The sequence below is a fragment of the Terriglobales bacterium genome, assembly GCA_035567895.1.
Classification (GTDB): domain Bacteria; phylum Acidobacteriota; class Terriglobia; order Terriglobales; family Acidobacteriaceae; genus Gp1-AA112.
On the sequence record DATMPC010000070.1, the window covers coordinates 1 to 115,343 of the forward strand.

At 55.4% G+C, this 115,343-nt stretch carries 97 protein-coding genes, 1 tRNA gene and 1 pseudogene (1 of these 99 running past the window's edge); 48 read left to right on the forward strand and 51 right to left on the reverse strand.

Going from position 1 to position 115,343, the window contains the following annotated elements; genetic code table 11:
• Positions 1 to 228: 228 nt before the first annotated feature.
• Positions 229 to 777, forward strand: a complete 549-nt coding sequence (locus VNX88_14500; GenBank protein ID HWY69878.1) for a hypothetical protein — start codon at positions 229 to 231, stop codon at positions 775 to 777.
• Positions 778 to 990: 213 nt separating this feature from the next.
• Here VNX88_14500 and VNX88_14505 read toward each other — a convergent pair whose 3' ends face one another.
• From VNX88_14505 to VNX88_14530, 6 genes are all read right to left on the reverse strand, one after another.
• A complete protein-coding gene (locus VNX88_14505) occupies positions 991 to 1,407 on the reverse strand; it encodes a hypothetical protein (protein ID HWY69879.1) in 417 nt (138 codons plus the stop codon).
• 118 nt (positions 1,408 to 1,525) lie between these two features.
• The gene (locus VNX88_14510) at positions 1,526 to 1,873 is read right to left on the reverse strand and encodes a DUF3592 domain-containing protein (GenBank protein ID HWY69880.1); all 348 of its coding nucleotides are present in this window, start codon (positions 1,871 to 1,873) and stop codon (positions 1,526 to 1,528) included.
• A 496-nt stretch (positions 1,874 to 2,369) separates the two neighbouring features.
• Positions 2,370 to 6,059: a pullulanase-type alpha-1,6-glucosidase gene (gene pulA, locus VNX88_14515; GenBank protein ID HWY69881.1), complete on the reverse strand. Its 3,690-nt coding sequence runs from the start codon at positions 6,057 to 6,059 to the stop codon at positions 2,370 to 2,372.
• A 456-nt stretch (positions 6,060 to 6,515) separates the two neighbouring features.
• Positions 6,516 to 8,582 (reverse strand): PAS domain S-box protein, encoded by a 2,067-nt coding sequence (locus tag VNX88_14520; GenBank protein ID HWY69882.1) that lies wholly within the window; start codon positions 8,580 to 8,582, stop codon positions 6,516 to 6,518.
• A gap of 704 nt (positions 8,583 to 9,286) precedes the next feature.
• Complete coding sequence (locus tag VNX88_14525; protein ID HWY69883.1) at positions 9,287 to 11,005, reverse strand: peptide-N4-asparagine amidase; 1,719 nt, start codon at positions 11,003 to 11,005, stop codon at positions 9,287 to 9,289.
• 266 nt (positions 11,006 to 11,271) lie between these two features.
• The gene (locus VNX88_14530) at positions 11,272 to 11,691 is read right to left on the reverse strand and encodes a hypothetical protein (GenBank protein HWY69884.1); all 420 of its coding nucleotides are present in this window, start codon (positions 11,689 to 11,691) and stop codon (positions 11,272 to 11,274) included.
• 344 nt (positions 11,692 to 12,035) lie between these two features.
• Between VNX88_14530 and VNX88_14535 the strand changes: the two genes are divergently transcribed.
• Positions 12,036 to 12,497 (forward strand): hypothetical protein, encoded by a 462-nt coding sequence (locus VNX88_14535; protein HWY69885.1) that lies wholly within the window; start codon positions 12,036 to 12,038, stop codon positions 12,495 to 12,497.
• 142 nt (positions 12,498 to 12,639) lie between these two features.
• On the opposite strand, the gene VNX88_14540 is transcribed toward VNX88_14535, so the two are convergent.
• The gene (locus VNX88_14540) at positions 12,640 to 15,342 is read right to left on the reverse strand and encodes a protein kinase (protein ID HWY69886.1); all 2,703 of its coding nucleotides are present in this window, start codon (positions 15,340 to 15,342) and stop codon (positions 12,640 to 12,642) included.
• A gap of 194 nt (positions 15,343 to 15,536) precedes the next feature.
• Between VNX88_14540 and VNX88_14545 the strand changes: the two genes are divergently transcribed.
• From VNX88_14545 to VNX88_14565, 5 genes are all read left to right on the forward strand, one after another.
• Positions 15,537 to 16,349 (forward strand): hypothetical protein, encoded by an 813-nt coding sequence (locus VNX88_14545; GenBank protein HWY69887.1) that lies wholly within the window; start codon positions 15,537 to 15,539, stop codon positions 16,347 to 16,349.
• A 126-nt stretch (positions 16,350 to 16,475) separates the two neighbouring features.
• Positions 16,476 to 18,197 (forward strand): hypothetical protein, encoded by a 1,722-nt coding sequence (locus VNX88_14550; protein ID HWY69888.1) that lies wholly within the window; start codon positions 16,476 to 16,478, stop codon positions 18,195 to 18,197.
• A 351-nt stretch (positions 18,198 to 18,548) separates the two neighbouring features.
• Positions 18,549 to 19,373 carry an oxidoreductase gene (locus VNX88_14555; GenBank protein HWY69889.1) on the forward strand — a complete coding sequence of 275 codons (825 nt, stop codon included), beginning with the start codon at positions 18,549 to 18,551 and terminating at the stop codon, positions 19,371 to 19,373.
• A gap of 215 nt (positions 19,374 to 19,588) precedes the next feature.
• Positions 19,589 to 21,244: a serine hydrolase domain-containing protein gene (locus VNX88_14560; protein ID HWY69890.1), complete on the forward strand. Its 1,656-nt coding sequence runs from the start codon at positions 19,589 to 19,591 to the stop codon at positions 21,242 to 21,244.
• 273 nt (positions 21,245 to 21,517) lie between these two features.
• Positions 21,518 to 21,979 (forward strand): nuclear transport factor 2 family protein, encoded by a 462-nt coding sequence (locus tag VNX88_14565; protein ID HWY69891.1) that lies wholly within the window; start codon positions 21,518 to 21,520, stop codon positions 21,977 to 21,979.
• 77 nt (positions 21,980 to 22,056) lie between these two features.
• Here VNX88_14565 and VNX88_14570 read toward each other — a convergent pair whose 3' ends face one another.
• On the reverse strand, positions 22,057 to 22,488 hold the full coding sequence (locus tag VNX88_14570) for a DoxX family protein (protein HWY69892.1): 432 nt from the start codon (positions 22,486 to 22,488) through the stop codon (positions 22,057 to 22,059).
• Positions 22,489 to 22,725: 237 nt separating this feature from the next.
• Here VNX88_14570 and VNX88_14575 point away from each other — a divergent pair, with 237 nt between their 5' ends.
• Complete coding sequence (locus tag VNX88_14575; GenBank protein HWY69893.1) at positions 22,726 to 25,203, forward strand: hypothetical protein; 2,478 nt, start codon at positions 22,726 to 22,728, stop codon at positions 25,201 to 25,203.
• Positions 25,204 to 25,440: 237 nt separating this feature from the next.
• Here the strand turns inward: VNX88_14575 and VNX88_14580 are convergent, their stop codons facing one another.
• Positions 25,441 to 25,926 carry a hypothetical protein gene (locus tag VNX88_14580; protein HWY69894.1) on the reverse strand — a complete coding sequence of 162 codons (486 nt, stop codon included), beginning with the start codon at positions 25,924 to 25,926 and terminating at the stop codon, positions 25,441 to 25,443.
• A gap of 974 nt (positions 25,927 to 26,900) precedes the next feature.
• On the opposite strand from VNX88_14580, the gene VNX88_14585 reads away from it, so the two are divergent.
• Positions 26,901 to 27,230, forward strand: a complete 330-nt coding sequence (locus tag VNX88_14585; GenBank protein HWY69895.1) for a hypothetical protein — start codon at positions 26,901 to 26,903, stop codon at positions 27,228 to 27,230.
• 165 nt (positions 27,231 to 27,395) lie between these two features.
• On the forward strand, positions 27,396 to 28,046 hold the full coding sequence (locus VNX88_14590) for a site-specific integrase (GenBank protein ID HWY69896.1): 651 nt from the start codon (positions 27,396 to 27,398) through the stop codon (positions 28,044 to 28,046).
• Between the two features lie 85 nt (positions 28,047 to 28,131).
• Here VNX88_14590 and VNX88_14595 read toward each other — a convergent pair.
• Together VNX88_14595 and VNX88_14600 are read right to left on the reverse strand one after the other, a co-directional pair.
• Positions 28,132 to 28,208, reverse strand: a tRNA-Met gene (locus VNX88_14595).
• 61 nt (positions 28,209 to 28,269) lie between these two features.
• Positions 28,270 to 28,884: a TetR/AcrR family transcriptional regulator gene (locus VNX88_14600; GenBank protein HWY69897.1), complete on the reverse strand. Its 615-nt coding sequence runs from the start codon at positions 28,882 to 28,884 to the stop codon at positions 28,270 to 28,272.
• Positions 28,885 to 28,995: 111 nt separating this feature from the next.
• Between VNX88_14600 and VNX88_14605 the strand changes: the two genes are divergently transcribed.
• The 3 genes from VNX88_14605 to VNX88_14615 all read left to right on the forward strand — a co-directional run bounded on the left by VNX88_14605 (position 28,996) and on the right by VNX88_14615 (position 31,511).
• Positions 28,996 to 29,748, forward strand: a complete 753-nt coding sequence (locus tag VNX88_14605) for a glucose 1-dehydrogenase (protein HWY69898.1) — start codon at positions 28,996 to 28,998, stop codon at positions 29,746 to 29,748.
• Between the two features lie 207 nt (positions 29,749 to 29,955).
• On the forward strand, positions 29,956 to 31,176 hold the full coding sequence (locus VNX88_14610) for a hypothetical protein (protein ID HWY69899.1): 1,221 nt from the start codon (positions 29,956 to 29,958) through the stop codon (positions 31,174 to 31,176).
• A gap of 155 nt (positions 31,177 to 31,331) precedes the next feature.
• A complete protein-coding gene (locus VNX88_14615) occupies positions 31,332 to 31,511 on the forward strand; it encodes a hypothetical protein (GenBank protein HWY69900.1) in 180 nt (59 codons plus the stop codon).
• 19 nt (positions 31,512 to 31,530) lie between these two features.
• Here the strand turns inward: VNX88_14615 and pyrF are convergent, their stop codons facing one another.
• Together pyrF and VNX88_14625 are read right to left on the reverse strand one after the other, a co-directional pair.
• Entirely contained in the window at positions 31,531 to 32,277 is a 747-nt protein-coding gene (pyrF, locus tag VNX88_14620) for an orotidine-5'-phosphate decarboxylase (protein ID HWY69901.1), read from the reverse strand.
• 87 nt (positions 32,278 to 32,364) lie between these two features.
• Complete coding sequence (locus VNX88_14625; GenBank protein HWY69902.1) at positions 32,365 to 32,859, reverse strand: septal ring lytic transglycosylase RlpA family protein; 495 nt, start codon at positions 32,857 to 32,859, stop codon at positions 32,365 to 32,367.
• Between the two features lie 251 nt (positions 32,860 to 33,110).
• On the opposite strand from VNX88_14625, the gene thiD reads away from it, so the two are divergent.
• From thiD to VNX88_14640, 3 genes are all read left to right on the forward strand, one after another.
• Positions 33,111 to 33,923, forward strand: a complete 813-nt coding sequence (thiD, locus tag VNX88_14630; protein HWY69903.1) for a bifunctional hydroxymethylpyrimidine kinase/phosphomethylpyrimidine kinase — start codon at positions 33,111 to 33,113, stop codon at positions 33,921 to 33,923.
• Between the two features lie 57 nt (positions 33,924 to 33,980).
• The gene (locus tag VNX88_14635; GenBank protein HWY69904.1) at positions 33,981 to 35,531 is read left to right on the forward strand and encodes an MBL fold metallo-hydrolase; all 1,551 of its coding nucleotides are present in this window, start codon (positions 33,981 to 33,983) and stop codon (positions 35,529 to 35,531) included.
• Positions 35,532 to 35,722: 191 nt separating this feature from the next.
• Positions 35,723 to 36,178: a nucleoside deaminase gene (locus tag VNX88_14640; GenBank protein HWY69905.1), complete on the forward strand. Its 456-nt coding sequence runs from the start codon at positions 35,723 to 35,725 to the stop codon at positions 36,176 to 36,178.
• A 35-nt stretch (positions 36,179 to 36,213) separates the two neighbouring features.
• Here VNX88_14640 and VNX88_14645 read toward each other — a convergent pair whose 3' ends face one another.
• The 3 genes from VNX88_14645 to VNX88_14655 form a co-directional block, all read right to left on the reverse strand.
• Positions 36,214 to 37,230, reverse strand: a complete 1,017-nt coding sequence (locus VNX88_14645; GenBank protein ID HWY69906.1) for a M28 family peptidase — start codon at positions 37,228 to 37,230, stop codon at positions 36,214 to 36,216.
• A gap of 111 nt (positions 37,231 to 37,341) precedes the next feature.
• Complete coding sequence (tatC, locus tag VNX88_14650) at positions 37,342 to 38,148, reverse strand: twin-arginine translocase subunit TatC (GenBank protein ID HWY69907.1); 807 nt, start codon at positions 38,146 to 38,148, stop codon at positions 37,342 to 37,344.
• Complete coding sequence (locus VNX88_14655; GenBank protein HWY69908.1) at positions 38,141 to 38,548, reverse strand: TatA/E family twin arginine-targeting protein translocase; 408 nt, start codon at positions 38,546 to 38,548, stop codon at positions 38,141 to 38,143. The genes tatC and VNX88_14655 overlap by 8 nt, the downstream gene beginning before the upstream one ends.
• 477 nt (positions 38,549 to 39,025) lie before the next feature.
• Between VNX88_14655 and VNX88_14660 the strand changes: the two genes are divergently transcribed.
• Positions 39,026 to 40,606, forward strand: a complete 1,581-nt coding sequence (locus VNX88_14660) for a S41 family peptidase (protein ID HWY69909.1) — start codon at positions 39,026 to 39,028, stop codon at positions 40,604 to 40,606.
• A gap of 224 nt (positions 40,607 to 40,830) precedes the next feature.
• On the opposite strand, the gene VNX88_14665 is transcribed toward VNX88_14660, so the two are convergent.
• Both VNX88_14665 and VNX88_14670 read right to left on the reverse strand, forming a co-directional pair.
• Positions 40,831 to 41,742, reverse strand: coding sequence for an alpha/beta hydrolase (locus VNX88_14665; GenBank protein ID HWY69910.1), 912 nt, complete (start codon positions 41,740 to 41,742; stop codon positions 40,831 to 40,833).
• Between the two features lie 382 nt (positions 41,743 to 42,124).
• The gene (locus VNX88_14670; protein HWY69911.1) at positions 42,125 to 42,607 is read right to left on the reverse strand and encodes a hypothetical protein; all 483 of its coding nucleotides are present in this window, start codon (positions 42,605 to 42,607) and stop codon (positions 42,125 to 42,127) included.
• Between the two features lie 994 nt (positions 42,608 to 43,601).
• On the opposite strand from VNX88_14670, the gene VNX88_14675 reads away from it, so the two are divergent.
• A complete protein-coding gene (locus VNX88_14675; protein HWY69912.1) occupies positions 43,602 to 45,068 on the forward strand; it encodes a CoA-acylating methylmalonate-semialdehyde dehydrogenase in 1,467 nt (488 codons plus the stop codon).
• A 141-nt stretch (positions 45,069 to 45,209) separates the two neighbouring features.
• On the opposite strand, the gene hydA is transcribed toward VNX88_14675, so the two are convergent.
• Positions 45,210 to 46,601 (reverse strand): dihydropyrimidinase, encoded by a 1,392-nt coding sequence (hydA, locus tag VNX88_14680; GenBank protein HWY69913.1) that lies wholly within the window; start codon positions 46,599 to 46,601, stop codon positions 45,210 to 45,212.
• A gap of 274 nt (positions 46,602 to 46,875) precedes the next feature.
• Between hydA and VNX88_14685 the strand changes: the two genes are divergently transcribed.
• Complete coding sequence (locus tag VNX88_14685; GenBank protein HWY69914.1) at positions 46,876 to 48,240, forward strand: NAD(P)-dependent oxidoreductase; 1,365 nt, start codon at positions 46,876 to 46,878, stop codon at positions 48,238 to 48,240.
• The gene (gene preA, locus VNX88_14690) at positions 48,233 to 49,567 is read left to right on the forward strand and encodes an NAD-dependent dihydropyrimidine dehydrogenase subunit PreA (protein HWY69915.1); all 1,335 of its coding nucleotides are present in this window, start codon (positions 48,233 to 48,235) and stop codon (positions 49,565 to 49,567) included. Before VNX88_14685 ends, preA begins: the two co-directional genes overlap by 8 nt.
• Before the next feature lie 48 nt (positions 49,568 to 49,615).
• Here the strand turns inward: preA and VNX88_14695 are convergent, their stop codons facing one another.
• The 5 genes from VNX88_14695 to VNX88_14715 form a co-directional block, all read right to left on the reverse strand.
• Positions 49,616 to 50,320: a DNA alkylation repair protein gene (locus VNX88_14695; protein ID HWY69916.1), complete on the reverse strand. Its 705-nt coding sequence runs from the start codon at positions 50,318 to 50,320 to the stop codon at positions 49,616 to 49,618.
• A gap of 34 nt (positions 50,321 to 50,354) precedes the next feature.
• Positions 50,355 to 51,791 carry an NCS1 family nucleobase:cation symporter-1 gene (locus VNX88_14700; protein ID HWY69917.1) on the reverse strand — a complete coding sequence of 479 codons (1,437 nt, stop codon included), beginning with the start codon at positions 51,789 to 51,791 and terminating at the stop codon, positions 50,355 to 50,357.
• A 15-nt stretch (positions 51,792 to 51,806) separates the two neighbouring features.
• Positions 51,807 to 53,120 (reverse strand): aspartate aminotransferase family protein, encoded by a 1,314-nt coding sequence (locus VNX88_14705; protein HWY69918.1) that lies wholly within the window; start codon positions 53,118 to 53,120, stop codon positions 51,807 to 51,809.
• Positions 53,121 to 53,233: 113 nt separating this feature from the next.
• The gene (locus VNX88_14710) at positions 53,234 to 54,130 is read right to left on the reverse strand and encodes a nitrilase-related carbon-nitrogen hydrolase (protein ID HWY69919.1); all 897 of its coding nucleotides are present in this window, start codon (positions 54,128 to 54,130) and stop codon (positions 53,234 to 53,236) included.
• 202 nt (positions 54,131 to 54,332) lie between these two features.
• Entirely contained in the window at positions 54,333 to 55,772 is a 1,440-nt protein-coding gene (locus VNX88_14715; protein HWY69920.1) for a DUF4118 domain-containing protein, read from the reverse strand.
• A gap of 55 nt (positions 55,773 to 55,827) precedes the next feature.
• Here VNX88_14715 and VNX88_14720 point away from each other — a divergent pair, with 55 nt between their 5' ends.
• The 9 genes from VNX88_14720 to kdpC all read left to right on the forward strand — a co-directional run bounded on the left by VNX88_14720 (position 55,828) and on the right by kdpC (position 67,576).
• Complete coding sequence (locus VNX88_14720) at positions 55,828 to 56,949, forward strand: sensor histidine kinase KdpD (GenBank protein HWY69921.1); 1,122 nt, start codon at positions 55,828 to 55,830, stop codon at positions 56,947 to 56,949.
• Positions 56,950 to 56,951: 2 nt separating this feature from the next.
• Positions 56,952 to 57,638: a response regulator transcription factor gene (locus VNX88_14725; protein ID HWY69922.1), complete on the forward strand. Its 687-nt coding sequence runs from the start codon at positions 56,952 to 56,954 to the stop codon at positions 57,636 to 57,638.
• Between the two features lie 64 nt (positions 57,639 to 57,702).
• A complete protein-coding gene (locus VNX88_14730; GenBank protein ID HWY69923.1) occupies positions 57,703 to 59,154 on the forward strand; it encodes a porin in 1,452 nt (483 codons plus the stop codon).
• Between the two features lie 488 nt (positions 59,155 to 59,642).
• Positions 59,643 to 59,909 carry a hypothetical protein gene (locus VNX88_14735; GenBank protein HWY69924.1) on the forward strand — a complete coding sequence of 89 codons (267 nt, stop codon included), beginning with the start codon at positions 59,643 to 59,645 and terminating at the stop codon, positions 59,907 to 59,909.
• A gap of 132 nt (positions 59,910 to 60,041) precedes the next feature.
• Positions 60,042 to 61,685, forward strand: coding sequence for an outer membrane beta-barrel protein (locus tag VNX88_14740; GenBank protein HWY69925.1), 1,644 nt, complete (start codon positions 60,042 to 60,044; stop codon positions 61,683 to 61,685).
• An 89-nt stretch (positions 61,686 to 61,774) separates the two neighbouring features.
• On the forward strand, positions 61,775 to 62,758 hold the full coding sequence (locus VNX88_14745) for a VWA domain-containing protein (protein ID HWY69926.1): 984 nt from the start codon (positions 61,775 to 61,777) through the stop codon (positions 62,756 to 62,758).
• Between the two features lie 379 nt (positions 62,759 to 63,137).
• Complete coding sequence (gene kdpA, locus VNX88_14750) at positions 63,138 to 64,931, forward strand: potassium-transporting ATPase subunit KdpA (GenBank protein HWY69927.1); 1,794 nt, start codon at positions 63,138 to 63,140, stop codon at positions 64,929 to 64,931.
• Positions 64,932 to 64,938: 7 nt separating this feature from the next.
• A complete protein-coding gene (gene kdpB, locus VNX88_14755) occupies positions 64,939 to 66,960 on the forward strand; it encodes a potassium-transporting ATPase subunit KdpB (GenBank protein ID HWY69928.1) in 2,022 nt (673 codons plus the stop codon).
• A 25-nt stretch (positions 66,961 to 66,985) separates the two neighbouring features.
• Positions 66,986 to 67,576 carry a potassium-transporting ATPase subunit KdpC gene (gene kdpC, locus VNX88_14760; GenBank protein ID HWY69929.1) on the forward strand — a complete coding sequence of 197 codons (591 nt, stop codon included), beginning with the start codon at positions 66,986 to 66,988 and terminating at the stop codon, positions 67,574 to 67,576.
• 326 nt (positions 67,577 to 67,902) lie between these two features.
• Here kdpC and VNX88_14765 read toward each other — a convergent pair whose 3' ends face one another.
• The 4 genes from VNX88_14765 to VNX88_14780 all read right to left on the reverse strand — a co-directional run bounded on the left by VNX88_14765 (position 67,903) and on the right by VNX88_14780 (position 72,094).
• A complete protein-coding gene (locus VNX88_14765) occupies positions 67,903 to 68,511 on the reverse strand; it encodes a sulfite oxidase-like oxidoreductase (protein ID HWY69930.1) in 609 nt (202 codons plus the stop codon).
• Between the two features lie 211 nt (positions 68,512 to 68,722).
• Positions 68,723 to 70,909, reverse strand: coding sequence for a dehydrogenase E1 component subunit alpha/beta (locus tag VNX88_14770; GenBank protein ID HWY69931.1), 2,187 nt, complete (start codon positions 70,907 to 70,909; stop codon positions 68,723 to 68,725).
• 77 nt (positions 70,910 to 70,986) lie between these two features.
• A complete protein-coding gene (locus VNX88_14775) occupies positions 70,987 to 71,661 on the reverse strand; it encodes an HAD-IA family hydrolase (GenBank protein ID HWY69932.1) in 675 nt (224 codons plus the stop codon).
• A 199-nt stretch (positions 71,662 to 71,860) separates the two neighbouring features.
• Entirely contained in the window at positions 71,861 to 72,094 is a 234-nt protein-coding gene (locus tag VNX88_14780; GenBank protein ID HWY69933.1) for a hypothetical protein, read from the reverse strand.
• A 286-nt stretch (positions 72,095 to 72,380) separates the two neighbouring features.
• Between VNX88_14780 and VNX88_14785 the strand changes: the two genes are divergently transcribed.
• From VNX88_14785 to VNX88_14805, 5 genes are all read left to right on the forward strand, one after another.
• Complete coding sequence (locus VNX88_14785) at positions 72,381 to 73,058, forward strand: hypothetical protein (protein ID HWY69934.1); 678 nt, start codon at positions 72,381 to 72,383, stop codon at positions 73,056 to 73,058.
• A 108-nt stretch (positions 73,059 to 73,166) separates the two neighbouring features.
• A complete protein-coding gene (locus VNX88_14790) occupies positions 73,167 to 74,600 on the forward strand; it encodes a glycoside hydrolase family 140 protein (protein HWY69935.1) in 1,434 nt (477 codons plus the stop codon).
• 707 nt (positions 74,601 to 75,307) lie between these two features.
• Positions 75,308 to 76,579 (forward strand): GAF domain-containing SpoIIE family protein phosphatase, encoded by a 1,272-nt coding sequence (locus VNX88_14795; protein ID HWY69936.1) that lies wholly within the window; start codon positions 75,308 to 75,310, stop codon positions 76,577 to 76,579.
• Between the two features lie 172 nt (positions 76,580 to 76,751).
• Complete coding sequence (locus VNX88_14800) at positions 76,752 to 78,617, forward strand: transketolase (GenBank protein ID HWY69937.1); 1,866 nt, start codon at positions 76,752 to 76,754, stop codon at positions 78,615 to 78,617.
• A gap of 91 nt (positions 78,618 to 78,708) precedes the next feature.
• Positions 78,709 to 79,071, forward strand: coding sequence for a hypothetical protein (locus VNX88_14805; protein ID HWY69938.1), 363 nt, complete (start codon positions 78,709 to 78,711; stop codon positions 79,069 to 79,071).
• Positions 79,072 to 79,084: 13 nt separating this feature from the next.
• On the opposite strand, the gene VNX88_14810 is transcribed toward VNX88_14805, so the two are convergent.
• The 10 genes from VNX88_14810 to VNX88_14855 all read right to left on the reverse strand — a co-directional run bounded on the left by VNX88_14810 (position 79,085) and on the right by VNX88_14855 (position 87,790).
• The gene (locus VNX88_14810; protein ID HWY69939.1) at positions 79,085 to 79,273 is read right to left on the reverse strand and encodes a 2-hydroxymuconate tautomerase; all 189 of its coding nucleotides are present in this window, start codon (positions 79,271 to 79,273) and stop codon (positions 79,085 to 79,087) included.
• A gap of 124 nt (positions 79,274 to 79,397) precedes the next feature.
• A complete protein-coding gene (gene ndk / locus VNX88_14815; GenBank protein ID HWY69940.1) occupies positions 79,398 to 79,823 on the reverse strand; it encodes a nucleoside-diphosphate kinase in 426 nt (141 codons plus the stop codon).
• Between the two features lie 118 nt (positions 79,824 to 79,941).
• Complete coding sequence (gene sucD, locus VNX88_14820; GenBank protein HWY69941.1) at positions 79,942 to 80,829, reverse strand: succinate--CoA ligase subunit alpha; 888 nt, start codon at positions 80,827 to 80,829, stop codon at positions 79,942 to 79,944.
• A gap of 12 nt (positions 80,830 to 80,841) precedes the next feature.
• Positions 80,842 to 81,963: a hypothetical protein gene (locus tag VNX88_14825; GenBank protein ID HWY69942.1), complete on the reverse strand. Its 1,122-nt coding sequence runs from the start codon at positions 81,961 to 81,963 to the stop codon at positions 80,842 to 80,844.
• Between the two features lie 31 nt (positions 81,964 to 81,994).
• Entirely contained in the window at positions 81,995 to 83,170 is a 1,176-nt protein-coding gene (sucC, locus tag VNX88_14830; GenBank protein HWY69943.1) for an ADP-forming succinate--CoA ligase subunit beta, read from the reverse strand.
• 127 nt (positions 83,171 to 83,297) lie between these two features.
• The gene (locus VNX88_14835) at positions 83,298 to 83,927 is read right to left on the reverse strand and encodes a hypothetical protein (protein ID HWY69944.1); all 630 of its coding nucleotides are present in this window, start codon (positions 83,925 to 83,927) and stop codon (positions 83,298 to 83,300) included.
• Positions 83,928 to 84,039: 112 nt separating this feature from the next.
• Positions 84,040 to 84,363, reverse strand: a complete 324-nt coding sequence (locus tag VNX88_14840) for a DUF962 domain-containing protein (GenBank protein HWY69945.1) — start codon at positions 84,361 to 84,363, stop codon at positions 84,040 to 84,042.
• 7 nt (positions 84,364 to 84,370) lie between these two features.
• The gene (locus tag VNX88_14845) at positions 84,371 to 85,141 is read right to left on the reverse strand and encodes a thiazole synthase (GenBank protein HWY69946.1); all 771 of its coding nucleotides are present in this window, start codon (positions 85,139 to 85,141) and stop codon (positions 84,371 to 84,373) included.
• Between the two features lie 241 nt (positions 85,142 to 85,382).
• On the reverse strand, positions 85,383 to 87,101 hold the full coding sequence (locus VNX88_14850) for a long-chain fatty acid--CoA ligase (protein HWY69947.1): 1,719 nt from the start codon (positions 87,099 to 87,101) through the stop codon (positions 85,383 to 85,385).
• A 62-nt stretch (positions 87,102 to 87,163) separates the two neighbouring features.
• Entirely contained in the window at positions 87,164 to 87,790 is a 627-nt protein-coding gene (locus tag VNX88_14855) for a TetR/AcrR family transcriptional regulator (GenBank protein HWY69948.1), read from the reverse strand.
• Between the two features lie 300 nt (positions 87,791 to 88,090).
• On the opposite strand from VNX88_14855, the pseudogene VNX88_14860 reads away from it, so the two are divergent.
• The 3 genes and pseudogenes from VNX88_14860 to VNX88_14870 all read left to right on the forward strand — a co-directional run bounded on the left by VNX88_14860 (position 88,091) and on the right by VNX88_14870 (position 90,339).
• Positions 88,091 to 88,540, forward strand: a pseudogene (locus tag VNX88_14860) (redoxin domain-containing protein).
• Positions 88,541 to 88,624: 84 nt separating this feature from the next.
• Complete coding sequence (locus VNX88_14865; protein ID HWY69949.1) at positions 88,625 to 89,917, forward strand: aminotransferase class V-fold PLP-dependent enzyme; 1,293 nt, start codon at positions 88,625 to 88,627, stop codon at positions 89,915 to 89,917.
• A 17-nt stretch (positions 89,918 to 89,934) separates the two neighbouring features.
• On the forward strand, positions 89,935 to 90,339 hold the full coding sequence (locus VNX88_14870) for a DUF302 domain-containing protein (GenBank protein ID HWY69950.1): 405 nt from the start codon (positions 89,935 to 89,937) through the stop codon (positions 90,337 to 90,339).
• Between the two features lie 67 nt (positions 90,340 to 90,406).
• Here VNX88_14870 and gluQRS read toward each other — a convergent pair whose 3' ends face one another.
• Positions 90,407 to 91,258: a tRNA glutamyl-Q(34) synthetase GluQRS gene (gene gluQRS, locus VNX88_14875; protein HWY69951.1), complete on the reverse strand. Its 852-nt coding sequence runs from the start codon at positions 91,256 to 91,258 to the stop codon at positions 90,407 to 90,409.
• 450 nt (positions 91,259 to 91,708) lie between these two features.
• On the opposite strand from gluQRS, the gene VNX88_14880 reads away from it, so the two are divergent.
• Positions 91,709 to 92,917, forward strand: a complete 1,209-nt coding sequence (locus tag VNX88_14880) for a saccharopine dehydrogenase C-terminal domain-containing protein (protein ID HWY69952.1) — start codon at positions 91,709 to 91,711, stop codon at positions 92,915 to 92,917.
• On the opposite strand, the gene VNX88_14885 is transcribed toward VNX88_14880, so the two are convergent.
• The 10 genes from VNX88_14885 to VNX88_14930 form a co-directional block, all read right to left on the reverse strand.
• Positions 92,873 to 93,610: a lysophospholipid acyltransferase family protein gene (locus tag VNX88_14885; protein ID HWY69953.1), complete on the reverse strand. Its 738-nt coding sequence runs from the start codon at positions 93,608 to 93,610 to the stop codon at positions 92,873 to 92,875. The genes VNX88_14880 and VNX88_14885 overlap by 45 nt on opposite strands.
• Positions 93,607 to 95,427, reverse strand: coding sequence for a PDZ domain-containing protein (locus tag VNX88_14890; GenBank protein ID HWY69954.1), 1,821 nt, complete (start codon positions 95,425 to 95,427; stop codon positions 93,607 to 93,609). The genes VNX88_14885 and VNX88_14890 overlap by 4 nt, the downstream gene beginning before the upstream one ends.
• Positions 95,424 to 96,833 carry a UDP-N-acetylmuramate:L-alanyl-gamma-D-glutamyl-meso-diaminopimelate ligase gene (mpl, locus tag VNX88_14895; GenBank protein ID HWY69955.1) on the reverse strand — a complete coding sequence of 470 codons (1,410 nt, stop codon included), beginning with the start codon at positions 96,831 to 96,833 and terminating at the stop codon, positions 95,424 to 95,426. Before mpl ends, VNX88_14890 begins: the two co-directional genes overlap by 4 nt.
• Positions 96,830 to 97,744 (reverse strand): LD-carboxypeptidase, encoded by a 915-nt coding sequence (locus tag VNX88_14900; protein ID HWY69956.1) that lies wholly within the window; start codon positions 97,742 to 97,744, stop codon positions 96,830 to 96,832. Before VNX88_14900 ends, mpl begins: the two co-directional genes overlap by 4 nt.
• Positions 97,745 to 97,875: 131 nt before the next feature.
• Entirely contained in the window at positions 97,876 to 98,292 is a 417-nt protein-coding gene (locus VNX88_14905) for a type II toxin-antitoxin system VapC family toxin (GenBank protein ID HWY69957.1), read from the reverse strand.
• 332 nt (positions 98,293 to 98,624) lie between these two features.
• A complete protein-coding gene (gene dapF / locus VNX88_14910) occupies positions 98,625 to 99,419 on the reverse strand; it encodes a diaminopimelate epimerase (protein ID HWY69958.1) in 795 nt (264 codons plus the stop codon).
• Complete coding sequence (locus VNX88_14915; protein HWY69959.1) at positions 99,416 to 100,120, reverse strand: MgtC/SapB family protein; 705 nt, start codon at positions 100,118 to 100,120, stop codon at positions 99,416 to 99,418. The genes dapF and VNX88_14915 overlap by 4 nt, the downstream gene beginning before the upstream one ends.
• Positions 100,121 to 100,236: 116 nt before the next feature.
• A complete protein-coding gene (locus VNX88_14920; protein HWY69960.1) occupies positions 100,237 to 102,912 on the reverse strand; it encodes an ABC transporter permease in 2,676 nt (891 codons plus the stop codon).
• A gap of 46 nt (positions 102,913 to 102,958) precedes the next feature.
• Positions 102,959 to 103,309 (reverse strand): PadR family transcriptional regulator, encoded by a 351-nt coding sequence (locus tag VNX88_14925; protein ID HWY69961.1) that lies wholly within the window; start codon positions 103,307 to 103,309, stop codon positions 102,959 to 102,961.
• A 947-nt stretch (positions 103,310 to 104,256) separates the two neighbouring features.
• Complete coding sequence (locus tag VNX88_14930) at positions 104,257 to 104,964, reverse strand: lipid-binding SYLF domain-containing protein (GenBank protein ID HWY69962.1); 708 nt, start codon at positions 104,962 to 104,964, stop codon at positions 104,257 to 104,259.
• A gap of 369 nt (positions 104,965 to 105,333) precedes the next feature.
• Here VNX88_14930 and VNX88_14935 point away from each other — a divergent pair, with 369 nt between their 5' ends.
• The gene (locus VNX88_14935; GenBank protein HWY69963.1) at positions 105,334 to 106,836 is read left to right on the forward strand and encodes a TonB family protein; all 1,503 of its coding nucleotides are present in this window, start codon (positions 105,334 to 105,336) and stop codon (positions 106,834 to 106,836) included.
• A gap of 171 nt (positions 106,837 to 107,007) precedes the next feature.
• Positions 107,008 to 108,207 (forward strand): aldose 1-epimerase, encoded by a 1,200-nt coding sequence (locus tag VNX88_14940; protein ID HWY69964.1) that lies wholly within the window; start codon positions 107,008 to 107,010, stop codon positions 108,205 to 108,207.
• An 11-nt stretch (positions 108,208 to 108,218) separates the two neighbouring features.
• Here the strand turns inward: VNX88_14940 and VNX88_14945 are convergent, their stop codons facing one another.
• Positions 108,219 to 109,340, reverse strand: coding sequence for an energy transducer TonB (locus tag VNX88_14945; GenBank protein ID HWY69965.1), 1,122 nt, complete (start codon positions 109,338 to 109,340; stop codon positions 108,219 to 108,221).
• Positions 109,333 to 109,899, reverse strand: coding sequence for an RNA polymerase sigma factor (locus VNX88_14950; GenBank protein HWY69966.1), 567 nt, complete (start codon positions 109,897 to 109,899; stop codon positions 109,333 to 109,335). The genes VNX88_14945 and VNX88_14950 overlap by 8 nt, the downstream gene beginning before the upstream one ends.
• A 180-nt stretch (positions 109,900 to 110,079) precedes the next feature.
• Between VNX88_14950 and VNX88_14955 the strand changes: the two genes are divergently transcribed.
• The 8 genes from VNX88_14955 to VNX88_14990 all read left to right on the forward strand — a co-directional run.
• Complete coding sequence (locus tag VNX88_14955) at positions 110,080 to 110,334, forward strand: glutaredoxin family protein (protein HWY69967.1); 255 nt, start codon at positions 110,080 to 110,082, stop codon at positions 110,332 to 110,334.
• 50 nt (positions 110,335 to 110,384) lie between these two features.
• Positions 110,385 to 111,143: a YggS family pyridoxal phosphate-dependent enzyme gene (locus VNX88_14960; protein HWY69968.1), complete on the forward strand. Its 759-nt coding sequence runs from the start codon at positions 110,385 to 110,387 to the stop codon at positions 111,141 to 111,143.
• Positions 111,144 to 111,150: 7 nt separating this feature from the next.
• Positions 111,151 to 111,453, forward strand: a complete 303-nt coding sequence (locus tag VNX88_14965; protein HWY69969.1) for a DUF167 domain-containing protein — start codon at positions 111,151 to 111,153, stop codon at positions 111,451 to 111,453.
• A gap of 37 nt (positions 111,454 to 111,490) precedes the next feature.
• A complete protein-coding gene (locus VNX88_14970; GenBank protein ID HWY69970.1) occupies positions 111,491 to 112,786 on the forward strand; it encodes an MFS transporter in 1,296 nt (431 codons plus the stop codon).
• Between the two features lie 104 nt (positions 112,787 to 112,890).
• Positions 112,891 to 113,286 carry a carboxypeptidase-like regulatory domain-containing protein gene (locus VNX88_14975; protein ID HWY69971.1) on the forward strand — a complete coding sequence of 132 codons (396 nt, stop codon included), beginning with the start codon at positions 112,891 to 112,893 and terminating at the stop codon, positions 113,284 to 113,286.
• 35 nt (positions 113,287 to 113,321) lie between these two features.
• Positions 113,322 to 113,768, forward strand: coding sequence for a CYCXC family (seleno)protein (locus VNX88_14980; protein HWY69972.1), 447 nt, complete (start codon positions 113,322 to 113,324; stop codon positions 113,766 to 113,768).
• Between the two features lie 249 nt (positions 113,769 to 114,017).
• On the forward strand, positions 114,018 to 114,557 hold the full coding sequence (locus tag VNX88_14985; protein HWY69973.1) for a hypothetical protein: 540 nt from the start codon (positions 114,018 to 114,020) through the stop codon (positions 114,555 to 114,557).
• Between the two features lie 68 nt (positions 114,558 to 114,625).
• A protein-coding gene (locus VNX88_14990; GenBank protein HWY69974.1) for a gluconeogenesis factor YvcK family protein crosses the window boundary here: on the forward strand, positions 114,626 to 115,343 show its 5' portion. Its footprint extends 392 nt past the window's final position; only the first 718 of its 1,110 coding nucleotides appear in the window; its start codon is at positions 114,626 to 114,628; the stop codon falls past the right edge of the window.

Consider the following 115,343-nt stretch of genomic DNA (forward strand, 5'->3'; position numbering starts at 1 on the left):
TTCGGCTCGACCAGCGACAGGACCAACACCTCAATGCCGAAAGCGCGATGGCACCGACGACAGCCGAAGAGAAACCGTAGATGTTGAAATCAGATTACGCTCACCGAGAATCGGCCCGAGTTTCGATCAAGGGTCAAAACGCGTAATAGAGATGTTTCGCCAATTGACGCACAAGATTCCCTTTGTTATACCTCGCTATTCCGGCTCGTCGGTCGATGGAGGTTTTCGATGTCGTCTTCGACTCGCGTTCTTCGTGTTCTGTTCCTTTCGCGCGAGTTGCGAATCCGTTCTCTGCTTTTGGCGATCACGTTGGCAGCCTGCGTTCCTTCGGGAGCTGGCGCGAGCCATTCCCACTCCGTGACCCCGGACGAAGCTGCCTCGGTCGACCAAGCCGTGCGCGCGTTCATGCAGACCGTCTCCCATTCCGTCACTCAGGACGGCCCCACGGCTTGGATCAAGTATTTCGATGCGAGTCCCGCATTCTTTATGGCCGTCAACGGCCAGATGGCATTCCCGAATACTGCCGCCGCACAGGAAGGTACTCGCAAGTTCGCACAAACCATCCGTCACATTGAATTGAAGTGGGGAGATGATTTGCGCGTCGATCCACTCACCAACGAGTTCGCCGTGGTCGCGGTCTCATGGCGCGAGATTCAAGTCGACACCGCCGGGCACAACGTTACCGAAACGGGGTACTTTACCGGGCTTGCAGAGTATCGCGAGGGACGCTGGCAGTTCCGCGACGCTCACTGGTCTTCGCCGGTTTCCTCCCAGTAGTCTCTGACGGTTCGGCAACGCCGCGCCCGGCGTTCGCAATCGAGGCCGCGAACAAGCTCGCTACACGATGCTCGGGCGATGAAGATCGAACAAATCAAAGTTCGCTTCTTCGAGCAACTAACGCTGTCAGGGCGATAGCGCTCATTGACGATGAGTGTAATGGCGATGTTACGCCAACCATGAGTCTGCGGTGTCAAATAGGACGAGCAGCACTCATCGGAAGTTGTTCTCGACCATCTTGTTTTCGATGACGATGCAGTAAAGCTTTTTCCAAGTTCTCTGCCAACGCCATCCTTTCTCTGTGCCGGGGGCATTACTCTCGATATATAACGTCGCCGATTCAGCAGACAGTGGTTCGCCGCAACGCGGACAACGTGGTGCTGCACCTCTTCTGAACTGACCACCGCAGTCGCACGGGTCCAGGTAAGGTTCCATCGCGGAACACATCTCTTCATAAGGTGGGCAGTTCGGCAGCTTGGGCATTCGCTTGTCCAACACCGAAAGAATCGCGGTTTTTCCGCAGGCGTCGCAGTAGGCGTAAATGGAATCATTGAAGCCTGAATGAATGAGGTAATAGCCGAAGTGGCCGTGGCAGTGTTCGCAGTTACCGACGCTACGCTCTCTTGCCATCAATTCCCGCAACTCACGCCTCAGTTAATGCAAACAGGCGATTACGCTCATTGAGCGGTTTTGAGTGAAATGGCGATTTATCAACATCTATGGACTGAGCGGGTGAAGAGTGTCGTGCTCACCTGATTACTAGCGGGAAGCTGACGACAACCGATTTATCATGATCGTCGGGGTCATAGCGCAACTTGATAATGCCGCCAGCGCGTGTGTCCGGCTCGTCAAAAGAATCAAACCAATGCCAAAAAAAGCCTGAGTGTTGACCGGACGGTGTTGAGTAATAGTAGACGATTTCTTCCCGCCGATTAGAAGCGTCGGAGTTGACTTGATATACGGTTCCTTCGGCTTGCGGCCACGTCGCACTGATTGCAAGATCGCGGTTCCATCGTTGCCTGTACAGCTTCCTCTTGATGGCATTGATAACTGCGTCAATCCATTGTTCCCAAGGTAGAAGTGCAAGTCCAGCCACTTAATCTCTCCTGCGTTTGCATGGTAGCCGAAGATAACTGTCTGGAACAGGCGTTTACGCTCAAGGCCCCAATTGGCTAATCGAGGTTCTGGTCGAGTGACGGGCAACACGGAAGTTATTGCTGTCCAGAAGTCCGCTTCTGGGAAGTGATCACAATTGCTCCTGGTTGAAGGGCCATCCAGAAACTATGTGTTGCAAATACCGACGCGACCGGCGCTTGGGTTGGTAACCCAAAGGTCTATCTCAGTTCGATTGCGACAAGCGGTCCTGTAAGTTCGCACGCGGAAATACGGATTACTTCCGAGTTGCCCGTAATCCGCCCGGTACATCACTCCGCTATGCCGACTTCTAGTACCAATCCGGCCGGACGCTTTGGAGGCTGAACTTTGGGGGCTCAGTCTGTTCAACGTCGGTGTCTAGTGCTACATACATGCGCGGGACTTACCGCGCTGTTGAAGATTTCGAAAAAAAATATCCTCTGCATTTTTTAAAGCGATCAATCCTTGTCGTCTTCCCGAAAGCCCTGGCTCACGAACACCGCAGTTGTCAATTCAGGGACGGTCACTGTGCCGCTATTGGCATAGGTTGACTGCTTGACGACGCTGTCGCTCGACGCCCGTAGAGCCGGATGAAGTTGGAGATTCAAGTTCTTCAACGCGTCGTTCTGGAAAATCTGCGTTTGCGTGCTGCCATTGAAGACGACGACGATTGTTTTTGCGCCAGGATTGTGCAGCTTCATCACGATCAATCCAGGAATCTGGCTCGGCCCGGTATTGAGGAACTGCAGGTTGGCCTGGATTTCCGCGAGCGTTCCCATCCGGAAAAGGTTTGACGAGTTGCGTATACGCAACAACTCCTGGAACCACTCCCGGCTGCTGGCGATCTCATTGGGTCCCGGACGGATTGCGGCATCGGCTAAAAGTGGCTGCTCAATCGGCCAATCCGACCCGTTGTCGGTTTGAACGGGTAGACCCACTCCCCAATTATCGGCCTGATAAGTGAAATCGAGGCGGTTGAACCAGTCGCCGGAGTTGTAGCTGTTCTTGTCCATCGATTTCGATCGCAGCAAGTCATCGCCTGCGAGAAAGAAGGGAACTCCCTGCCCGAGAGCGACCAGGCTCATGGCTAGGTTCTGACGCCGGACCCGCTGATCGAGAGAGTCCGAAAGCGGCGACTTCAGTTGCACAGCATCGAAGAGCGTCTGGTTGTCATGTACCGAGGCGTAGTTGATTGATTCAATGGGAGTGGCCCCATAGCCCGTCGGCTGGCCCTGGTAGTCCACTTGTGCTCCGGTGACGGTATCTCCGTTGCTGTCAGTGAACTGGAAATCGCGCAAGTTGCCGGCAAGTCCAACGCGCACCCAATCGGCCTCATGCAGCAGCCGTGCCTTCTGTGTCGATTGATCTCCGAACGAGAAATTCGGGTTGGGATCAGTAAACAGCCCTGTGGCAAAGCCCTGCTCGCGAAGGTCGCCGAATGGATTGCCGCCGCGGATTCCGTCCCGAATGCGGTCATTGAACGATCCGATGCCATTGCCATAGAGATTCACTTGTGACGCATTGACGAAGAACGCGTTGTTTGCGACCTCCCCGAAATTGAAACCTTCGCCGTACAGATAAATCTTGCTGCCGTCCACGCCGTCTTTCTGCATGGTTAGCCCGCGCAATGCCTGCTGAATGCGTTGCATCGTGGGAACAGAATGGAAGCTCATGATGTCGAAGCGGAAGCCGTCGATCTTGTATTCCTTCGCCGAAGTGACCAGGGCATCGATCATCAGCTTCTCCATCATGACGTGTTCGCTCGCCGTATCAGGACAGCAACTGCCGCTGTAGATCTGTCCGTCGGGATTGAGGCGGTAGTAGTAGTTGGGAACGATCTGATCGAAGACCGACTTCGGATCCTGCCCTGCCGCGCTGGTGTGATTGAACACTTGGTCCAGAACCACGCGCAGCCCGGCCCTGTGCAGCCCCATGACCATCGCGCGATATTCTCGGATGCGATCATCCGCATTCACCGCATAACTTCCCTCCGGCGCAAGGAAATGCCATGGATCGTATCCCCAATTGAAGCCGTCCTGGTCCTTGACCTTCTGCACTGCGGCCTGCTGTTGAGCGGAATCCGGAGCGAACGTTGTGAGATCGCCGGGATCCTTCCAAGTGGACTTGTCTTCGTTGACGCTGGCAATATCGAAACTGGGAAGCAGGTGGACTGCCTTCAGGCCCGCCTTTGCGAGCTGCCGGAGATGGCGCATGCCATCGGAGTCAGGGTTTGCAAATGCCAGATACGTTCCCCGCAGTGCCGCGGGCACGCTCTCATCACTTGCGCTGAAATCCCGTATGTGCAGTTCGTAAATGGAGAGATCGTTCAGCCGCTTGAGTTGGGGTGCACGGTTACCATCCCATCCCGGCGGCTCGAGCGCATGATCTTCCAAGTCCACGATCTGGCTTTTTTGACTGTTCAGCGATAGGGCTAACGAGTACGGGTCGGTAACCAAGTTTTCCAGAATCTTCTGCGCGGATGGAACGTACACGTGCACATCAAAGAGGTAGTACTTGTTCTTCCATGTCGAATTGCCGAGCGCAGACCAGACTCCGTTCTCTTCTTTCATCGGAATTGTGGCGGAGGGCACGGTCTGATTTGCGCTGTCGAACAATTCCAATGCGATGGACTGTGCGGTCGGAGCCCAAACTTTCACAGCGATCGATCCGTGCTCGATTACCGCGCCCAGGGTGCCCTGATAGGCAAAGAGATCGTCGAGCATCCCATATGTCTGGACCTGCGTCACGTACACCAGTTGTCCGGAGCCGTTCACGCCATAGACGATGAGTTCACCTTTCAATGCGCTGTCGACCACTGAAGCTTCCAACGCGGGCAGGTGAAATACGCGATAGCCATGCAGTTGCGGGAATTCCGCCAACTGCTGCGGCGTGAGCCCTGCAGCATCCTGGGTCAGTGCGTAGGTGGTCCCGCCGCTGACTCCCGAAGTGCTAAGCACGAGCGACGCGGTTGGATCACTCGCGAGCGAGTAAGTGTTGCCTGCTTGCACGGCGGAAGGTGGCAGCGCGATTGTGGAGCTATCGATCCAAACCGCCTGCAGTCGCCCGAGGAGTCCTGCAAGCAACTGCGCTCCGGTTGGCTGAGTGGTAAAGATCGTAGTGGAGCCGGAGATGATCCATATCTCATGCCCTTGCGTCTGCGGATTGACGTGCTGATCGGGGCCGGGGTCCTTCTCTCCGCTACGATGGATGATGAATCCGAGATCGGTCGCATTGGCAGTAAGTCCAACATCGAAGAAGATTCCGTAGCTGTCAATCCCGCTCGGTTGCACCGGCCCATCGCCGAAATCATTAGTGTTCTCAGTGGTATTACCGAACGCGTAAACCGTCCACCCAGCATAGACTCCGTCCGTGCGGTGGTAATGAATGCGTTCATGGTCGGCGGCTACCGGACCCGGTGCGGCTATGGTGGGCTGGATAGCGTAGATCGTGGTGGAACCCGAAATCACCCAGATTTCGCGCCCTTGCGTCTGCGGGTTTACGTGCTCGTCCGGGCCGGGATCTTTCGACCCGCCAAAATGAATGATGAATCCCAGATCGGTAGCGCCGGATGTGAGTCCGACGTCGAAGTACACGCCATAACTGTCAATGCCCGCGGGTTGAAGCGGCCCATCGTTGAAGTCACTGGTGTTTTCAGTAGTGTTGCCAAACGCAAATAGCGTCCAGCCAGAGTAAGTGTTGTCGAAGCGGTGATAGTGGATGCGCTCCTTGTTCGCAGCCACGGGCCCGGGCTGAGGTATTACAGGTTGGCTCGTATAAATCGTAGTCGAACCAGAGATAACCCAGATCTCATGTCCTTGGGTTTGTGGGTTCACGTGCTGATCGGGGCCAGGATCCTTTGCGTTGACAAGATGGATAATGAAGCCGAGATCCTGGGCATTCGGTTTTAGACCAACGTCGAAATATGCGCCAAAGCTGTCGGTTCCTGTGACTTGCACCGGGCCACCATTGAAATTTCCCGTGTCTTCTGTCGTGTCATTGAAGGCGTAAACAGTCCAACCCGCGTAGTTGTTATCGAAGCGGTGGTAATGGATTCGCTCGACATTGGAGGGTACCTGCGCTTGCGCCGCTGGCAAACCCAACAACAAAGAGACTGGCAATAGGAGTAGAAGGACGAATCTGCGTTTCACGGTAAGATCTCCGGGACAGGAACTGTGCTCTCAGCCTTTTGCTGACTTGCAATTCAAGCGTGAGAGGCTGATTCGGCGCGAGTTATCCTAGCCGGAAGTGGGAGATTCGTCCAGCGAAACGCGGCTTGGTTGGCGAAGCAACTAGTCGCATCCTCCCATCGTTTATCAATGGCTCAAGTCACTCGTGGATTGTCGGCACCCTTCCACAATCCTTGCTCTGTCCGAATTGTCGGCCATCCGGAAATTGAGTTCCTGTGTTGGTAACGCACAGCTAGCAGAGTTCGTCTCGCATGCTCCGACTGCTGCCGGAGACAAACGCTACTTGGCGCTTGCCGACCTCGCTTGGAACTGCAAAGGAAAGAAGAAGCGCAAGGGTGCAAGTGCTTAATCCGAATGGGGCGGCGGGTAAAATTTTGAAAAGGCGCATGTTGTCCTTCCCCGACGTTTTTGAGAAGGCTATTGGGTCGTGGATTGGGCGAGTTCCAAAGTAAGCGGGACCTCCACTTCAATGGTGGTCCCAGCGTTCGGTCTGGAGTGAATGCCGACTTTTCCGTTCACCAATCGTGTTCGCTCACGAATGCTGATCAACCCAATTCCATCGCCCTTCAGCTCTTCAGTATCAAATCCGACACCGGCATCGTGGACGGACAAGTACACCCGCTCGTTGCTCGCGTGGAGCGCGACGTCAAACGACTTCACGCCGCTGTGTTCCAAAGCGCTCACCAGCGCCGTCTGCATCACGCGAAATAAGCACAGCGAGATCTCGCGCGGCAGATTGTCCGGAACCGCTTCGTGCGAAAAACGCACTTCCACATGATGTTGTGCGGAGAACTCGCGGCAAAAACTTTGCATGGCGACTACGACGCCCAGATATTCAAGATTGGAGGAGTGCAGTCGATGCGATAACGCTGTGATGCTCTCGGAGACATCCGCTATTTGCTTCAGAAAACCTGCCACTCGGCCGCTAGTTTCTGAAGTCGACCGAGGCGGATTCTGTCTGAACTGATCCAGCGTGACGGATACCAGCGCAAGCTGCTGGTTGATATCCTCATGAAGCTCCCAAGCAATCCGAGTCCTCTCCCGTTCTTGCGCGGCGATGAGTTTTCCTCCAACTTCTGCAAGAGTTTTTTCCGCGAGCTTGTGCTCGGTTACATCTACCACTGAACCGATGTAGCCGGCGAATGAGCCATCGGCATTGATTCGCGGCACGCCGGTATCCATGACCCAACGGTAATCCCCCTCTTTTCGGCGCAGCCGATATTCCAGGGTGAAGGGCTCGCGCCGATCAAAAGCGGTCACATAGCTCTGCATACACTTGTCGAGATCATCCGGGTGAACACCTTCAGTCCAGCCGTCGCCAAGCTCTACTTCCACAGGGCGCCCCGTGAAGTCGAGCCATCGTTGGTTGAAGTATGTGAAGAGCTTGTCTGGGCCGGACATCCAGATCAGGACAGGAGCTGTATTTGTGAGCAAACGAAATTGCTTCTCGCTCTCAGCAAGTTCCGATTCGGCGCGCCCCCTCTTCAACCGCCGCATGACAATCACGCACATTGCCAGTGACTGAGCCAGTAACACCAGTAGGGCGATGAATATGTATTTCTTGTACGCATGCCAAAAGCTGGGCGGCCGATTCAGCACGATACTGCCCGCCGGCAAGGCACTCTCCTTTATTCCCCAATGCTTGAGAGCTCCCCAATCGAACATGTAGGCGATCACTGACTTCTGTCTTGGAATATTCGGCGGTTTCTTGCCATTCAGAAGTTCGAGAGTCATCTCTCCCGCGACGGTCCCTTGGTCGGCGACGCTGGAAAGATAGCCACCTACCTCACCGTGGTTCAGGTAGATGTCAAAAAGACTGAACAGCGGCGCGTTAGCGGCAGTCGTGATCTTTGGACTTGCCTCACCACTGCTCGCGAAGCGGGTTCCTGCTGCGTCACGTCCAATAGCAGTAAAAATTATGATGCTGTGATCGGGCAAGTTGCGCACGCGCTCCAACAGCGCAGGCATTGTGAGATCCAATAGGTACGAAATGTCGCTGTTCTGCTCGTATTGTTTGAGCTGACCTTTGACAACAGCTTCTTGCAATCTGTCGTAATAAGAGGTTCCCCCAATCACGAACACGTGTTCTGTTTTGGGACGAAGAACCAGGGCAACCTTCAAAGTTTCAGCGGCATTTAGGTCCGTTTCGACCCCGGTGAAGTCGTGGTCCAGCTCCGGAACACCGGGCGCGTCTGCATTTGGCAAACAATAGACGATAGGGATCCCAGGAAAAGCCTCTTTGTGCTTTTCAGACATGAATCGAAGAGGCGTCGGACCAACGGTGATGATTACATCTGGCTGACGATTCCTGTATTTGTCAATGATGGATTGACGAAAATGCTGTTGATCGCCCACCTCGGGAAACCAAATCGTGTCGAGGTACTCTTTGTACCACTCGATTCGGTAGGGCGATTTTTGCAGCGCCGCATGGATGTGCTGATCAATAAGGGATATTGCTGGATGTTGAGTCCCAACTTCATTCAAAATCAGTATTCGTCGCGGGGACGGGGTCTGAGCCGGAGCCACGGTCAGAAGGACCAAGATCAATGCGAATAGCCGCGATCCCCGTAACACCCCTTTGGATTGATCTCGGCTCGAAATTTCTCTACGTAAAGATGGCATTTGGCCTTGCAACATCGGAGACAACCTTTGCCCCAAGGTTCCCGAAGAGCTAGAACTTCGTTATTAAGTCAACTCGAGTGCCTCGGAGGTAGGCCCCGCGCATGGCGGCCATCCTATTTTAACCAGCAAGTAGTCGACTTCTGGATGGATTGTCGGCAATCCGGAAGTTATCCAGCGTGTTCAGAGAACCCAACGCATGCCAGCAGAGGTTTGGGGTCTGAACCCAAAGGTCCCTTTCTTTAGTTTAGCCGGACGGACGACGCGCATGAAGGGAGCGGTGCCCCTATCCTTCGCGTCGTTCGAAGGGTGGGGTTACGAAAAGGATGGCGATACGCTTTTCCCGAATTTCGATAATGGAACAGCCATAGAAGTCAAAATCGTGTAACCACCAGTACAGCTAACCCACCCTAACACCAGCGAATGATGGGGCACCCACAGTTCCGTAATGGGAGATCTCTAGAAACACCGAATCAAAAGATGGGCTACCCAGCCGGAACCCTGGGAAGGGCCAGGGGGCCCGGCCTTTCCTCTTTCGGCACAAGATTTAAAAGCATCTGTTCTGGCGGCTAGTGGCTGCAACCAACTCCATCGCTGACCGAAGTCAGAACTCCGGCGGCTGCGGTGACAGTACGGCTGAAGCAGGCGCCGGTGGAGTCGCTGTAGAAGTACTTTTCTGTGCTGCTCTGGTTTTGGTTCCCTGTCACGCCAAACGAAGAATTAAAGAGCAGGGTGTCGCTTGGCATATTGGTCCGCTGCAGGAAGGTAAAGCTGATGGGGTGATTGCCGATGCTGTGCAATTCTCCTCGTGTGAGTCTTTCATCGATACTCGTCGCCTGCGTGAAGGTGCCATCAGGATTCTGGGTAAACGAGAAATTCAGCGCTAACGGATATTCCGCATGCAGGAAAGTATTCTCCTCATGTCCTTCTCCCCTGCGGCTGGTCAGCGAAGAGATCGTTGTCTTCTGGTTGGCATTCTGCACGTCGGGCGTGCCGGTTGGAGTGGTCGCGTTTACACGGAACGTCTGTACGCTGGAGAAGTCGATGTTCTGATTGATTTCAGTTCGTATCTCGACGTGAGCGGTCTTGACGAAGCCTGCAAGTTCGAATGCTCTTGAGGAACTCACGCTCACCGTACCTGTAACCGTGCCATCGGCTGCCGTAGAAAGGTTCTCGACCACACTTGGATTCGCTGTGCCAATCGTATTTGTGGTCACCTCTCCGGTTACCTGAGTCGACGCCGCATCGAGATAGAGCAGCAGCGTCCCGGAAGTCGCAAAGAAATTTCCATTATTGAACACACTGAACGCGATTTGATGCAGCTTGCCATCGCTGAGCGGACCGGCAAATGGCGTGAGATCGACACGGTATGGAGAGAAGTTCAAGGTTTCAATTCCGGGAACGGGGCGCCAGAGAAAAGGATCGATGCCGCCCGTGTAGATCCAGGGATATATGGGAGCCACGCCCGCCGGCTGTCCGTCGATGGCGACCTCTACCTCGCGGAAGGCGGTTGAGCCGCACGACTCCAGTTCACCTGCGACATCATTGGGCACGCAGAAATACCAGAATTCGTCGCCGATTTGGCTTTGCGCAATGATATCGAGGTAGGCACGCTCGATATTCGTGGGAAGAGCGAAGGTGCGCACGTTCTGATCGGCGGGGGAAAAGAGAAATACGCTGCCGCCGTCAGGTCCGCCCGTCATGGGCAGCACGACATCTGCGCTGCGTGGGGGTTGTTGAGATTGCGCCAAAGGATAAAACTGCAGGCTCGCGCTTCCAAACAGCACGCCGGTGAAAGTGCTGTTCACGATGTTGCCGAGATCTGCTCTGCCAGGTTGGGGCACAGTGAAGAGCGCGCTGTAGTCGGTGACATCGCTCTCGACATGCCAGGAGCGGGCCACGGTCCGCGACGGCTCAGGCGTGGTGCCGAAGTAGACGTTTGTCCCGCCGATCCAGACGTTGGCCGTGCGGTCAAACTGACGGCCCGCTGTAACGCTATAGTCCGCCTGAAAGACAACTTTTGCCCAAGGACCCGGGCATTGCGCGGGAGGAGTATATGGGAATGTCTTAGGAGTGAAATCGGCAAACATCAGATTGGAAAACAGCTGAACTGTGCAAGGTTGCGTGCCCGGTCGCGCGATCGGTGGATCGGCTGTGACAGTGTTTGCCGATCCGATCTGCGGAGTACTGGGCGCCGTTCGCGTTTGTGCTGCGCTGCAGACGGACAAACACGCGATCGTCAGGAAGGCGAGCGGAGGTCTGATTGCCAAGAATGAGGATAGACTCATGTTCATGACTCCTTCACAGTGAGATAAGAGAAGAGGCTGTCATCGGAGGCTCCTAAGAATAAACGTCAAAAGAGAACGGCGGCAAGTGCTCGGCCCGTGATCCACGCTTCCTCCCAGGCGGCATCGCATTCGTCGGTGTCCCACGCTTGATCTTTCCCTTAATGACGATGATTCTCGCGCGAGGGATCCAATTTGGCACCCGTGCAGAGAGGACGCTTGCGGTGCCATTTCGGCACTGCGGCTTTAGCTTCACCTCGTCGCGTCTCTCAACGACGGGCAAACGCGCAAACAAATCCGGCAACGTAGAGCAACGTCGCCGCCGAGACTCCGATCAATGGCGCCTTAAACCAGAAGACTCGGGCCAGGACAACATACGCCACCAGCACCAGCAATCCGAGCCCGATCAGGAAATACGACTTTCGCAGCACTTCCCATTGGCACACGACCAGGTAACCATAAAGCAAGCCGAACAGGATCAACGCTATGCTGTGACTGACGTTGAACCCGATCCACGCCTTCCACATCGTCATTTCGCTGGAGATACGAGGTGGAACCTGCTTCATCGCCGTCTCCAGCTGCTCTTCGGTAGGGCTGAAGTTGTGGGTGAAGAACGTGTACTCCAGATGCACGCTCCCGAGGTACAGGATCATCGCAGCAGATGCGCCAATCAGGATTCGCGAGATCATGGTTTCGGCTTCTCGCCGGCGCCGCAAACTGCACTGGCGAAGCTATAGTGTACTGGGTGGAATTCGATGAACCGCAAAGAGATCTGCGTGGCTCTATGACTTCGGCGGCCAGCCGCGGGCAGCACGCGCATTCTTCCTCAAGTACCAGGACCGAATTCTTTTTTGGTACTCAAATACAGATCTCAGCTGAGAAGCGCTTCTGATATGAGAGGCCCTGGACCGGTTTTCGCTGATTGCTGAATGCTGAGTGCTGATTGCTGCTCTCTCTTGTGGCCTGTCACGTCCGTTCGCCAATCTGACGGAGAACTGCCGGCAGTGGAGTATGGACTGCCCCAGAGCGAGGGATGAACAAAGATTCGATGGCGCTGATATTCGATGACGCTCTCCGTGTGCCACATGCGTTTTGCTGGTTTGGAGCTATTCCTGCCCCTGAACTAGATGCGTGGACGCAACGTGCTCAGATCCAACTCCCACCTGATCTGCTTGAATTCTGGCGTATCACTGGTGGCGGAGACCTGTTTGAGTCCGAAACGATACTTCGGCCCAGTGTTGAGAGTGCTCCAAATCAGTGTTTCGTAATCGGTGACGATACCGAATCTTTCAACGAGGCGCTCAAGAAGGAAGGAATGGCGCCGAACCTCTTTGTTTTTCAGAGGGGATGCTTTTTGTCTGCTATCGACCTGCCCACTGCCAAGTACGTGACTCTGTCGTCGACATACGCTCCCCAATCAGAATTCAAGTCTCTGGAGGAATGGTACTTAGAAACGCTGCGACCCGAGTTCGCGCCACGGTATGGGTTGGATTAGTGCTGCAGGTTGAATGAGTGGTCTTGATTGGAATCTCACTCGCAGATGCCTCGACGCGAGTTGTGAAACGCACCTTCAAATAGAGGAGAAGGGTGCGGCACCCGGCAGGCTGGCGATTTTCCCTGGCTCCGATTTTCCCGTCCTATTGGAAGTTTGTAATCAGTACTGCATCGCGGGTTTGATTGCCACGTGAGAGAACCAATTGTTTCCCGTCAGGTGACCAAGCAAAGTCAAAGATCAAGTCGGAGGTAAATTTCGTTAGCTGTTTTGGGGAGCTACCGTCCACAGGCTGATTCCACAGGTTCGACACACCGTTCCTGGTCACAACATACGTTATGGCGTGACCATCGGGGGTCCATCCAAGGGGAGCTCGGAAGACAGGCGAGACCCAAGGCCGTGCTTCGAACGTCTTCAGCTGCGAGCCATCTTGCAATTGAATCACCGCCAGACGGCCGGCATATGTGCCTCGGTAGTTTGACCAGAAGGCAGCGAAGCGTCCGTCAGGCGATATCGACGTGTACGCAGTTAATGGGCGAAGTTCAGTCAATGCACTCGACTCGGTTCCATCCACCGTCATCTTCCATAGAGTAGGCGTTGAGTGCCGGAACGAACAGTACACGATAACTTTTCCATCAGCGGAGATTTGCGGATCTGTATCGGAACCGCCGTTAGTTAGTTGCTTCTTATTATTTCCGTCTGCATCCATTTTCCAAATCTGACCGCCGGAACTGAAGACAATTACCCGACCGTCGCGCGAAACGCTCATCGGGCCAACTTTGGTCGCATTTCCGGGAATCAACTGCGACGACGTGAGTCCAGCAGGACTCGTCATCCACACATCATTGAAGGAATGGTAGAGGATTCTTCCGTCCGCAGCCCAAGCAACGCTCGGAATCCCATCGCGCTTGCCTGTCCCGGCTGTGATTGGTCTTGAACCTGCCGCACTTACAAGCCAAAGAGTAGACAAGAGGTTCTTTTGTACCGTAACCAACTGTTTCGAATCAGGTGAGAAACTCAGGTCGTCGTAATCGTTCAAATCGTTTGTAATGCGACGAACTCCGCCACCTTGGGAATCAAGTAGCCATAATTTGCTGAGTGGTGTTTCGTTGTCCCGAGCCCTCACTAGCATCTGTGCAGAGCCGGGGAGCAAAGCTACGTGCGAGACGAGACGCCAGGGATACGACGACAGCGTTTGTCCATGGCCATCGGACACGTTGAAACTGCCTATGTAGCCGGTTACGTAGCCACTATCGCCTGCGGATCCGAGCTTTAGTGAGCCTACCGCAATCGAGTGACCGTCGTCGAACCAGGCCGGAGCGCCGCCTTGGGCAAATGCTCCCTTCGGCCACTTCATCGTAGTAATCGTCCTTTCGCCTGTGCCGTCGAGATTTGCCAGAACTAAATTGTCGCCTGACACCTTGTCCCCGATAAAACTGCGTACGAATGCGATTTGACTCCTATCCGGCGAAAAACCGATCAAGCTATCAATGTCGCGCAAGACTCTCCGCTGAGTTCCTCCGAAAATAGGCATCTGATACAAGTTCCAAATTGCACCCTCTTCTGGCTTGTCATGACGGACAAGGTAAATCGAAGTGCCATCGGGAGAGAATGTCAGTCCGAGATAATCGTCCTCACTCGCTGGCGCGATTTGGACACTGCTTGCGGCCGCGATCTGACGAATCCAAATCCCCTGCTTTCCGGCGTTTTCTTCCACATAGGCCGCGTACTTGCCATCAGGAGAAATAGCCGCATGCTTGCAAGCTCCCGAATTAGTCAATTGAACAACTTGGAGGCTGTGGGTTCGAGGGAGGGTCGAGTCTGACTTCCAAAGTCGGAATATCAGAATACTGACAATCGTCACGGCAAGTACGCAAAACCCAGCAATCAGGACAGTCACGAGTTTTTGTCGGCTAACGGGCCCAGTGATCCTTTGATCGGCCTGGGATACATGCGTTGAATTTGAGTCGCGCAGGATGCGTTTCAAATCTGAACGCAATTCGGCAGCCGATTGGTAGCGGAGATCACGATCCTTATCGAGCGCCTTTTGGACCACATCTTCAAGCTTGAGCGGAAGCTCCGGGTTTAACCGCAATGGTGGAACAGGCGCACGGTTTAGGATGGCGTCGAAGATTTCCGCCGAACTGTCGCCTCGAAACGGCAGGGTTCCCGTCCCCATTTCGTACAAAACCGTGCCCAACGAGAATAAGTCTGTTCGGGCATCCAGTTCCTTAGCTCGAACCTGCTCGGGCGACATGTACGCGATTGTCCCGACGGCGATACCGGGACTGGTCAGATGCTCGGCGCTCGATTCCATTGTGGGAGCCGACAACCCTCCCGCTGGTTCCAGCTTTCTGCCAGCAGTCACCTTTGCCAAGCCAAAATCCAGAATTTTTGCGTGCCGGCGTTTGGTGATAAAGATGTTTGCCGGTTTGATGTCGCGATGGACAATTCCTTCTGAGTGCGCTGCGTCCAGCCCTTCCGCGATCTCGATTCCCAGATCGAGAAGCAGTTCCACTTCCAGCGGACGGCCAGCGATCCGGTGCTTCAGGGTCATCCCATCAAGGAACTCCATTACGATGAATGTGCGTCCGTCTGACTCCCCGATTTCGTGAATGGTGCAGATATTCGGATGATTCAGCGCAGATGCAGCTCGCGCCTCTCGCTGGAATCGGCTAAGTGCTTGCGGGTCACTGGCAACTTCGTCAGGAAGGAACTTGAGGGCAACAAACCGGCCGAGCTTCAGATCCTCCGCTTTGTACACCACTCCCATCCCACCGCCGCCAAGCCGCTCGATCACGCGATAGTGCGAGATAGTCTGGCCGACGAGTTGAGATGGGCTCGCCATTGGGCGGGAATGTTATGGGGGTGAGCAGAGTAAGTCAACGACGGAGTTCAGTTACGGGCCAATGACAGCATGGATAGGCGCACCCTGCGAACCGCGCAGAGTGCGGCACCCACGCTTTGGCAATTCTAGGCAGAACAACAGAAGGATGCGCTACCCGCCCAGGTGTGGCGCGGTGATTTTGCTATGCTGGCGAAGTGCCTGCTCCGCCAAAGGATCCCACTGCGTTCTTTGCGAAGTTAGATAGGGCTGAAGAACTCATCTTCAACCTCAGAGTTGCATGGGCCGACTTTGCAATTGACACTGACGCATATCCGGTTGAATTCGAGGATGACCCAGGTGGGCGAACTTATCGGCTTAGCGACGCTCTTCCCGTTCCGGTCACGATGCCACTCATTGCCGGAGATGCGATCCACAATCTAAGAAGTGCCCTAGATCATCTTGCCTATCGATTAGTCTGCGTGGGAACGAACTCAAGCGGTCCATTCGATAAGGTGTACTTTCCGATTGCCAAGCTGGAGAAGGACCGCAAGGCTAAACTTAAGAAACTCGAGACGCAACTCTCGCGAATAGCGGTGAAGGAGCTTGAGAAGATCGAGGCTAACGAAGGAGGCTCAGACGAACTCCTATGGCACCTTCACTGCCTGAACAATATCGACAAGCACCGCCTACTACTCACTGTAAACTCGCAAACCAGAATGCAGAGCATGGCTCCGAGCCAAGTTAGAGAACTAGCGAAGAACTTCCTCGGTATTGCTTCGATTGATTCCGAACACAGTCATCGAGCGTTTCTCACCGAATCGTGGAAACCAGCCTTCGATCTTAATAGGGGCGACCGCTTGGCGTGGGTTTCGGAAGCGGACGTACAGGAGCATATGTACTTTCATTTTGAGCTCGCCTTTGGGGAACCCGCCGCCCTCAAGGGCAAACCCGTCGTGGAGAATCTGTTGAATATCCATCATCGAATCCGAGGGTATTTTATGGAGTTTGACCGTCTAGGGCTCCTCTAACTCCTTCAAGTAGAATCTGCCGCATGCAGGCGAAGACGTCTCCGATCCTTCGTTTGGGACCGGCGGAACGAGAGGACGCGGCTCGCCAGGCCATCCGCCCCACATCACACTGGAGGATAAGCGAAAGTGAGCCGTTACGCAGTTCTCATTACTTACCGGGAAGTCGTTGGACGAGAATCCAAGCTGCTTGATCTCCTGGGATTATTGGCAAAGTATCAACGGAACGAAGTGATTTTTTTGTTAGCAAAGCTGAATTGTGTACTCGGAACTTGGCAGAATAATTTGGACTTTGATGTCGATGCTAAGCTTACCCGAACTTTCCTGCCGTCGTATTCAAAGAAAATCGACCAAATCCGCAGTGGCACTAACTTCCGAATCCTGTTCTCGCGGATCGGACTTCTATATCTGGTCAAACAATCCTCTATCGCCTGTGCGGAAAGTGGCTTATGGCCAAAAACTGAGCACGACTTTGAGGCGATTGGGCTTGCGTGCCTGATGGCGAACGATCTGATGCTGCCTTTTGTTCCTTCGCCCCAAGATGGCACGCTGGAGAAACTCGCGAATACTCTCCCTTTCTCGGACTATGTGCCGCACGACCAGTACCCAATGGAAATTGCTAGGGCCCGAAAAATGTTCGAAATGGCCGCAAGCGAGCAATCGTTGAGGTCTAGGAGCGACTTCGTTCCTGTCAACGCAGAATTCGAGAAGGCAATGGGTAATTCCTATACCGCCTTTAGCGAGTTAGTGTTTGGCTGCGCAACAAAGTTCCTCAATGTTCGACTCGAAGATTTGCCTTCACCAGAGGCCATGATCCTGCGAGGCACATTCTTTCAAAAGTCGGCGATTCCCCCCGACAAGGCAAAACGCTTCTTTGACAAAATCACAATTCCAGAACCGGAGCTTGCCAACAAGATCCGTTCATCTAGCGATAGGCCTGGAGATGACTTGACGTTGTTTCAAGCTCACCCACTTATTGAAGTTGGTTCCTCCATCTACACGTGCCTTGATCCCGGGTTCCTTGTCGGGAAGGCTGGTCGCGGTCTGTTCTGGACGATTTTCTCCGAGCTGGAGAGTAAACAGAGGAGTCGACTCTTCTCATTTTGGGGTGCAGTGTTCGAACTATATGTGAACTCAATAATGTCTAGAAGCTACAAAGCCGGAGGACGTTTCATTGCGGAACCTAAATTCAAGAATGGCGACCAAGCGTTTGACGCATGTCTCTTAGAGGGCCAACGGCTCCTCACATTTGAACACAAGAGCAGCACGATTAGAGCCGACTGCAAGTACGGAGGCGATGTTGCGAAGCTTAGAAAAGAGCTCCATCTAAAGTTTATCGACGGCGACGACGAGGGCGCAAAAGGAGTCGCTCAGCTCAGCAAAAGCATTTCCCGCTTCCTAGATGGGGAGCGCATCGAAGGTATCTGCCACAGTAGTGTGACTAAGATATACCCGATCTTGATATGCCTGGACGACAGCGTTTCTGTTCCCTATCTGGGAAAATACTTCAACGAACAATTCGATCTTGTGTTTCAGAGAGATAAATTTGCACAAACCGTGTCTCCAGTTTTTACGCTAAATGTTTCCGATGTCGAGAGTGTTCTGGGGTATTTGAACCGTTTTATGCTGTCAGACATTCTGGATAGCTTTTATTCTCAGAATCAGGGGATGTTTGGTTCGCTGTCGAGGTCCGAAGTCCCGTTACTGAAAAATGTAGAGCCAGGACCCAACCTCGTTCGACAGGATTTCGCTGAATTTGGCAGACGCATAGAAAAGGACCTTTTTCCGGACGAAGCGGATTCTAAACCGACTTCCGAGGACGCAGCACTTCGAAAGAATGGTCCGCGGTAAGTGCACGGGGCCGGGGCCTTTTTTTGGCGGGGTGCCCTGCCCTTGGTTCTGTTCTTCCCTTACCGAACCATGAAGCGGGTTGCCGTCCTCTCCGTCCGCCGCGGCGGAGAGGGTGGGCGGGAGATGATGTGGGCGACTCTTCGAAAGGCAGCAGTCAGCACTCAGCCGTCAGCAATGAGCTAAAGCAACATCAAGCACTCGCCAGCAAGACTTGAGTTCACTCGCCATTCGCTTAACTTCCGGATAGCCCGTCGTTCGGCAGGACGCGCTATCGTAATTTCTTGCTATACAGTGTTTCCGGCAGCACGTGCGGTCTCGAAGTAGCTCGGACTCCGCAAATAGGAGGATCGAATGGCGCAAGTATGGTTAGTCACAGGTAGCTCTCGCGGTCTGGGTCGCGCCATTGTCGAAGCGGGCCTTTTGGCGGGCAATAAGGTGTTGGCGACAGCTCGCGACATTGAGTCACTGCGTGAGCTATCGGAGCGCTACGGTGACCAGGTGAAGCTCTTCGAGCTGGACGTGACCGACGAGTCGTCGGCTGCCGGTGCGGTGAAGACGGCAATCGATGCGTTTGGCTCGCTGGACGTTGTTATCAACAATGCAGGATATGGCAATCTCTCGTCCGTCGAAGATACGCCGATGTCGGATTTCCGCGCACAGATAGAAACCAATCTCTTCGGGACAATCATCGTGACGAAGGCAGCTCTCCCATACTTTCGCGAAAGGAAGGCGGGCCATTTCGTTCAGTTTTCCTCGATGGGCGGAAGGATCGGACCCCCAGGGCGCGGGCCTTATTCGGCGGCGAAATGGGGAGTAGAAGGTTTCTCCGAAGTTTTGTCGCGCGAAGTGGCACCGCTTGGCATCAAGGTCACGATCGTCGAGCCGGGTGGCTTCCGCACGGACTTTGCCGGCAGTTCGACCAAGCTGAGCGAAGGGCATCCCGAATACGACTCGACTGTTGGAGCAACGGCCAGGTTTCAGCGCGCCTATAACGGTAAGCAGCCCGGAGACCCGAAGAAGGCGGCTCAAGCGATCGTTCGGCTGACGCAGGAACAGAAACCTCCGTTGCGGCTGTTGCTCGGCAGCGATGCGTATAACGGGGCGGAGAAGAACGACCTTGCACGATTAGAAGAAGCGAGAGCCTGGAAAGAACTCAGCCTGTCCACCGATTTCTAGTCGGAGCCTGGCATGAACGTCTACCGTGGGAACAAACCCATTCCTCTCTGCCGAAGGCCGGCGCGTACCCTGAGAAGTCGAAGGGGAAGCGCCTAGAAAAAATGCATTTTGTTTTCATCGCTGCGCGCGTGGCGGGATGAAGAAAGCCGGGATGGAAGCGGAGACGTGGCGTCAATTTTGCCGTCTTAATGAGATATGGCTGGCAAGCACAACCGATGATGAAGACGTTGCTGGTTCTCCTAAGCCTTACCATCGCCAACGCAGCATTCGCCGCCGCTGATGATCCTGCACAGAAAGTCAACCAAGTTTTCGCTGCGTTCGGCAAGCCTGGTTCTCCCGGGTGCGTTGTCGGAGTAATCCGGAATGGCAGCTTTATATATAGAAAGGCGTTCGGTTGCGCGAGTCTTGAACTCGGCGTCCCCCTCACACCCGAATCGGTCTTCTATATGGGTTCGGTATCGAAACAATTCACGGCCGCCAGCGTTGTGCTTGCCTCCGAGCAAGGCTATCTTTCCCTCGACGATGACGTCCATAAGTATCTTCCCGAGCTTCCTGATTATGGACATCCCGTCACGCTCCGCCAGATGCTGCATCACACCAGCGGATTCCGCGACTTTTTTGATCTCATCGCGCTCTCCGGCCGGAAAGCGGCCGAGCTCGATTCCGCCGCCGATCTTCTCAAGCTCATTGCACAGCAAAAAGGATTGAATAACGTTCCTGGCGAGGAATGGATCTATAGCAACTCAAATTACTTCCTGCTCGGCCAAGTGGTCGGCCGCGCCACGAAGAAATCACTGGCTCAGTTCGCCGCGGAAAACATCTTCCGGCCGCTGGGAATGAAGCACACGCTCTTCTACGATGACAACACGCAGATCGTCCCGAATCGAGTCGCCGCTTACGATGGGGGCAAGAACGGCGATTTTCTGGTCGATTGGTCCACGTCCTACAACATCGTGGGCGGCGGCGGACTCATGAGCAACATCGACGATTTTCTCTTTTGGGACCGAAACTTCGATGCCAACAAACTCGGCAAAGGCACCTTGATCGAGCAACTAGGAAGCCCTGGTGCCTTAAACAACGGCAATCGGATCAACTATGCTCTGGGCCTCGGGCTTGGCAAATATCGCGGCCTGCCCACTGTGGAACACAGCGGCGCCAATTTCGGATATCGCACCGAATACTTGCGCTTTCCTAAGCAAAGATTCAGCGTGATTGTGCTTTGCAATCTCTCCAGCTCAGATCCCGAAGCCCTCGCTCACTCAGTCGCAGATCTATACCTGGAGCGAGATTTCACTTCAGATCCAACCCCCCACCCCAAATCGGCACTCCCAGGACCCGAGAACTTCGCCGGCACCTACCTCGATCCGCGCACAAAGACGATCTACAACTTCAGCGCCAATGATGGAAAGCTGATGGGTTGGGGGGCGGTCCTCGAGCGCATCGATGCCAACAAGTTTTACGACCTCCAGGGAGATGTCATCAGCTTCGAGAGCAAAAGCGGCACGATGCACGCTTCGCTTCCGATTCCGGGCGAACTCTATTTCTCTGGCGACAGGGTTGTGCCGATGCAGCTAAGCGCCTCCGAACTAAACAGATTCGTTGGGAACTTCCATTCCGAGGAACTTGGCGTTACGTACGCGCTGTCGGTCGACAACGGACGTTTAATCCTCAACATGAACAATCTGCGAGTACCGCTCAATGCCGCTTCGGAAAGGGAGTTTTACGGCAGAAGCATCGTTCTGGTTTTTGCGAAGAACGGTCTCGAGAAAGAGAGGGAGCCGGACAGCGGCCATCGCGCCTTCGATTTCAAGCTGTTCACGCAATCGGCCCGTGGGATTATCTTCAGCAGGTTCGTTGAATCATCGCATTAACCAAGTCTGCCGGTTGCCGCATCCTTTGTTTTCCCTTATTGAACCCGAGAAGTGGGTGTCGGGCGCCCCATCCTTATCCTTCCCATATTGGTTTTCCTTGTTGAGAAACCCAAGCCGAGGGTGCCCTGCCCTCCGTCCGCCGCGGCGAAGAGGGTGGGCAGCGAGACCGCCGGCAATACCGGTTTTGCCGCCTTTATAATGCCGAGCCGTGTCTAGAGGACGCGCACGGTTTCATGGCGGCGAAAATCTTTGCTGTCAGATGGAAGGCTCGAGATGAACGATCCACAAACAGCCGAAACAAAACACAGGATCCTTCGGCAAGCTCAGGACGACCAAACGCAGGATTCAGGAGTGCGGGATCAAGAGATCCGCGCGGCATTGGATCAGCATTGGGCAGCGTCCGATGCCAACGATTTTGAAACGGAGCACCGCATCTATCGCGAGGACGCGGTGCTGGAATACCCGCAGTCAGGCGAGCGAACCCGCGGTCGATGGAACATACAGAACCAACGCGCCAGTCAGCCAAGCAAAAAGCGGTTTGCTGTCCGACGAATCATTGGCAGCGGTGATCTCTGGATCACCGAATTCATTCTGACCTATGACGACAAGCCCTCTTACACCGTGAGCATCATGGAGTTCAGGGACAGCAAGGTTGCGCGGGAAACGCAGTACTTTGCGGATCCATTCGTGGCTCCCGCATCGCGCGCTCAATGGGTCGAACGGATGGACACGTAATCTCGAGGGCGATGACGTGGGCAACTCTTGTGTTCAGTTTCCCCTATCAGAAAGGCAGCACTCAGCACTCAGCTAACTCAGCGGAAAGCGAGACGTCGGGATGGCGGGCGGAGCACCCAGGACGCAACTGCAACACCGATCATGAAGATCGGGAAGGCCATGGTACGCACACCCATCAACCCTGCGGCGAATAACGATGCCACCGCACCCGTCAAGTCGAAGATCACTCCGGCGTAAGCCCACTCTTTGAGTCGGGGGAACTTGGGAACAACCAACGCAACCGCGCCGAGCAGTTTCCAGATCCCCAGGATCATCAGGAAATAAGGAGGATAGCCCAGACGCTCGATGAGCCCGCGAGCCTGCGGAACTCGCAGCACATCCCATACGCCTCCCAAGGCCAGTTCGAAGACGACCAGAGCAGTGGTCACCCAGTAAGCAATGGTCTGACGGCGCGAAGTGAGAGCGTGACTGGCGAAGTTAGTCATGGGACGGGTGGCACTTTTTTCCATTATAGGAACAGATCGGGGACAAACAAATCGGGGACAACCCCTGTGTTTCGGGCGCAGATGGACGCCGGAATTGTACTTGACAATGAAATTGGAATGTACTCTACTCAGTCATCTGTTCGGGTGAGAACCAACTAGAGCAAGCCGGATCACTGCCAGGCTTCCCAATTTAACTCCTCCCTGTTGTTCTCGCTCCTGTAAATAGTTATTCCCCCATATCACGTTTTTTGGGAGGTTCTTGTGCTGCGAGCCAAGACCGGAAAAGCGGCCCGCTTTTTCACTATCGTTTTCTTCATTACCACGGTTCTGCCTGCAGGAGCCGCAGTCAAAGGTGATCGCGGTCGGAATGGCCAGCATGCCCGACCGTTTTACATCGTGGCTCATAATCCGAATGAGATATCCGACGTCGATGCCGTACTCGCAGCGGGTGCGAATGCGCTTGAGCCCGACGTGATGAGGTTCTCGGACGCTACCGTAGTAGGGCCTGCCGATACGGACCACGTGAACACTCATGCTGGGGCCTCAGGTCTGTTCATGTACCACGACCACGTGGTGATAACCACGCGCCTGCCGACGACGGTGGAAGATTACTTCGATTACGTGCACCACCTTATCGCTGATATCGGCGTAAACATCTCCTTGATTACGCTCGACATCAAGTCTGCTGCCGCCTCTTCCGGTCTGGTCCTCAATCTGCAAAATGCGGTGCACACACACCTAAATCACGATGGTGTTCGCGTTAACGTGATTTATAGCGTAGGAAGCACATCCGATATCGGAGCTCTTTTCGCCCTCGGGGGCCGGCTCGATGACAATGAAGGAGTTCAGGTGGATGGAGAGAGCGGTCCCGATGCCGCCGGAACGGTTTTCAACGACTTCCTTGATTCCCACTTTGACCACATTTCTTTTGGAGACGGTGGCTTCGGAGTCTCGCTGGGATTGAACGATCCTCTCTTGCCTTTTGTCGACTCGCTTTCACCTGGAGTTGTACCTAGTATCGATTTCGCCTCATGGTTCCGTGCTGGCGGGTTCGGTGGCTTCTGGGATTTGGGCCAGTACCTGAACGGTGGTCCTGGAAAGGGATTCGCGATTCCCTATGCCTACCCCATTCCGGTCGACACGCCTCCTAATATCGGATACGTTGCGTTCGCGTTTATGGACGAAGTCGACGGGCTAATTGCCGATTCGGATGAGCAGCCACAAATTCTTTCCGACACCGTAGCATCGGTCAGGAATCTCAGAAACTACATTGACAATTACGACCCCGATCACTACGTAGCGACCGCAGCCGATAACCCGTTCTATATCCCGCCTGAGGCGTATGCGATCCAAGCGAAGACTACGAGCGGATTATCTGATGGCACCAGCGACACAATCAGGTTCGACTTGACCGGGGAATGCGGCACATCCACCGTCTTCGTCGAGGGAGATTTTGACCATCGCTTCCACCGCAATGATCCAACACACTCCGCCGATACCTATATAACGATTCCCAGCAAGAATCTTGGCAAGCTGAGGTCCTTACGGCTTTCCTCGGGCGGAAGCAACACCTGGAGAGTGGGACAGATCCACATCGCCAGCACTCGCTGGGGAATCCCATACGACAACAATCTGATTGTCGATTTGGGTGCCGGGGATGTAGATAGCGACGACACCCAGACGGTAGATCTCGGCAGCACCTTTGGCTACACGTGCGACATCACTCCACCACATGCATCGCCTAGCCAAACACCCGCAAAGAACAGCTTCGGATGGAACAACGATCCTCAGATCACGGTGAACTGGAACTGGACTGATAATCCCGGCGGCACCGGTATCAGGCCAGTCGCGTGCCAGTCACAGCCGAGCTACGCGTCGCAGGAGGGTAGCTATGATTTGCCCTCCAAATGCCAGGATGTTGAGGGTAACGACGCCGTCGCAGCGTACCGGGTTCAGATCGATAGAACGCCGCCAGCATTTCAGTGCGCCGCGCCGGATGGAAAGTGGCACGCCAACGACGTGTCGTTGCTTTGCTCCGGTTCAGACTCACTCTCAGGGCTAGCCAGCGCTGCCGATGCCAGCTTCTCCCTTTCCACCAGCCTGCCGCCCAACACCGAAACTGCTGACGCACCAACTGGAATACACACTTTTTCAGATAAAGCCGGCAACAGCACTCAGGCGGGCCCTATCTTCGGCAACAAAATCGATAAGAAGCCTCCGGTCATTACCATCAATCAGCCGGCAGCGACGAGTTATACCCATGCCGACACGTTGGTCCTGAACTATAACGTCGTCGACGGTGGCTCTGGTGTAGCCAGTGTCCTGCCCACAATGAATGGCAGCACGACCGTTGCGGGAAATGTTCTCTCAAACGGGTTAGCGATTCCACTGCTCACGTCACTCCCGCTCGGCCCAAATACTTTTAAGATCGATTCCGCGGATATGGTTGGCAACAACAGTAGCTCTTCCGTGACGTTCAACATCATTGTCACACCGCAAAGCATCATGCAGGACATCGTCCAGCTGCAAGGAAACGGTTTGAATCAGCCAGGAGGCTCGCTCATGGCAAAACTCGGCAATGCCGCTGCCAATTTCGGGGGCTCAAACTGCCACGTTGCCGCTAATCAATACAGCGCGTTCATTCACGAGGTGCAAGCGCAGACAGGCAAGTCAATTATGCCTACTGCATCGGCAATCCTGATCGGCGATGCGCAATACCTGATCTCGCATTGCCAGTGACAGTCGCAAGTGGCTTAAGGATGACGGGCAAACAGCCGTAAACAAAAACACAGGATCCTTCGGCAAGCTCAGGATGACAACACAGGCTCTCGACAGGTTCAGGATCGAAGACCGGCTATCGGCTAATCTGCAGGCAATGATCGGGCTTCGCAGTGCGCCGGAAATTCCCAGACAGCCAGGTCGGTCTATGCCTTGTCCCCCGACCGCGGACGGTACTTGTCTACAGCTCACTCGACGCTATTCGTTATGCTGTCTGGCCAAGTAGCCCTGGAGGATCACCACGTTCGGCGTGTTGGACACAAACACGATCGGTACATCGCTGAACAATAGACCCGTGTTGAAGTGGGATTCGGAGACGGCGGCGCTGTCAGGCGTTGCCACCGCAGTAGAAAAAGCAACGTCATGGGGCGGTGACGTTAACTGATGGTGGAGTGTGGCAAAGGCGACCTGCCCAGGCGTCACAGCTGCCGCCTTCCACACGAAGTCGGTCACCACAAGCACCAAGCCGGAGGGTGGGGCGTTGTAGGGGGTCAACGTGCCATCGGCGGCGACTTGTTCCAAATCGGTACAAATGTTCGAGGTGAATCCGCCGCAAACGAGGGTCACGTTTCGCCTGACATCTACACTTGGATCCGATGACGCTGAAACGGTCCGACTTGGATACCACGACAGGGCGAAGGCCAAGGCAAAGCCCAATGTAACTAGAGCGATTTTACTTTTCATCCGGAGTCTCCTCTCTTAGCTGGAAAATTGCTGTAAAGCGTACACCCCTTCCGGCTCCTATCCCGTTGCGGATACAGAACCCGAAAAACGTTCGCTCTGGCGCAATTCTCCGCAATTGCTGGCGTGACCGCCATTGCCGCGACCTGTTCGGCACGTGTTGCCACCCGGTGAGTGTCAGTCCGAATTAGCTACCGAATGCGGTGCGCTGTCGAGCTCGATCACATGCATCCCGAGTCGATCCGAAGAAATACAAGAAATTTGGAGATTGTCGCGGTAGTAGCACGGTAAGAGCCGGGTAGTGCGCTACCCCCCGCACTACCGTCGGCTCTACCCTACAGTACTGTACGGTACGTAGTGTATGCCGCTTCGTCGGTTGGCGGCTGCATTACGAAGCAGAGACCGGGCGTGTCAACTTGGAATCGGCAAAGACCAAGTTGAGGAAAAAATCCGACCTTCAGATAACCTTTTTTGCCGAGGAACTACTCACATTGTCTACCTGCTGCCGAATTTTCGGACTGGCAGGGCGGACAAACTTAGTTGTAAATCTGTGGGTTACCGTAACGAAACGAAACCCCGGAGTTCACGAATCAACATCGATTCGGCTCCGGGGTTTTTGTCTTTTTGGGATCTTTCTGAAGGGGTATGGAATGGAAGAAGCGTTTCGAAACTCGAAGTTCCGATTCAAGTTGCAAGCCGCAGATGAGCACCCTCCATCTGATTTCGTCGCTAACGGCGAAGAAGGGCGAAGTTCGCCAGTACTAGAAAGCCCTTGGACAGCTGCCCAGGCTGCCCAGTTTCTAAAGATTCATCCACGAACGATCACCAGAATGGCGCAATCGGGTGAGATCCCGGCGTTCCGCATCGGCACGCACTGGCGTTTTCTTCCTTCTTCCCTGGACTCGTGGATGCGATCGAAGGTAAGCTCTGTGCCAAAGCTCGTACCTGTTCGCCGCAGCTAGAAGGGAAGATCTCTAGTGAAGCGATTGAGGTATCAATTTGGAACAATTGAACGCCGGCAACGCAAGTCGAGTCCTGACGTTTGGGTGCTTCGTTACTACGAGGACGATCCAGAAGGTGGACGAAGACATGTGAATCGGCGGTTGGGAACGGTGGAGGAACTCCCAACCAAGGTGCATGCTGCGAGGGTAGCTGAGTCTGTGCGTCTCGAAGTCAATCTAGCCCCCACTGCCGTAATTACTCTGGGAGGCCTGATTGAGCGATATAAATCAGACAAGCTTCCCGAGCGTTATTCGACTCGATGCTCGTATTTGTCATGTCTCAGTGTGCATATCGCACCGAAGTGAGGCGATTACACGCTTGAGAAGCTTGGGCGAGCACCGTTTGAAATCGAGCGTTGGTTTGAACAGCTTGAGCTTGCACCGAAGACAAAGGGACATATCAAGGGACTGATGCATCGCTTGTTTGAGTGCGCGATGAAGTGGGCATTGTATCCGGTCGGGAGAAATCCAATGGAACTGGTCGAAATCCGTAATGTCAGCAAGAGGAGAAGACAGCCGCGAGTGCTGACATCCGACGAGTTTTGGAAACTCCTCAGTTTTATCGAGGAGCCGTATCGGACGATGGTGCTAACTGCTCAATGCCTTGGACTCCGAGTTTCGGAGGTGATGGCACTTCAATGGAGTGACTTCGACTTCGATAGCTTGATCATTCGAGTGCAACGAGGAATCGTGCACGGCCATGTCGACAATGTGAAGACGGAATATTCGGCAGACGACTTACCTCTAGATCCTGATTTTGCAGCGGTATTGTTGCGCTGGAAGACACGCTGCTTCGTTACTCCGGAGCAGTGGGTTTTCCCGAATCCGAACACGCGCCGGCCCTACTGGCAGGAGACCGTGGCGGCACAGCGCATCAAACCGGCAGCAGAGAAGGCAGGTCTCGGCGGAAACATCGGCTGGCACACATTCCGGCACACGTATCGAACCTGGCTTGACGCGGCAGGAGCGCCTATGTCGATTCAACGCGAGCTCATGCGGCACGCGTCGATTCAGACGACCATGAACGTGTACGGGCGAGCGACGATGTCAGACGCAAAGCGGCAGGCGAACAGCAACGTCGTGCAGATGGTGCTCAAGCCCGCATTAGCTGCGGTGCAATAGCAAAAGGGCCTTTCGGCCCTTCGTTATTCTTCCCTAGTCTTCCCTCGCGGGAACTTCGCAATCAGCGGTAAGTGTTTGAAACGATTGGTTGCGGGGGGTGGATTTGAACCACCGACCTTTGGGTTATGAGCCCAACGAGCTACCAGGCTGCTCCACCCCGCAGATTCATACTATCAGCGTGGTGAGGATTTTGAAAACTGCGCTAGGTTCGCGCGTTTTGGTCCTACTTCTCTGTGGGCCAGGCTCGCAGGGCGATATCGACAACTCGTCGTAGCTCGGCGCGGGTGGCGCCGCTTGCTGCTTGAACAGACATTCCTTGAGCGGTGGTTATCACATAACGCGCGAGTGCTACCGGGTCCGAATCCGGAGGCAAATCGCCTTCGGATTTTGCGCGTTCGAGGCGTTCACATAAGGCCTGCTCTCCGGCTTCTCGCCTTGAACTGAGCTCTCGTTTTACGCTAACAGCTTCGTCTCCGCACGCGAGCGCCCCTTGAATAAACAGGCATCCTCGGGGGTAGCGAGGATCACTCATCGCATCTGCGCCGCTGTACAAGAGTCGTTCAACTGCAGCGCGCGCGGTCGGCTCCTTCAACGCCTCGCAAGCGTACGAGGCCGGACCTTCCGCGTAGCGATCCAGGGCGCGGCGGAAAAGATGCTCTTTGTCGCCGAATGCAGCGTAAAGGCTAGGGCGATTGATTCGCATCGCTCTGGTCAGATCCGATAGAGAAGCTCCCTCATAACCTTTACGCCAGAAGACCTGGAGGGCCAGGTCCAATGCGCGATCCGCGTCGAAACCGCGCGGTCTTCCCGGCGTCCTGGTCTGTCGCTTTGTCTTCATATCTAATTCATAATACGCCATTTTGTACTCGTCGGTACAGTTTGAATCTTTCCACAGCCGGGATACATCTGTACCGTGCGGTATGAAATTCCAGCATAGAGGAGACTGGTCATGGCAGGAAAGCTTGCAGGCAAGGTTGCAGTCGTAACAGGGGCGTCCAAGGGAATCGGCGCTTCCATCGCAAAATATTTCGCGGCCGAGGGTGCGTCGGTCGTTGTTAACTACGCGTCGAGCAAAGAGGGCGCTGATCGTGTGGTAAAGGAGGTCACGAGCAAAGGCGGGAAGGCCGTTGCAGTGCAGGCAGATGTCTCCAAGGAGAAAGATATTCAGCGACTTTTTGTGGAAACAAAGAAGGCATATGGACGGCTGGATATTCTCGTAAACAACGCTGGAGTCTATGAGTTCTCTCCACTCGAGGCCGTGACTGTGGATCATTTCCGCAAGCAGTTCGATCTGAACGTGCTCGGCCTGGTCCTGACTTCGAAAGAAGCGGCGAAGTACTTTGAGCCGGAGGGCGGCAGCATCATCAACATCAGTTCTGTGGTCAGTTCGTTTGCTCCACCGAATACTGCGGTCTACACAGGCACGAAGGGAGCAGTGGACGCTGTTACCCGAAGCTTGGCGAATGAATTGGGGCCGCGCAAGATCCGTGTGAACGCGATCAATCCCGGTATGGTTGTAACCGAGGGCATCATCTCCGCTGGTGCTAATGAAGGCGATTTCCGCAAGCAGATTGAAGCACTAACTCCGCTGGGTCGCATTGGCCAGGTGGAAGATATTGCTCCTGCCGCTGTGTTCTTCGCCTCCAAGGACGCTTCATGGATTACTGGCGAGACCCTGGTAATCGCCGGCGGCCTGCGGTGAGAAACTGTCTCGACCAGTCGAAGTAAGCCTTAGATCCGCTTGACTGGGCGAGATGTGTCTTTTTGGTCCCCTCGGAATAATCCCAAGGCATCTTAAGTTCGTAGCATTGAGTGGTTGATTTTCTCTGTAAACAGGCGAATGATAAGCCGTAGGCAGGGAGCATCAACCCTCAACGTACTCTGGCTCTTGCATGCTTCCGAGGTTCCTATGATGTGGTCCCGATCTATCCCATTGGTCCTGGCAATGGCGATGGCCTCGCTGTTTGTTTCTTCCACTGATGTCAAAACGGTAGACACTTCCAACAAACAGCTTCCTGCAGCCAAGAATGAACTGCCTCCCGAACTTCAAGGGAAGCCTCCTGTCAGCAAGCAAACGCGACTCGAATTAATTCGCACAATGCAGGCAGAGTTCGGCTTCGCCAAGAAATTAATTCCGAAGGGTGAAAAGGGCCTGCAATTGACGAGCAATGGCCAAGTCTCCCCGGATGATCAGTCTGTGGCAATACAAGTTGCGACTTACGGGCCCGCTGCCAAACCGGGGGACAAGCTCCAGATCACAGATGTCGTAATCAAAGACAGTCAGATCGTATTCGACATCAATGGCGGCTCCAAAAAGAAGGGACACTGGTACGACCACGTACAGGTTGGCGGTGGGGGTGGAATGGTTCCCGTCCACCAGGAAAAGGGTGCCAACAATCCCGGATGCACGCTGGCTCTGGTGTTTCCCAAATATGTTCCGGAGATGACGGCAACCGATGTGAAGAAGTTGCTCGCTCCGCTGATCGACTTCACCGTGAAATCGCCAACGCAGGCATATATCGACACCCTGCCTCCAAAGCTAAAGAAATCGATCGAGAACCACCAGGCTCTGGTCGGAATGAACAAAGAGATGGTGATCGATGCGCTCGGGCGTCCGCCAAAGCGAATCCGTGAATCCGACGGCGAGGTTGATTACGAGGAGTGGATCTACGGAGCGCCTCCGGCTGACGTCCAGTTTGTGCGATTCGTGAACGAAGAAGTCGTTCGAGTGGAGAACATTCAGGTGGGCGGAGAAAAGATCGTCAAGACCGCTCGCGAGGTGAAGGTGAACGCCGTGACCGGTGCGGCGACGATTGTGGATCCAAACGCGCCGCAGACCGCGTCGGCTCAGACTCCGCCCGACGTTGCTACGACAGCGACTGCGGAAGCTAAGAAGCCTCCCAAAGCGCCAACACTGCGTCGTCCAGGAGAGGAAGCCGAGGACCAGAAAGGCGCAGCCATTGGAAAGAACGCGGGCGAACTCGGCTCCAAGCCGATTCCGACTTCAACTGGCCAGGAGCCGGAGTGGGGAACCAAGCCAGCTTCATCTACAACTACGACCTCGCCGACCAAACCTCCGGAAGCTCCGCTCCCCGGAGAGGGTCAGCTTCCGCCGGTGACCCCGAGGTAACCGAAAAAAAGACGATTCGAATTTCAAGTTTCGAGTTTTCGGCAAAGCCCGCCACAAAATTTGTCGACGTGACGTTGGTCGCAGTGCGCCCATCAGCCGAAATCTTCTTCTTCGCGTAAAATGGATTATCAACTTCCACGGAGTATTAATTAGAAATGGCAAAGATCGCCAAGACAGCCGACCGTAAAAAGGTCATGGACACTTCCAAAAGTACCGACTGCCCCAAATGCGGCAAGCCGACCCGCATCGTAAAGCGGGTGAAAGACCGTGAGCGTGGCGTAAGCGGCGGGGTGTTTATCTCGTGTTCGGCCTGTGAGTTTTACGAAAAGTTGTAAAACGAGTTTTAGGATGGATTCAGGCCGGCTTTTTGCCGGCCATTTCCATTTCTGACTCCGGCAAAGAGGTTGCGATTTCGCCGATAATCGCCTTTGCAGCATGCAATCGATTTTTGGCTGCGATGATCGGCCGACCGACCACCAGGTGCGAAGCTCCAGCACGAATTGCGGCCGCTGGGGTAGATATCCGCGATTGGTCCTCAGCGTCAGCTCCTGCTGGGCGGATTCCAGGAGTTACGATTGCCATTTCGCCACCTAGTGCTGAACGCAATGCCTGCGCTTCGTGCGGAGAGGTAACAACACCGTCGCAGCCGGCAGCTTTGGCCAAGGCCGCCAAATGTCGAACTTGATGGCTTATCTCCGTTTTCACGCCGGATTCCTCAAGGTCGGACTGGGAGAAGCTGGTCAGCACGGTCACAGCTAAAACCATCGGGGCTGTTGGCTCATTCCTGGCAGCTTCCACCGCCTCTTTCAGCATTCTGCTTCCGCCAGCCGCATGAACCGTGAGCATGTGAACTCCAAGTTCAGAGGCAGCCTTCACAGCCCCGGCAACCGTGTTCGGGATGTCGTGCAGTTTGAGGTCGAGGAAGACCTTCCGGCCAGAATTCACAAGCTCCGAGACAATCCTGGGACCCTCCGCCGTGAACAACTGAAGGCCGACTTTGTAAAACGCGACCGAATCGGCCAACTCGTAAATGATTTCCTGGGCCTCGACGGCGGTGGGCACATCCAAGGCTACGATTAGGCGGTCTTTCGGCGATGCCACGAGGCGATTCTAACCCGAAAATCAGCAGGGAGACTTGTGGAGGGAATTATCAGGACAGGTTTGCTGCCTAGAAGCCTTGTTTCGCGACTAGCGGGGCGGGGTGAGCATGGCCATGTCGGAGGTCTGTTCGGGCGCTCTCACCAGGTCCAGACGAACTTTGGCGATGCCCTGCCCGCTCATCCTAAGTATGCGGGCGGCGCTGTAGGAAAGGTCGATGATCCGTTCGAGAGGCACCGGGCCGCGGTCGTTGATCCGGACCAGAACCCACCGACGGTTGCGAAGATTCGTCACCTTCACCCAGCTTCCTAATGGCAAGGTACGATGTGCGGCGGTAAGCTCGTACATGTCGTAGGGCTCTCCGCTGGCGGTCGGCTTGCCGTCGAAGTATTTCCCGTACCAGGAGGCCTTACCGATGGCGAGCGGCTTCGAGGATTTCGTGACGGCTGGCTTTTGCGTAGCGCGCAGTGCCGACTGGACAATGACCGGATGGTCGCCACCTGTCGGTGCCGACGCAGCCATAGATCCTGAGACCAATGCCCCAAGAGCGACAGCGTTCAACACGAATTTGTGTATGCGTTTCAACTTAGCGTTCGGCTCTATTGTCCCTAAGGTCGTACCCATTAATTATAAGAAAACAAAGCACCTGTTCTAACTTTTTATTTTTTGAGCTTAAAATAACTGTTGCTTTTCCGCCTCGGTTATGAGCCGAAATCTAGGCCAGAATTTGGGGAGGGCGCAGAAAATTAGAGGATTGCGCGCGTAGATCGGTTGTCCGCGCTGCAGTCCTTTGACTAAATTCAATCAACCTGTTTATTTCTAATGGCTTAGAGCCAATGCCACAAGCCTCTCCCAAGCTGATTCTCGTCATAGCGGGCTTTGACCCTTCGTCAGGCGCCGGGATTACCGCCGACCTCAAGACCATTGCGGCTCATGGTTTGTACGGGGTGTCGTGCATCACGGCTCTGACTGTTCAAACGACGCAGGGGGTATTTCGATCTGAAGCCCTGCGGCCGAAGCTCGTCCGGGAGACTTTGGAAAGCCTCATTGAGGACACGCCGCCCGCTGCCATCAAGATTGGAATGCTCGGCTCGGGGGCAGTTGCGGCAGAAGTTGCCGAGTTCCTGAGGGTGAATCCTCTGCCCAATGTCGTCTTAGATCCGGTGTTGCGATCGTCTTCGGGAGCCGAGTTGCTTGACCAAGCCGGAGTGCGAATCCTGCGCGACGAGCTCCTGGGAATGGTGGATGTCGTCACCCCCAATCTTCAGGAAGCCTCCGTTTTAACGGGATCGCGCGTCGTGGACGAGGCAGGTATGGAGCTGGCCTCTCGGGAGCTAGGGAAGTTGGGTGCCAAGAACATCGCTATAAAGGGCGGGCATTTGGCCCAGCCTGCCGACTTGTTGGCCGTAGGTTCCTCCGGAGAGCCGGTGTTGTACTGGTTTCGGCACGAGAAGGTTGACACGAAAAATACTCACGGAACCGGCTGTGCCTACTCTACTGCGATCGCATGCAATCTCGCGATCGGTGAATCCTTGAAAGAGGCGGTGTTACACGCGAGGAATTACGTCGCCTCAGCTTTGCGGGAAGCCTATGACATTGGGAAGGGAGCCGGCCCGATTAATCACTTGTTCGCGAGGCAAAAAGAGTAGAACCGAACGTCTGTGGAATGGGAACAGTATTCTCAGGAAGGAAACTTCCTCTGCGAGATGCCAAAGCCTTCCGCTTACACTGAGCCCATGATCACGCAGTCGGCCACGGAGACCGTTACTCAATCTTGTCAATCTTGCTCCACTGTCGAGCCAGCCAGGTTCAAGGTTTTTTATGACGAGCAGTGTGAGGTCTGCCAGGCTGGCGTTTCCTGGTTGAGGGTCCTTGATAGCAAGGCCCAGATCGATCCGCAGCCAATAACCGAAACCTCGGTCACCGACTGCGGGCTACCTTTGGAAGAGTGCCTGCGGCAACTGCACGTTCTCGAGCCAGATGGGACGGTTCAAATTGGCTGGGGAGCTGTCTGTCGGTTAGCTAGACTATTTCCTTCTACACGGCTTATCGGCGTCCTGGGACAACTGATAGGGCTTCGTTGGTTCGGTGACCTCGCCTACGGATTTGTTGCCCGAAACAGGTACACGCTTAGCAAATGTCGAGGAGGAGCGTGTCGCGTCGCGAAGCCAGAGAGGGTACGGAATCAGGCGAAGTTAACACCGTTCTGGTCCTGTTACACCTTGGGCTTCCTGCTGCGCTTGCCGCTCGTCTGCTGGGCAGGATTGTCGAGCGCGCTTGAAAGAATCGCCACATTCCTCCGTACCCGTCAAAAGAGAATCGAAATTCTAGATGGCAAGCTCATCGTTCTGATCCTGAACGGATTCCTGCCCAATGCCGTCCCGCTGCTATTTGGGGAGCTATTCACGGCAATCATCTACGATGGAGCGGCAATTGATCCTGGATCTCCAAAGATGCGGAGTTCCCTCAAGAGACACATCGCGAAATTGCGCTCTCCGGTCCTTGCAGTTGTCGCTACTCATGCTCACGAAGAGCACGTTGGAAACCTGAATTGGTTATCTGATGTGGTAGGTGCTCCCCTGTACGTTTCATCGCTGACGGCAAAGTTTCTGATGCCCTTCAAGAAACTGCCTTGGGTACGAGCCGCGATCATAGGTCAACCGCCTGATCTTAAGCATCCGTTTCAACTCCTCGAGGGCAAGCTTAAGACTCAAAACGGAGAACTCGAAGTTATCGCTGCACCTGGACACTCTGACGATCACATCGTGCTGTACGATCCAGCCGAAAAGTTGCTGCTTGCCGGAGACGCCTTCATGGGCACGTATTTCGCAACACCGAACCCGGATGTTGATAGTCGAAAATGGCTGGCGACACTTGAGCAACTATCGGAACTTGAGGTCGAGATACTCGTTGAAGGTCACGGTCATATCCACACCATGCGCCGCGATGTACCAGATTTCCCCGGAGTTGTGATTCGCCAGGATCCGAAAGCGGCCATTCTCGAGAAATTGGAGTACATGCGATGGCTCCAGCAGCAGATCGAGGCCGGACTGAGCGAGGGGCTGCCGCTCAGGGCCGTCGAAGCAAGCTGTTTCCCTTGGTCTCGTCGCTCGTCGTGGGAAACGTGCGCCACCGACGAATGTATTCGCCTGCTGAGCTTGGGACACTTCTCACGCACGGAGCTGGTCCGCAGCTTTGTCCGGGGCGACCAGGACCTGTTACCCAAAGTCTTCGAAGTACGCCTTCACTGCGACTAGGTTGCCGCCGGCGATCACGGCGCCATTCAACACTGATATCCAATCCAGACTTGTTCCTACACTCGTTGCGGAAATACCCATCAAAAGAATGACCACGATTACAGCGAATTAGGCGAGCTAGTTGAAGCTCCAGCATAGTTTTAGAACAGGCCGCCTAGATTATTTCCAGCATCATCCGTAAGCTGCTGGGGATGCAGAGTAGCGATCTTCATCAACGCCTGCTGCGGGAGGCACTTCACGAAGCCAGGCTCGGCCTAAGTGAAGGCGGATTGCCCATCGGTTCGGTCCTTGCCAATGGCACTGGAAGCGTGATCGCGCGCGGCCACAATCTGCGCGTTCAGAGTGGCGATCCCACCGCACACGCGGAAGTCGTCTGTATCCGCAATGCAGGACGGCGGCGAGATTGGCCTCAACTCACTCTGGTCAGCACGCTCAGCCCATGCGTTATGTGTACAGGAACATCGCTGCTGTTCCGCATCCCGACGGTCATCATCGGCGAAAATCGCAATTTTCTTGGGGCTGAACACCTGTTTACGCAGGCCGGAGTCGCAATCAAGGTGCTTGACGACTCGGAATGTGTCGAGATGATGCGCAGCTTCATCGCACGACATCCTGATCTTTGGAACGAGGATATTGGCGTTCCGTAGAGCAAGCGTCGTGGGATCTGCCAGGAAGTGTGTGACTACTTTGCCCCAGCATTCAGCAATGCGAGCGTCCCCAGCATCGCGTTTCCCGAAATTTCCAGGCTCTTGGGACTCAATTTGTCAAGCGTATCTTCAGGCGTGTGATGAAAAGAGTTGTTGTAACCATAATCAAGGTCGATGAAGTCCATTACGGGAATCCCGACGTTTCGGAACGGGAGGTGATCGTCTTCGATCGCGGTTTGACGCCCGTAGAAGTGCGACTGATATCCGTAATGGCTGGCTGCCGCAAAGGCAATCATTTGCAAGCGTACTGACGAGTTCGCATCCTGATCGATGTTCAGGTCGGCATCCCCGATCATGTCTGCCAGAAGCAGAGCTTTGATCTGCTTGCTGGTTCCGTCCTGTTGCCACTTTTCGGCAAGGTGCTTGCTGCCGTAGAGGCTGTCGCTCGACCAATCGCGCTGCATCGCCTCCTCGCCATCGGTAAACACGAGCCAGACGGTGTGGCCATCCATCGGCCCATTCTTCACCTTCTCGCGAAACAAGCTGGCAAATTCGAGCAGCAAGCCGGTGGAGGATCCTCCATCATTCGCGCCAACGTAAGTCTTCGGCAGCCAGATATTAGTTTCGTAGTGCGAGGCAAAGACGACGATGCCTGGTTTCTTGCCTGGATATTTGGCGATGATGTTCCGAACCGGAAAACTTCCCTGAGGAGTGCTCTGGCTGAAGGCGTCATCTTCGACCTGATCGCCTTTCAGGTGCGCGTGAATGAAATCCTCGGCCCTCTTGTGGCCAGCACTGCCCAGAGGCCGCGAGCCGATTGCGACAAACTGCTTTATATATCCCCAACAACGCTGAGGATCGATCTTGAGCGCCTGATTCATCGCAGCATCGATCTGCGGTTGCGAGAGACCGATTTCGGTGGAGCGCGGATCGGCCTGCGTTTCGTTCTGGGCAGCTCCGGACGCCGGAGGCGACGTGTCGCTCTTAGCGTTCTTGCAGGACAGCAAAACGCTTCCCAAAATGAACATCAGGCAAAATGCAAGCAATCTCATTCTTTCTTCCACGGCCCGCACAACTGAGGACTACATCTCAAAGGTTATCCGTCCGATCCGTTAAATCCGTTCAGTCCGTGTTCTGGCTTGCTTCGGCCTTCGGCGGAAAACCTACCCCTTCGCGCGAGCCTTACGCCGACTGGGATGCACAAGATACGCCACGCCGATACTTATGAGATACAGCGCAATCATGGGCGCGGCAAACAAACACATGTTCGTAATATCAGTCGTGGGAGTCACAATCGCCGCAATCGTAAAAATAATCAGGATCGAATAGCGCAAATTCCGCCACAACCATCCGGCAGTAACGACTCCCATGAGTGCTAGAAAAAACACGAGGATGGGCAGTTCAAAAACGATGCCCATCCCGACGATCAGTGTAAGAAACAGGTCGGTGTACTCCCCAATCGTGATCATGGGCTTGAACTGCGAGCTGTATCCGATCAGGAAATTGAGTGCGGCTGGAAACGCCATTTTGTACGCGAAGAAGCCACCAGCGATGAACAATCCAACGGTGGCGACCATAAATGGCACTACGTAGCGCTGTTCGTGTTTGTAGAGTCCCGGCGAAATGAAGAGCCACACTTGATACAAAACGGCGGGAGAAGCCACAAAGATGCCGCCAATCAGCGCCATCTTCAGATACATGTTGAACGGATCGGTGGGGTTCGTGAATACGAGCTGGGTGTCGAGATGGTTGTTCCTGAGAGCGAAGGTGATCGGACGCTGCATCAGCTCGTAGATCTGTTCGTGATACCAGTAACAAACGCAGAAGCCCGCGAAGATCGCCAATGCCGAATAGATAATTCTCTTGCGCAGCTCTTCCAGGTGCTCGAGAAGCGACATGCCGGGTAGTTCCACCCGGCTAGTTACCTCTTCACGAGCTCGTTCGGTGAGGTCTCCGAGGTCTTTAGGCATTTCCTGCCGAATCAGGTCTGTAGGACCCCGCCTTGTCAGAGGAAGACGAGTGCGTCACGGTGTAGTCCGGCTCTGAGGCAGCGGCAGCAATCTCTGACGTTGAGGCAGGGGCAACGGTGGGTTCAGCGGCTGGCGCGGAGGAACCCACAGTCAGCGCCGGAGGCTGCGATTCGACGGTGTTGGAAAGGGACACTGGGGGGTCGATGGTGTTTTTCAAATCCGTTTCCAACTCGAGCTTGCGTACCTCGTCCTCGATTTGCGACTGGAACTCGCGGCTGGCCCGCTTGAATTCGGCCAACCCCTTACCGATTTGCCGGCCAATCTCCGGCAACTTCTTTGGCCCAAACAGTATGAGAGCCAGCACAAAGATAAACATCATCTCAGGAAAACCAAGGTTCATAAGTCTCCATCATACGGCGATGCCCAGAGATGCGGCAATCAGGGGAATCGGGTGATCGGGGAATCGGGCGATCGGGTAATCGGGTGAAGCAAGACACGAACTTTCCCTCTGCCCGACGCCTGGTATTACAGGCCGAAGCCGAGGCCAACAACCGAAAACCCGTTGTTTTTACTTCACCCGATCACCCGATGGCCCGATCACCCGATTCTCGTATCCAAGAGCACCCCAATGGCATCAAAAAGAACTGAAGTCATTGAATTGTCGGATTTTCGTGCTTAGCAGCTCGGAAAACCGATGCTATACTCAACCGAAATACTGGTTTCCGGCCGATTTTCATCCCGCAGACCTCTTTTATCCCCAGGAGAGTTGCAGCGGCCCTGATAACCGTCCGGTGCGTAAGGACGTCCAAACAGCATGGTGAGTAGCTCCCGTCGCTCTCTCTTCTTGGTTCTCTCAATTCTCCTTCTGTGCGGCTGCATGGGTGCCGTATTCGGACAGCGCAGCTCGGCTGCAGAGGGTTCGTCTGACGGTGAAATCCGCGACAACATCAAGGAATTCACCCAGATTTACGACGTCGTAGAGAAGAACTACGCGGAGCCGGTGAATCCCGACAAGGCGATTTACAACGGCGCCATCCCCGGAATGCTGCGCGTTCTCGATCCGCACTCGAACTTCTTCGACCCCAAGCAGTACGCGCTTCTCCGCGAGGATCAGCGTGGCAAGTACTACGGCGTCGGAATGTCAGTCGGACCGCGCAACAACAAAGTCATCGTGATCGCGCCCTTCGTGGGCACGCCGGCTTACAAGGCTGGGATTCGCCCCGGTGACGTAATCGCTGCCGTCGATGGCAAGCCCACCGACAATATGACCACCAGCGAAGTTGCCGATCTGCTCAAAGGCCAGAAAGGGACCACAGTCCACATCACCATCATTCGCGAAGGCGCCGACAAGCCGATCGAATTCACGGTAGTGCGCGACGAAATTCCCCGCTACAGCGTCGATCTCGCATTTGAGATCCGTCCGGGCATCGGCTACATGCACGTCAACGGATTCACCGAGACCACCGAGCACGAAGTTGCCCAGGGACTCGAGAAGTTCCAGCAGCAGGGTGAACTTAAAGGCCTGATCCTCGACCTGCGCCAGAACCCCGGCGGACTCCTCAGCGAGGGCGTTGGCGTCGCCGACAAGTTCCTGCACAAAGGACAAGTTATCGTCTCGCATCACGGACGTAATTCGCCTGAGAAGATCTATCGCGCCGCCCACGGCAACGGCGGCAAGGACTATCCGCTGGTCGTGCTGGTAAATCGTGGCACAGCGTCAGCCGCTGAGATCGTCAGCGGAGCCATCCAGGACCACGATCGCGGACTCGTAGTAGGCGAGAGCACTTTTGGCAAAGGACTGGTCCAGACCGTCTATCCGTTAGGCGAGAACACCGGCCTGGCGTTAACCACCGCCAAGTACTACACGCCCAGCGGACGCCTGATTCAGCGCGAGTACAACGGCGTCTCGCTCTACGACTACTACTACAACCACGACGACCAGACGAACTCCAACGTCGGCAAGGAAATCAAGCTCACCGACAGCGGACGCACCGTCTACGGCGGCGGCGGCATCACGCCCGACGTGAAGTTTCCGCAGCCGAAGCCGAACCGCTTCCAGGACGAACTCCTGCAGCACTACGCGTTCTTCAACTTCGCCAAGCACTACTTGTTCAATCGCCATGTCGGGAAAGACTTCCAGGTGAACGACGCCGTCCTCCAGGAATTCCGCAAGTACCTCGACGGTGAGAAGATCGCCTACACCGAAGCCGACCTGGTCGGCGTGCAGGACTGGATTGCATCGCACATCAAGGCAGAATTGTTCGTCTCCGAGTTTGGACAGCAGGAAGGCCTGAAGGTGCAGGCAGAGACAGATCCCCAGATCCTCAAGGCCCTGGAGCTTCTGCCCCAGGCCCGAGAACTTGCCGACAACGCGAGGCACATAATCGCCGAGCGCACCAGCGCGAGAGCAACATCCTCGTCGTCCTCAGGAGCCACTGCCGCAGCCCAACCGCAGTAGCCGGCGGTAGAAGTACCGGCGGCGGTAGCCGCTGGGTGAGGCAGTACCGCCGGCGGTAGCCGGTGGGTGCGTTCAAGGTCAAACAACAAGGCGGATTTCATCAAGTGATGAAATCCGCCGTTTGGTTTTCTGGACCATCGCGCGCCCTAGCGCGGGTGTTGCGTTGACTCAGGACTAACGCGCGTACTGACTTAGACAGAAGCTCCAGCAGCTTAGTAGCTCGCTCACAAAAAGTTCTGCAACGCCGTCGTCGTCTCCTTCGGATTCTCCTCGAGCACCCAATGACCGGTGTCATTCAGCACCACAGCGCTCACGTCCGTTGCAACTAATTTCATCTGGTTGGCCAGCACCTCTCCCAGCGACTTCTCTCCACCGATGGCCAGCACCGGCATTGTTAGCTTAGTCTGCGAGAGTTCAGCAAAATCCTTCGCCGCCTGCTGGAACGACACGAAATACGCCCACGCCGCCCGCATCCGTCCCGGACGCGAATAGACCGCCGCATATGCCCGCCGGTCCGATTCGGGAATCGAACGCGTCTTGTTCGCCGCCAGATCATTCCAGAAATATTCGAAGTAGGTGCGTTCGCGTCCCTGCACCAGCGCCTCGGGCGTCGGACCGTTGAAGCGAAAATGCCAAATCGCCGGATTGTTGTAGACCTCCTCCCAACCGCCAACGCCAGGCAGGAAGGCATCCATCACCACCAGCTTTGTCACTTCCGCGGGGAACTGTGCAGCATAGGCATAGGCAACCATCAGCCCAATGTCGTGGCCCACGACTTCCGCCTTCTCAAAGCCCAGCGACCGCACCAGCGCATGCATGCGCACCGCAGCCGACTTCATATCCAGTCCGTCTTTGGGAATGGCAGAGTCGCCAATCCCCGGCAGGTCCGGCGCAATCACCGTAAACCCCCGCGCGAGCGCTGGAATAACCGGCTTCCACATCAGCGAAGTCTCAGCAAATCCATGCAGCAAAACCACCGCCGGACCCTGGCCCGCCATCATGTAGTGAATTGAAACGCCGTCAACGTCGGCCGCGCGCGAGGAGATCGGATTGTCTGCCGCCTCTGCTGCCGACAATGCCGTGGTCAGAAGAAGTACAACCGCGATAGAGACAACAAGTCTGAAAAACGTTCGCAAGGTGTGTGGCTCCTGATGAGAGAATCTCTGGACTATACAGGACGCCTTCACAGCCGATGAGCGATAAGCCAATTAGCGAAAGCTGTTGCAATCCAATTCTCTGTGACGTCCTCCCTTTCCGCTGCCCCATCCTGAGCGGGGACCCCGAACCGCGCTGGTGTTGCAGGTGAATTTAGGTGGAAGCCCCCGACTTTGAGTCGGGGAACAAGGCTTTCAAGCCTTGCGACAACGACGAGCAGTCAAAGAATTGCGCTTTAGCGCTGGCTGGGGCTGCGAAGCGCGAAACCCTGAGGCCTTCGACAACGGAAATCAAAGGAGCCGGTGTTTTGCGCTGGCTCTTCAAGCTTCGCAGCTTAGAAGCTCAGGAGCTTAGCGGCTGTCTTTACTTCGGCGCAGGAGTGTTGTTCTGCGGCTGCGGCTGCGGCTGCGGCTGTTCACTCTGGTGAGCGCGGTCGTTTTTCTTCTGCAACTTTGCGTCGCGCGGGAGCGAGCTGTCGTTTACTACGCCCACTGCTTGCTGATGCTGGTCTTCCAAAATGGTCTTGACCTTCGCCTGCTGGTCGGGGGTAAGGTTCAGCGCCGCCGTGAGCGCGCTCACTTGCTCATCGACGCCTGGAGTACCGGAGTGCATCGCCGGCGCCTGCGAAGGCTCAGTCTGCGGCGTCTGCGCCTCAGGACTCTGCACCGTTCCAGGCTGCGATTGAGGTGATACGGACGGAGGCGTCGCTCCCGGACGCTGCGGATTTTGCTCCGCTGCCCCTGGTGTTTGCGGCGTCTGCGCGGGTTGCTGCATGGAGCCCTGATGGCCAAAGGCACCCAACGCCATGAGCATGCAGAAAAGAATTGCGACAGTGAAATTCTTCATAAGATCTACTCTCCCTTCGAGGTGCGGCCAGTTCTGTCCTGTGATGCCTGTTGAACTCGGCGGGAGGCAAAGAATCGTGAGCTGATGCGCTTCTCTGCTGTTGCCTTTGCTGGAGCTGATTGCCGTCTCTCCGGTCTGTCATCCCGAAGCGCGGTGTTGCGCGAGGGATCTGCTGTTGGCTGTTTGCGGTTGCCTAATCGCTAATTGCCGACTGCTGCTTTTCCGTGTTGGCTGTTCACTTCACCCGATGACGTCCTGAGCCTGCCGAAGAGCCTGCCCTGCCTTTTAGCTTGGGCGCAAAGCGCGAAACCCTGAGGCTTTCGAAGGGGTAGTCGAATGGGATCCTGGGTGTGGTTCTGGCTGTTTGCCGTTGATGAGGTGGCCGGTCCTTACGTCAAAAACTGATTTCCACAGCGAGCGACGGTAAGAACCTTGACTCGGTCCTGCGAGTCGGGGTACCACCGAAGAGGAGATCGACAATCGCTTCGCAGCTTCGTCGTCCGGAGCTTCGCAGCTTGGCTCCGCTTACAAGAAAGGGAGGCGCAGAACGATGACGGTCCTATGCTTCACGAATCCTGGCATTCACTGCAATTTCACTGTTAATTCACTGCCCCTCTCCGCTACCCCCAGTGTTTATGCGGGTTTTATGCAGCGGAAGAAATTCACTGTTATTTTCACTGATAAATTCACTGTTAATTCGTTGTTAGTCTCCTGATCAGTGAATTAACAGTGAATCGGAAATCAGCAGCAATTAGCTAGTAGAAACCGGGGTCCCATTTCCGGGGTTCCCCCTGATCGGGTGAAGTGAACGCAAACGGCGAACACTAAGGTCGCGAAGGAAACGACAAAGGTCACGAAGTATGTCTTTTATGGTTTCGGCTGTTCACTTCACCCGATGAGCCGATCGCCCGATCACCCGATTCCTTTGGGTTTGCTTCCCTGCCATATCCGTCCTAACATTTGTTAGCTCGACGAAACTCAACGAGGTCTTCCTATGTCCAGCAGCGCTATCGCTACGCAGCTTAAGCCGTGTCCGATCTACATCAATGGGCGCCCGCAGATTTCGCGCGGCGAGGTTTTCATCCAGCACAATCCGGCGACGGGCGAGCCTGTGGCTGAGATCCCTATTTGCTCGCACGATGAGGTCGCGGCCGCGATTGCTTCGGCGCAGGCGGCATTTCCCGCGTGGAGCGCTACGCCGGTGATGAACCGCTGCCGCGTGCTCTTCCACTTCCATCAACTGATGGAGAAGCATGCCGATGAGCTGATCGCGCTTGTAACCGAGGAAAACGGCAAGGTGCGCGAGGAGGCTCGCGGATCGTTCCAGCGGGGCCTGGAGTGCGTGGAGTTTGCCTGCGGCGTTTCCAGCCTGATGATGGGCGAAACCGTCGAGCACGTTGGCGCCGACGTGGATGGCTGGTCGACGCGGCATCCGCTGGGCGTATGCGTGGGCATCACGCCGTTTAACTTTCCCTTAATGGTACCGCTGTGGATGTTTCCGGTAGCCATCGCCTGCGGTAATACCTTCGTGCTGAAGCCTTCGGAGCGCGTGCCGCGATCGTCCGTGCGTCTGCTGGAGCTCGTGTACGAGGCTGGACTGCCGACTGGAGTGATGAACCTGGTGCATGGAACCAAGCCGGTGGTCGATCAGCTATTGACCGATCCACGGGTGAAGGCGGTTTCGTTTGTAGGATCGAGCGCGGTAGCGAAGTACATCTACGCAACTGCGTGTGCGAACGGCAAGCGCGCGCAGGCGCTGGGCGGCGCGAAGAACCACTCTGTCGTGATGCCGGACGCGGATATGAACCACTCGGCGAGCACGATCATGTCCTCGTCGTTTGGATGCGCGGGCGAGCGCTGTGTGGCGACTAGTGTGGTAGTGGCGGTGGGCGATGCGGCCGATCCACTGTTGGCGGCGCTGAAAAAGGCTGCCGACGAGATGAAGGTCGGCGATGGCTCGGATCGCAGTACCGTTATGGGACCGATCATCAATAGCGAGGCCAAGAAGCGCATTCTCAACTATATCGACGTGGGCGAGCAGGAAGGCGCGAAGCTGGCCCGGGATGGACGCAAGGATACTTGCTGCGATAACGACGGATACTTCGTTGGTCCGACCATCTTCGACAACGTGAAGCCTTCGATGCGGATTGCACGTGAGGAGATCTTTGGTCCGGTGCTGTCGGTTGTGCGGGCTCGCGATCTGCAGGAAGCGGTCGACGTGGTGAACGCGTCGGAGTACGGCAATGCCTCCTCAATATTTACCAAATCGGGGCACACCGCCCGCGAGTTCAGCGCAAAGGTGCAGACGGGAATGGTCGGAATCAATGTCGGCGTGCCTGCTCCGGTAGCGATCTTTCCGTTCACAGGCTGGAAAGGCTCATTCTTCGGCGATCTGCACGCCTTGGGCAAAGACGGCGTGAAGTTCTATACCGAGACGAGAGTCGTGACATGTAGGTGGTGACGAGTTAACGGCAACAGCAAGAGCGAACACGAAGGTCACGACGGAAACTTCGGAGGTCACTATTCCTCTCAAAAATCCGCGTGAATCCGTTCAATCCGCGTTCATCCGCGTGGGCTCTTGCTTTTCGGCCCCCGGCAGTGCTCAAACTCCAGCGTAAGTCGCGCGTTTGAGGAAATTGCCGCTGCCGGCTTTGCCGTGGAATTTGTCGTTCTCGACCAGCACGCGTCCGCGGGACATGACTATGTCAGGCATGCCTTTTACCTTGATGCCTTCGAACATGGAGTAATCCACACGCATGTGGTGAGTCTTGGCGCTGATCGTGTGTTCCCGATTTGGGTCGAAGATCACGAGATCGGCGTCGCTGCCTACGGCGATGGTGCCCTTGCGCGGATAGAGTCCGAAGATCTTTGCCGGCGTAGTTGACACAAGTTCGACGAAGCGGTTCACGCTGAAGCGCTTCTTCCCTACACCACCGGAATAAATGAGGCTCATGCGGTGCTCAATGCCAGGTCCGCCGTTGGGAATCTTGGTGAAATCGTCTTTACCCAGCTCTTTCTGCTCCTTGAAGCAGAACGGACAATGATCGGTGGAGACGACTTGCAGGTGATCGTTCTTGAGTCCGTTCCAGAGCTTTTCCTGGTGCCACTTCTCGCGTAGCGGCGGAGTGAAGACGTATTTGGCGCCTTCGAACCCAGGAGCGTCCATGTCTTCGAGCGAGAGATAGAGGTATTGCGGACAGGTCTCGGCATAGACGGGCAATCCGCGATCGCGAGCTTCGCGGACTTTCTCCAGCGCGTCGTTGCAACTGAGATGAACGATGTACACGGGAGCGCCCGCCATCTCGGCAAGCGCGATGGCGCGTGACGTGGCTTCGGCTTCAGCCGTAGTTGGACGCGTCAGCGCGTGATATTTCGGCGCGGTCTTCCCTTCCGCCAGCGCCTGCTTGACGATTACATCGATGGCGCCGCCGTTCTCGGCATGCATGCAGATCATGGCGCCAGTTTTTGAGGCAGTGCGCATCGCGCGAAAGATGCTGGCGTCGTCGAGCATAAAGACGCCCGGATAGGCCATAAAGAGCTTGAAGCTCGTAACACCGTCGCGAATGAGCTGCGACATCTCGTCGAGGCGCGCGTCGGGCAGGTCGGTGATAATGCAGTGGAACGCATAGTCGGCGACGGCTTTGGGCGCGGCTTTGTGCATCCAGGCATCGAAGGCCGTGCGTAGTGTCTGCCCTTTGTATTGGATGGCGAAGTCGATGAGTGTCGTGGTCCCGCCGAAGGCCGCGGCGCGAGTGCCGGTCTCGAAATCGTCAGCGCTGGTCGTGCCGCCGAAGGGCATGTCGAGATGCGTGTGAACGTCGATGCCTCCAGGCATCACGTATTTGCCTGCCGCGTTGAAGACACGCGTAGCGTTCTCCTGAGGCAGGTTCGTGCCGATCGAATCGATCTTGCCGTCGACGATAGCTACGTCGGCCGTGTATGTGTCGGTAGCGGTGACCACAATTCCGTTCTTGATGAGTGCATCGAAGGACATTTGGACTCCAAGCTACCAGTTTCCAGAAAAAGCAACAGCAAAGCCAAGAGCGAACACGAAGGTCACGAAGGAAAAAGCGGAGGTCACGAACCGTTTTGCGGACAATCCGCGTGAATCCGTTTAATCCGTGTTAATTCGCGTGAGCATTTGATGTTGGTTTTGCTTCTGCCAGCAGCCAGTAGCTATCAGCCAACAGCTATCAGCTGGAATCGCCGATTTTATGCTATGCTCGCAAAATTTCCAGCCTATCATTGAGACAGGATCAGGGTGATCCATGCACACGGGCCCCAAGCTCACTCCAGAGCAACTCGAAGAGAACTTCGCAGACATTAATCCGCCGCTTACGCCGTCGCTCGCTCTGGAAGCGGCATCGCGCTGCCTGTTCTGCTACGACGCGCCGTGCATCAAAGCTTGCCCGACTGAAATCAACATCCCGCAGTTCATTCGCCAGATCCTTACGCAGAATCTCGTGGGCTCGGCGCGAACCATTCTTTCGGCCAACGTGCTCGGCCATAGTTGTGGTCGCGTATGTCCGACTTCAGTTCTATGCGAGGGCGCGTGCGTTCTGAATGCTGAGGGCAAGAAGCCGGTCGAGATCGGACGGCTGCAGCGACACGCCGTAGATCACGTGCTCGATCGCGGAATCAAGGTGCTGAAGGCTGGGAAAGAGAACGGACAACGAGTAGCGATGATAGGGGCCGGTCCAGCGAGCCTGGCTTGTGCCGCAGAACTGCGACGGTTTGGATACGGGGCGGTGATCTTCGATTCCAAACCTCATCCCGGCGGACTGAATACTTATGGAATCGCTGCTTACAAGATGAGAGCCGAGGACGCAGTGCGCGAGACCGAGATGATCCGTGCGCTCGGCGTGGATATTCGAAACGGGGTGACCGTCGGACGCGACGTGTCCCTCGAGCAACTCGAACGCGAGTACGACGCGATTTTTCTCGGCATCGGGCTGGGCGAAACCGAGGACCTGCACATTGAAGCGGAAAGCATCCGTCGCTGTGCCGATGCGCTGTCATTCATCGAGAAGACGAAGACCAACGGCTTCGATCACGTGCAGGTAGGCACTCGAGTTGCAGTGATAGGCGGCGGCAACACGGCGATCGACGTGGCTACTGCTGCGCGGCGGCTCGGTGCGGAAGTTGTGTACATGATCTATCGCCGCAGTCGCGAAGAGATGTCGGCATTTGACTATGAGTATGAGTTGGCAAAGGCAGATGGAGTGACATTCGTCTGGCAGGCCGCTCCGGTGCGAGTACTCCCCGACGCTCGAGGCAGAGCACAAGGTCTTGTGTGCGTCAAAACCGAACTGGGCTCACCAGACTCGTCGGGCAGGCGCTCATTCCGTCCCATACCGGGAAGTGAATTTACACTCGAGGTCGATATGGTAGTAAAGGCCCTCGGACAGAAGAAGCTTGCCTTCCTGCAAGACATTCCCAAACTCAGATTGGATGGAGGCAAGGTCGTTGTGAATCCCGAGACGATGCAGACCTCGAATCCCAAATACTTCGCTGGAGGCGATTGCGTAAACGGCGGAGGCGAAGTGGTGGATGCCGTGGCGCATGGAAAGCGCGCAGCGCGAGGCATTCACGCGGCACTCTCGTCACAGCAGCAAGGAGTCGCACATGCCTGATCTGAGTATCTATTTCTGCGGAGTCCACTCGCCGAATCCTTTTTGGCTTGCCTCAGGACCTCCGACCAATACCGCTTACCAGGTGATGAAGGCCTTCGATGCCGGCTGGGGCGGAGCCGTGTGGAAGACCATCGGAGATCCCATCATTAATACCGCGTCGCGCTACGGCTCCATCGATTACAAACACGAGCGCATGATCGGTCTCAACAACATCGAGCTCATCAGCGATCGTCCGATTGAAACCAACTTCCGCGAGATCTCTGACGTTAAGAAACGCTTTCCCCGGAACACCGTCATCGCGTCGTTGATGGTCGAATCCAAGCGCGAGACATGGCACGACATCATGCGCCGTGCGCAGGATTCCGGGGCAGATTTGGTGGAGTTGAACTTCGGATGCCCGCACGGCATGTCCGAGCGTGGTATGGGCGCAGCAGTCGGCCAAGTACCTGAGTACGCGACCATGATCACGACGTGGGTGAAAGAAGTCGCAACTATTCCCGTGATCGTAAAGCTCACACCCAACGTTACCGACGTTGCTCACATGGCACATGCCGCAAAGCAAGGTGGCGCGGATGCGGTCTCGTTGGTCAACACGTTCAACAGCCTGGTTGGCGTCGACCTCGACAGCTTCGCTCCGCGTCCAAACGTCGGCGGCTATGGCAGTCACGGGGGTTATTGCGGGCCATCGGTCAAGCCCATCGCGCTTCATATGGTTTCGTCAGTGGCTAAGCATCCCAAAGTCGGTATTCCTATTTCAGGAATTGGGGGTATTGGCAACTGGCAGGATGCCGTTGAGTTCATATTGCTTGGAGCAACATCGGTGCAGGTCTGTACCGCGGCAATGCACTACGGCTTCCGTATCGTTGAAGACATGATCGATGGTCTCTCACAATATCTTGAAGACAAGGGCTTCAGCTCGGTGATGGATCTTGTAGGCAAGTCGGTCGATCGCATCCGCGATTGGGGCGATCTAGATCTGAATTACAAGATCGTCGCGCGCATCGATCCGCAGCTCTGCATCGGCTGCAATCTTTGCTATATCGCCTGTGAAGACGGTGCGCACCAGTGCATCAGCGCTGCGGAGCGACCACGAGGAGATTTGCGCGATGGAGAGATTGCTAAACATGTCCCGCGTATCTTGGAAGATGAATGCGTCGGGTGTAACCTCTGCGCACTCGTTTGTCCAGTTCCCGGCTGCATCACGATGGAACAAATTGATCTCGGGCGACGGACGATGAGTTGGCGACAATTGCAGGAAGCCCGTGGCAGAAATCCCCAGTGCAGCATGGAAGATTTGTTAGCGAATCGAAGTGCCGCGGGAGATTGAACCGAAGGCCCTGCATGTTCGAGTCTAGGGCGTCAACGAGTGGCTCAACTAGGCAAGAATCCTCTTCTTTTGCGTAGAATTCAGCGTTTCGCAAGCAGTTCGCAGGACCAGACGAGTTGCGCGCTCCCGAATTGAAACGAGGAACGGCGTTGTTCGAGTAGCATCTTGTTTCGCGGCCTCCCGCAGCATCCAGCCTAGCCCTTTTTGGACCATGATGTCCTCATCTGCGAGAAGTTCCTTCGCAACCTCTTGCGCTTCTTTCCAGAACATGCCCCGGCGAATGCCGCGTATCAGCGACACCGCCGAAGCGCGGCGTCTCCACAGGTTTCGCGAACGAACCCATTTGCGGACGCACCTCGCTCGTTCCGGCAGCGCTGCCATCATGGGCCCGAGAAGGTACATTGTCAGTCCATCGTGATCAGACCAATTTGATACACGGTCGAGCCATTCGTCGAACAGGCGAAACTCCGAATCGCCAAGCTTAGTCGGGGATGGTTCCAGGAGAAAGACCGCAAAGTTTTTCTCTTCAGATATGGGTCCCCTGAACAGCTCATCCGCCAATTCCACGACAGCGTTCAACCCGGCGCTCTTAGTAAGTGATTTGCGATACTCGTGAGCAAACTTGCGAAGCGGGGCTGTGCGCCAGCCGTGAGCTTCGAATGCTTCCTTGAAGAATCGCTGAGAAGAAAGGGCGATTGACTTCGAGCCGCGAAGCAAGTGTTTGGCGGATCTCGCGAGCCAGCTGCGAGACATCTCGACGCGGAGCAGTGGCTTGCGAAGGCACCGCCTAAACCTCTTGCGCTGCCAGCCGCGAAGTCGTTCTTGGCATTATTGCGAGGTAGACGACGAACGCCACAGCGAAACCGACAAACCAGGAATAGTCATACAGGAAGCGTACGGACGGAATTACCAGACCAATCAAAGCCACACCGCTCCCTGCGATCAACGCCCCAATCGCTCGCCAGTTGAATCCCCGGGAATACTCATACCCAGAGCCGCGCAGGTAAAGGTCGTCAACCCGGAGCTGTTTGCGGCGAATAATGAAGTAGTCACAGATCATGATTCCCGCAACGGGACCAAGCACAGCCGCGTAGCCACCGAGCCACCCAAAGATGAAGGTGCGGTGATTGGCAAGGAGCTTCCAGGGCATCATGGCCACGCCCATCAAGCAGGTAATCACGCCGCCGAGTTTGAATGAAATGCGCTTGGGCCAGAGATTGGAGAAATCGTTTGCGGGAGAGACTACGTTGGCCCCGATGTTGACATTGAGCGTCGCCAACAAAATCGCGAGCAACGAGATCACTACCGCAACTGGTGAATGGAAACGGCTCAGCAATTGAACCGGATCCCAGATCGCCGACCCGTAGATTATGACCGTCGCCGAGGTGACCGCCACGCCTATGAACGAATACAGCGTCATAGTCGTCGGCAGGGCAATCGCCTGGCCAATCAGCTGCCCGCGCTGATCGCGAGCAAAGCGGGTGAAGTCGGGAATATTGAGCGAGACCGTCGACCAGAATCCAACCGTGCCGTTCAAAGCAGGAATCAGGAACTTAAGAAAATCTGAAGTGCTCTGAAACTTTGATGGCGCCGAGAGCATGGGACCGAATCCGCCAGCCGACTTATAGGCCCATCCAAGCAGCAGTAATCCGACGCCGAGCAGGATCGGGGCGCTTACGCCCTGCAGGAATCGGATGTACTCAATTCCTTTGAGCACGACGATCAAGTTGATGCCCCAGAAGATGACGAAACAGATCGCCACGCCGCGGGGATTGTTTGCCCACGACGGCCATAGCGTCGCCAAAAGCGTGTTGATCGCTTCGCCGCCGATCCAGCTTTGAATCCCGAACCATCCGCACGCAACCAGAGCGCGTAGCACAGCCGCAACATTCGCACCCAGAAGCCCAAATGACGCGCGCGCCAGTACCGGAAAGGGAATGCCATATTTCGCTCCCGGGTGGGAGTTCAGCAGCATCGGGGCGAGCACGATGGTGTTGCCGAGAAACACCGTCAGGACAGCCTGCTTCCAGCCCATGCCGCCCTGAATGAGGCTTGCGGCGAGCATGTAGGTCAGGATATTGACAGACATCGAGACCCAGAGAGCAGCATAGTTGTACGTGCTCCAAGTTCGGTGAGCAGCGTCGACAGGCGCAAGGTCGTGATTGTAAAGAGGGCTCGCTTCGATTCGGCTGCGCGTTGTGCTCTCGTGGGCGACCGTGCTCATGGGATTGGTTAGGGCCTACCTCGCTGCTGCCACGGCGGGCTGACGGACCGCGCTGAGTGCTTCATCCATGATTTTGATCGCTTCATCCACGTCGCTCTTCGCTATGTTCAGTGGCGGTGACATGCGGATCACATTTCCGTAGAGTCCGCCCTTTCCGACGAGCAGGCCGCGACTGCGGCATTCTTCCATAAACTGCGTCGTCTCCTGTGGAGCAACCTCTTTGGTCTTGCGATCCTTCACGAACTCTAGCGCTTGCATCAGTCCCATGCCGCGAACGTCGCCGATGAGATCGTGTTTGTCCTGCAAGCTCTGGAGTCCCTGCCGGAAGTAGTTGCCGACGACTTCGGCGTTGTCCATAAGGCGGTCTTCTTCAATGAGATCAATGGTTGCTTTGGCCGCGACGCTAGTCACGGGATTACCGCCGAACGTGGAGATCTGCAGTCCTTTAAAGCTGCCTGCGATCTCTGGTTTCGTGGCTGTGAGTCCAACCGGCATGCCATTTGCCAGGCCCTTCGCCGAGCTAATGATGTCGGGATAGACCTCCCACTGCTCGATGCCGAACCATTTCTTGCCTGTGCGTCCCCATCCGGTTTGGACTTCGTCAGAGATGAATAGCCCACCGTACTGCTTCACGATGTTGAAGACGATCTTGAAATACTCCTTCGGTGGAGTGATGAAGCCGCCGACGCCCTGAATCGGTTCTGCGATGAATGCTGCGATCTGGCCTGACGTAGTGGTCTGGATCACCGCTTCTACGTCTTTCGCACACTCGATCCCACATTCAGTCGGCTTCATGCCGAAGGGACAGCGGTAACAGTACGGATTCAACGCGTGAACTACGCCAGGATTGGAAACCGGCAATGACCTGCGCCAAGTACCATGACCAGTAAGCGACTGCGCGAGCTGCGAGCGCCCGCTGTAGCCATGACGCAATGCTACGACTTCGAAGTTCCCGGTGTACATGCGCGCGATTTGGATTGCGGTCTCGTTCGCCTCAGTGCCGCTGTTCGAGAAAAAGCTCTGGGAAATCTCGCCTGGAGTGATCTGGGCAATCTTCTCGGCAAGCGCGACAACGGCTTCGTTGGGAAAGAGCGTGGAAGCGTGCTGCAGCTTGTCGATCTGCGCCTTCACCTTCGAAGTGACTCGCGGATTCGTGTGCCCGACTGAGATGGTCACAATGCCGCCGAAGAAGTCCAAATACTTGTTGCCATCGGCATCCCAGAGATACTGCATGCTTGCATGATCTGTGACTAATGGCTCGGAAAAGTAAGTGGTGATCGAAGGGAACAAGTACTGCTTATGTTTGCGAATGACTTCTTCTTTAGTCATGTGAACCTCGGCTAAACTTCAGCGATTAGCGATAAGCGAAGCAAATAACAATGTCCAGCGTGCGCGCGGAACCCTTCGTATAGCACAGACGTCCGCCGCGGCGGACTGCGTCTCTAGGACGCTACCTTGGCCACCTTGCCCGCTTGCGATACCAGCGGCTCATACGAATCTGGACGGCGATCGCGGAAGAACTGCCAAGTCTTGCGAACTTCGGCGATCATGTCCAGATCTAAATCCGCTACTACCACTTCGTCCTTATCGCGGCTGGCTTGCGCGATGATCTTGCCGCGCGGATTGCAGAAGTAGCTCTTCCCATAAAACTCACCGATGGCCCATGGTTTCTCGACGCCGACACGATTGATCGCGCCCACAAAGTATCCGTTAGCGACAGCGTGCGCGGGCTGTTCAAGCTCCCATAGATATTCGGAGAGACCGGCAACCGTCGCCGATGGATTAAACACGATCTCGGCCCCATTCAGTCCGAGAATGCGCGCGCCCTCTGGAAAGTGCCTGTCGTAGCAGATGTAAACGCCCACTCGAGCGTAGCGGGTCTGAAAAACGGGATACCCGGTATCGCCGGGGGTGAAGTAAAACTTCTCCCAAAACCCGGGAGCCACTTGTGGAATGTGGTGCTTTCTATATTTTCCGAGATACGTTCCATCGGAGTCGATAACGGCCGCAGTGTTGAAGTACAAGCCGGTCATCTCCTCCTCGTACACCGGAACTACGATCACCATCTTGTATTTGGCCGCGAGCTTCTGCATGAGCTTCGTCGTCGGACCATCGGGGACTCGCTCGGTCATCTCATACCATTTTTGATTCTGCTCGGCGCAGAAATAAGGACCGTAAAAAAGTTCTTGAAGGCACAGGACTTGCACTTTCTCTTTTGCAGCCTGCTCGATCAACTTGAGATGCTTGTCGATCATCGCCTTCTTGATCTTGGACATGCTGTGATCGGGGCCAAGAGGATTGTGGGCCTGGATCAGGCCGCAGCGGACGCTTCGAGACATTACCTACCTCGGATTGAGAATTACCGGAAGCTGAATATATAACGTCCGGCGTGTTCCAAACACTGAAATTCTGCTCATAAGTGATCCCGTTGGCTCCTTCAGGGATGACAGTATTTAAGTAAAGTGCATTTGAAAACAAGGCCCGCTGAAGTCGTGCCCCTCAAGAGCCAACTCATGAATCAAGAGCGCCGAGATTAGTCGCTCACAATGCGATCGGCAAACCGAATGAGAAAACGGATCCATGTCCTAATTGGCTGGTAACGCCGATGCGCCCGCCATGTGCTTCCACGATTGCCTTTACGATGGCGAGTCCCATTCCGGTACCTTGCACCCGATATCGTTGGCTTTGCCCGCGATAGAATTTGTCGAAGATTAAAGATCGTTCCAAGTCGTCGATACCACTGCCACGATCGGCAACGTTGGTTACAAGGCGGTCGCCTTTCACCTCGGAGCTTACGAAGATAGGAGAACCCGGTTGTGAGTACTTCACTGCATTCTCCAGCAGGTGACGAACGACTTTGGTGATCCACGTCGCGTCCATCAATGCCGGAGGAAGCTGCTCCGGAATTCGGAGTTCGACGGGATGCCCCTCGAGCACCTGCCTCGATTCGTCGAGCGCTGCGTCGACGACTTCGCGAATGGCACGAGGATGCAGTTCCAGCTTTACTTCGTTCGCATCCAACTGCGCCATCTCGACTGCTTCGCCAACCAGGCGATTTAACCGGTCGCTCTCTTCGTCAATCACCGTGAGCAATTCCTGTCGCTCATCCGAAGCAAGTTGCGGTTGCGTAAGCAGGCTGCTGACAGAAGCTTTGATCGACGTGAGTGGAGTCCGAAATTCGTGTGTTACCGAATCCAACAGCGCCGACCGCAGGCGCTCACTCTCGCGCGCAGCCTCGGTCCGCGTGACCTTCTCGACTGCAGCCGCTCGCTCAATGCCTATGGCGATCAGGCTTCCGACGGCTTCCAGAGTTTCTTGGGAGACACTGCTTCCAGCCAACGCCAATATCCCGAGCGACCGGATTCCCATGCGGATAGGCACGAAGCACATCTCGCGATCGCGCCCCAGCACAAGTTCGGAGCGCGCTGCGGCAACCTTCAGGGCCTCTTTGCTGATGCCGCCATCGTCAGCGGTAGAACGGTAGACGCGATCTCGGTCAGTCAAATAGACCGCTGCCTGGTCCGCTCCAAAGGTTCCCACTAAGTAACGTGGGATTGCATTAAGCAATTCGACTACGTTTTCTGTCACCAGCAGTTGCTGGCTAAAGGAATAGAGCCTCTCCACTTCGCGCCGGCGCTCATCCGCCGCCCGGGCTTCGCGGCGCACGCGCTCAGATAGATTACTCGCCACAACTGCCGTGAAGAGAAACGCAAACAGCGCCACCCAATTCTGTGTCTCTGCAATCGTGAACGTTCCGATGGGAGGCAGGAAAAAGTAGTTAAAGGCAAGGGCCGCAACAAACGACATGAAAACTGCGACCGTGAGTCCCCAGTTCGCGGATACGATCAACACGGCGAGCAGGAAGGTCAGCGCCACCGTGGTCGGATTGAGTTTTACGACGCGCGTGTAGAGGGCTACGATTACGGCTACGATAGCCGTCGCCGCGATGAATCTGAGCGTTTTCTTAAGCGCAGGACTCACGCCGCGATTGTAGCCGAGTTCGACAATTCAGCACGGGTCGCGCAGAATGTACGCAATGCCCAAGAGTCCGGAAGAATGGCTGGAGCAAACTGCGCCCGAAAAACGCGCAGGGACATTCAAGCTCATCCTTGGCTACGCTCCCGGTGTGGGAAAGACTTACAACATGCTGAGCGAGGCCATCCGTCGGCTTCGACGCGGAGAAGATGTAGTCATTGGCGTGATTGAAACACACGGGCGAAAAGTTACGGCCGAGCTTGCGCAACAACTAGAGGCAGTCCCACGCAAAAAAATCGAATACAAAGGCACGATCTTCGAAGAGATGGATGTCGATGCTATTCTGGCACGCAAGCCGCAAGTCGCTTTAGTGGATGAGTTCGCGCACACGAACGTTGAGGGCAGCAAGCACCGCAAGCGATACGAAGACGTGCTTGAGCTTCTGGATGCAAAAATCGACGTGCTCTCAACCATGAACATTCAGCACCTCGAGAGCATGAATCCAACGATACAAAGCATCACAGGCATCCAGGTACGAGAGACGATTCCCGATTGGGTCCTGCAACGTGCCGATGAAATTGTGATGGCCGATCTAACTCCCGAGGCTCTCCAAATGCGCATGCAACGCGGGGATATCTACCCTCTGGACCGGGCGGAAAAGGCGCTTAAGAACTTCTTTCGCCGTGGGAATCTGATGGCATTACGCGAGCTCGCGCTGCGGCAAGTAACGCACGCGGTCGATCGCAGCCTCGATGCGTACTTGAAAAAGAAGAACATCGACCAGAATTGGGGGATCCAGGAACGCATTGCAGTCTGCATCAGTTCGCATCCCGAGTCGCAGCAACTCATCGCGCGGGGAGCCAGAATCGCTGATCGTATTGGCGCCGATTTCTTCGCCGTCTATGTCGAGCAAGAGAGGGATCGAGAGCCAGATCGCGCGCGAAGTCTCAATTCGAACTTTCAGTTTGCCGAGAACCTCTCCGCCAAAATCGTGCGACTGAAAGGAAAGGACATCGCGTCATCCGTCGCAGAGTTCGTTGGCAAGGAGAACATCACGCAGGTAGTCTTCGGCCGCTCTGCGGTGGGTGGATGGCGCGAATATCTGTATCTCGGAGCAATTCAGAGATTTCTTCGCAACGCCCCGCCCGTAGACGTGCACATCGTTACGCAGAGGACCGACTAATCGTGGCTGGGCGCCGAATTCTGGTAGTTGACGATGAAGCACAAATCACGCGCGTGCTGCGCACGACGTTATCCAGCCACGGATATGAGATCCGTGTCGCCAACGACGCCGTAGCCGCTCTCGATGTAGTCAATGACTGGCCGCCGGAGCTGATCATTACCGACCTTTCGATGCCGGATATGAGCGGTGTCGAGCTCACGCGAAAAGTGCGGGCGAAATCCGAAGTTCCCATCATCGTTCTTTCCGTCCGAGGTGAGGAGCGTACCAAGATCGAAGCGCTCGACGCTGGCGCGGACGATTATGTCACCAAACCTTTCAGCATGAATGAACTGTTGGCGCGAGTACGAGCTAACCTTCGGCGCTTCACGCCGCCCAAACCGGAGGAGCAGGAAATCGGCGTCGGAGATTTCAAGATTGACCTTCCAGGACACAAGGTCTTGGTACGTGGCGAGGAGGTGCGGCTCACACCAAAAGAGTTTGACCTGTTGGTATATTTCGCCCGTCATCCCGACAAGGTCGTGACGCATGCCGTTCTTCTACGCTCTGTGTGGGGACCGCAAAGCGTGAATCAGAACGAGTATTTGCGTGTCTTCATCGGGCAACTGCGCAAGAAGCTCGAAGCAGGTGGCGACAGACACTACATCATGACAGAACCCTGGGTGGGATACCGTTTTACGCCCGGCGAGTAAGCGCTTTTACCAATTCCTTACATTGCATTCGCTAACATGGCTGTCGTTTTTTAGGAGCCATGCTATGCGCTTCGCTCTATGCGGACTCGTCGCCCAATGCTGTGCTGCTAGCAGATTCGCTGGTTTCCTGCTGCTGGCATCTGCCTCCTTGCACGCTCAACCCGCCGCCACGAAAGTTCAATCCACGCGAGACGACGAAGTTCAGCAGCTCAAAGCCCTCGTGCTCGAGTTGCAATCCAGAGTGGAGAAGTTAGAGGAGGAGCGCTCGCAGGCTGGGACGATTCCAAATCCAGTCGCATCGTCTAGCAAACAAGCGCCTTCGGTGCAATCGGCCTCAGATCCCTCTACCGCTGAGTCCGTCAGCGGCGAAGATCGCAGCCTTTTGGATTATCTGCGCGGGACCACCATCGATTTCGCCATCGATACTTACTATGGCTACAACTTCAACCATCCCATCGGGCGGGTCAACGCGCTTCGCTCCTATGACGTGCTCAGCAACAACATCAGCCTGAATCAGGCGAATGTGATCTTCGAGCGTGCTCCCGACGTGCAAGCTGGCCGCAGATATGGAGCCCGTCTCGATCTCCAGTTCGGCCAGGCGACGGACACGCTGCAGGGAAATCCCATCAATGAACCTCGCCCGCAAATTTACCGAAACATCTTTCAAGCTTATGGAACCTACATTCTGCCTGTCGGAAACGGCCTCTCTCTTGATGTAGGCAAATGGAGCAGCTCACTTGGTATCGAGGGAAACTACACCAAGGATCAGATGAACTACTCTCGTTCTTTCTACTTCAGTTTTCTGCCGTTCTACCACATGGGAGTCCGCGCGGGGTACAAGCTAAACGATCGGGTTGCATTGAACTATTGGCTCGTAAACGGCACGAACCAGACGGAGGCAACAAACGGATTCAAAGATGAGCTGTTCGGCCTCACGCTCACGCCCAACAAAAATGTTGCCTGGACAGTGAGCTACTATCTCGGACAAGAGCAGCCGGACCGCACCCCGGTTGCGCCGAACAGCCCGATTCCAGTACAGCCGGGACTGAGCTTCGCTCCGATTACGCCAGCCCCTGATGGCCGTACCCATATCTTCGACAGCTATGTAAGTTGGCAGCCTACTCCTAAACTTGCCTTCGCCCTCGAGGGTGACTATGTGATCCAGCGGTTGTGGGAATTCGCCGCGCCTGGCCATTCCGCCCAGCCGTCGGAAGTCTGGGGCGGAGCTGTTTACGCCCGCTATCAACTTACTCCCAGATTTGCACTCGCGACACGAGCCGAATATCTAGCTGACCATGGCGGACTCTTCACAGGCATCACACAAGCTCTCAAGGAAAACACCTTCACGCTGGACTACAAACTGGGAGAAGGTTTTCTAGTGCGATCGGAATACCGCCGTGATTTTTCCAATCGTCCCAGCTTTTTTACGGACGCCGCAGGGAGGCTCAAGAAGGAGCAGAACACAGCGACGCTCGGTCTGGTGTGGTGGATGGGTCGCAAACAAGGAACGTGGTAGTTAGACTTGGAGGACACCACGACTCCTACGCTGATATTTTAGGCCTTCCTCAATCCGTGTCATCTCATCGGCGGATCAATTCGTGGATTTCATCTTACGAAAGCTTTACGAACCTCTTACCGACACCTTAGCCGCAGACTTATCTAATTGAACTGCCGGGTAGATTTCCCTGTGGGGTATCGAGCCCGGGAGGTTCGCATGCTGGCGCTAATGATCATTGTGTTGGCAGGAATTTTCTTCTTTCTTCGGGTCTTCATTGCGTTCTCTGCGGAACAAAAACGCCGCCGGAAGCCAGCGGTAACGAACCTGGGATTGGAAAGGTTTGAATCTCCACCTCTCATGGAGCGATCGGCGAGAGTTCTCGCTTTTCGTGCCCGTCTAAATGCTGCGACAACGCTGAAGCAAGCTAGCAGAGGCGCCGCATCGCACCACTTCCATCGGTAGCAAAATGTTGGTTTTCGGGATGTCTTTCTTTGAAGGCCAAAAGGATGAATGACCAAATGTCGACGCAGGAATTATCTCCAGAACTACTCGCAAAAGCCTTTTTCCATTACCACGAAGCCCTTGGGCCCGACTTTGGCGGCTCAAGCGAGTCCCACCCGAATTCATGGGACGAAGTTTCACAGCAGGAGCGCGCACGAATGGTCGCAGCGGCCCGCCTCGCGTTGCTCGAGATCAGGTCGGAACTCAATCGCGAAGAAGATGACCGGTCTCGATATTTTGCCAAACCCGGTACTGCGGAATGGGGCTGCTGAAACCACTAAGCACTGAAAATAGCGCTAACTCTCCCAGGACAACACAGAAAATAATCTTGTCACCCAGAAGGCAATCCCGGCCTCATATATAGGCGACGGATTGTGTTTGCACAAGGAAGGATTTTGTCTCTCATGAGCAATGCGAAACGAGCAGCATCGCGCCTCCTCCTGTTTGCCCTCGTTCTGACGCTGTCTCTCACAACGCTCGCCCAGAGTGTTTCTGAGCAAACTAACCGCCCGACGCCCGACGCTAGCGCAGACTCGGCAGCTGCCACAGTCGGCAAGACCAATGCTGAGATATTGAAAGAGCTTGGGGAAATGCGGGCACGAATCCAGGAGCTGGAATCACAACTCAAAGCTCAATCCGTTGCGCATCCCGCAGACGGCCAGGTCGCCTCTGCATCGGTGCAGCCGACAGCCGGGCGCAACGAACTTGTGGGAACCGCTTCGCCCGCAGAACCGGCCGTTGCCGTCGCGCAGGAGCAGCCCACCACCGCCGCCGTAAGCAATCAAAAGTCGGAACCATTCGCATTTGCGGACTTCACCTGGCTTTCCGGTAACCCGCGCACCAAAGACACCCCTTACGCTACGAAGTTCTTCACGCCGGAAGTCAGGTTCGACGTCAACTATACGTATGACTTCAATCATCCCAAGGACAACACGATCGGCGGATCGAGCGAGATCTTTCGCCACAATGAATTTCAACTGACTCAACTGGGGGTTGGTGGCGACTTTCATTTCGACAACGTTCGCGGCCGGCTGATGACGCAGTTCGGGATGTATTCACAAACGCAACCGCGAAACGATGCCAGCACCGCCCGTGGTCAATGGAACCTCAATAACGCCTATCAGTACCTTGCCGAGGCATATGGCGGATATCACTTCAACAAGATGCATGGCATCAATGTCGATGCCGGAATCTTCATGTCCTACATCGGCTTGTGGAGCTTCTACAACTTCGATAACTGGAATTATCAACCGTCATATGTTTCCTCGAACACGCCGTGGTTTTTTAACGGCTTGCGAGTACAGTTCTTTCCCACAGACAAACTAAAGATCGAGCCGTGGTTCATCAATGGCTGGCAGTCATACGGGAAATTCAACAACAGGCCGGGCATTGGAGGCGAGATCCTGTGGAGACCCAACGGCTCAGTTTCGATCGTCGCCAACCAATACGCGTTAGGCGCCGATACTTTGGGTAACAAAGATCGAATCCGCTATCACACCGATGACAGCATCCAGGTCAAGTACTACGACAATCCATCCAGGCTGATGGACAAGGCAGCGTTCACCTTCACCATCGACGCAGGATGTGAGAGCGGCGGCGGTGTAAGTTGCTTCGGTAATGGGAAAGGCGGCCCCAAGCAGAGCTTTCTCGGATTCATGGAATACAACCGCTTCTGGTTCCACAAAGATCTCCTTGCTGTAACTCTTGGGGGCGGCGCGATCAATAATCCGGGTCGATATCTAGTACTATTGCCGCCGATCAATGGTGCAACTGCCTTCTCCGGAACACCATACTTTACGCAAAATCCGGGAGATCCATTCAAAGCTTGGGATGCCTCGGCGACCTTCGACTACATGCCGAGTCAGTACGTCACGTTTCGCTGGGAGTACGTCCACCGCGGCTCGAACGTCCCGTATTTCAGCGGAACCGGCGGAATTACACCTCCGGGTGGCAACACAGGAGCGCTGGGATCGGTTGTGCCCGGATTTACTCCTGATCTGCGCAAGTTCGAAAACCGCGGAACCATAGCGCTAATGGTGAAGTTTTAATCGTTTAGAAGTTAGCGCTGCAATTGATACGTTAGCTGAGGATGTTGTCAGCGATCTGTATGCGAAGAGAACTATGGTCAGGAAGGTATATGTCACTCTCGGCAATTCGCGTCGTTTCCTGTAGTCATTGGTTGCGAATTGCGGTCTTTGCTTTTGCAGTAGTGGGAACTGCATTCGGACAAGGTTTACTCGATCAGCCGCACATTCCTTCGATGGTCAAGCCTCATTCTTCATCGCCTTCGAGCTTTCGAGCTGACGCCAATCTGGTACTTGTCCCGGTCAGCGTGCTCGATTCCAGAGACAGGATCGTCAATGGGCTGCAAGCCGGCAACTTTTCGATTTCGGATAACCGGCTGCCCCAAACGATCAAATACTTCTCGCAGGAGGACGCGCCGATCTCGATGACGGTAGTTCTGGATTCGAGCGGCAGCATGGCCACAAAAATGGATCAAGAGCGCGCGGCTGCTCTCGAACTACTAAAAGACGCCAACCCGGAAGACGAGTTCAGTCTGATTGTTTTTGGCAACGAGCCGCGGGTCGCAGTTCCCTTTTCCGAACCAGCTGAGGACGTTTCCAAAGTTGTGAATTCCACTCAGCCAGACGGCTATACGTCGCTGTGGGACGCGATGTACCTCGCCCTCCAGCAGCAGAAGAACTCCAGGTATGCGCGCAAGGCGATCGTTGTGATCTCTGACGGTGGCGACAACCACAGCCGCTACACGGAAGATGAAATCAAGTCGGTACTCCAGGAAGCCGATGTGCAGGTATATGCAATTGCACTTTCTGACAGATTTGTTAAGACACAGGAGGAAAGACTCGGACCACTTCGACTTGACGAGATCACAGGCGTCACTGGTGGTCGCGCCATCCGCATCCATGATCTCGCAGAGGTCACGCAGGCGGCTCGTGATATCAGCTCTGAATTAAGAAATGAATACGTCATAGGCTATTACCCAACTACTCGCGTAGTGGATGGTAGATGGAGAACGATTCGCGTGCGGCTCACAGGCCCTCCAAGCAGACATAAGCTGCACCTGCATGCTCGAAATGGCTACTACGGTCCGACAGGCTAACAGTGGCGCCTTGCCAAAGTGGCTTTGATTCGCCATGGATATGACCTTCAAGTCCGAGCGACTTCAGGATTAGCCCGCGCTAACGAGTTCTTTACATCATCTTTACGAGCAAAGTAATCAACTGAGAGTAGTACAAATCGGCGACGCGGTTCACCATCACGGTGAACCCGTTAGCCGCAACGCGGAGGTCCAATGAGAGATCTCGTTTTCATCGTAATCACAATTCTCTTCTTCATAGTCTCCATCGGCTACGTTCACTTTTGTGAACGCGTGAAGTGAGGGCAGAGTTTATGCATGTTGAATCCGCTGTCGTGTTGGCGGTTTGCGTATTGCTAGGTATTTATCTGTTCTACGCCCTCTTGCGTCCGGAGAAGTTTTGATGACTGCAAATGGCTGGTTTCAAATCTTGTTCTTCTTCGCGCTCGTGCTACTGGTGACTAAGCCGCTCGGCATCTTTATGGCGCGCGTCTTCAATCGCGAGCGAACCTTCATGGATCCAGTGTTGCGCCCGATCGAGAAGCTCATCTATCGCAGCACCGGCGTTAAGGAAGATCGGGAAATGGGCTGGATCGAATATGCGGTTTCCATGCTGCTGTTCAGCGTGGTTTCGATGCTTGTGCTCTACCTGATTCAGCGCGTGCAGTTGCACTTGCCCTGGAATCCTCAGAAGTTGGGCGCGGTCGCTCCCGATCTCGCTTTCAACACTGCCGCCTCGTTCACCACAAATACCAACTGGCAGGACTACGGCGGCGAGACGACGATGAGCTACTTCACGCAGATGGCGGGGCTGGCTTATCACAACTTCGTGTCTGCGGCGGTTGGCATTGCTCTGGCGATTGCGTTCATCCGCGGTATCGTGCGCCGCGAGAAAAAGACCTTAGGCAACTTCTGGGTGGATCTCGTTCGCTGCACGCTTTGGGTGCTGCTTCCCTTCTGTATCGTCGGATCCCTGCTGCTGGTGTGGCAGGGAGTTCCGCAGAATCTGAAACCCTACGACACCGTAAAGCTGGTGGAGCCGCAGCAAGTGCAGAGAGTTGCGGATGGCAAGCCAGTGGTGGACGCAAGCGGCAAGCCGGTGATGGATACCATCACTGATCAGAACATCGCACAAGGCCCAGTTGCTTCGCAGGAGATTATTAAAGAGTTCGGCACCAACGGCGGCGGCTTCTTTAACGCCAACAGCGCTCATCCATTTGAAAATCCCACTCCGCTCTCGAATTTGATCGAAATGTTCTCGATCTTCGCCATCTCCTCCGGCTTGACCTACACGCTCGGACGAATGGTGGGCTCGCAGCGGCACGGTTGGGCAGTGTGGGGAGCGATGACAACGCTCTTCCTGGTCGGCATAACCGTCGCGTACTGGGCTGAGGCGCGCGGCAATCCGCTGTTGGCGGGTGCCGATCAACATGTGACTGCGCTCCAGCCCGGTGGAAACATGGAAGGCAAGGAGGTGCGCTTCGGCATCGCTAACACTGCCCTCTGGGCCACGATTACGACGAACACGAGCTGCGGCGCCGTGAACGGCTTTCACGACTCGTTCACGCCGCTGGGTGGCATGGTTCCGCTCACGAACATGATGTTGAGCGAAACCATCTTCGGCGGGGTCGGCGCCGGTATGTACGGAATTCTTGTCTACATCGTGCTTGCCGTTTTCATCGCCGGCCTGATGGTTGGTCGCACTCCCGAGTATCTGGGCAAGAAGATCGAAGCCTACGACGTAAAGATGGCGATGCTGGTTTCGCTGGTATTCCCTCTTGCCATCTTGACCTTTACCGCCGTTTCGGTCCTGTATTCGTCTGGGACAGCGGGAATCACCAATCCAGGACCGCACGGGTTGTCGCAGGTGCTGTACGCCTTCACTTCAACGGCGGCCAACAACGGATCAGCCTTTGGCGGTCTGAGCGTCAACACTCTCTACTACAACACCACACTCGGACTAAACACTCTCATCGGCCGCTTCCTGATGATCATTCCCATGCTGGGAATCGCCGGAAGTCTGGCGCGCAAGAAGTACGTGCCCCCATCGCTTGGCACATTCCCGGTAACGACACCGCTGTTCAGTGTGCTGTTAATGGGGGTGATCCTGATTGTGGGCGCGTTGACGTTCTTTCCAGCGTTGAGCCTGGGACCGATTCTTGAGCATTTGCTGATGGGCGCAGGTAAAACCTTCTGAGGTAATCATGGCGAGATCAAAAGCAGTTTGGGAATGGAAGATCGTACGGCGGGCGGTTTGGGACTCTTTCCTGAAGCTCAATCCCCGCAAAATGATGGGCAATCCCGTGATGTTCGTGGTCGAAGTAGGAAGCGTGATTACCACGATCCTGCTCTTCCGCAGCCACGAGAATTTCAAGTTCAATCTGCAGATCACGTTGTGGCTATGGTTCACAGTGCTCTTCGCGAACTTCGCGGAAGCGATGGCGGAAGGCCGCGGCAAGGCACAGGCGGACACCTTGCGGAAAGCTCGATCAGAAACGCAAGCCAACCTTCTTATGCCCGAAGGCATAATCGAGACGATTCCCAGTTCGAAACTTCGGGCGGATGACATAGTGATCTGTTGCGCCGGCGAGTTCATCCCCTCGGATGGAGAGATCATCGAGGGCATAGCCTCGGTCGATGAGTCGGCGATTACCGGCGAGTCGGCTCCGGTGATCCGCGAGGCAGGAGGAGACCGCTCGGCCGTTACCGGAGGCACGCGCGTCCTGTCCGATCAGATCAAAGTCAAGATCACCTCCAATCCGGGTGAAACCTTTCTTGATCGCATGATCGCTCTGGTCGAAGGCGCCGAGCGCCAGAAGACACCCAATGAGATTGCGCTTAACATTCTGCTGGCCGGGCTGACGATCATCTTTCTGCTTGCCGTAGTCACACTGCAGCCATTCGCCATTTACTCCGGCAGTCCGCAAACCGTCTTCGTGCTCGTTTCGCTGCTGGTCTGCCTGATTCCCACCACGATTGGCGGACTCCTCTCCGCAATCGGGATCGCCGGCATGGATCGCCTTATTCAGCACAATGTCCTCGCGATGTCGGGACGCGCCGTCGAGGCCGCCGGCGACGTCAACACTCTGCTGCTCGACAAGACCGGAACCATCACCTTCGGCAATCGCCAGGCGGCAGAGTTCATTCCCGCTCCGGGAGTAACCAGCGATCAACTCGCAGATTCCGCACAGCTCTCCTCCCTGCCCGATGAAACTCCCGAAGGGCGCTCCATCGTCGTACTTGCCAAAGAGAAGTACGCCCTGCGTGGACGAGAGCTCTCGGAGCATGGCGTTGAGTTTGTTCCCTTCTCGGCGCAGACGCGCATGTCAGGCGTGAATTTCAACGGCAGACAAGTGCGCAAGGGGGCGGCTGACTCGATCCAGCGGTATCTACAGGAGAACGGTGGAGAAATCCCCAAAGAGTTGCAGCTCTCCATAGACACGATCGCTCGTTCTGGAGGCACGCCCCTCGTCGTTGCTGAACGAAACCGCGCCATGGGCGTCATTCATCTGAAAGACGTCGTTAAAGGCGGCATGAAGGAGCGCTTCACCCACTTGCGGGCCATGGGAATCCGCACGGTGATGATTACCGGGGACAATCCGCTTACCGCTGCGGCCATCGCCCGCGAAGCTGGCGTTGACGATTTTCTGGCGCAGGCCACGCCGAAGGACAAGATGGATCTGATCCGTCGCGAGCAAACCGATGGCAAGCTCGTCGCCATGACCGGCGACGGTACCAACGACGCACCCGCGCTGGCTCAAGCGGATGTTGGCGTTGCGATGAACACAGGCACACAAGCGGCCAAGGAAGCCGGGAACATGGTCGATCTCGATTCCAATCCCACCAAGCTCATCGAGATCGTCGAAATCGGAAAGCAGTTGCTGATGACTCGCGGTTCGCTGACGACTTTTTCAATTGCCAACGATGTCGCTAAGTACTTTGCCATCATCCCGGCCATGTTCGCGGCAACATTCCCCGTTCTGAACGCCTTGAACATCATGCATCTGCAGACACCGCAGTCGGCCATTCTGTCTGCCGTCATCTTCAACGCGCTGATCATCATTGCGCTCATCCCCCTGGCACTGAGCGGCGTGAAGTACCGCCCAATGGGCGCGGCAGCGCTGCTACGGCGAAATCTTTGGATCTATGGAGTCGGAGGCGTGATCATTCCCTTTATCGGAATCAAAGCGATCGACATGATCATCACACGAGTCGGGCTGGCATAAGGGCAGGAGCGCAGGAGCAAAAGACATGAAGAAAAATCTCATTACCGCAGTGCTGATGACTGTCGTCACCACAATCTTGCTCGGAATCATCTATCCGCTCGTCGTGACGGCTCTTGCCCAAGCGCTTTTTCACGACAAGGCGAATGGCCAACTAATCGTTAAGGACGGAAAAGCAGTGGGTTCGCGCATTATTGGACAAGCATTCAACTCGGATTCATATTTTCACTCGCGTCCCTCCAATGCCGGCAATGGATACGATGCCGCGAATTCGAGCGCTTCCAACCTCGGCCCCACCAATCACGCGCTGATCGATCGAGTGAATGCCAGCGTCGCACAACTCAAAGCAGAGAATCCGCAAACGCCAGTTCCGATTGATCTTGTCACCAGCTCCGGCTCAGGACTCGATCCGCACATCACGCCCGCAGCTGCTGCGTTTCAAATTCCGCGAATAGCCAAGGCACGCGGCATGAGCGAAGCACAATTACGAGCAATCGTCGCACGACACACCGAAGGGCGGCAGCTGGGTTTTCTGGGGGAACCACGCGTGAATGTGCTTGAGCTGAACCTCGATTTGGATCAACAATCACCCACAAAGAGTGCGTTGGCCAGTCATTGAGAACTTGAAAACACGGGGCCGCATTCCTATCCTTATTGGCAGCGAAAGAAGCCGGTGGAAATTCTCCCACGTACCAAAATGGGACGGATTCCTCCCTGTTAATTCGCTGATAATTTATTGAATCCCGGCACCGAGGGTCACTCCGTTTAGCACTGATGCGGTCGGGAGTGAGTTTTCCACAGAGTTCGCTGTTAACTCCCTGCGTTTGAGAGAAATTTTTCAATTTTTGGGTAGAATTCCGCGATTTCGAAGGCTGTTTGTGAAAATCCCCTGCTTATTTCCTTGTTTTAAATCGAATTCCAGCAGAAGAGTTTGGCCTCTGACCGTCAGTCCGTATCGAATCGTTGTTCTTGAAACGGGTCGCCGCGCATGTGATAGCCGTTCTGCTCCCAGAATCCAGCTTGATCCTGGCTGAGAAACTCCAGCCCGCGCACCCACTTCACCGACTTCCACCCGTAGAGATGCGGCACGATGAGTCGCAGCGGATAGCCGTGGTCTGGCGTGAGCGGCTCGCCGTCATGGTGAGTTGCGAGCAGCACTTCGTCACGATCCAAGTCAGCTAGCGGAACATTTGCCGTGTAACCCTGCTCAGTATGGACCAGAACGTAACTGGCTTCCGGCTTTGGCTTGGCACGAGCGAGAATCTCGCGCATAGCAACGCCCGTCCAGCGATTGTCGAAGCGGCTCCAGCGGGTGACACAATGAAAGTCGCTGGTTCGCTCCACTCGCGGAAGCCGATTGAATTCGTCCCAATTGAGGCGAAGTGGATGCTCGACAAGACCGGTAACTTGGAAATCCCAACGTGACGAGTCGAATCGCGGAACTGATCCGTAATGCAGAACCGGCCACTTTAGCGTGAGCGACTGTCCAGGAGGCAAACGTCCCTCGCTGCGCACCTCCTGCTCTTTGCGCTTGCGTTCGTCGCCTGAAAACATTCCAGAGAAAGCCATGGCCTAACGGTAAACCATTTTCACCACGGAGACACGGAGTCACGGAGGAAAGCAAAAGTCGGGACGGCACCGGGAAAATTGCAAAGGATTTAGTATCGATGCGACAAGCACCGACCTCGCGGTGACAGCCGCAGCACGGCCCACAGAGCTCTCCCCGCTTTTCTCCGTGACTCCGTGTCTCCGTGGTGAAAAGACTTCAGTACTCCGCCAGTTCCAGCATTGCCTTGTAGAAGTCGTCGGCCTGCGGCAGGATTTCGTCTTCGAGCAGCGGCTGATAGGCAACGAATGTATCCATTGCTGCCACTCGGCGCACCGGGGCATCGAGGTGCTCGAACAACTCATTGGCAATACGCGCCGCGATCTCGGCGCCATATCCCCAGCTCAGCGTATCTTCATGCGCTACGATTACGCGATTCGTCTTCCGTACTGAATTCGCGATCGTCTCCCAGTCGTATGGATTCAGCGTGCGAAGATCGATCAACTCCACGCTGATGTCGTGCTCGCGCGCAATCCGTTGGGCTGCCTGTAGAGAGCGCGGTACGGTCGCGCCATACGTGACCAGCGTCATATCGGCGCCTTCGCGCACAACACGAGCTTTCCCAAACGGAATCATGTAGTCAGGACCGGGATATGGTGCACGGCCATACGTTTCGCGATACAGACGTTTGTGCTCGAGGAAGAGCACGGGATCATCGCAGCGGATCGCGGTGCGCAGCAGTCCGTTGGCATCGAGAGCGTTCGACGGAAACACAACACGCATTCCTGGAGTATGGGTAAACAGACTCTCTCCGCATTGCGAGTGATAGATCGCGCCGCCGGTTAGGTATCCGCCGATCGCTACTCGGATCACTGCCGGAGCGGAAAAGTTTCCGTTTGATCTCCAGCGAAGGACCGGCAGCTCGTTTCGCAGCTGATGAAATGCAGGCCAGATGTAATCGAAGAATTGGACTTCGACTACAGGCTTTATTCCACGAGTCGCGAGTCCGGTCGCGCGGCCTACGATAGTCGCCTCGGCCAGAGGCGAGTTGTAGACCCGCTGGGAGCCAAAATCGCACTGGAGACCGGAGGTGAGCTTGAATACTCCGCCCTTCCCTTTCACCAGCTTTTCAGACAGGTATTGCTCACGACTGCAATCGGCAACGTCTTCACCGAACATCACGATGCGCTCATCTCGTTTCATCTCATCGCGCAGGCAAGCATTTATCAGATCCGCCATTGTCTTGTCGGCACCGTTACGGCTGGGTTGACTCGCGAAGGAAGACGATGTGGGATCTACATCTGGCGAGTAAACAAACCTGGTGATGGAGTTCGCTTCGGGAAGGCGAGCAGCCAACACGCGATCGGCCGCGCGCTGAACTTCATTATCGACTTCCTTTTCCAGACGATTGATTTCCTCTTCGTCCAGAATATTTTCCCGGATCAGGAATAACTGCATGCGCGTGATGGGATCGCGCTGCGCATCCCGGGAGCGCTCCGATTCCGGTCGGTAGAGCTTCTCGTCGTCGGAGAGCGAATGAGAGTACGGACGAATCACGTGCCCGTGAACAAACGCCGGTCCCTTGCCGGAGCGGCAGTGCTCTACCGCCTTGCGCAGGGCTGCGTAAGATGCGACAGGATCCGTGCCATCGCATTCAGCAAAATAAAAATTTGGGAAATTGGCAACGAGCTTCGAGATATTCCCGCCGGCAGTGTTCACCTCAACCGGAACGGAGATCGCGTATTCGTTGTCCTCTACCAGAAAGAGGACTGGTAGCTTCAGGTTCGACGCACCGTTTATCGCCTCCCAGAATTCTCCCTGGCTGGTAGTTCCGTCACCGCACGAAACATAGACAACTTCGTCGCCGTGGAACACGACATCTTTGTAACTGGAGTAGTCCTTGGGATCGTGACGCTCTGCTGCTTTAGGATTGCGCGCAAAGTATCGTCCTGCTTCCGCGCATCCGAGAGCCTGCAACAGTTGTGTTCCAGTCGGCGATGACTGCGTGACGATATTGAATTTCTTGTGTCCCCAATGCGACGGCATCTGCCGTCCGCCGGATGCCGGATCATCAGCGGCTCCGACCGCCTGCAGCAGCTGCTCCTCAGGAGTTACGCCCAGCGCGAGCACCAATGCGCGATCACGATAATAGGGGTAGAACCAGTCGTATCCAGGCTTGAGCGCCAGGCCAGCGGCAACAAGTAGGGCTTCATGCCCTGCGCCAGAAATTTGGAAGAAGATTTTCTGTTGCCGCTTGAGCAGAATCTCGCGGTCGTCCAACCGGCGTGACATGAACATCAGCCGGTACATCTGGATCAATTGTTCCGGAGTGAGGCCTTGATAATTCTTTTCGTGGTGGCGTTCTGCGACTGCGGCCTTCTTATGCTCCGTCCGGCTCAGGGCCATGCTGACTCCTTGAATGGTAATGAGTGTGCTAGAGGAGCACTCTCTATTTTAAGCCGGAATTGCCCGGGAATAGCGCCCTAGATTTCCGCAGGTGAGTATTCGAAATAGAACTGGAGCTTGAGGCTATCTTCCGCGCCAGCGCGAACCTCCACGTGAATGTCTGCGCAGGTGCGAACAATCACGTCGGCCTCGCGCAGGTCGTGAGAGGGATAGGTGGTCGTCAATCCGATCACCTGCATACCGGCCGTCTTTGCCGCCGCGATACCGGCTGCAGTGTCTTCGATCACCAGACACTCGCTTGGAGGAAAGCCGAGTAGCGCTGCACCCTTCAAATACGGTTCGGGATGAGGTTTACCGCGCGCTACCAGCTCTGCGGTGATCGCGTCTTTAGGGAGGGGAAGGCTGACATAGCGCATGCGTGCCTCAGCGAGCTCGCGGGTAGCTGAAGTCACGACCGTCCAGTGGCCCGGAGGCATTGCTGCGAGCAACTCCGCCGCGCCCTCAATAGCGCGCACGCCTTCGAGGTCTTCGATCTCGCGCCGCTCTACTTTTTGATTTTCTGTGGGAGCGTCAAGTGCCGGAGCGACGCGACGAATGGTTTCGATGGAGCGGCGACCATGAGACCACTGCACAACGAAGTCAGGATCGAGTCCCTGTTCGGTGGCCCAGCCTCGCCAGACGCGCTCAACTGCAGGCGTGGAATCGACCAGAACACCATCCAGATCGAACAGCACGGCACTACAGCTCAGCATACGGACAGACTACCAAATGCCATTTCACCACGGAGACACGGAGTCACGGAGAAAAGCGAGTTGAAACCACAAAGGACACGAAGAAACACGAGGGAGGACTTTCTCTGCGATTTCCCCTCGCGGACCTTCGTGTCCTTTGTGGTTAGCTTCTGCCTTTCTCCGTGACTCCGTGTCTCCGTGGTGAGAAAGGCTCCCGAAGTTAGCTAGTCGCTTCCAACCGCTCAGCGATCTGGTTCAGCGTTTGCTGAATGCGATCCAGCTCAGCCTGAGTGGCATTCGCGAGCTGCTCAATGCTCTCCGGTGCTCGCTCCAGATGGCGGCTCAAGCTGCCCACGATCTCGCGACCCTTTTCAGTGACGAGGAATACTCCGAGCCCACCCAGAAGCACTCCCAGGCCGCCAAGGCCATACGTAAGTTGTTTGTTTTTGTCCATCCCCGGTCAAAACCCCACTTCCCGCCGCCCTCAGCCAGAGCAGCCCCTTACCTGCAGAATATGATGCAGGTCCTCCCCTGAAGGCGACAGGAAAGTAGCTGGATGGGTTACGAACGCCAGTGAGCGGTTACTACAGGCAGCCAACGGTTGTAGCTAATTTGAAATAAAGAGCTTGCCCGTTTCGGCTATTCAAACGCCAACTTTCTGGCGGCACCCGGGTTTAATTCTCCGTCTAACCAAATCGTAGTACCTCGTCGGAGTAGGGAAACAAATCAGAGGAGACCACATGAAGAAGCTATGGGCCACCGCAACCGTCGCATTGGGGATGTGTATCACTCCAGCGTTAGGAGCATTTGGACAGATCGATATGAGCCAGGGACCGGTGCTCAACCAGCGCAATCAAGGGCCGAGCGCACAGAATGTGATCCCAGCCGACACGCAGTTTGAAATCCAGCTCAAGGACACGCTCGACACGGCCAAGGATTCGCCGGGCAAAAAGTTCAAAGCGAAATTGGCGCAAGATCTAGTCGCTCCCGATGGAACGCGCATTCCCATGGGATCCGAGATCAAAGGCCACGTAAGCGACCTGGATCGCGGGCTGCATTCGCGTCTGCTGCTCAGCTTTGACGAAATCAAGACCAAACACGGCTGGGTCCCGCTTGCAGCCACCGTTGCTGGAGTTCCCGGAGAGCACGGCGTTCAATCTGAAACCGGACCTGAAGGTGAGATCAAGCACGCCAAGGTGGATACTCGTCGCACCGTGGAATCGGCCGCCGCAGGAGCTGCGATCGGCGCCCTGGCTGGCGTCGCCGCAGGCGGTGGCAAAGGCGCTGCTATTGGTGCAGGCGTTGGTGGCGGACTCGGCACTGGTGTAGGGCTGTTGACTGGCCGCAATATTCGCCTGAACAAAGGTCAGGCACTCGACCTGCGACTGGACCGCGACATCTTCCTGCCGCGTGGATAACGGCTTCACCTTGGAGGTGACAAAAGGGCGACCAACAGGTCGCCCTTTTACTTGCGCGGGAACAGCTCAATGGACGTTTCCGAGCGGCCTCGTTTATGCTGCGACGCCATGAACCGCTCGCCCTTCGTTTTGATTTCGATTCGTTTATTAATCACTTGCATATGCGCAACCACCTTCGCTCAAAGTCCCCCGACTGCTCCCAGACTGCAGGTTAGCTCAAGCCACCGTTGGCTTCAGTACGCCGACGGCAAGCCGTTCTTTTACTTGGGTGACACCGCGTGGCATCTCTTCCCGAACCTGACGCGAGAGCAAGCCGACCTTTACCTCTCAAATCGGGCTGCCAAGGGTTTCTCTGTGATTCAGGCATGTGTCCTGAACGACGTGGACCAGGCAAATGCGTATGGGGACAAGCCTCTCCTGAATCGGGATCCCGACAAGCCAAACGAAGCTTACTTCCGCCACGCGGACTACATCGTCAACAAGGCCGAACAGCTTGGTTTATTTGTCGGCATGTTGCCCACATGGGGAAATAACTGGACCCGTCATAACGCAAAACCGCCATATGTCTTCAATGCGCAGAATGCGCGTTCCTATGGACGGTTTCTTGGTTCCCGTTATAGGAACAAGCCAATCATATGGATTCTCGGTGGCGATGAGGGCATACGCACGGAGGAAGAGCGCGCCATCATCGAAGCGCTGGCCGCCGGACTACGTGAAGGAGACGGCGGCACACATCTGATCACTTACCATCCGCGAGGTCCGGGACGCTCCTCCGACTACTTTCAGCAGGCTCCGTGGCTCGACTTCAACATGTATCAGTCATCGCACGGCGCTCACGATCACGATAACGGACTCTTCGCAGAGCACGACTATGCGCTGCAGCCTACAAAGCCCACGCTCGACGGAGAGCCGCGTTATGAAACGCTGATGGTTGGCTTCTACTATCCTGACGCCAGCAAGTACGACCGCTTTGACGAGTACGACGTACGCCAAGCCGCCTATTGGTCGATTCTGGCCGGAGCTTGTGGCCACACATACGGAAACAATAACATCTGGCAAATGTGGGAGCCCGGTCGCAAAGCAGAGATTTCACCAAACATGGCGTGGTACCAGTCCCTCGATCATCCGGGCGCGTTCCAAATGGGAATACTCCGTCGGTTATTCGAATCGCGTCCATTCCAGAAGCTCGCTCCGGATAAAGAATTGGTTGTGAACGGCGCGACGAATGGCGGCGCCAAGATCCGCGCTGCGCGCGCTGAAGATGGTTCCTTCGCCTTCATCTATTCCCCGCGCGGCGAATCATTCACTGTCGATAAGAGCCGACTGAAGGCCGTCCGGCTGAAAGAGATCTGGTTCGATCCGCGTTACGGCGCGACCTATCACTTCCACAGCACAACCAATGAGGGATATCAAACCTACGCTCCTCCGACTTCAGGACGAGGTCAGGACTGGCTGCTGATTCTTGAAGACGAGGCAGCTGGATTCCCGGCGCCCAGCGCTTTTCGGTTGCCTAATGAGAGCACCATTGGACAGACTCGCTGACTGCTTAACTAATTGCGGTCGCTCTTATACTTCACTGTCATCCCCCGCTCCGCCGCCATGCCGGTTGCGTCACGAAACGTCCGACCGCGGAGCGGGGGATCTGCTGTTGCGTCCCACCCCCATGAAGTTAACTCAAGAGCTGTGGATTTTTTGCGAGCAACGGATAACAAAAATATTTTTTCAAGCGTCCGCGAGTCCCTGATTTGTTTGCCTCAAAAAAATCGTCGAGCAACGGACAAACATTGATTCCTTGGTGCCAAATGAAGTATCAATGAATGTTGTACATTGTCTGTTCCGAAATGGAACCTTTTGATTCTTGTCGCGCTCTGACGCGCTCACGGTCACGTATGACTGAGCAGCAGTACATCCCGAACTCAAGAGGCGAAGGAAAATTCGCTCCGGCATCTCTACACTTCACCTTAGCCGTCTCGCCACGACCGAAATCGATCCCCGGGGGATACAGGGGATATCCCCTCGGATCAAGACAGGATGCGAAAGGGACTGGCAGGGGATATCCCGGGGACTTCCAGGGGATTTCGGGGATTTTTGACAAAAATGCCCCAGGCTTTAATCCGTTGCTCGCTCTGCTTACTTAGACGCCGGGCGATGATCCACACAAAAAGCATCGTTCCGCACTCAAAAGCATCAACAAAGGCGGCAGGCCCTCCCTGCTCGCGTATCCAACTCAAAACTGAAGAGTGTCCGCAATGGCAACAGCTCCGAGAACAACGATTTATCCGTTTCCTTCCCCGCCAATGGGGCAGCAGGAGCTGATCGAGAACCTCCTCAAGGTCCAGAAGGCGGCAAAGAAGATGACGTCAATTCTCGATCTTGGACTCCTGGTAGATAGCGTAGTCAACGATATTGCTTGCTCCTTCGGTTGCCTGGAAGTGGATATCTTCCTGCGACATGAAACGCGAGACGAAATGGTTGCTGCCACCACGCACTGCTGTGCCACCCACGGGAAAGGGCACACGTTGAAAATTGGCGAACAAGGCATGGTGGGGCATGTCGCTTTCACTGGCAAAATGCACTATGCGCCCAATGTGACTCTAGATCCTTACTATTTGCCGTGTGACGAAGTCGCGAAGTCAGCGCTGGCAATTCCCCTGAAGATCGGCGATCGAGTGATCGGTGTCTTTAACACCGTGCATCCTGAGGTGGACGGATTCGCGCCAGAGCAAATGAAGGTGCTACGCGCCCTGGCAGACCATATCGCCATCGCAGTCGAAAACGCGCGTCTGTTTCAACGCGAGCGCGAGCTGAATGAGCGCTTCACGAAAGAGTCTGAAGAGGCGCGCCAGATTCAGCTGCAACTTCTTCCCAATTCTTCCGTCCTGCTTCCCGAATTCGCGGTCACAGGGGCAACTCTTCAGGCCGGTGCTGTTGGAGGCGATTGGTACGACTATCTTGAGCTGCCGGACGGGAAATGGGGATTGGTGCTTGCGGATGTTTCAGGCAAAGGCATAGCGGCCGCACTGCTGATGTCGGCTACGCGCAGTGTATTCCGCGCGATCGCCGAAACGACAGCAAGTCCGGGCGAAGTGCTCACGAAACTGAACCGCACGTTATTGCGCGACTTCCCTGCTGGTCGCTTTGTAACGATGATCTACGGCGTGCTCGATCCCAGGCAGCGCACTTTCACTTTCGCAAATGCCGGTCATCCGTGGCCGGTGATCTCCAAAGGCACCTGCACGAATTTGCTGGAGACCGAATCGGGACTGCCACTCGGCATCGCTGAGACTTCATTCTCAGAATCTACAGTCACTCTGAGCGATGACGGTCGCGTGCTCCTCTATAGTGACGGAATATCGGAAGCGCACGACCACCAGCAGCAGGAGTACGGAACCGCTCGCCTCGAATGTCTAATGCAAGGTCCGAGAATCTCAACTCAGGGAATCCTGGACGACGTGCGCCAGTTCAGCGCTGGCCAGCCTGCATTCGACGACGCCACCGTAGTGTTGATCTCTGCGCGCTAACCGGGAAGAGCGAACACGAAGGTTACGAAGGAAAAATCAAGGTCACGAAACTTCGTGACCTCTTCTGTCTCCTTCGTGACCTTCGTGTTCGCCTCGTCGCATTGAGGTACATTGACCTCAACCCCCGCTAAACATAGACTGAAACGTTTCCACTTCCCTTCGGGAGCCCCCAGTGCCTTACTCACAAGATCTGCTCGACTCGCTACACAACATCGCCACTCAGCTCCGAATCGATTCCATTCGCGCGACGACTGCTGCGGGTAGTGGACACCCAACAAGTTCCATGTCGGCGGCCGAGATTATGGCGTGCCTATTCTTCTCGGTGATGAACTTCGATCCGCAGGATCCCGCGAATCCGGCCAACGACAAATTCATCCTTTCCAAAGGACACGCCGCACCTGTGCTCTACTCCGCATGGGCGGAGCTCGGTTACATCAGCCGCGAGCATTTGCTCACGCTGCGCAGCATCGATTCCGACCTCGAGGGACATCCCACTCCGATCCTGAAATTCGTGTCTGTCCCGACTGGCTCGCTTGGACAAGGGATCTGCGTGGCCCTCGGTTTGGCCTTCGATGCACATCTCGACGGATCAAACTTCCGCTCATACGCATTGCTAGGCGATGGCGAGAACGCGGAAGGATCGGTCTGGGAAGCAGCCGGGGTTGCCTCTCACCATAAGGTCGATAATCTCTGCGCTATCGTTGACGTGAATCGTCTCGGACAAAGCCAGCCCACAATGCTCGAGCACCACATGGAGATTTATCAGCAGCGTTGGTCAGCATTTGGATGGAACGCTCTGGTGGTGGATGGGCATAACGTCCGGGAGTTGCTCGAAGCTTTTGAGAATGCCAAACGTACAAAAGGAAAGCCGACAGTCATTCTCGCCCGAACGCTCAAGGGAAAGGGAGTCTCGTTCATCGAAGACAAGAACGGCTGGCACGGCAAGGCGCTAAAGAAAGACGAAGCCGAGAAAGCAATTGCAGAACTTGAGAAGCAGTTCGTGAAGACGAACGCTCCTAAGCCCATGCCGAGCAAGCCTGGAGGCAAGGCCAAGCAATACCCGCCCTACAAGCACATATCGACTCCGCAATATGAACTCGGCAAAGCAGTCGCTACCCGCAAGGCCGCCGCGCAGGCATTGGCGGAAATTGGCAAGACAAATGAAATCGTAGTGTGCACCGACGCAGACGTTGAAAACTCTACGTATACCGAGTTCTTCCAGAAAGTCGCGCCGGAGCGCTTCTTCGAGACCTACATCGCCGAACAGAACATGGTGGGGGTCACCATGGGGCTTGCGGCAGGTGGCAAGATCGGATTCACCTCGACCTTCGCTTGCTTCTTTACGCGCGCCGCCGATTTCATCCGCCTCGCCGGACTCGCCCACCTCAACGTGAAGTTCATTGGCACCCACGTTGGAGTATCCATTGGCGAGGATGGCTCGTCGCAGATGGGCCTCGAAGATCTAAGTCTCTTCCGCGCGATGGCCGAATCGATCGTGCTTTATCCGAGCGATGCGGTCAGCGGCTGGTATGCGGTCGATCTTGCTGCCTCGCACCACGGCATTGCCTATATCCGCGCGGGCCGTCCGGAGCAGCCCGTCATTTATAGAAATGATGAGAAGTTCGAAATCGGGAAAGCCAAAGTGCTCCGCCAAAGCAATGAGGACGTTATCACCGTGGTAGGCGGAGGCGTTACGCTCACCGAGGCTCTGAAAGCATATGACGAACTGAAGAAGCAAGGGGTTCCGCTTCGCGTGATCGATCTCTTCAGCGTTCGGCCCGTCGATACTGCAACTCTGTTGAAGGCCGCCGCTGCCACGAACAACACGATCATTACGGTCGAGGATCACTATTGTGCCGGCGGTCTTGGCGATGCCGTCGCCGAGGCTGTTGGGCCTGAAGGCGTGAGGGTTTATCGTTTGGCCGTTCGGGAAGTACCGCACAGCGGCAAGCCGGAGGAACTGCTGGCAAAGTACAAGATCGACGCGCACGCAATCATTGAACAGGTGCACGCTGTAGCCCCTGTCGCCGTGCGCTAAATGGCAAACACACAGTTACCAGAGCCCAAGTCTTTCGTCATCTTCAGAGCGGGCTGCCTAACTGCTACTCTGCGCATCGCGGAGGTGGTAGATGGGCAAGGCTTCGGTCAAGGCAAAGATCCTATATGGCGAGGGCGACTCGGAATCGCTGAAGTTGCACCTTAGCGTTCTGGAAAAGGCTGGCTACTCGGTGAAGACCGCAGCCGGACGAAAAGCCATCGAGGCAGCGGTCCGCCAGGATAAGTACGATGTTGTCGTACTCGGACACACTCTCACGAGAGACGACCGCCACCATCTTCCCTATATGGCGAAGAAAGCGAATTCGTTGACGCGAATTCTCGTCGTGCACGCCAGCGGCAAACATCCTGAAGTGGACGCCGCGATCGACTCGCGCGACGGCGACCGTGTTCTGCTCGATGCTCTGTCAGGTCTGCTCGAACCTTCGTACGCGTAACTCAGCGCGAAGCCTACTGTTTGTCAGCAAGGAGGACTCCACCGCTCGCGTAGTCCTCCTTGGTGACTTCAACGAACGTCACCGTCACAGCCGCGCGATTCGCGCCGGCCTCTTCCACTAGTGCGTCCGTAACGCGCGCGGCAACCTTGCGCTTCTGCTCGGCCGTACGACCTTTTAAGAGTGTGATCTGAATTACTGGCATGTTCGGTTGTCCCGGTAGAGACGCAGCACGCTGCGTCTCCTGGGTAAAGTCTCAATACTCTTGCTCGCTGGCGTTCTCCGGCTTCATGGAGGAGACGCAGCATGCTGCGTCTCTACCATGTCGTCTATCGAGTGAGTTCGTATCCGGCGAAGAAGTAGCTCAGCTCAAAGCGCGCGGTGTCCTCGGCATCTGAGCCGTGAACTGAATTCGCCTCAATGCTTGCGGCATGTTTCTTCCGAATCGTGCCATGCTCGGCCTTCGCAGGATCAGTGGCGCCCATTAGCTTTCGGAGGTCGGCAATCGCGTTCTCCTTTTCGAGCGCGAGCACAACGATCGGTCCTAAAGACATAAATGTCGTCAATGACTCGAAGAACGGACGGGTCGCGTGGACGGCGTAGAAGCCTTCAGCTTGCGCTTTCGTAATCCACAGCATTTTCATGCCAAGGATGTTGAAACCGGCATGCTGAATCATGGCGAGAATGTCTCCGGTCGCATTCTTTGCGACCGCGTCAGGTTTGATAATGCTAAATGTGCGCTGCAGAGTCTTCATTACTTTCTTATGAGTCCTTGTTTTTCGGATTCCTTGCGGAAACTATTCGTTTTCACCAGCAGCCCCGGCGCAAACAGTAGAGACGCAGCATGCTGCGTCTCTACCATGCTGAGTGCATTTACGATGCTCTCGCGGACTGCCCGATCGCCTGGGCGAGCGTCTCGCCGATCACCGCCGGCGACTTCGCTACCTGAATCCCAGCAGCCTCCAGCGCTTTGATCTTCTCGCTGGCAGTACCGTGTCCTCCGGAGATGATGGCGCCCGCATGGCCCATGCGGCGTCCAGGGGGCGCAGTTTGACCGGCGATGAATGAGACAACCGGCTTGGCAACATATTGCTTTACGTACTCCGCCGCAGTCTCCTCCGCATTGCCGCCTATCTCGCCGATCATGATGATGGCTTCTGTCTCCGGATCTTCATTGAACAACTTGAGAGCATCGACGAAGGTCGTTCCGATTATCGGATCGCCGCCAATGCCGATCGCCGTTGACTGGCCGATTCCCCGCTGGGAAAGCTGATAAACAGCTTCATAGGTAAGAGTCCCAGATCGGGACACGATTCCGACGTTGCCCTGCTTATGGATCCGTCCCGGCATAATGCCAATCTTGCATTTCCCGGGCGAGATGATGCCCGGACAATTCGGACCAATCAACCGCGAGCGCTTGCCCTGGAGGTATTGCCAGGCCCGAACCATATCCATCACCGGAATACCTTCGGTAATACAGACAATCAGCGGCATGCCGGCGTCCGCAGCTTCCATGATTGCGTCAGCGGCAAACGGAGGAGGCACAAAGATCATCGTCGCATCGGCGCCGGTTTCGCGCATGGCCTGTTCGACGGTGTTGAAGACATGCCATCCTTCATGGGTAGTTCCACCCTTTCCGGGGGTCACACCGCCGACAACTTTTGTTCCGTATTCCGCACATCCCTTCGCGTGGAATGTGCCCTCACGTCCGGTAATGCCCTGGACGATTAATCTCGTGTTTTGGTCAACCAATATGCTCATGTTCTTCTGTTTCTAAGTTTCCAAGCTTGAAGGCTCAAGACGCTGAGCCGCAAGCATCTTCTCCGCACTGCAGTTTTCACAGAACGGTAACAGTGAGTGCCGAATTGCTTTGCACTTCGTGCATGCCTCATAGAGTCGCGAGCCGCAAGCTGGACAGCTGTAAGGTTCTTCACCGGCTTGTTCCAAGGGAGTAGGGGAAGCAATCTTGCCAACTGTGCGACGAGTCCAGAAAAGATAACGCCTGGGTCCGCGACGAATTGGGTAATCGCAAATTGGACAAAAAAAGGCTTCATACGCATCTCGGTACTGCTTAAGAAGCCAACTCTGCTTAGGACTGCGCACCATTCTTAACAGCCATACTAGGATGTACCCAGTGATCACGATTGATGCAGAGAGCAGAATGTATTTGAAGTACCGTGTTGGAAAATGTTGATGAATTACGAGAACGGTCTGACAGAGTATAGCTACGGCCGCTCCGTAGACGAGCGGTCCGTACATCCCCACTCGTTTCTTACCGATCAGCATGACAGCGAATACAAGCAAAGGGATTAGGAGTAGCAGTTTCAGACCGGCAAGTTTCCGATCGTGCAGGCGATCAAGGCGCGCTAGCTCCTGGTCAGCCGTCTTCCGTTGCTCTCCAAGTTTTTCTTCTACGCCGCGCTTCTCATCCCCAAGCTGACGTTCACGCTGGCTCAGCTTCAGAATGTCCTCATACAAGAGCTGATCTTGCTGTTGATTCGCAAGAAACATGTTTGCGCTTTCGGCGAGCGCGCGTTGCTGAGGCTGAGAAGCTGTAAGACCTTTCTGCGCATTTAGGCGCTGCATATCGAGCAGCTGCCTCAAAGTTTCCACATATCGACCGGTGCTGTCTCGCAATAGGGACTGGCGTTCCCGCTGCGCGTCCAGGCTGCGGTTTACCTCAGCAAGTTGCTTGTCAATACTGTCGCGCTGACTTAGTAGTTCTGCACTTAAGAGTTTCTTCTCCACGTCCTCTCTGCGAGGCCCAGGTAGAGTGCCTATGTCATCAACAGCAAAGTCGAGCAACCAAAAACTCATTATCGAGAAGAGGATAGTGAATGTGCCTACAAGAACACGATGCCTCCACGGACCCTTGTTCTTATTTGTCTCAGCCATTAGAGAGTTGTTCCCAAGCGTGAGCCGCTGCTCAACTTACTTTTGCTGCCCTGACGACTCTTTCCGCCGCATCTTTCATCGTGTCTGCCACAATGAAATTCAGACCTGAATGTTTGAGAATTTCCCTGCCTTGCTCCACATTTGTCCCTTCCAAGCGCAGGACCACGGGAATCCCAATCTTCGTTTTCTTCGCAGCTTCGACAACTCCCTTGGCCAGCGTATCGACGCGCAAGATACCGCCGAAAATGTTGATCAGGACTGCCTTCACGTTCTTGTCGCTCAGCAGGATCTCGAACGCATGTTCTACTTGTTCAGCATTTGCGCCGCCGCCTACGTCGAGGAAGTTTGCCGGCATGCCGCCTGCGTACTGAATGATGTCCATCGTCGCCATCGCCAGGCCGGCGCCGTTCACCATGCAGGCGATGTTTCCATCAAGCCGAATGTAATTCAGGCTGTACTTCGACGCTTCCACTTCGAGTGGATCTTCTTCCGCGATGTCGCGCAGCTCCTTAATGTCCTTGTGGCGGAAGAGGGCGTTGTCGTCGAAGTTCATCTTTGCGTCGAGTGCGAAGACTCGTCCGTCAGTTGTAGTGATGAAAGGATTGATCTCGCACAACGAAGCATCGGCTTCTGCCGTTGCGCGGTACAGAGCGGTCATTAACTGCACTGCAGGATTGACCTGTTCCGGTTTGAGACCGAGAGCGAACGCCAGCTTGCGCGCCTGAAAGGCCTGAAACCCAACTGCAGGATCGACCGTTTCCTTCAGAATTGCGTTTGGATCCTTGGCGGCGACCTCTTCAATCTCCATGCCGCCTGCCGCAGATGCCATGAAGACCAGCTTCGAAGTCGCGCGATCGAGCACAATGCCCAGGTAGAGCTCGCGCTCGATGGGCAGCGTCTCCTCAATCAAGAGCCGTTGCACCTTCTGCCCTTGAGGTCCGGTTTGATGCGTAACCAACTGCATGCCGAGTATCTTGCCTGCGAGCTGCTCGGCTTCTTCCGCGGTTTTCGCCAGCTTCACGCCGCCGCCCTTACCACGTCCACCGGCGTGGATCTGCGCCTTGACGACGATGCCCTTCGCACCATTCGCGAGCAGACGTTTGGCGATCTCAAACGCTTCTTCTTTGGTGTTAGCCATCTCGCCGCGCGGAACCGCGACGCCATACTTCGCAAGAATGCCTTTGGCTTGATACTCGTGAATTTTCATGAATTGGGGATTTCAGAGGAGGAAGGAACTCTACGCAGTTCCGACCACATGAAGGAAACTCACGATTTTATAGGACGATGAGCTACGCGGGCAAACCGCTGTGACCAACTGCTTCGACGACGAGAACCTATTTTTGCGTAATCACCAATTGACCGTTCTCAATTTTCAAGTCGCTCACGAATTCCGGCAACTTTAGCTTCTCGTGGGCCTCTGGCTCGCTCAGCTTCTTATCCAATTGCGCCTGCACCACCGAGATGGGCACGGGCATACTTCCGATTTTGAAGCTCGTTGGTTGGAAGGTCGCGTAGCCATCCTGCGCTCCTAGGTGACCGCTCAGTGTAACGAAGACATCTTTGCCATATACATTAGCTACGAACTGGCCTTTCACTTCATCTCCCTCGAAGACTACCTGAGGATCTTTCACCGGCACTTGCTCCGGTGTGACCTCAGCAGAGGTAGCCGGATTGTTGTTCGGCGAGGCAGCGGTCTGAGCGGGCCGAGGCTGGGGCTGCGGATTGGCGACAACGAGAGCCGCCGCCACTTCATCGGATGTAAGCCGAACTTCGGTGCCAGAGTCTCCCCGCTGATGCGCTTCTTGCAACTCTCCGAGCTTGTTTTGGAACCCGTTCGCATTCTTTGCGATTGCTGTTGGCGATTGTTTCCGAGGCGCAAGACGATCAGGCGGCTTGAGGAAAAGAGCAATCACGAAACACAGAATGACCAAAATGGGCCACCGGATAATCTTGTAGATGCGCATGACGATCCCTCTGACGAGTGCTCCGTCTAGGAAAGCACACTCCGAGGTCAACAGGAAGATTACTTAGGGTCGGCAGAATCCGGAGGGTGAATGCGGATTGATGAATCGTGAGTTACTTAGTGTTCTTCAATCTTCCCGTGAGCATGAGCCCGAGCATGCGAAAGTCGCTGATGAACGACCACCACGGATGTCCGAAGGTCGCTGGCTTATTGCCTTCAATGAGAAAGTGACCGGTCCAGGCGAAACCGTAGCCGATTGGAATCCAGAGCAAAGCCCAGATGTAATGGCCAGTTGCGATGGCCCACACGAACACGGCCAGGCCAAGCAGAGTCCCACAAGCGTGCAGAAAACGGTTCCCTGCGCTCGAATGCTCCTTGAGATAGAACGCGAAGAATTCGTCGTAGGACGAGAAACGCTCTCTTGTTGGCTCTGCCATAGTCTGCTTAGCGAACTGCGCCTTCTAGCGGCGAACTCGCGGTGGCGTACAGCTTCTTCGGCATTCGGCCGGCGAGATGGGCACTGCGGCCAGCGATGACGGCATGCTGCATGGCCTCAGCCATGAGCACAGGGTCCTCGGCATTCGCGATTGCGGTATTCATCAGTACGGCATCTGCGCCCAGTTCCATCGCGACGGTCGCGTCAGAAGCAGTACCAACACCGGCGTCCACGATCAGCGGAACATCTGTAATCATCTCGCGCAGAATGCGGATCGTCGCAGCATTCTGGATACCGAGTCCGCTTCCGATTGGTGCTCCGAGCGGCATGATTGCACTGGCGCCGGCGTCCAATAATCTCTTCGCAACTACAATGTCATCAGACGTGTACGGAAGAACCGTGAATCCTTCCTTCACCAGAGTTCGCGTAGCTTCGATGGTCGCCTGCACGTCAGGAAAAAGAGTCTTCTGATCGCCGATTACTTCCACCTTCACCCAATCCGACAGTCCAACTTCGCGGCCAAGCATCGCGGTGCGGACGGCCTCGTCTGCGGTGTAGCAGCCGGCAGTGTTGGGCAGTAGAAAGTAGCGGTGCGGATCGATGAAGTCGAGCAGCGACTCCTTGCTGCGATCAAGGTTCACGCGGCGTACAGCCACGGTTACGATCTCAGCGCCTGAGGCTTCGATGGCGCGCCTCGTCTGCTCGCCGTTTTTGTACTTCCCCGTGCCGACAATCAGGCGCGAGTTGAAGGCTCGTCCGGCAATTACCAGTTCATCCATAGTCGATTTCCAGCCGACTCAATTCTACTCGTTAGTCGCCAATTCTCGACTGGTACCCGGGTTTCGAGGGAAGCCCTGCTGGAACACGACACGGATCACACGGATTGAACGGATTTCACGGATAACCCCATGTAGAGTGGCTCCTCGCGTAACTAGCTTCGTTGCTCTTTTTCGATCCGTTCCCGAATTCTCCGTGTGATCCGTTCAATCCGCGTGATCCGTGTCATGTTTTTCTGCTCAACTAGACGGTCGCGGGATGGGGCGCATGCGCGCTTTCATACATGGCATCGATCTGCTTCTTGTATTTCTGTTCGATCACCCGTCGTTTGAGCTTGAGACTTGGAGTCATCTCCCCTTTATCCACGGTGAAATCGTCGGGAACTAGTAGGACCTTCTTGAGCGTCTCGAATTGGGCGAGTTCCTGATTAGCATCAGCAACAACCTTCTCGTAGGCTTCAATCACCCTGGGATCTCGTATCAGAGTTTCGCGCGACGCAGCGCCGATTCCCTGTTCTGCTGCCCACTGCTCAAGCGCCGGGAAATTTGGACAGATGATCACGCTAATGAACTTTCTCGCATTTCCAATCACAACTGGATGCCCAACCAGCGGCGACATCTTCAGCTTGTTCTCAATCGGCTGCGGAGCCACGAACTTTCCGCCACTGGTTTTGATCAGGTCTTTCTTGCGATCGGTAATGCTCAGGAATCCCTCGGCATCGATGTTGCCGATGTCGCCGGTCTTGAACCAATCCCCCTCGAATGCTTTTGCAGTCTCTTCCGGATTCTGCCAGTAGCCCTTGAAAACTGATGGGCCGCGCACCCACAGTTCTCCATCTTCGGCGATGCGGCACTCGACATTGGAGAGTGGCTTGCCTACGGTTCCGAGCTTGTTAGCTTCTGGCTCGTTCACAGCGATGACGGGCGAAGTCTCGCTTAACCCGTATCCTTCGAGGATGCGAATGCCCATGTCCGCGTACCACCGCGCCAGGTCGATGCCAAGCGGGGCTCCGCCGGAAACGTACATCTCGACTCTTCCACCGAACCATTGATGAATCGCCTTATAGACAACACGATTGGCGACTTCCCACTGCCAGTCGGAAGGCCGCTGCCCGCAGACAATCTCGTCACGGTGGTCTTGTCCAACGCGCAAGGCCCATTCATATACGGGCCGCTTCAGGCCTATAGCGGCGCGACTTTCAACCCCCTGCCGCACTTTTTCATAGACTCGGGGAACGCCGACAAACAAGTGTGGACGAACCTGCTGAAGTTTGGCGGCGAGCTCATCGAAGCTTGGACAGTAGGCCAGGGTGACTCCGCGCAGGAAACACAAATAATCCACGTGGCGAGCGGTGACATGCGAGAGCGGGAGAAACGATAACGTGGACTGTCCCGGCTGCCAGCCCAGGCTGCGCGCCGTCTGTTCCAGATTCGACGCAATGTTGCGATGCGTGAGCATTACGCCCTTGGGCACTCCCGTGGTCCCTGACGTGTAAATGATCGTCGCCAGATCATCAGGCAAGGCGGATCGCGCAAGATCATCGAATTGCGCGTCGCGTTGAACTGGTTCTTTTGAGCGCATGATCTCGCTCATGCGGATGGCATCTGGAGAATCCAGCTCGTCCATTACCACGATGTGCTCGAGTTGAGTCTCGTGCCTGATGCTGAGTACCTTGTCGAGCTGCTTTCGGGTGGACAGAAAAATTGCCCGCGCACCCGAGTTCTTCAAAACGAATGCTGTTTGCTCGGCGGTGAGAGTCGGATAGATCGGGACATCGACTACACCCAGGAGCAGACAAGCCCAATCGGTGATAGCCCACTCGAAGCGGTTTTCTGATATGAGCGCGACTCGGTCGCCCTTACGAATCTGCCAGGCTCTGAGCTGCTCTGCCACGTGATACACACGGGCATACAGTTCGCGCGACGAGATGTCGTGCCAGACTCCCTCGCGCTCGAAGGTCATGACGCGCGACAGATCGCGGTCGACCGCAACAAAGAAGATTTCGTTGAGCGTGCGCAGGCTGCTCAGGAGCGCACCTCCATTCCAGAGAGTAGTAGGTCAACCACCGGATCAGCGGCGGCAGCTAGATCGTGCTCGCGGCTGCTCAACACCCATGCTGTGACTAACTCGTCCATTGCTCCAAAAAGACACGCTGCGGCTATTTTGTCAGAGATGTCCGGACGTATGCTTCCCCGTCGCTGACCGTCGCGAATGACTTCACGAATCAAGTTAAAGTATCCCTTCAATTCACGCTGTGAGAACTCGGCCAGAAACTTCGCGCTCTGTCGCAATTCCGTTTGCAGCACTACGGCCAAATTCCTATTCTGGCTCAAGGCTCGAAGATGCAGGCGAGCCAGCGCACGAAGCTTTGCCGGGGCATCGTCTAATCCTGACATTTCTTCTTTCGCTTGACGCAGAAATGCTTCGAAAGCGCTGTCGAGTGCGGCCATCAGAATCTGCTCTTTCGACTTGAAGTAGAGGTAGATCGTCCCGTCGGCGACATTTGCGCGATCCGCGATGTCCGAAACTCGGCTATTGTGGAATCCCTTCTCGCCGATAACGGCAATGGCGGCATCCAGAATCCGATGGTATTTGTCTCCGGGACGGCCGCCGTTGATTCCGCTCGCGGCGTTTCGTCCCCGGGATTCCATCGATTGCGCCGATTTTGACTTGTCCGCTTGCCTGCTTTGCGCCATTGTGTCCCAGAACTTTGCACTGTACTGGGTTTTCCGCGCGATAAGCAAGAGAACCGCGGTTGACCATCCGGCGTAACTGCGGGTACTCTGTTTCGCCCCGATGGAGAAACCGCATGCTACATGTCTACCAGGGCAGAACCTCAGGAGCACTTGATGCGTAAACCGATTCTTAACTTTTTACTTACAGTTCTAGCTTTCGCAACAGTATCGGCGGCCCAACCCGCCGACCAGACCACCCCTCCCGACCCTAAGATCAAAGTTGGCGATACGGCGCCCGATTTCAAGCTGCGTGACCAGACCGGAAAAGAAGTGAAGCTTTCCGACTACCGCGGCAAGAAAAATGTCGTCCTCGCGTTTTACGTCTTCGCCTTCACAGGTGGTTGAGGGAAGGAGATGAAGGCCTTCCAGGATCAGCTGCAGAAACTGGAAGGTGCAGACACCCAGGTGCTGGGTGTGAGCATGGATAGTCCATTCGCCAATAAAGCTTGGGCGGCACAGATTGGAGTGACATTCCCGCTACTCAGCGATCTTGGCGGCGACACTAGCAAAGAGTATGGCGTTTACGATCCGAGCTACAAAGCCTCACGGCGTGTGACCTATCTAATCGACAAGGAAGGCAAAGTGGTCGAGATGCAAAAAGACCGCGACGCCATCGATCCGAGTGCGGTCGTCACAAGTTGTGAGCGAAGACGAATGAAGAGTTAAATCGCCTCAATGAACTTCTCTTGACACGGCGACGGCATCAGTCCAGCATGTTGCCCGATTAGCTTAAACATTCGGGAGACACTCGTGCTCGATCGCCGTCGCTTTTTACTTTCCTCCGCTGCCATTGCCGCCGTTGCCGGCTTGCCATTTTCGTTAGCTGAAGCTCAATCTGCAGCTCAGTCCGATAACCATCCCCTTCCCCCGAAGGACCTCTACGAGCGCGATCAGGAGTCCTACTGGGCGGCGCTGCGCAAGCAATTTCTGATCCCCAGCGATGAGGTCTACCTCAACAACGGGACAGTGGGATCCTCTCCTCGCCCCGTGCTGCGCGCGATCGTCGAGTCTTTTCATGAAACCGAGCAGATGGCGCAAAGCGATCCAGAGGATTATCCGATCTGGGGCTATGCGTCGTGGAACGAATACCGTGATCCTCTCGCAGCGTTTGTAGGAGCCACACGCGACGAGATTGCTCTCGTTCGCAACGCGACCGAAGCGAACAACTACATCGCGAATGGCCTTGAGATGAAGGCGGGCGATGAAGTCCTTATCAGCGACCAGGAGCATCCGGGAGGAGAACAGCCGTGGCTGCTACGCGAAAAGCGCTACGGCGTGGTGGTCAAGAAGTATCAGATACCGCTTCCACCGAAGTCACCTGCCGATATTCTGAACCGCATTAACGACGCGATAACTCCACGCACCCGAATCATTTTCACAAGTCACATCAGTACTGTCACTGGAGTTGTGCAACCCGTGAAGGAGATAGCCGCTTTGGCGCGGAGCAAGGGTATCCTCAGCGCCTTCGATGGCGCGCATGTCATCGGCATGATGCCACTCAATCTGCACGAAATCGGCTGTGATATGTACACCTCATCGCCGCACAAATGGCTGCAGGCGCCGAAAGGAACAGGATTCTTGTACGTTCGTCCGGAGGTGCAGGATCGTTTGTGGAATACGATTGCGACCGAGGGTTGGGAGCGGCCCGAGCTGAAGGCTGAGCGTTTTCAGCGCATCGGTTCGTCCAATGTTCCGATGCTCGCCGGACTGCGCGCTTCTCTTGAGCTCGCCAACCAGATAGGCATGGATCGCATTGAACGACGCCACCGCCAACTGGCCGACCGAATGCTCGGGGAGATGACGAAACGCGGAGCCGTGTCCTGGACTTCTCCTGATCCGAACATGCGTTGCGGTATCGTTACAGTGAATGTCCCCCCGCTGAAGCGAATGGAGATGGAGCACTGGATGTGGCAAGACAAGAAAATCCGGATTCGCGGCGGCGAGCCCTCGAAGCTGCGCCTCTCGACTCCTTACTATCTGCTACCGGGAGATATGGATCGTTTCCTGGCGAGCTTTGACGAATTCAAACGTTCGCATGCGTAATCTAGTGCGGAGGAACTATGTCGCAGGTACTTGGCCTAAAGGACAACGGAATCGTCAACGTTCGGAGTGCGCACTCCTTCTCTGAGACGATGCAGAGAATCGAGCGACTCATCACCAGCAAGGGACTCAAGATTATTTGCGTCGTAGACCACGGCGGGGATGCAGTAGCGGCAGGATTCCAGATGCCTCCCACGAAGCTGGTCATTTTTGGCAATCCCAAAGCGGGAACTCCGCTCATGCTCGCCACACCATCGGTTGCGCTGGATCTTCCTTTGAAGCTGCTGGTCGGACAGGATCCCGGTAACCAGACCTGGATCTCGTACAACTCTCCTAGCTTTCTCGAAAAACGTCACTCAATTCCAATTGAGTTCGCTGAAAAAGTTACTGTGGTTGAAGCTATAGCCAACGCCGCGGCAAATTAATCTAAATCCCTGGCGTGTTCTCCTGCTCGTGACAATTTCGGTCTCCGCCGGTCTTCCTTCATCGTGATTACAGGCCGGCAGCCTTGAGCACATCCTTGGGCGTCGCTCCGCTTTCACGCATATGCCGAATGCTTAGAGCATCGTGGCGCTTTGCCAGTCGGTTACCGGATTCATCACGCACAAGATCGCAGTGATAATGCTGTGGAGCGTTCAATCTCATCACGCGGTAAATCAGAATCTGGCGTGCCGTCGACTTCAGCAAATCTGCTCCGCGGACGACTTCAGTGACTTTCATCGCAGCATCGTCGACAGCTACTGCCAGTTGATATGCAGGCACGTCGTCGCGGCGCCAGACGAGGAAATCTCCGAAGTCCTGGCCCGCCACGTAGCGATTCGGGCCGAAATGTAGGTCGTCGAACACAATCCGCTGACCGTCGGGCACGCGGAAGCGCCAGTTCACGCCCACCGGTGTGGAGAAATCAGAAGCATCGGTACGGCCTCGGCACGTGCCGGGGTAGACCGGCTCATCATCAACGTCGTTATTCGGAGCGGCAGCAGCCTGAGCGACATCCTTGCGCGAACAGGTGCAAGGATAGATGGCGCCCGCGTCGCGCAGCTCGCGCCATGCGTTGAGATAAAACTCGCGACGTTCGCTTTGCGAGTAGGGAGCGTACTGCCCGCCACAATCTGGACCTTCCGACCATCGGATACCTAACCACCGAAGGTCCTCGTACATTGCTTCAACGAATTCCGGTCGACATCGTTGGGGATCCAGATCTTCGTTGCGGAGGAACAGCGTTCCGCGGCGTTCGGAAGCACGCTGCGCTGCGATCCAAAAGGTTCGTGCGTGGCCGAGATGGAGCAGTCCAGTCGGGGACGGCGCAAGGCGGCCACGGTACTGAGTGATTGGTTCAGGCATGCAGGAACGACATCAGCGCAGCAAGCTTCAAGTATGGCTCCCTAAGGCTAAACGACGATTCAAAACTATCCTGTGCTAACCTCGCTCCGTGCCCAGCAATCCGCCTAAGTCAGGAAACGGCAAGGAGAGTCTGTACTGTCCGAATTGCGCAGTCGAAGTCACCGACCCACTCACTTGCGGAGATTGCTCAGCAGTAATCTGCCGCCGCTGTGGAACGCCTCTGGAGTCTGCCGACGACCTGGGCATTGGGTAACAACGTCAAGTTTTTGCGCAAACACGATCCTCATTTACACTCCCTTGTTCAATTTCGCGCATACGATTGCAGTTTTCGATGTAGTCGGCTGAGTCTGCTTCACAAGCAACCAACACGGCGAGTGAAGGGTGAGCTCGCAAACCTGAACTGCGCGTGTGCGGAATGTATCGATACGGCTGATCTCTGTAGAAGGGCAAATGAAACTACTGGTTATTGGGGCAGGCATGATGGGATCCGCTGCTGCGTTCGACATGGCGCGATCCGCCGGAGTGGAGTCCGTCACGCTGGCGGACGCCGACATTGTTCGCGCCCAGGACTCCGCACAGTTCATTGCTAAGAGTCACGGAAAGAAGGGCGCTCCAGTCCGAGAAGTGGCGCTCGAGGCTGCAGACGAGAGTTCCGCTTCGGCTCTCATGCGGGGGCATACCGGCGTTCTTTCTGCTGTTCCCTACTTCTTCAATGTTGGTCTTGCGCGCGCTGCGATCGGAGCGGGTTGCCACTTCGCCGACCTGGGTGGCAACAATACGGTCGTGCGGAAAACTCTCGCGATGAGCGCCGAGGCGGAGAGGAACGGAATCGGCCTTGCTCCTGATTGCGGCCTGTCGCCCGGCATGGCGAGCATTCTGGCTGGCGATCTTGTGCGGCGGCTGCGTCCGCAGAAGCTCAGTCGCGTAGCCGCGCCCTCCACGAAGAAGGCCCACAAGCCGGCAATCGATGCACTCAAGCTCTACGTTGGAGGACTGCCCAAGAAGCCACGCCCACCTTTCGAATATCAATTGGTTTTCTCGGTGGAAGGTCTCATCAATGAGTACGTGGAGCCGGCGAGAGTGCTGAAAGGCGGGAAACTGGTCGAGATCGAGCCCCTGACAGAGCCGGAGCCTTTTCGTCTTCGTGGCTTTCGTCCTATGGTCGCATTCCACACTTCAGGCGGAACCTCAACCATGCCGGAAAGCTTTCAGGGCGAGGTTGGCGAATGCTTCGAGAAAACGTTGCGCTATCCCGACCATTACACGCTAATTCGCGGGCTCTACGACTTGGGATTCTTTTCGAGCGAAAAGCGTAGGCTGAAATCTGGAGAGATTAGCCCTCGCGAGCTGACCTCGCATCTCTTCCTCGAGAAACTCTCTGGTGAAGAACCTGACGTGACGATCATGCGCATCGAAGCCCATGCGAACAAGCGCGTGCTCTCCTACACGATGATCGACGAGTTCGATCGCAGGACCGGCTTGACTTCAATGATGCGCACGACGGCATGGCCCGCATCGGTGGTTCTACAGATGATGGCGAATGGCTCGATCACCAAGCGGGGAGGAATCCGGCAAGAACTCGACGTTCCAGCGGATGCATTCTTACACCAAATGTCACGACGCGGAGTTAAGATCCGGTTCGCGCAAAGCGGGCGGTAATGCCGAGGCTATCTCGGTGCGAACTGCCGAGATAAGTTCATCATTGTCGCTAAACCGCTTGGGTAAGATCGGCGCGTGAAAGACCAGCCGCACTGTTCCTGAATGGATCAGCATGCTGCCTTTGGGCATCAGGGATTCCGATTCCAGGATTGTGATCGGAACAACCGGGATGCCGCTGTCCATGGCCAGATAAAATGGGCCCTTCTTAAACGGAAGCAAACGGCCATCTCGCGAGCGCGTGCCTTCAGGAAAAACGGTCATATTCAAGCCCCGAGCCATGACTTCTTCGGCTTCGCGCATGCTGTTGACCGCGGCTTCGCGGTTGCGCCGATCCACAGCGACAAGGTCGCCCATGCGCATCGCTTGGCCCAGAATGGGAACTTGAAAGAGCTCTTTTTTCACGAGCACCGAAGTGCGTCGCGGAAGCATAGGGATCAATATCGGAGGATCGAGGTTGGAAACATGGTTGCACATGAAGATGTACGTCTCGGCTGGATTGATTCGCTCCATTCCCTCTAACTGAATGTGAATACCGGCAAGACGTACTCCATTATGGGCGATCCACATAGCGATCGCGTAGAGCACGTCGGCGCTACCTGTAATCCAAGTCCAGGGAAAGCCGACGAGCGCCCCCAAGATCGTAGAAATCACGACGAAGAGCAGCGCTGCCGCAGTTCTGAGGGCTGCGATCATTGAGAGTGCTGATTCTCTGAATTCAGCCAGGCCTTGCGACGGGCAAGCTGCTCAGAAGTCGCGTGGGCGGTTTCACGCAACACATATGCCGTGAGCGCGTGTTCGGCGAGTGTAAGGTCTACCTCCCTCCGGCTCCCGCGACTTTGCACAGTAAACCGAACCTTTGTGCCCGGCTTGGAATTTGCAAACTGCTGTTCCATAGACCGCGCAGGCTGGTGCCCGTCAATTGCAAGGATCTCGTCACCAGGTCGCAAACCCGCGTTGCTAGCCTGATCACCGTAGACCTCTTGTATGACAAGCGGAGGAGTAAAGTTCCGCGCTGCTGTGAAACCTGGGTCGGCGGCGGTTCGATTCTCCTGACCTACAGCAAGACCAACCGTTGCGAAAAGCTCGTTATAAGGGAGTTCCTGCATGCCAGCGACGTACCGGTCGAAGAAGCCGTGTAGGTCGGTTCCCGTCAGGGTTTCCGCGGCTGCACGAACTCCGTCTGAATCCTGGAAGAATTTCCCTTGCTTCGCGAAATTGCGATTCATGCTCTGAAATAGATCTCGGATTGAGTAACGTCCGCGCGAGTCTTGCTGAATTTTTAGATCCAGCAGCACGCCCAGCAATTCGCCCTTGTTGTAATAGTTGATGCTGCGTTCCGGCGAACGATACGGCGGGTACTTGTCGAGCCACGTACTTAGGCTTGACTCCTCAGCAGACTGGGTCAAGTGCGCCGGACGTGATTGCAGGGTTGTAATTGCTGCAGAAAGCTTTTCGAAGTAGAGCTCCGCAGTTATCAACCCGGCCTTCAGCAACGCGAGGTCTCCGACCGTACTGGTAACCCCTTCACTGAACCAAAGCGCGCGGGTGTAATTCTCGCGCGAGTAATCAATGGGCTCGAGCGACTGCGGACGAATCCGCTTCACATTCCACAAGTGAAAGAATTCATGAGCACTAACCGACTCAAAGTTCCTCAAGTCCTTCAGCTCATTTGCCGAAAGATCGATCGCTGTCGAGTAGGCGTGCTCCATCCCTCCACCTGCTGGTCCGTGCGGAAAGTGGTAAATGAAAACGTAGGTGTCGAATGGCCGATCATCCATCCACGCAGTTTCCGCCGCGGTGATCTTCTTCAGCGACTCTACGAGTTTGGGAGCGTTGTAATCGCTCGCTTCAGCGTCGATTACAACGCGATACCTAGCGCCATTTTGCTCGAAATCGCTCTCCGCGAATTCACCGAGTTCGCATGGACTGTCGACCAGGCGGTCGTAGTTGGTCGCACGAATCACGTGGCCGGACGATTCGCCTGCTGTTCCCGTAGGGATACTTATCGATGGAAGAGCTGTGGCCAGCTTCCACTCCAAAGGCACTCGGTCAAGGCGCAGGCTGATCGGTAATTCACGGCCAGCTGGTGGATACATCAAGAGTTGCGCAAAATTAAAAAACGCATGGTGTGAGTTGAATTGGGCACCAAAGGGACCCGCTTCGTCGAGGACGACGTCGTACTCGATGTTGACCCAGCCGGGCGTCGGCTTGAACTCCCATGTAGTCTTATCGATCTGCGTAAGGGGAAGTTGTTCGCCAGACTGACTAGCTGCCTTAACGCCAATCACGTTCTTAGCAAAGTCGCGAACCTGATACAAAGCGTTCCATACTGGTAATTGAACTTCATTCCCGCCGCTCGTGGGATCGAAGGTCATGGTCACGTGCACCCGGTGATGCACCGCATCAACCAAGCTGACTGTGTAGTCGAGCTTGGATTCGTTTTGCGCCGGAGCAACGGCCGCGATCAGGAGCACTAGCGGAGCTAGGACACGCACACGCCGGAACTTCATGCGGTCTTGCTCAAACGCGCAGGAAGCTTCTCGTAGATGCCGCCAAAGCCTCCGTTCGAGAGAATGGCGACGACGTCGCCTTCGCGAAGCTCAGGGGAGATGGACTCAACAATCGCATCGGCATCTTTGCACTCACGTGCGTGATGCTTTTGCCGATTAAGCTCCTTCACGAGTTCGGTGCTTGAGAGTCGCTCGCCTTCAGGAATAGCTTCCGCTTTGAAGACGCTTGTAACCACGATCTCGTCAGCGTTCGCAAGGCTCGCTGCCAGTTCCTTGAAGAAGACGTTGCGCCGCAACGTGTTGGAACGCGGCTCCAGAATTGCCCAAAGTCGGCGGTTCTTGTAGCGGGTGCGGAGTGCCTTCAAAGTCTCGGCAATCGCCGTCGGATGGTGAGCGAAGTCGTCAATGATCGTAACGCCGGCAACTTCAGCTTTTACCTCGAGTCGACGCTTCACGCTCTTGAACGAAGCAAGAGCTTCAGCGATTGCATCGGCCGGGACCTCGTAATGCGCAGCCATCGCGGCCGCGGCCGTAGCGTTCATCACATTGTATTCACCGGCGAGAGACATTCTCAATTCAGCCCAGAGCGTGCCCTCTCGCTCGACCTTCCACGTCGTTTCCTCGCTCCCAAAGACCAGATCGTGCGCTCGCCACGCGGATCCCTCACCGTGCCCATAGCGCTCGACTTTGCAAAAAGCGCGCGCAATGCACTCATCGACGTTGATTGAGTTGTCGTATGCGACGAGATACCCGCTTCGAGGAATGAGGTTCACGAGGCGCTTGAAAGACGTCTTCACCGCGTCCAGATCCTTGTAGATGTCGGCATGATCGAACTCTACTGACGTGAGCACTACAACATCCGGGAAGTAATGCAGGAATTTGGGACCTTTGTCGAAGAACGCGGTATCGTACTCATCACCCTCAAGGATGAAGTGCTTGCTCTGGCGCAGGGCAAAGCTCGTGCCGAAGTTCTCTGCGACGCCTCCAATCAGGAACGATGGGTTCTTCCCTGCTACTTGAAAGATCCAGGAGAGCATCGATGTTGTTGTGGTTTTTCCGTGAGTGCCAGCCACGACGATCGACTCTCGTCCTCTGAGGAAGTTTTCGTGAAGGACATGTGGCAATGAGCGCAGCGGGATGTGATGATCCAGTACGTGTTCCAGTTCCACGTTGCCGCGTGAGATAGCGTTGCCCACAACCACCAAATCGGGACGCCGCTTCAGATTCTCCTCCGAGTATGGTTCCGACACGGGAATGCTCATGCTGCGAAGCAAATCGGACATCGGAGGGTAAGCCGCAGCATCTGAGCCAGTCACGTGGAAGCCGCGTTGCTTCAACAAGCCAGCCAGAGAAGCCATTGCCGTACCGCATATCCCAATGAGGTGCACGTGTTCTCGTTCGCTCAATTCCGTCCTGCCTTGATGGTTTCGCTTCGCGGGTGGGTTGCAGCCTCCAGAATCTCGAGAGTGGCGGTCTCGGCGACCGTGAGTCGCGCACTCACCCCGATCGGTAGCGTGATGTTTGCGCCAGACACATGACCGGAGCGCAGTCCGAAAGCTACGGGGATATTCACATCACCGAGGATGCGTGCGATCACCTGCTGAAGCGTGTAGCCGGAGTCGGCAGGAGGAGAACACTCGAGCATCTCTCCAAAAACGATCCCCCGAACTTTCTCCAGCTTGCCCGCATACTTCAAGTGCATCAACATGCGATCAATGCGATAGGGCCATTCGCCAAGGTCTTCTAGAAAGAGGATCGTGTCTTCGGTCTGAATCTCGTAAGGAGTTCCAAGGGAGGACACGAGCAATGAGAGACAGCCTCCATAAAGTTTTCCTTCGGCTTCTCCTTCACAGATCGCTTCCATCCCAGGCGAGTCGGAATTCGTGATGTTCCATTGTGGCTGCCCAGAGCTCGCACATGAGAACGACTTCACATGCACGCCATCGGGCCGCGCAAAGTCCTTGGCTACCATGGGGCCATGAAAACCTACAAGTCGGAGCTTGTCGTGGAAATACGTAAGAAGTGTCGTGAGATCGCTGTAACCGCAGAAGATCTTCGGATGTTTCGCGATCAGATCGAGATCCAGATGGGGCAGTAGATAATTCGAGCCGTATCCACCGCGCGCACAGATAACAGCTTTCACCTCCGGCGCGCGGAACATCTCGTGAAGTTCGTCAACGCGCCGTCGCACTCCGCCGGCAAAGTAGAGTTCGTGTTCAAAGATCCCCTGTGAAAACACTGGCTCCAGTCCAAGCTGCTGCAAGGCGAGAACACCGGCTTCGAACTGCTGGCGATTCACTGGGCCAGCCGGTGCCACGATGCCAACCGTGTCTCCTTTCTCGAGAACGGGAGGGCGAAGCAGAGATGAGGGATGAGCGATCACAAGTTTTCAATCTTAGCTGATGCGGATTGCGGCCTAGCCCAAGTTCTGCCGATGAAGGATGACCTTCATAGAATCTGAACGCCTGCCTGCCGCGCTGCCAAGCGCAGCTGATCGTCCAGAGTCGCCAGAGGGAGGCCTTCCCCTCTTGCGAGAGTAAGGTATGTCGCATCGTAAGCCGACAAATTGAAGGAGCGGGCCGGGCCGCACGCCTGACGAACGGAAACAAGGGTGGAGTCAGTATCGAGAGCAAGACCAATCAGTTGCTCTATATCTCGCAACGCCAGGTCTACATCGCCTGCAGACAATACTCTGCGCCGTTCGGCGAGCACCATCGAGTTTGCCATCTCCAAGTGCCACAGCGCAGGCACAATGCCACGGTTTCCGTCCATGAGCATTTGTTTTACGCGCTTTGCGTATGGAGGAATACTCTTATCGAGAAACCAGCGCAGTGCCACTGAGGCATCCAGAACGAACTTCGTCAACTGCGGCCCTCTTCAATGAGCGATTTGATTCTCGTTCGTTTGCTCAGTTTGGAACGTTTTCGGATTCGCTCAATATCCTGAAATACTTCTCTCAAGCTTGTCTCCGGACGAGCAGGCACAATCAGGGCAGTAAGCTTGCCCCGGCGTGTAATCCCAATCTTGTGCCCATCACTGGCTTGATCGACCAATTCAGATAGCTTTTGTTTTGCCTCAAATAATCCGATTGTACGCATGATGCTGGCATTGTACCTCACATCTAGATGAATCTTCTAGATGGTTACTTTCTCACAAAATAACATCGATCTGCACAAAAAACACTTGCGATCGGATATTTAGGTGAAGAACTCGCCTTGGCACACGAGACGTGCTGGACCTTCGAGTAACAAAGCGTCAGCTCCATCCCAATGGACGACTTGTTTGCCTCCGGGAGCCTGAACCTCAACCGGAGAGGCGACATACCCACGGTGAATACCGGCGATGGCGGATGCGCAGGATCCCGTGCCCGACGACTGAGTCTCTCCCGCTCCACGTTCGAAGATGCGGAATTCTATTCTGTTAGGTCCGAGCACCTTCACGAACTCCACGTTTGTTCCCTGGGGGAATTCGCGACCCTGGCCAATCGCCTCTGCGCGAGCTTGCCATCCGCCGGGGAACTGTTCGACGAACTCCACGAAATGCGGATTCCCGGTTGAAATCACGAGCCCCTTCGCATTTCCGCCGGGAACAGAAATGGTTTTCTCCCCCAGCACTTCAGCATGTCCCATCTCGACGGCAAATTCGAATTCGTGCTCTGAGCGGCGGAGAAGCATGCACTCCTTTTCTCCGGCGGCGGTCAGCACGCGAACTTCAGAGCCACCGCGCGTCTCTACCACCCATGCGGCAACGCAGCGAGTTCCATTTCCGGAGATCTCCGCCTCTGAGCCGTCGGCATTGAAGAGTCGAGCAATCACGCGACCATCTGCTTCGATGCTTACCCACTCGACACCGTCAGCTCCGACACCGCGATGCCGATCGCAGAGTCGTCGAGAGAGACCGGCTGGATCGTCACTCATATTTGCCGACTCGACAATGAGGAAGTCATTGCCGCAGGCCTCAGCTTTAAAAAAGGGGATGGACTTTGGACTCATTCCTCAGAAACCGCATTAAAGGTGGAGATGCTCTCGAAATCCGGAGCCAGTTTGAGGGCGGCCTGAAGCTTCTCGTGCTCTGGTAGCGTACAAGTAATGGTAAACGTCACACGCGATAGATTTTGCGATCGGCCAACTTGGAGTCCCTGCATCGAGAGACGGTGATCCTCGATTAGTTCATTGAGCTCATCGAGAATCTTGGGAGCGCTCTCACCTTTGATCTCGTAACTCATAGTCAGGCTCTTCAATCCGAGCTTGGCTTCGATCGAGCCGAGAACGAGCAGTGCGAGAAGAATAATGGTTGTCGCGAACGTAGCCAGCAGGTAATGACCCGCACCGGCGGCAATACCTATCGATGCGACCACCCAAATCGTGGCCGCGGTAGTAAGTCCTGAGACTCCCCCCTTCGCATGAAGAATTGCTCCCGCTCCAAGAAAGCCCACGCCTTGAACTATGTTTGAGGCGATGCGGGTGCGATCGGCAAGGCTTGGATCGGGAATGATGTCCGATAGAATCGTGAACATCGCCGCTCCGAAACAGATAAACATATTGGTGCGGATGCCTGCGCTCTTGCGGTGAATCGTCCGCTCCAGACCAATCAATCCGCCCAGTAACCCCGCGAGCAGCAGGCGCGCGACGCTCGAGGATAGAAACATCATGTGTTTCCATTGGAGGTCGGACATGTGAGACAGCGGTTGCATGGGAGAACTCGCGATTCTAGCAAAGCCGCTGGGTTGGAGTTTGAAGGACGGGATTGTGAGGCTATTCAGCTGCAACGTAGAGACGCAGCATGCTACGTCTCTACCCTGCCCCACGCCTATTCGTATCGAAGCGCTACCGTTGGATCCACTCTCATGGCTCGATGTGCTGGAACGTAGCAGGCAAACAGGGCAACACCGCACAAGAGCAGAGCGACTGCCGTGAATGTTAGAGGGTCGCTTGGTTTAATTCCGAACAGCATGTGCGAGAGCAACCTCGTCAACCCAAGGGCAGCGATCACCCCAATTCCGAGTCCAACCAGCGTCATACGAGCGCCATCGTTCAAGACAAGGCGTAATACGTCGATGCGTTGGGCACCTAAAGCCATCCGGACTCCGATTTCCTGCGTTCGCTGTCCCACCAAGTAAGAGAGCACGCCATAAATTCCTACGCTGGCCAGCAGCAGGGCAATTCCGGCAAAGACGGCAAGCAGAGTCATCGCGAAGCGTTTTTGTCCGATCGAATGAGCGACGATCTGCTCAAGCGGCTCCGGAGAGAAAACGACGAGTTCTCCACTAGCGTCGAGCAAGCGTTGGCGCATTTCTTCAAAGGACGGCACGCCCGGTCGCGTGGTGCGCAGATAGACATCGGAGGCCAATCCTCCACGCTTGAGTGCGCTGTCGGGTACCTGCATGATGGGCTCGTACATCTGCGCATGCAACGGACTCTTCGCGTCAGAATCCAAGCCCCACTGGTTCACGTGGGCGACAACGCCGACGATCTGCGGATTCGGAGCCTTGTCAGGATCATTCGGATCCGTGTTTACGTTGATGAATTGCCCGATGGGCTCCTCGTCGGGAAAATACTTTTCGGCAAAACTTTCATCGATGACCGCCACTCTCGGAGCGTGCTCGTTGTCGGCAACGGTAAAGAACCGTCCACGCTTGAGCTGTATCTGCATGGCCTTAAGGTAATCAGGCTCGACAGCGTAGTGCAGCGTCATGGGCAGTTGGCTTCGTGGGGGCATCGGCCTGCCGACTATCCAGAAGTAATCGTCGTTGTCCGACTGCATAACGGTAGCTCCCCAACTGAACGACACTCCTTCAACGCCAGGAAGGGACGCCAGTTTGTCATGAAGTTGCCGCTGGTTAGAGCGAATGAGATCTGGAGACTTGCCTTTATAAGAAGCCGGTCCCGAAAAGGAAAAAGTCATCACATTGCGGGGATTAAAGCCAGGATCAAGCCCCCAGAGCACGAACAACGTTCGAATCATCAGACCGGCTCCAATCAGCAACACCACCGCGAGCGCCATTTCGGAGATGACGAAAATGCCTTGTGCGCGGCTACGACCGGCTGCCAAAGTGCGGCCACTCTCCTTTAACGTGGAGCCAACGTCGAAACGAGATGTCTTCCAGGCTGGAGCAAGTCCAAAAGCGATGCCAGAAACGACAGAGACAATGAGCGTAAACCACAGAACGCGCTGATCGAGTCCGATATCCTCCGCACGAGGCATGGTAACGGGCATGGCAGCAATTGCAGCCGCGGTCCCGAACTTCGCCAGAACCAGTCCGAGCGCACCGCCCAGGAGCGCGAGCAATACACTTTCGGTGAGCAGTTGGCGGATTATCCGCATTTCGCCCGCCCCAAGAGCTATGCGTACGGCAAATTCACGGCTTCGGCCGGTAGCCCGCGCCAGCAGCAGATTCGCCACATTCACGCAGGCAATCAATAGCACGAACAGTACGGCGCCGAGAATCACCAGAAGCACGGGACGCATATCGCCAACCATCTCGTCTTTGAGGGTAAGTAAGTAAGCCCTGTTACTCCCGTTGACATCGGGATAGACAATCGCCAACTCGCGAGATACGCGGTCCATATCCGCACGAGCCTGTTCGAAGGTGACTCCAGATTTCATGCGGGCTATTCCATCCAGCCCCCAGCCTGCAGCGCGATTGTTGTGAAACTGCGGCTCATTGAATTCCCCAACCGGGACATAGACCTCGTTTGCCGGCCCTCCCCGCTGAAAGTTCTGAATGTGTAAATGGAAGCTCGACGGGACCACTCCAATGATCGTGCGACCAACATCATTCAGAACCATGCGCTGCCCAATAATGTTGGGATCAGCTCCATACCTGCGCTTCCACAGGGCTTCCGTGATCATTACGGTTGGGTTGGCGCCTAGCCGATCTTCGTCACCGGAGAAGGTGCGTCCCAAAAGAGGATTCACTCCGAGGATCTCAAAGAACCCGGCCGAGATCATCTCTCCATGCAGATGCTCGGGTTCCCCATGTCCTGAAAGATTGAATCCAGCTTGCCGGTATACGGCCATCGCGCTGAAGCTGCGATTCATCCTGCGCCAGTCTTCGAAGTTCGGATATGAAATCGAACCGTTCTTGAAGTTGGGCATTTCGGTGAATAAGGAAACCAGTTGCTCCGGCTGCGGGAAAGGCAGCGGATTGAGCAATACGCCATTCACGACTGAAAAAATGGCGGTATTTGCACCGATACCCAGTGCGAGCGTCATAATTGCAATGAGCGCAAAGCCCGGCGACTTGACCAGCATGCGAGCGCCGTACCGCAAATCTTGCCAAAAAGCCTCGAGAGAGGCTCCCGACCACATTCCACGTGTCGCTTCCTTCACCTGCATAACGTTACCGAACTCCTTGAGGGCGGAATTGCGGGCATCGGGAACACCCTGCCCATTTTGGATCCGATCTTTCGCTGCCATGTTCAGATGAAATCGAATTTCGTCGTTCAAATCGGAATCTTTTTGTGGCCTGTCGAATAAAGACATTCGATTCTCCGATTGAGAGCAGTTCGCGTGCGGACGATTGAAGTTTTTACTCCGTGCGAACCGGATTCAGCACTGCCGCAATCGCGTCCGACATCTGCGTCCAGCGGGAGCGTTCTTCGGTGAGTTGCTTACGCCCTGCCGCCGTAAGCTGATAAAACTTCGCGCGCTGATTGTTCTCAGTAAGCTTCCACTCCGACTTGATCCACTTCTGCTTCTCCAGGCGATGCAGCGCGGGATAGAGCGATCCAGTATCGACCTGAAGAACATCTCCGGAATGCGTACGGATCACCTGGCTGATGCCATATCCGTGCTGCTCTCCCCACATCAAGGTTTGCAGAATCAGGAGATCAAGCGTGCCCTGCAGCAGTTCAATGCGGTTTTGATAACGAGGATTCAATTCAGCTCCAGGAGGTAGTGCGTCTACATGATGGTTGTAGACGCTCTACGTCCCTTTCGGTTAGCACGTTCTGCGCCGAACAGCAGTTAGATTGATTTTTGCGGGACTTAATGAGCCTGGATTGGCAGACGAGCGGTCAGTCCCCGGATTTTGTCCCCGGATTTCCTCCGAGGAGCATCACCTTCCTGGCTATCGCCAGCGCCAACAACAGCGGTTGTTGTTGGCGCTGGGTTCCCTCTCTCAGTAGAGCAACGGATTGTGAAAATATTTTTTCCTTGCTTTGTAACCCGTTCAGCAGACTAAGGCGAAGAATTCGTAGAGCAACGGATGAAACTTGCTTTCTCCTGATCTCTTGCGCCATCATGCAGAGGTGCGCATCAATCCCACTTTAGGAAGTGAGCTACCGGCTACTTGCCGCTGGCTGATGGCGGCGCGTCATGGAGTAATGGGAATCCCATCGCCATGCCAGGGCGATCCCATCCAAATCCCATCTAATTTTGTGGGATGTCCCACGGTGATCCCATCGGGCGCGTGGGATTATCCCATCGTGATCCCATGCCTGCGATGGGATCTCGATGGGATCTCGACGCCTAAGTCCTTTCGATCATGGGATCGGGGGGGAAATGGCTGCCGGCATCCGGCCTTCGGCTGCTTCACGCGGGACCGTGCGCTGCAAATACTCTGACGGCGGCTGAAAAATCCCGGAAAATCCTCGGGGCAAACCTCGGGCAAACACAAGATGTTCGATTGCTTGGATGTGGGCAATCGAAGACGTTGCGTTACGGCCAAGGTTGATCTTGGGCCAAGTCCTTTGAACGTTTGAACGTTGAATTTGGGCGAAAGGGTGAGGGGTACGGCGTTTGCAGATCGGGCTTCGAAATTCAAATGTTGCAGCCGTGGAATTGGGCGTGAATTCCACGGCTACTGTTGCGACTGCACGCTTCGAATTAGTCCCGCACTGCCGCTTTGGCTTCGCCAAAGTCTTTGCGCACGGCGGAGATGAACTGCTCCGAGCCGGTTGGTGGGCGGATGGAACCGTTCAGAATGTTCTCGAAGTCAAGGTCTTTTCCATAGAACGTGCGCGTGTCGCCGCCGTTCTGCTCAAACCAGCTCCCTTTCAGCGAAATGCCTGCGAACAATCCGCGCGAGCGCGAGTAAGTAAGGATTTCGGAATGCATGGCGATATTGGTATCCGCAGCGGCGGTTCTGCCGACCGGACCAGCAGAAGCAGATGCGTCAGCGCCAAGCTTTATCTTGTGGGCCATCAACGACTGCACTCCGCGCTCATTCATGAAAAGCATGACGACATCGACGGCTTGACCACCGATCTGCAGCCCAAACGTTCCGCCGCCGAGCCGGTAGAACGCGGGAGCGCTCCAACCCTTGGCGGTTTTGCAGGTGACAACACCTTGACCGTACTCGCCTCCAAAGCCAAAGCCGGCTTTCATCATCGTGGGAATGACTCCAACGCACTCAGCGTTGGCCAGAATCTCCTGGGGAACACCCTTGTCTGGCGCCGAAGTGATTTGGTCGAGGATGGTTCCTGCTTTGTTGAGTCGTTCGCGGAGTTTCTCGCGATCTCCTTCGTCCTTCGCAAAGCACAGCGTCGTCAGAAGGATCGATGCGGAGATTAGAGAAATTAGTCTTGTTGTCAAAGTGTTACCTCGCTTATCTATTTCGACTGCACTTCTCGGGCCTTAACTGCGCCGAACACGAAAGTTGAGGGACTCACGCTGGAAGCAACTTTTTTTCACAGCCCGCCAAGTTCACAAGAGGCCGGTATCGTCGCTCCGAAACGTCCACCCTTGTAACTCTGCTCAATCCGTTCAACAACTTAAGGGAGTGTTAATGATTGAGTTATCGAGTTCGGAGGTTGGGAGCAATGATGCATCACCCTCTGACACAACGTTACTAAAAAACACTGCCCCTGAGGTCCACGACCTTCGTTATCTGACCCATGACAGTAAATAAGGTGTGTAATTCGGGCGAGGCTAGGCGCGAAATTTCCTGAGAAACCGAACTCAATGACGCCACGAAACGACATGGACACAGCCGATCCCCAGGCCACCGATACTCTCGAGGCGACCTCAGGCAACGGGACATTCGTCAGCGGCGGTTCTGCGTCCTCCACACATCGGTCACGTCGTGCCATTCGCATAGCGGTCTCACTTCCAGTAGTCGTCCGCGACCAATTTGGAGGACGTGAAGAGACGCGTACACAGTTTGTGATGGTTCGTGGCGCGGTAATCGCGACTACTTCCAACATCCGCGTTGGACACAAATTGACCGTACAGATCGCGAAGACTGGCAGAGCCGCAGAGTGCACGGTAACGAGTGTTGAACCGGACGGTCACTCGGCGGAAGTTGAATTTACGCGCGAGCAATCTGACTTCTGGCCAGTTCAGTTCCCGCCTGAAGATTTGAAGACGGATTCGGGCTCGTATCGACTTTCTGCGCCTGCGCAGTCAGGTCTTGCTTCACGACCATCCAGCTTCGCGGATACAGCGAGGCATGAAACGCGTGAATCACCGCTCCCTAGCCGCGGAAGCAACGAGTTCGTGAGTCTGGCAGACTCGATTGCAGGGAATTCTCTTACTGGCAACTCCTTCGGCAAAGCTGAGCCCAGCAATCCCGAAAAGTTTAGGCCCAGGTCTGCACCCGTTGACTCGGTCGCGCAGTTCCGTGCGGCGAATCGTGCGGCGCATCGACGAGAACAACGCACAAAATTCATGTACTCAATCCTGTCACTAGCCGCGGTGGCGGCGGCATTGATGGGAGCGCGTTATTGGATGGAGCATCGATCCGAAATAGCTGAAGTCAAACTTCCTCAGATGAGCCTTCCATCGATCTCCCAGGTTCAGCCTAAATCCAAGCCATCGGAAAAACCGACGACTCCGGCTCCATCGGTCCGCGAGCAACCTTCAGCCGAAACGGTAGCAACGGCACCGGCTCCGAGAACGGTGGAGACTCCGCACTCGACTCACGTGCCAGTGTCCTCCGAGACTCCGGCGCAGCTGGTTGCTCCTCCGGTTCCTCCCGAGGTTAGCCAGCCGGCAGAAACTCAAGTAGCAGTTCGCCACGAGGCTGCTTCGGCTTCCGCACGTAAGGCAGTAACGGTCGAGGATGCGGGGGAAGAGCCATCGGCGCTTCCGTTGAAAGTGGACGATAACAGTTCCCCTGTAACGAAACCGGAAGTCCTCAACGAGGTGGTGGCGCAAACTCCAATGAAGGCGGCTTTGTTAGCGCCGCAACCTGCACGCAAAGCCGTACCTGCAAAACTGCTTCAATCGGCGCCCGCACAATATCCGGCCATGGCTCGCCAGATCCGGGTCGAAGGCGAGGTCGTGATCAGCCTGGACGTGGACACATCCGGCAAGGTATCCGCAGCGAGAGCCGTCTCCGGACCTCCGATTCTGCGAACGGCGGCGCTGGACGCCGTGAAACGCTGGAAGTATCAGCCAGCGACATTGGGCGATCAGCCAGTGGTAAGCACGGAAGTCGTAAAGGTTCAGTTCAAGTTGAGATAGCGCCTCCGCGATATTCTCTTCAACGCAGCACCTCCCTTCTACTGCCGGGCGTGCCTTTCGTCCAGCCCCGCATCAACTCTGCCTGTGAACGAACCGTAAAAGTACTCGATCGTCAGTTTGAGTGCTCGCGTATCATGGACGGCCAAAACCAAACGTGTCTGAGGACCGCCAATGAAAAATCGCTGGTTATCTCTTCTGCTTTTCCTTACGTTCCTGCCCACCTTGTTCGCCCAGAAATCCGAAGCAACGCAGAAGGGAGCCAGAGTTGTCCCAGCGCCGAGTTCAGTCTCGATTGGCGGAGAGCCGGTAGTCATACTCAAGCGCCCCCAGAGCGTGAATCAGGCCAAACCGCAATTCCTCACCGCTACAGTAATACCGGGTCGAGGAATGGCAGTTCTGCAAATCACAGCCTATGTGCCCGGGAAAGGCGAGGTTGATGTTTTCACCGCGCCGTCACTTGGCGACGCAAAAGACCTGCTCGACAATCACGACGACAAGTTTGGCAACAAGGTTTTCACGATCGGCGGCGCGCTTCTTGTGCCCTATGCCAATCGCATCCGCGGCAAAGTCTCGTCGGACGGAAACGACATAACGACGAGCGTTGCTGGTCAAACGGTGCATTTGCCGGCTAACTGGAGCGGCAAGAATCCAGGCGCTGAAAAGCATGCGATGCATGGGCTGATGCTCACCTCGAAATTCGAGAATGTTCGCCAGCGAAGTACTCCTGACGCTTCCACTGTTTCCGGAATCTTTCACGCAGGCGATTGGAATGGTCACTGGCCATCGAGCACTGACATGAACGTGCGCGTCGCACTGAGCAATCAAGCAGTCGAGTTTACGGTCACGGCCAAGAATGTTGGCAAAGATCCCCTGCCCGTGGGCATAGGATGGCATCCGTACTTTGCCATTCCCAGCGGAGACCGCAAGCAGGCCCGCCTACATCTGCCCGCAGACAAAGTAGCCGGCATGAACAATTACGACGACGTTTTTCCTACCGGCGAAGTTCATCCGGTCACAATGGGTGACGGCAAGTACAATTTCACGGCACCGGATGGCAAGGCACTCGACGACGTCTTTCTGGACGACAACTTTCAAGACTTGAAGCGTGATGCATCTGGCAGCGCGACTTCCACGGTAACCGATCCTGCAGCCAAGTATGGAATTCGCATTCGTGCACTGTCACCAGAGATAAAGTCGATTCAGGTGTATTCTCCCCCGGATAAGAGCTTCGTAGCTCTCGAGCCGCAATTCAATTTGCCCGATCCATATGGGAGCGAGTGGAAGAACACGCCGACCGGCATGGTCGTCCTCAAGCCGGGGGAATCGACCACCTGGCGTGTGCGCCTGGAACTGTTCACACCAACCAAGTAGCGCGAACTGATTCAAAAAAGCCGGAAATTCACCTCAACATCGACGGCGACCGCCACTGGCTTGCCATCCTTCCGCGCAGGCTCGAATCGCCACTGCTTTACCGCCTCGATGGCTTTTTCATCCAGGCCCATGCCCAACGAGCGGACAACACGCAGACCGTGGGCTTTGCCATCCGGCGTAACGACCAGCGACAACACTACCGTGCCCTGATACTTTGCCTGGCGGGCCTCGGGCGAGTACTCAGGATCGAGCTTGTAGATTGCACGTGGAGCGCTCACTCCACCGCCAACACTGAATATGCCGCCACCGTACGATCCACCCATGCCGTCACCTACGCCGCCACCGAATCCGCTGCCAATACCCTGGTCGCCTCCGCTGCCAATCCCCGCACCAGATCCGGGCCCGTTCGAAAGAGGCCCTGCAACTGTGGACCTCGGATCTCCCAAATTGGGCAAGCGATTAGTAGGCAGATTTACCTGCGGAGGAACTATGACACTAGCCTCAGCAGCCAGCCGTGGATCTTCGTTCCGAATCACGACCTCCGGCGGCGCAAACTGCTCCAGCGATTGCTTAGGAAGGTGGCCCCGCGACGCCTCCAGCCTGTCATGATCGCCGCCACCGCCGCCTCCCGCTGCGGACTTGCTCGCATTGTCGAGAGCCAGGTAGTCCGACACCGGTGGCACTACAAGCGTCACCGCCTGTACTCTTTGGTCGCGATGCCGATCAATCCAAAGGCCCGAAGTGAGGATCAGAGCCAGTGCTACTGCATGCGCTGCCACAGAGATTGCGAAATTGGATCGGCGGGCAGCGTAGGTGCCCACTCCGGCACCGAAAAGCGTAGGAAGGACTTGTTCTTTCCCCGGATAGACTCGCTTTTGCGAGAACGACCCATTGCCGATCACGGCCGAAGCCATCACCTCAGGCCCGCTTATAGTTGAGCTTGCGAGAGCGCTCTCCATCAGGCTGACCCGGAGTTGCGAACGAAAGTCAGGGCGAGGCAGCGTGCGCAATTCTGCCGCAATGCCCAGCAGTTCGGCCACAGCAGCATCGACGTGAGAAATCGCTACATCGGAATCGGTGAACAGAACATCGATACCTGAATCAAGTTCTTCGATAAGTGCGAAATTAGACATACTTACTCCTCATCCGACCGCGCAGAGTTTGCAGAGCGCGGAACTGAAGCTGCTTCACTGCTCCCTCACTGCGTCCAAGTTCCTGCGCGATCTCACGCACGCATCGTTGATCGACGAAGCGGCGGATGATGACTTGCCGTTGGTCCGCAGGTAAAGCATCGACAAGCTGGGACAACATCGCGCGCTGCTCGGTGGCGGCCTCAATTCCGGCTTCTTCCAACTCATCGACCTGAACCTCTGGGCGCTTACCGAGCCGTTCCCAACGATCCGCCAGGACCTTGGCGGCGATGCCAATCAGCCAGGCAGCGAACGGCTTACCCTGCCACTCAAACCGCTGAATGCCGGCAAGCGCTTGATGAAAGATTTCCGCCGTTAGGTCCTGCGCTTCTTCGCGATCGCGAACGCGATATGCAACGAAGGCATACACGCGTTCGAAATTGGTCTCGTAAAGCTCAGCAAAGCGAAGTGGATCGCGCTGCGCAGCCTCAATCAGAAGCCGTTCGTCAGTCTCACACTCAAGAACCCTCACCTGTGTCTCCCCAGGGAACTGTGTCTTCATTGAGGTAATCCCCACAAACGGCCCAAACGTTACGGTTGGAGCTGCGATTATTTCATTCGGAGGCACGGAAAAGGCTTAGCCGTTGAAGTCTGCCCGCTTAACCCCTAGTTTTGAGCTTCAAGCTCAGCAGCTTAGAAGCGTACAAGTTACCGAGAGTTCCAGCCTTGCTACGATAGATAGATGGATTTGACCGTCTACACCGCGTTCTGGTGTCGCGATTGCCGTGAGGCCAAGAACTTCCTCAAGAAGCACAACATTCCCTTTAACGAAATCGATATCGAGTGCACACCGGGCGCCGTGGACGAGCTCGTGAAGAACGTGGGCAAACGTGCTATTCCCCAGTTTGTCATCGACGGCAAATGGGTTCAGCCCTATCGTCCAGGCCAAGGATTCCTCTACGAAGAAATGAGCGCCCTGCTTGGCGTGCAGGAGTAAGAGTCGATTCGCACAACAGTTCATTGGAAGCGGTGTGGTCGCGACGTAGCATGGTGCGTCTGTACGATGCGGTCGACGCTTCACTGCTCGCTGTCCACATGAGATCATCGACCGCTATCGCCGAGAACATCGCCTCTGTCCACGAACGAATTGCACGAGCCGCGAGCCGCGTTGGGCGGAGCCGTACCGACATCACTCTAATGGCGGTCACGAAGACTCAGCCCGTGGACAACATCATCGCTGCTTATGAGTCCGGTATCCGCAGCTTCGGAGAAAACCGGGTGCAGGAGTTTGCCTCGAAGAGTGAACCCCTTGAAAAGCTCAACGACGCCCAATTTGCTCTGATTGGGCGACTACAGTCCAATAAGGCTGGCAAGGCTGTCGGACTCTTCGCGGCAATACATTCCGTCGATTCGCTCCGCCTGGCCGAACGAATCAGCACGCTCATAGAACGTGCGTGCCGACCTGCTATGCCGATAGCAATCGAAATCAACACTGGCGATGCCGCCAAGGCAGGACTCAGTCCCGACTCTCCCGAATTAGAACAACTGCTGCGCGCAGCCGAACGACTGCCAGGGATAAGCATCAAGGGGCTGATGACAATCCCGCCGTTCACAGAGGATCCGGAAGGTGCCCGTCCCTATTTTCGACAACTACGGGAACTGCGCGACAGCATCACTGGGCGGAATTTGCCTGGAATCGGAACGGAACTGCTCTCCATGGGCATGTCGCACGATTTCGAAGTGGCGATTGAAGAGGGATCGACGTGCGTGCGCGTCGGTACAGCGATTTTTGGCGAGCGGGGCTGACCTGCTCGTGATCAGAATCCAACAATCGGGCGACGGCGTCACTTTCTCAGTAAAAGTTCATCCAAGAGCACGGCGCGAACGAATCTCCGGCGTACTTGGCGATGTGCTCAAGCTGGAGATCACTGCTCCGCCTCTGGAAGGCAAAGCAAATGACGCCTGTATCGATTTCTTCTCAGATTTTTTGAAAGTGCCGCGCTCCTCCGTTACCATAGCCGCCGGCCTCAAGAGTCGCAATAAAGTGATTCGGATCAGCGGCATCAGCCCAGCCGCCGTCGAGCAGGCATTCGCAACTGTACTGAAAACGCTTTAGGAACCGTGAGAGGAAGATCTGCGGTTGGCTTCACCTGATGACCCAATCATCCGATTACCCGATTAGTCAGCGCCTAAGGGACATCAAAGTTGGTTTTGAACGACCGTTTTGGGTCGCCAACATCACTGAACTCTTCGAGCGGCTTTCCTTTTACGCCGCATTCGCCTCACTGGCTCGCTACCTGCACGAAACCCTCATGTTCCCAGTGCAGCAGGCCAGCAGCCTTACTGGACTCTTCGGCGGTTTGGTATGGTTCTTAGCCGCATTTGGTGGAACGGTGGCCGACCGTCTCGGCTTTCGTCGAGCCCTTTCCGTCGCATATCTGATCCTGAGCTGCTCGTATTTTCTACTGGGATCGCTTGGCGCTCCCTGGCTCGCACCTGTACGCGAGCACATACCTCTCGTGGCTCTCGTGACATTTGTTCTCATTCTCCCCGCGCTGGGCATCGCCTTGGTAAAGCCGTCGATCGTAGGCACGACAGCGCGAGCTTCGAAGGATAACGTCCGCTCGATCGGCTACTCGATTTACTACACGCTAGTCAACGTAGGCGGCGCGGCCGGCCCATTGGTAGCTTCATGGGTGCATCAGCGAATGAGTGTCGAGAACGTTTTTCGTGTGGCGGCGCTGAGCGTCTTTTTGATGTTCTTCGCCGTATTGGTCTTCTTCCGCGAACCTCGGCAGCTAGGCGAGATTCAAGCCACTAGTCTGGGTGAGGTACTGAGAAACTTTTGGACTGTAGTCTCGAATCCACGCTTCATGCTTTTTTTGCTGATCTTTTCCGGCTATTGGATCGTCTATTGGCAGGAATTCATTATTCTGCCGCTCTACGTTCACGATTACATCAATCCAAAAACCGACACGGCATTGATGTTAAGTACTGGCCCACTAGTCGTGATCTTCCTCACCGTAGTCATCAATATCCTCACGCAAAAGATTCCTGCCTTCCGCGCGATCATTCTGGGTACGCTCATATCTGCGCTAGCCTGGATCGTGCTCATAGTCTTACCGTCGGTTCTTGGAGCCTACCTGACACTGGTCGTGGTCGCTCTGGGTGAAATCATTCAGTCGCCGCGATACTACGAATACATCTCCCGACTGGCACCTCCCGGACAGCAAGGGACCTACATGGGTTTTGCCTTTCTCCCCATCGGAATTGGTTCGTTCGTTGCAGGTGTATTTGGCGGAAAGTTGATCCACCACTTTGGTGAAGTCACACGCCAGCCTCAGGGAATCTGGTGGGCTGTCACCGGCGTGGGAGTTCTGACCGCACTTTTGTTGTGGGTGTACGACAGAACCTTAGCCCGCAGCGTCGCTTCGTCTGCCGGGGCCTAGCTATTCTCGCCGGATCCGCATGGTGCAGGTCTTGGCCTGCACTGAACTTATCGCCAGGCCCTGACGTAAGACGGATTCCCGCTTACAATGTAGGCAGGTTTCCCATGAGGATATTGGACATGTTTCAGGCCAGGCGAGCGTGGGTTCTTCTCTTGGCAGTGACTCTTGCCCACCTGCCAACTATTGCTTTTGCGGATGATAAGTTCTCGCATGTCGAATTTATCGTGGTGCGCGGCTATAACGGCAAACCCGTACGCAATGCCAGCGTTGTTCTTCATCCGGTAAACAAGGACGGGAAGCAATCCAAGAATGGCACGGAATTGAAGACTGACCCCGATGGAAAGGCCTCGCTGAATTATGTCCCCTATGGGAAAATGCGAATTCAGGCGATCGCTCCAGGCCTGCAGACGTACGGCGATGACATCGAAATCAGTCAACCGGAACATCAGATCACGATCAAGATGAATCGTCCGCAGGAGCAGTACAGCATCTACAAGTAGCTTTCGAAAACCATTACCTGCGAGTTGGATTAAAGATGAAACGGATTCTTCCGCTTATTTGTGTAGCACTGTTGGCAATCACAACATCGGCACAGTTCATGGACAAAGAGGTGCCTGCCTATCATCCGCTACCTCCCCCGAAAGGCGAGCAGTTAGCGCCCATAGCGTCTGCCACGCAGCTGGATCAGATGAACCTGAAGTACGATTTCCAGCGCCGCGCCTATCAGGCGGCGGCCAAGGTGCCGCGCGTTCTCTATCAGCTACCCTGCTACTGCTTCTGCGATCGCCATGCCGGACACAGCAGCCTGCGCACTTGTTTTGAGGGCGATCACGGCGCGCACTGCTCCACGTGCATGCAGGAAGCGTTCTACGCCTACGAAATGACGAAGAAAGGGAAAACTGCAAAGCAGATCCGTGAAGGCGTCATGCGCGGCGACTATAAGAACATCGACCTGAACGCTATGAACGGACCTCTGACCTAGCTGATTTGACGTAGCTTAAGAATACCGCGTATAAAAGCAAGTTTGCACCGAATGCGCCGGTTCGGTTGTGTGTTCGCTGCCGTGTTCACAGATAGCTCGATTTCCACAGCTAGTGCTCCTTCGTCCTAAGCGCTGGTGCGGAAATTGCACCGCCGGATGGACAACAGGGTGACAGAAAAACCTAAGAGTTCAGGACCTAAATCTAAGATAGAAAAGCCAGTTGGCCGCCAGTCCGGCCATGTGATTCAAATGCAGAAGGCATCCACCAGCAAAGCTCCTCCACCGCCCGACCCGAAATATACACAGGCTGTGCAAAACTACGAGTCAGGTTTGAAGGCCATCCAAGAGCGCAAGTTCGATAAGGCGAAGGGCCTGTTGGAGAAGGTGCTCGTTGGGCCGAGTAAGGAGCTGGCTGATCGCGCCCGCGTTCATCTCAACACCTGCAACCAACAACTCGCGCGCGGCACGACGTCGTTCAAGACTCTCGGAGAGCACTATGACTATGCCGTTTCCCTTGTCAATTCAGGTGAATATGAGCAAGCGCGAGAGCACATGGAGAAAATACTTAAGCAAAATCCCAAGGCCGACTTCGCGTTCTACGGCCTAGCCCTGCTGGATTGTCTGACCAACCGATCCGAAGATTGCCTGCGAAACCTCAATGATGCCATCAAACTAAACACTGCAAACCGCTTTCAAGCACGTAACGATCCTGACTTCAAGAACATGGCAGATGATCCTCGCTTTACCGAACTTCTATATCCAGAGGTTCCGCCCGAACCCGGACGCTGAAGCCCGTCCCGCCCGACACCATCGATCAAGACGCTGTGCCGAGTTCAAGGTTGAATTAGGATTGGACTGTGTCTCCCTCCAGTATCACTAAGAGCCGACCGGCGGACGAATCTACCGCACCCTCGGCGGAACGAGGCAAGGACAAGATGCAGCCTGGCACTCGTCCTCTCCGCGTGGTGGCGATTGGGGGCGGCACGGGACTCTCGACGCTTCTCCGAGGACTAAAGAAGTATGCACCGCATTCGAGTGCGATAGACGTTCAGCCGTCGACAACGACGAACAGCACTACCACGATCGGAGATCTTACAGCCGTCGTAACGGTGACAGACGATGGCGGTTCAAGCGGTCGGCTGCGCAAAGAGTTCAACATCTTACCCCCTGGAGACATCCGGAACTGTCTGGTTGCTCTTTCGGAAGACGAGGCGTTGCTCTCCCGGATCTTTCAGTATCGTTTTGAAACCGGCGGAGGACTCGAGGGTCATAACTTCGGAAATCTTTTTGTCACCGCGTTGACTGCTGTTACGGGAGACTTTGCCGAAGCCGTGCGGGAATCGTCGAAGATCCTGGCAACACGAGGCACGATCTTTCCTTCAACCATCGCAAACGTGCAGCTCGAGGCTCAGATGGATGATGGTTCGACGGTGTTTGGCGAGACGAACATTACCGCAAGCCGTCTCCACATTGTCCGTTTACGAATGGTGCCGGAGAACGCCAAACCTCTGCCGGAGACGCTGGAGGCGATATCCAAAGCCGACATGATCACCATAGGACCGGGCTCGTTATTCA

Bases quoted from the DNA above. Each gene is read 5' to 3' on its own strand.
- VNX88_14835 (HWY69944.1), bottom strand. From the start codon at position 83,927: ATGCGCATCTACAAGATTATCCGGTGGCCCATTTTGGTCATTCTGTGT.
- VNX88_14570 (HWY69892.1), bottom strand. From the start codon at position 22,488: ATGGAAAAAAGTGCCACCCGTCCCATGACTAACTTCGCCAGTCACGCT.
- sucC (HWY69943.1), bottom strand. From the start codon at position 83,170: ATGAAAATTCACGAGTATCAAGCCAAAGGCATTCTTGCGAAGTATGGC.
- VNX88_14530 (HWY69884.1), bottom strand. From the start codon at position 11,691: ATGATCTCGCGAATCCTGATTGGCGCATCTGCTGCGATGATCCTGTAC.
- VNX88_14660 (HWY69909.1), top strand. From the start codon at position 39,026: ATGGGTGCCGTATTCGGACAGCGCAGCTCGGCTGCAGAGGGTTCGTCT.
- VNX88_14740 (HWY69925.1), top strand. From the start codon at position 60,042: ATGAGCAATGCGAAACGAGCAGCATCGCGCCTCCTCCTGTTTGCCCTC.
- tatC (HWY69907.1), bottom strand. From the start codon at position 38,148: ATGCCTAAAGACCTCGGAGACCTCACCGAACGAGCTCGTGAAGAGGTA.
- VNX88_14655 (HWY69908.1), bottom strand. From the start codon at position 38,548: ATGAACCTTGGTTTTCCTGAGATGATGTTTATCTTTGTGCTGGCTCTC.
- VNX88_14850 (HWY69947.1), bottom strand. From the start codon at position 87,101: ATGACCTTCGAGCGCGAGGGAGTCTGGCACGACATCTCGTCGCGCGAA.
- VNX88_14810 (HWY69939.1), bottom strand. From the start codon at position 79,273: ATGCCAGTAATTCAGATCACACTCTTAAAAGGTCGTACGGCCGAGCAG.
- VNX88_14870 (HWY69950.1), top strand. From the start codon at position 89,935: ATGTCGCAGGTACTTGGCCTAAAGGACAACGGAATCGTCAACGTTCGG.
- VNX88_14685 (HWY69914.1), top strand. From the start codon at position 46,876: ATGCACACGGGCCCCAAGCTCACTCCAGAGCAACTCGAAGAGAACTTC.
- VNX88_14705 (HWY69918.1), bottom strand. From the start codon at position 53,120: ATGACTAAAGAAGAAGTCATTCGCAAACATAAGCAGTACTTGTTCCCT.
- VNX88_14765 (HWY69930.1), bottom strand. From the start codon at position 68,511: ATGTTTTCAGGCGACGAACGCAAGCGCAAAGAGCAGGAGGTGCGCAGC.
- ndk (HWY69940.1), bottom strand. From the start codon at position 79,823: ATGAAGACTCTGCAGCGCACATTTAGCATTATCAAACCTGACGCGGTC.
- VNX88_14960 (HWY69968.1), top strand. From the start codon at position 110,385: ATGGTGCGTCTGTACGATGCGGTCGACGCTTCACTGCTCGCTGTCCAC.
- VNX88_14590 (HWY69896.1), top strand. From the start codon at position 27,396: ATGGAACTGGTCGAAATCCGTAATGTCAGCAAGAGGAGAAGACAGCCG.
- gluQRS (HWY69951.1), bottom strand. From the start codon at position 91,258: ATGCCTGAACCAATCACTCAGTACCGTGGCCGCCTTGCGCCGTCCCCG.
- VNX88_14535 (HWY69885.1), top strand. From the start codon at position 12,036: ATGAACAAAGATTCGATGGCGCTGATATTCGATGACGCTCTCCGTGTG.
- VNX88_14695 (HWY69916.1), bottom strand. From the start codon at position 50,320: ATGTCTCGCAGCTGGCTCGCGAGATCCGCCAAACACTTGCTTCGCGGC.
- VNX88_14500 (HWY69878.1), top strand. From the start codon at position 229: ATGTCGTCTTCGACTCGCGTTCTTCGTGTTCTGTTCCTTTCGCGCGAG.
- VNX88_14795 (HWY69936.1), top strand. From the start codon at position 75,308: ATGGCAACAGCTCCGAGAACAACGATTTATCCGTTTCCTTCCCCGCCA.
- VNX88_14710 (HWY69919.1), bottom strand. From the start codon at position 54,130: ATGTCTCGAAGCGTCCGCTGCGGCCTGATCCAGGCCCACAATCCTCTT.
- VNX88_14780 (HWY69933.1), bottom strand. From the start codon at position 72,094: ATGGACAAAAACAAACAACTTACGTATGGCCTTGGCGGCCTGGGAGTG.
- VNX88_14975 (HWY69971.1), top strand. From the start codon at position 112,891: ATGAGGATATTGGACATGTTTCAGGCCAGGCGAGCGTGGGTTCTTCTC.
- VNX88_14610 (HWY69899.1), top strand. From the start codon at position 29,956: ATGATGTGGTCCCGATCTATCCCATTGGTCCTGGCAATGGCGATGGCC.
- VNX88_14890 (HWY69954.1), bottom strand. From the start codon at position 95,427: ATGAAGTTCCGGCGTGTGCGTGTCCTAGCTCCGCTAGTGCTCCTGATC.
- VNX88_14840 (HWY69945.1), bottom strand. From the start codon at position 84,363: ATGGCAGAGCCAACAAGAGAGCGTTTCTCGTCCTACGACGAATTCTTC.
- preA (HWY69915.1), top strand. From the start codon at position 48,233: ATGCCTGATCTGAGTATCTATTTCTGCGGAGTCCACTCGCCGAATCCT.
- VNX88_14670 (HWY69911.1), bottom strand. From the start codon at position 42,607: ATGAAGAATTTCACTGTCGCAATTCTTTTCTGCATGCTCATGGCGTTG.
- VNX88_14675 (HWY69912.1), top strand. From the start codon at position 43,602: ATGTCCAGCAGCGCTATCGCTACGCAGCTTAAGCCGTGTCCGATCTAC.
- VNX88_14805 (HWY69938.1), top strand. From the start codon at position 78,709: ATGGGCAAGGCTTCGGTCAAGGCAAAGATCCTATATGGCGAGGGCGAC.
- VNX88_14745 (HWY69926.1), top strand. From the start codon at position 61,775: ATGTCACTCTCGGCAATTCGCGTCGTTTCCTGTAGTCATTGGTTGCGA.
- VNX88_14635 (HWY69904.1), top strand. From the start codon at position 33,981: ATGCCAAAGCCTTCCGCTTACACTGAGCCCATGATCACGCAGTCGGCC.
- VNX88_14935 (HWY69963.1), top strand. From the start codon at position 105,334: ATGACGCCACGAAACGACATGGACACAGCCGATCCCCAGGCCACCGAT.
- VNX88_14790 (HWY69935.1), top strand. From the start codon at position 73,167: ATGAACCGCTCGCCCTTCGTTTTGATTTCGATTCGTTTATTAATCACT.
- VNX88_14980 (HWY69972.1), top strand. From the start codon at position 113,322: ATGAAACGGATTCTTCCGCTTATTTGTGTAGCACTGTTGGCAATCACA.
- VNX88_14555 (HWY69889.1), top strand. From the start codon at position 18,549: ATGGCGCAAGTATGGTTAGTCACAGGTAGCTCTCGCGGTCTGGGTCGC.
- VNX88_14950 (HWY69966.1), bottom strand. From the start codon at position 109,899: ATGAAGACACAGTTCCCTGGGGAGACACAGGTGAGGGTTCTTGAGTGT.
- sucD (HWY69941.1), bottom strand. From the start codon at position 80,829: ATGAGCATATTGGTTGACCAAAACACGAGATTAATCGTCCAGGGCATT.
- hydA (HWY69913.1), bottom strand. From the start codon at position 46,601: ATGTCCTTCGATGCACTCATCAAGAACGGAATTGTGGTCACCGCTACC.
- thiD (HWY69903.1), top strand. From the start codon at position 33,111: ATGCCACAAGCCTCTCCCAAGCTGATTCTCGTCATAGCGGGCTTTGAC.
- VNX88_14955 (HWY69967.1), top strand. From the start codon at position 110,080: ATGGATTTGACCGTCTACACCGCGTTCTGGTGTCGCGATTGCCGTGAG.
- VNX88_14940 (HWY69964.1), top strand. From the start codon at position 107,008: ATGAAAAATCGCTGGTTATCTCTTCTGCTTTTCCTTACGTTCCTGCCC.
- VNX88_14645 (HWY69906.1), bottom strand. From the start codon at position 37,230: ATGAGATTGCTTGCATTTTGCCTGATGTTCATTTTGGGAAGCGTTTTG.
- VNX88_14825 (HWY69942.1), bottom strand. From the start codon at position 81,963: ATGGCTGAGACAAATAAGAACAAGGGTCCGTGGAGGCATCGTGTTCTT.
- VNX88_14785 (HWY69934.1), top strand. From the start codon at position 72,381: ATGAAGAAGCTATGGGCCACCGCAACCGTCGCATTGGGGATGTGTATC.
- VNX88_14615 (HWY69900.1), top strand. From the start codon at position 31,332: ATGGCAAAGATCGCCAAGACAGCCGACCGTAAAAAGGTCATGGACACT.
- VNX88_14775 (HWY69932.1), bottom strand. From the start codon at position 71,661: ATGCTGAGCTGTAGTGCCGTGCTGTTCGATCTGGATGGTGTTCTGGTC.
- VNX88_14505 (HWY69879.1), bottom strand. From the start codon at position 1,407: ATGGCAAGAGAGCGTAGCGTCGGTAACTGCGAACACTGCCACGGCCAC.
- kdpC (HWY69929.1), top strand. From the start codon at position 66,986: ATGAAGAAAAATCTCATTACCGCAGTGCTGATGACTGTCGTCACCACA.
- VNX88_14565 (HWY69891.1), top strand. From the start codon at position 21,518: ATGAACGATCCACAAACAGCCGAAACAAAACACAGGATCCTTCGGCAA.
- VNX88_14985 (HWY69973.1), top strand. From the start codon at position 114,018: ATGCAGAAGGCATCCACCAGCAAAGCTCCTCCACCGCCCGACCCGAAA.
- VNX88_14720 (HWY69921.1), top strand. From the start codon at position 55,828: ATGCCCAAGAGTCCGGAAGAATGGCTGGAGCAAACTGCGCCCGAAAAA.
- VNX88_14540 (HWY69886.1), bottom strand. From the start codon at position 15,342: ATGGCGAGCCCATCTCAACTCGTCGGCCAGACTATCTCGCACTATCGC.
- VNX88_14600 (HWY69897.1), bottom strand. From the start codon at position 28,884: ATGAAGACAAAGCGACAGACCAGGACGCCGGGAAGACCGCGCGGTTTC.
- VNX88_14640 (HWY69905.1), top strand. From the start codon at position 35,723: ATGCAGAGTAGCGATCTTCATCAACGCCTGCTGCGGGAGGCACTTCAC.
- VNX88_14915 (HWY69959.1), bottom strand. From the start codon at position 100,120: ATGCAACCGCTGTCTCACATGTCCGACCTCCAATGGAAACACATGATG.
- VNX88_14920 (HWY69960.1), bottom strand. From the start codon at position 102,912: ATGTCTTTATTCGACAGGCCACAAAAAGATTCCGATTTGAACGACGAA.
- VNX88_14855 (HWY69948.1), bottom strand. From the start codon at position 87,790: ATGGAATCCCGGGGACGAAACGCCGCGAGCGGAATCAACGGCGGCCGT.
- VNX88_14605 (HWY69898.1), top strand. From the start codon at position 28,996: ATGGCAGGAAAGCTTGCAGGCAAGGTTGCAGTCGTAACAGGGGCGTCC.
- dapF (HWY69958.1), bottom strand. From the start codon at position 99,419: ATGAGTCCAAAGTCCATCCCCTTTTTTAAAGCTGAGGCCTGCGGCAAT.
- VNX88_14525 (HWY69883.1), bottom strand. From the start codon at position 11,005: ATGAGTCTATCCTCATTCTTGGCAATCAGACCTCCGCTCGCCTTCCTG.
- VNX88_14880 (HWY69952.1), top strand. From the start codon at position 91,709: ATGAAACTACTGGTTATTGGGGCAGGCATGATGGGATCCGCTGCTGCG.
- VNX88_14945 (HWY69965.1), bottom strand. From the start codon at position 109,340: ATGTCTAATTTCGCACTTATCGAAGAACTTGATTCAGGTATCGATGTT.
- kdpB (HWY69928.1), top strand. From the start codon at position 64,939: ATGGCGAGATCAAAAGCAGTTTGGGAATGGAAGATCGTACGGCGGGCG.
- kdpA (HWY69927.1), top strand. From the start codon at position 63,138: ATGACTGCAAATGGCTGGTTTCAAATCTTGTTCTTCTTCGCGCTCGTG.
- VNX88_14735 (HWY69924.1), top strand. From the start codon at position 59,643: ATGAATGACCAAATGTCGACGCAGGAATTATCTCCAGAACTACTCGCA.
- VNX88_14560 (HWY69890.1), top strand. From the start codon at position 19,589: ATGATGAAGACGTTGCTGGTTCTCCTAAGCCTTACCATCGCCAACGCA.
- VNX88_14885 (HWY69953.1), bottom strand. From the start codon at position 93,610: ATGATCGCAGCCCTCAGAACTGCGGCAGCGCTGCTCTTCGTCGTGATT.
- VNX88_14970 (HWY69970.1), top strand. From the start codon at position 111,491: ATGACCCAATCATCCGATTACCCGATTAGTCAGCGCCTAAGGGACATC.
- VNX88_14845 (HWY69946.1), bottom strand. From the start codon at position 85,141: ATGGATGAACTGGTAATTGCCGGACGAGCCTTCAACTCGCGCCTGATT.
- VNX88_14770 (HWY69931.1), bottom strand. From the start codon at position 70,909: ATGGCCCTGAGCCGGACGGAGCATAAGAAGGCCGCAGTCGCAGAACGC.
- VNX88_14580 (HWY69894.1), bottom strand. From the start codon at position 25,926: ATGAAAAGTAAAATCGCTCTAGTTACATTGGGCTTTGCCTTGGCCTTC.
- VNX88_14730 (HWY69923.1), top strand. From the start codon at position 57,703: ATGCGCTTCGCTCTATGCGGACTCGTCGCCCAATGCTGTGCTGCTAGC.
- VNX88_14700 (HWY69917.1), bottom strand. From the start codon at position 51,791: ATGAGCACGGTCGCCCACGAGAGCACAACGCGCAGCCGAATCGAAGCG.